At 67.7% G+C, this 112,659-nt stretch carries 100 protein-coding genes, 1 tRNA gene and 3 pseudogenes (1 of these 104 cut by a window edge); 62 read left to right on the forward strand and 42 right to left on the reverse strand.

The features are described 5' to 3' along the window. Positions 1-74: 74 nt before the first annotated feature. The 3 genes from RS901_RS00525 (at position 75) to RS901_RS00535 (ending at position 2,211) form a co-directional block, all read left to right on the forward strand. Positions 75-776, forward strand: a complete 702-nt coding sequence (locus RS901_RS00525; protein WP_316150869.1) for a TerC family protein — start codon at positions 75-77, stop codon at positions 774-776. A 143-nt stretch (positions 777-919) separates the two neighbouring features. Continuing rightward, the gene (locus tag RS901_RS00530) at positions 920-1,714 is read left to right on the forward strand and encodes a thymidylate synthase (RefSeq protein ID WP_316150870.1); all 795 of its coding nucleotides are present in this window, start codon (positions 920-922) and stop codon (positions 1,712-1,714) included. Beyond that, positions 1,711-2,211, forward strand: coding sequence for a dihydrofolate reductase (locus RS901_RS00535; RefSeq protein ID WP_035815758.1), 501 nt, complete (start codon positions 1,711-1,713; stop codon positions 2,209-2,211). The genes RS901_RS00530 and RS901_RS00535 overlap by 4 nt, the downstream gene beginning before the upstream one ends. Positions 2,212-2,277: 66 nt before the next feature. Here RS901_RS00535 and pmbA read toward each other — a convergent pair whose 3' ends face one another. Next, complete coding sequence (pmbA, locus tag RS901_RS00540; RefSeq protein ID WP_316150872.1) at positions 2,278-3,645, reverse strand: metalloprotease PmbA; 1,368 nt, start codon at positions 3,643-3,645, stop codon at positions 2,278-2,280. Between the two features lie 58 nt (positions 3,646-3,703). Here pmbA and yjgA point away from each other — a divergent pair, with 58 nt between their 5' ends. Both yjgA and mog read left to right on the forward strand, forming a co-directional pair. Continuing rightward, the gene (yjgA, locus tag RS901_RS00545; RefSeq protein ID WP_316150873.1) at positions 3,704-4,315 is read left to right on the forward strand and encodes a ribosome biogenesis factor YjgA; all 612 of its coding nucleotides are present in this window, start codon (positions 3,704-3,706) and stop codon (positions 4,313-4,315) included. Further along, positions 4,312-4,950 (forward strand): molybdopterin adenylyltransferase, encoded by a 639-nt coding sequence (mog, locus tag RS901_RS00550; RefSeq protein WP_211980014.1) that lies wholly within the window; start codon positions 4,312-4,314, stop codon positions 4,948-4,950. Before yjgA ends, mog begins: the two co-directional genes overlap by 4 nt. A gap of 60 nt (positions 4,951-5,010) precedes the next feature. On the opposite strand, the gene RS901_RS00555 is transcribed toward mog, so the two are convergent. Together RS901_RS00555 and orn are read right to left on the reverse strand one after the other, a co-directional pair. Beyond that, on the reverse strand, positions 5,011-5,892 hold the full coding sequence (locus RS901_RS00555) for an AEC family transporter (RefSeq protein ID WP_316150875.1): 882 nt from the start codon (positions 5,890-5,892) through the stop codon (positions 5,011-5,013). A 122-nt stretch (positions 5,893-6,014) separates the two neighbouring features. Next, entirely contained in the window at positions 6,015-6,656 is a 642-nt protein-coding gene (gene orn / locus RS901_RS00560; RefSeq protein WP_316150876.1) for an oligoribonuclease, read from the reverse strand. Between the two features lie 225 nt (positions 6,657-6,881). On the opposite strand from orn, the gene RS901_RS00565 reads away from it, so the two are divergent. Genes RS901_RS00565 through RS901_RS00575 form a run of 3 tightly spaced genes read left to right on the forward strand, consistent with a single transcriptional unit; the run spans position 6,882 to position 9,436 of the window. Further along, the gene (locus RS901_RS00565; protein ID WP_316150877.1) at positions 6,882-8,129 is read left to right on the forward strand and encodes a M48 family metallopeptidase; all 1,248 of its coding nucleotides are present in this window, start codon (positions 6,882-6,884) and stop codon (positions 8,127-8,129) included. Beyond that, the gene (gene rsgA, locus RS901_RS00570) at positions 8,126-9,097 is read left to right on the forward strand and encodes a ribosome small subunit-dependent GTPase A (RefSeq protein ID WP_316150878.1); all 972 of its coding nucleotides are present in this window, start codon (positions 8,126-8,128) and stop codon (positions 9,095-9,097) included. The genes RS901_RS00565 and rsgA overlap by 4 nt, the downstream gene beginning before the upstream one ends. A 33-nt stretch (positions 9,098-9,130) precedes the next feature. After that, positions 9,131-9,436, forward strand: coding sequence for a putative signal transducing protein (locus tag RS901_RS00575; RefSeq protein WP_316150879.1), 306 nt, complete (start codon positions 9,131-9,133; stop codon positions 9,434-9,436). A 27-nt stretch (positions 9,437-9,463) separates the two neighbouring features. Here RS901_RS00575 and RS901_RS00580 read toward each other — a convergent pair whose 3' ends face one another. After that, positions 9,464-10,459 (reverse strand): CobD/CbiB family protein, encoded by a 996-nt coding sequence (locus RS901_RS00580; RefSeq protein ID WP_316150880.1) that lies wholly within the window; start codon positions 10,457-10,459, stop codon positions 9,464-9,466. Between the two features lie 179 nt (positions 10,460-10,638). Further along, entirely contained in the window at positions 10,639-11,337 is a 699-nt protein-coding gene (locus tag RS901_RS00585; protein ID WP_316150881.1) for a pirin family protein, read from the reverse strand. A 153-nt stretch (positions 11,338-11,490) separates the two neighbouring features. Here RS901_RS00585 and RS901_RS00590 point away from each other — a divergent pair, with 153 nt between their 5' ends. Next, positions 11,491-12,411, forward strand: coding sequence for a LysR family transcriptional regulator (locus RS901_RS00590; protein ID WP_114131803.1), 921 nt, complete (start codon positions 11,491-11,493; stop codon positions 12,409-12,411). An 11-nt stretch (positions 12,412-12,422) separates the two neighbouring features. Beyond that, the gene (gene gluQRS, locus RS901_RS00595) at positions 12,423-13,346 is read left to right on the forward strand and encodes a tRNA glutamyl-Q(34) synthetase GluQRS (protein ID WP_316150882.1); all 924 of its coding nucleotides are present in this window, start codon (positions 12,423-12,425) and stop codon (positions 13,344-13,346) included. Between the two features lie 61 nt (positions 13,347-13,407). Here gluQRS and RS901_RS00600 read toward each other — a convergent pair whose 3' ends face one another. Beyond that, positions 13,408-14,910, reverse strand: a complete 1,503-nt coding sequence (locus RS901_RS00600) for a DEAD/DEAH box helicase (RefSeq protein WP_316150883.1) — start codon at positions 14,908-14,910, stop codon at positions 13,408-13,410. A 318-nt stretch (positions 14,911-15,228) separates the two neighbouring features. Between RS901_RS00600 and RS901_RS00605 the strand changes: the two genes are divergently transcribed. After that, complete coding sequence (locus RS901_RS00605) at positions 15,229-15,375, forward strand: hypothetical protein (protein ID WP_316150884.1); 147 nt, start codon at positions 15,229-15,231, stop codon at positions 15,373-15,375. A gap of 84 nt (positions 15,376-15,459) precedes the next feature. On the opposite strand, the gene RS901_RS00610 is transcribed toward RS901_RS00605, so the two are convergent. From RS901_RS00610 to RS901_RS00625, 4 genes are all read right to left on the reverse strand, one after another. Beyond that, positions 15,460-15,591: a hypothetical protein gene (locus RS901_RS00610; protein ID WP_316150885.1), complete on the reverse strand. Its 132-nt coding sequence runs from the start codon at positions 15,589-15,591 to the stop codon at positions 15,460-15,462. Positions 15,592-15,626: 35 nt separating this feature from the next. Then, positions 15,627-17,255 carry an acyl CoA:acetate/3-ketoacid CoA transferase gene (locus tag RS901_RS00615; RefSeq protein ID WP_316150887.1) on the reverse strand — a complete coding sequence of 543 codons (1,629 nt, stop codon included), beginning with the start codon at positions 17,253-17,255 and terminating at the stop codon, positions 15,627-15,629. A gap of 609 nt (positions 17,256-17,864) precedes the next feature. Continuing rightward, complete coding sequence (locus RS901_RS00620; RefSeq protein ID WP_316150888.1) at positions 17,865-18,218, reverse strand: DUF1428 domain-containing protein; 354 nt, start codon at positions 18,216-18,218, stop codon at positions 17,865-17,867. Between the two features lie 85 nt (positions 18,219-18,303). Beyond that, positions 18,304-19,221: a LysR family transcriptional regulator gene (locus tag RS901_RS00625; RefSeq protein WP_316150889.1), complete on the reverse strand. Its 918-nt coding sequence runs from the start codon at positions 19,219-19,221 to the stop codon at positions 18,304-18,306. Between the two features lie 179 nt (positions 19,222-19,400). Here RS901_RS00625 and RS901_RS00630 point away from each other — a divergent pair, with 179 nt between their 5' ends. From RS901_RS00630 to RS901_RS00645, 4 genes are all read left to right on the forward strand, one after another. After that, the gene (locus RS901_RS00630) at positions 19,401-20,759 is read left to right on the forward strand and encodes a nucleobase:cation symporter-2 family protein (RefSeq protein ID WP_316150890.1); all 1,359 of its coding nucleotides are present in this window, start codon (positions 19,401-19,403) and stop codon (positions 20,757-20,759) included. Positions 20,760-20,788: 29 nt separating this feature from the next. Continuing rightward, entirely contained in the window at positions 20,789-21,298 is a 510-nt protein-coding gene (locus tag RS901_RS00635) for a nucleoside deaminase (protein ID WP_316150891.1), read from the forward strand. Between the two features lie 143 nt (positions 21,299-21,441). Beyond that, a complete protein-coding gene (locus tag RS901_RS00640) occupies positions 21,442-21,633 on the forward strand; it encodes a hypothetical protein (protein ID WP_316150892.1) in 192 nt (63 codons plus the stop codon). Positions 21,634-21,665: 32 nt separating this feature from the next. Further along, positions 21,666-23,912, forward strand: a complete 2,247-nt coding sequence (locus RS901_RS00645) for a phosphocholine-specific phospholipase C (RefSeq protein WP_316150893.1) — start codon at positions 21,666-21,668, stop codon at positions 23,910-23,912. 60 nt (positions 23,913-23,972) lie between these two features. On the opposite strand, the gene RS901_RS00650 is transcribed toward RS901_RS00645, so the two are convergent. Together RS901_RS00650 and rpoD are read right to left on the reverse strand one after the other, a co-directional pair. Continuing rightward, a tRNA-Ile gene (locus RS901_RS00650) sits at positions 23,973-24,051 on the reverse strand. 10 nt (positions 24,052-24,061) lie between these two features. Then, a complete protein-coding gene (gene rpoD / locus RS901_RS00655; RefSeq protein WP_316150894.1) occupies positions 24,062-26,338 on the reverse strand; it encodes an RNA polymerase sigma factor RpoD in 2,277 nt (758 codons plus the stop codon). Positions 26,339-26,357: 19 nt separating this feature from the next. Here rpoD and RS901_RS00660 point away from each other — a divergent pair, with 19 nt between their 5' ends. After that, on the forward strand, positions 26,358-26,723 hold the full coding sequence (locus tag RS901_RS00660) for a hypothetical protein (protein WP_316150895.1): 366 nt from the start codon (positions 26,358-26,360) through the stop codon (positions 26,721-26,723). Between the two features lie 95 nt (positions 26,724-26,818). Here the strand turns inward: RS901_RS00660 and dnaG are convergent, their stop codons facing one another. The 4 genes from dnaG to RS901_RS00680 all read right to left on the reverse strand — a co-directional run bounded on the left by dnaG (position 26,819) and on the right by RS901_RS00680 (position 31,024). After that, a complete protein-coding gene (gene dnaG, locus RS901_RS00665; RefSeq protein WP_316150896.1) occupies positions 26,819-28,630 on the reverse strand; it encodes a DNA primase in 1,812 nt (603 codons plus the stop codon). A gap of 201 nt (positions 28,631-28,831) precedes the next feature. Beyond that, entirely contained in the window at positions 28,832-29,281 is a 450-nt protein-coding gene (locus tag RS901_RS00670) for a GatB/YqeY domain-containing protein (protein WP_013957526.1), read from the reverse strand. Positions 29,282-29,408: 127 nt separating this feature from the next. Beyond that, a complete protein-coding gene (gene rpsU / locus RS901_RS00675; RefSeq protein WP_316150897.1) occupies positions 29,409-29,621 on the reverse strand; it encodes a 30S ribosomal protein S21 in 213 nt (70 codons plus the stop codon). A gap of 137 nt (positions 29,622-29,758) precedes the next feature. Further along, positions 29,759-31,024 carry an NAD(P)/FAD-dependent oxidoreductase gene (locus tag RS901_RS00680; protein WP_316150898.1) on the reverse strand — a complete coding sequence of 422 codons (1,266 nt, stop codon included), beginning with the start codon at positions 31,022-31,024 and terminating at the stop codon, positions 29,759-29,761. Between the two features lie 157 nt (positions 31,025-31,181). Between RS901_RS00680 and tsaD the strand changes: the two genes are divergently transcribed. Then, positions 31,182-32,216 carry a tRNA (adenosine(37)-N6)-threonylcarbamoyltransferase complex transferase subunit TsaD gene (gene tsaD, locus RS901_RS00685; RefSeq protein ID WP_316150899.1) on the forward strand — a complete coding sequence of 345 codons (1,035 nt, stop codon included), beginning with the start codon at positions 31,182-31,184 and terminating at the stop codon, positions 32,214-32,216. 61 nt (positions 32,217-32,277) lie between these two features. Here the strand turns inward: tsaD and folE2 are convergent, their stop codons facing one another. The 4 genes from folE2 to RS901_RS00705 form a co-directional block, all read right to left on the reverse strand. Further along, positions 32,278-33,081 carry a GTP cyclohydrolase FolE2 gene (gene folE2, locus RS901_RS00690; protein WP_316150900.1) on the reverse strand — a complete coding sequence of 268 codons (804 nt, stop codon included), beginning with the start codon at positions 33,079-33,081 and terminating at the stop codon, positions 32,278-32,280. A gap of 217 nt (positions 33,082-33,298) precedes the next feature. Continuing rightward, positions 33,299-35,215 (reverse strand): 1-deoxy-D-xylulose-5-phosphate synthase, encoded by a 1,917-nt coding sequence (gene dxs / locus RS901_RS00695; protein ID WP_316150901.1) that lies wholly within the window; start codon positions 35,213-35,215, stop codon positions 33,299-33,301. Positions 35,216-35,240: 25 nt separating this feature from the next. Further along, the gene (locus RS901_RS00700; protein WP_316150902.1) at positions 35,241-36,125 is read right to left on the reverse strand and encodes a farnesyl diphosphate synthase; all 885 of its coding nucleotides are present in this window, start codon (positions 36,123-36,125) and stop codon (positions 35,241-35,243) included. Next, on the reverse strand, positions 36,122-36,436 hold the full coding sequence (locus RS901_RS00705) for an exodeoxyribonuclease VII small subunit (protein WP_316150903.1): 315 nt from the start codon (positions 36,434-36,436) through the stop codon (positions 36,122-36,124). The genes RS901_RS00700 and RS901_RS00705 overlap by 4 nt, the downstream gene beginning before the upstream one ends. A 392-nt stretch (positions 36,437-36,828) precedes the next feature. Here RS901_RS00705 and RS901_RS00710 point away from each other — a divergent pair, with 392 nt between their 5' ends. The 3 genes from RS901_RS00710 (at position 36,829) to RS901_RS00720 (ending at position 39,971) form a co-directional block, all read left to right on the forward strand. Then, entirely contained in the window at positions 36,829-37,932 is a 1,104-nt protein-coding gene (locus tag RS901_RS00710; RefSeq protein WP_316150905.1) for an aromatic ring-hydroxylating dioxygenase subunit alpha, read from the forward strand. A gap of 208 nt (positions 37,933-38,140) precedes the next feature. Next, on the forward strand, positions 38,141-39,064 hold the full coding sequence (locus RS901_RS00715; RefSeq protein WP_013957535.1) for a DMT family transporter: 924 nt from the start codon (positions 38,141-38,143) through the stop codon (positions 39,062-39,064). 49 nt (positions 39,065-39,113) lie between these two features. Beyond that, the gene (locus RS901_RS00720; protein WP_316150907.1) at positions 39,114-39,971 is read left to right on the forward strand and encodes a sulfurtransferase; all 858 of its coding nucleotides are present in this window, start codon (positions 39,114-39,116) and stop codon (positions 39,969-39,971) included. Positions 39,972-39,973: 2 nt separating this feature from the next. On the opposite strand, the gene RS901_RS00725 is transcribed toward RS901_RS00720, so the two are convergent. From RS901_RS00725 to polA, 4 genes are all read right to left on the reverse strand, one after another. Then, on the reverse strand, positions 39,974-40,864 hold the full coding sequence (locus RS901_RS00725; protein ID WP_011615804.1) for a ZIP family metal transporter: 891 nt from the start codon (positions 40,862-40,864) through the stop codon (positions 39,974-39,976). A 121-nt stretch (positions 40,865-40,985) separates the two neighbouring features. Next, on the reverse strand, positions 40,986-41,864 hold the full coding sequence (locus tag RS901_RS00730) for a dienelactone hydrolase family protein (protein ID WP_316150910.1): 879 nt from the start codon (positions 41,862-41,864) through the stop codon (positions 40,986-40,988). Positions 41,865-42,022: 158 nt separating this feature from the next. Continuing rightward, positions 42,023-43,348 (reverse strand): NAD(P)/FAD-dependent oxidoreductase, encoded by a 1,326-nt coding sequence (locus RS901_RS00735; protein ID WP_316150912.1) that lies wholly within the window; start codon positions 43,346-43,348, stop codon positions 42,023-42,025. A gap of 157 nt (positions 43,349-43,505) precedes the next feature. After that, complete coding sequence (polA, locus tag RS901_RS00740; RefSeq protein WP_316150913.1) at positions 43,506-46,322, reverse strand: DNA polymerase I; 2,817 nt, start codon at positions 46,320-46,322, stop codon at positions 43,506-43,508. 4 nt (positions 46,323-46,326) lie between these two features. Here polA and RS901_RS00745 point away from each other — a divergent pair, with 4 nt between their 5' ends. The 4 genes from RS901_RS00745 (at position 46,327) to RS901_RS00760 (ending at position 49,866) form a co-directional block, all read left to right on the forward strand. After that, positions 46,327-47,274: a TIGR00730 family Rossman fold protein gene (locus RS901_RS00745; RefSeq protein ID WP_226797602.1), complete on the forward strand. Its 948-nt coding sequence runs from the start codon at positions 46,327-46,329 to the stop codon at positions 47,272-47,274. 218 nt (positions 47,275-47,492) lie between these two features. Further along, positions 47,493-47,927, forward strand: coding sequence for a membrane protein (locus tag RS901_RS00750; RefSeq protein ID WP_013957541.1), 435 nt, complete (start codon positions 47,493-47,495; stop codon positions 47,925-47,927). A 131-nt stretch (positions 47,928-48,058) separates the two neighbouring features. Beyond that, positions 48,059-49,054 carry a homoserine kinase gene (locus RS901_RS00755; RefSeq protein ID WP_316150915.1) on the forward strand — a complete coding sequence of 332 codons (996 nt, stop codon included), beginning with the start codon at positions 48,059-48,061 and terminating at the stop codon, positions 49,052-49,054. Positions 49,055-49,059: 5 nt separating this feature from the next. After that, positions 49,060-49,866, forward strand: a complete 807-nt coding sequence (locus RS901_RS00760) for a BPSS1780 family membrane protein (protein ID WP_013957543.1) — start codon at positions 49,060-49,062, stop codon at positions 49,864-49,866. Positions 49,867-49,943: 77 nt separating this feature from the next. Here the strand turns inward: RS901_RS00760 and RS901_RS00765 are convergent, their stop codons facing one another. Further along, entirely contained in the window at positions 49,944-50,702 is a 759-nt protein-coding gene (locus tag RS901_RS00765; RefSeq protein ID WP_316150917.1) for an IclR family transcriptional regulator, read from the reverse strand. A 208-nt stretch (positions 50,703-50,910) separates the two neighbouring features. On the opposite strand from RS901_RS00765, the gene sauS reads away from it, so the two are divergent. The 3 genes from sauS (at position 50,911) to RS901_RS00780 (ending at position 55,426) form a co-directional block, all read left to right on the forward strand. Next, positions 50,911-52,392, forward strand: coding sequence for an acylating sulfoacetaldehyde dehydrogenase (gene sauS, locus RS901_RS00770; protein ID WP_316150918.1), 1,482 nt, complete (start codon positions 50,911-50,913; stop codon positions 52,390-52,392). Further along, positions 52,389-53,918, forward strand: a complete 1,530-nt coding sequence (locus RS901_RS00775) for an acyl--CoA ligase (RefSeq protein WP_316150919.1) — start codon at positions 52,389-52,391, stop codon at positions 53,916-53,918. Before sauS ends, RS901_RS00775 begins: the two co-directional genes overlap by 4 nt. A 215-nt stretch (positions 53,919-54,133) precedes the next feature. Further along, positions 54,134-55,426, forward strand: a complete 1,293-nt coding sequence (locus tag RS901_RS00780) for an MFS transporter (RefSeq protein WP_316150921.1) — start codon at positions 54,134-54,136, stop codon at positions 55,424-55,426. A 43-nt stretch (positions 55,427-55,469) separates the two neighbouring features. Here the strand turns inward: RS901_RS00780 and RS901_RS00785 are convergent, their stop codons facing one another. Further along, positions 55,470-57,818, reverse strand: coding sequence for a UvrD-helicase domain-containing protein (locus RS901_RS00785; RefSeq protein ID WP_316150923.1), 2,349 nt, complete (start codon positions 57,816-57,818; stop codon positions 55,470-55,472). A gap of 220 nt (positions 57,819-58,038) precedes the next feature. Here RS901_RS00785 and RS901_RS00790 point away from each other — a divergent pair, with 220 nt between their 5' ends. Beyond that, a complete protein-coding gene (locus tag RS901_RS00790; RefSeq protein ID WP_316150925.1) occupies positions 58,039-60,906 on the forward strand; it encodes a valine--tRNA ligase in 2,868 nt (955 codons plus the stop codon). A gap of 129 nt (positions 60,907-61,035) precedes the next feature. Then, positions 61,036-61,926 carry a UTP--glucose-1-phosphate uridylyltransferase GalU gene (galU, locus tag RS901_RS00795; RefSeq protein WP_316150927.1) on the forward strand — a complete coding sequence of 297 codons (891 nt, stop codon included), beginning with the start codon at positions 61,036-61,038 and terminating at the stop codon, positions 61,924-61,926. Positions 61,927-62,013: 87 nt separating this feature from the next. Here the strand turns inward: galU and RS901_RS00800 are convergent, their stop codons facing one another. From RS901_RS00800 to RS901_RS00825, 6 genes are all read right to left on the reverse strand, one after another. Further along, positions 62,014-62,241, reverse strand: a complete 228-nt coding sequence (locus RS901_RS00800; protein WP_010813669.1) for a sulfurtransferase TusA family protein — start codon at positions 62,239-62,241, stop codon at positions 62,014-62,016. 50 nt (positions 62,242-62,291) lie between these two features. After that, the gene (locus RS901_RS00805; protein ID WP_316150935.1) at positions 62,292-62,876 is read right to left on the reverse strand and encodes an NUDIX domain-containing protein; all 585 of its coding nucleotides are present in this window, start codon (positions 62,874-62,876) and stop codon (positions 62,292-62,294) included. 47 nt (positions 62,877-62,923) lie between these two features. Continuing rightward, positions 62,924-63,955 (reverse strand): low specificity L-threonine aldolase, encoded by a 1,032-nt coding sequence (locus RS901_RS00810; RefSeq protein ID WP_316150936.1) that lies wholly within the window; start codon positions 63,953-63,955, stop codon positions 62,924-62,926. A gap of 28 nt (positions 63,956-63,983) precedes the next feature. After that, on the reverse strand, positions 63,984-64,172 hold the full coding sequence (locus RS901_RS00815; protein WP_010813672.1) for a 4-oxalocrotonate tautomerase: 189 nt from the start codon (positions 64,170-64,172) through the stop codon (positions 63,984-63,986). 52 nt (positions 64,173-64,224) lie between these two features. Beyond that, positions 64,225-65,001 carry a class II aldolase/adducin family protein gene (locus RS901_RS00820; protein WP_316150938.1) on the reverse strand — a complete coding sequence of 259 codons (777 nt, stop codon included), beginning with the start codon at positions 64,999-65,001 and terminating at the stop codon, positions 64,225-64,227. A 143-nt stretch (positions 65,002-65,144) separates the two neighbouring features. Then, the gene (locus tag RS901_RS00825; RefSeq protein WP_316150939.1) at positions 65,145-66,398 is read right to left on the reverse strand and encodes a YbfB/YjiJ family MFS transporter; all 1,254 of its coding nucleotides are present in this window, start codon (positions 66,396-66,398) and stop codon (positions 65,145-65,147) included. 128 nt (positions 66,399-66,526) lie between these two features. Here RS901_RS00825 and RS901_RS00830 point away from each other — a divergent pair, with 128 nt between their 5' ends. The 4 genes from RS901_RS00830 to RS901_RS00845 all read left to right on the forward strand — a co-directional run bounded on the left by RS901_RS00830 (position 66,527) and on the right by RS901_RS00845 (position 70,132). Then, positions 66,527-67,420, forward strand: a complete 894-nt coding sequence (locus RS901_RS00830) for a LysR family transcriptional regulator (protein ID WP_316150940.1) — start codon at positions 66,527-66,529, stop codon at positions 67,418-67,420. 103 nt (positions 67,421-67,523) lie between these two features. Further along, positions 67,524-69,017 (forward strand): NfeD family protein, encoded by a 1,494-nt coding sequence (locus tag RS901_RS00835; RefSeq protein WP_410054140.1) that lies wholly within the window; start codon positions 67,524-67,526, stop codon positions 69,015-69,017. Positions 69,018-69,019: 2 nt separating this feature from the next. Then, positions 69,020-69,781: a slipin family protein gene (locus RS901_RS00840; RefSeq protein ID WP_316150942.1), complete on the forward strand. Its 762-nt coding sequence runs from the start codon at positions 69,020-69,022 to the stop codon at positions 69,779-69,781. A gap of 42 nt (positions 69,782-69,823) precedes the next feature. Next, positions 69,824-70,132, forward strand: a complete 309-nt coding sequence (locus RS901_RS00845) for a hypothetical protein (protein WP_316150943.1) — start codon at positions 69,824-69,826, stop codon at positions 70,130-70,132. Between the two features lie 78 nt (positions 70,133-70,210). On the opposite strand, the gene alaS is transcribed toward RS901_RS00845, so the two are convergent. After that, the gene (gene alaS, locus RS901_RS00850; RefSeq protein WP_316150944.1) at positions 70,211-72,835 is read right to left on the reverse strand and encodes an alanine--tRNA ligase; all 2,625 of its coding nucleotides are present in this window, start codon (positions 72,833-72,835) and stop codon (positions 70,211-70,213) included. A gap of 298 nt (positions 72,836-73,133) precedes the next feature. On the opposite strand from alaS, the gene RS901_RS00855 reads away from it, so the two are divergent. The 3 genes from RS901_RS00855 to RS901_RS00865 all read left to right on the forward strand — a co-directional run bounded on the left by RS901_RS00855 (position 73,134) and on the right by RS901_RS00865 (position 75,931). Continuing rightward, positions 73,134-74,354, forward strand: a complete 1,221-nt coding sequence (locus RS901_RS00855) for a CaiB/BaiF CoA-transferase family protein (RefSeq protein ID WP_316150946.1) — start codon at positions 73,134-73,136, stop codon at positions 74,352-74,354. A 97-nt stretch (positions 74,355-74,451) separates the two neighbouring features. Then, positions 74,452-74,907 (forward strand): DUF2214 family protein, encoded by a 456-nt coding sequence (locus RS901_RS00860; RefSeq protein ID WP_013957560.1) that lies wholly within the window; start codon positions 74,452-74,454, stop codon positions 74,905-74,907. A 28-nt stretch (positions 74,908-74,935) separates the two neighbouring features. Then, positions 74,936-75,931 carry a tripartite tricarboxylate transporter substrate binding protein gene (locus RS901_RS00865; protein WP_316150947.1) on the forward strand — a complete coding sequence of 332 codons (996 nt, stop codon included), beginning with the start codon at positions 74,936-74,938 and terminating at the stop codon, positions 75,929-75,931. Between the two features lie 33 nt (positions 75,932-75,964). Here the strand turns inward: RS901_RS00865 and RS901_RS00870 are convergent, their stop codons facing one another. After that, positions 75,965-77,761 (reverse strand): potassium/proton antiporter, encoded by a 1,797-nt coding sequence (locus RS901_RS00870; RefSeq protein ID WP_316150949.1) that lies wholly within the window; start codon positions 77,759-77,761, stop codon positions 75,965-75,967. Positions 77,762-78,111: 350 nt separating this feature from the next. Between RS901_RS00870 and RS901_RS00875 the strand changes: the two genes are divergently transcribed. The 3 genes from RS901_RS00875 to RS901_RS00885 all read left to right on the forward strand — a co-directional run bounded on the left by RS901_RS00875 (position 78,112) and on the right by RS901_RS00885 (position 80,742). Beyond that, the gene (locus tag RS901_RS00875) at positions 78,112-78,573 is read left to right on the forward strand and encodes a tripartite tricarboxylate transporter TctB family protein (RefSeq protein WP_013957563.1); all 462 of its coding nucleotides are present in this window, start codon (positions 78,112-78,114) and stop codon (positions 78,571-78,573) included. A 13-nt stretch (positions 78,574-78,586) separates the two neighbouring features. After that, entirely contained in the window at positions 78,587-80,089 is a 1,503-nt protein-coding gene (locus tag RS901_RS00880) for a tripartite tricarboxylate transporter permease (protein WP_316150950.1), read from the forward strand. A 179-nt stretch (positions 80,090-80,268) separates the two neighbouring features. After that, on the forward strand, positions 80,269-80,742 hold the full coding sequence (locus RS901_RS00885) for a YbaK/EbsC family protein (protein ID WP_316150951.1): 474 nt from the start codon (positions 80,269-80,271) through the stop codon (positions 80,740-80,742). 151 nt (positions 80,743-80,893) lie between these two features. On the opposite strand, the gene katG is transcribed toward RS901_RS00885, so the two are convergent. Continuing rightward, positions 80,894-83,137 (reverse strand): catalase/peroxidase HPI, encoded by a 2,244-nt coding sequence (gene katG / locus RS901_RS00890; RefSeq protein ID WP_316150952.1) that lies wholly within the window; start codon positions 83,135-83,137, stop codon positions 80,894-80,896. A 218-nt stretch (positions 83,138-83,355) separates the two neighbouring features. Then, a complete protein-coding gene (locus RS901_RS00895) occupies positions 83,356-84,240 on the reverse strand; it encodes a LysR substrate-binding domain-containing protein (RefSeq protein WP_316150953.1) in 885 nt (294 codons plus the stop codon). Between the two features lie 163 nt (positions 84,241-84,403). Between RS901_RS00895 and RS901_RS00900 the strand changes: the two genes are divergently transcribed. From RS901_RS00900 to RS901_RS00915, 4 genes are all read left to right on the forward strand, one after another. Beyond that, a complete protein-coding gene (locus tag RS901_RS00900; RefSeq protein ID WP_013957568.1) occupies positions 84,404-85,381 on the forward strand; it encodes a Bug family tripartite tricarboxylate transporter substrate binding protein in 978 nt (325 codons plus the stop codon). A gap of 52 nt (positions 85,382-85,433) precedes the next feature. Continuing rightward, positions 85,434-87,059 (forward strand): gamma-glutamyltransferase, encoded by a 1,626-nt coding sequence (gene ggt, locus RS901_RS00905; protein ID WP_316150954.1) that lies wholly within the window; start codon positions 85,434-85,436, stop codon positions 87,057-87,059. A 174-nt stretch (positions 87,060-87,233) separates the two neighbouring features. Continuing rightward, positions 87,234-88,094, forward strand: a complete 861-nt coding sequence (locus RS901_RS00910) for a PhzF family phenazine biosynthesis protein (RefSeq protein ID WP_316150955.1) — start codon at positions 87,234-87,236, stop codon at positions 88,092-88,094. Positions 88,095-88,152: 58 nt separating this feature from the next. Further along, positions 88,153-88,770 carry a pyridoxamine 5'-phosphate oxidase family protein gene (locus RS901_RS00915; RefSeq protein WP_316150956.1) on the forward strand — a complete coding sequence of 206 codons (618 nt, stop codon included), beginning with the start codon at positions 88,153-88,155 and terminating at the stop codon, positions 88,768-88,770. Here RS901_RS00915 and RS901_RS00920 read toward each other — a convergent pair. Then, positions 88,767-90,206 carry a CoA transferase gene (locus RS901_RS00920; protein ID WP_316150957.1) on the reverse strand — a complete coding sequence of 480 codons (1,440 nt, stop codon included), beginning with the start codon at positions 90,204-90,206 and terminating at the stop codon, positions 88,767-88,769. The two genes, RS901_RS00915 and RS901_RS00920, sit on opposite strands and share 4 nt — an antisense overlap. Positions 90,207-90,461: 255 nt before the next feature. On the opposite strand from RS901_RS00920, the gene RS901_RS00925 reads away from it, so the two are divergent. The 7 genes from RS901_RS00925 to RS901_RS00955 all read left to right on the forward strand — a co-directional run bounded on the left by RS901_RS00925 (position 90,462) and on the right by RS901_RS00955 (position 94,997). After that, positions 90,462-92,219 (forward strand): glutamine--tRNA ligase/YqeY domain fusion protein, encoded by a 1,758-nt coding sequence (locus tag RS901_RS00925; protein ID WP_316150958.1) that lies wholly within the window; start codon positions 90,462-90,464, stop codon positions 92,217-92,219. Then, positions 92,219-92,461, forward strand: a complete 243-nt coding sequence (locus RS901_RS00930; RefSeq protein WP_114131851.1) for an RNA-binding S4 domain-containing protein — start codon at positions 92,219-92,221, stop codon at positions 92,459-92,461. The genes RS901_RS00925 and RS901_RS00930 overlap by 1 nt, the downstream gene beginning before the upstream one ends. Positions 92,462-92,527: 66 nt before the next feature. After that, entirely contained in the window at positions 92,528-92,911 is a 384-nt protein-coding gene (locus RS901_RS00935; RefSeq protein ID WP_316150959.1) for an MAPEG family protein, read from the forward strand. Positions 92,912-92,925: 14 nt separating this feature from the next. Beyond that, positions 92,926-93,513, forward strand: coding sequence for a YceI family protein (locus RS901_RS00940; protein WP_316150960.1), 588 nt, complete (start codon positions 92,926-92,928; stop codon positions 93,511-93,513). A gap of 108 nt (positions 93,514-93,621) precedes the next feature. Further along, positions 93,622-93,930: a hypothetical protein gene (locus tag RS901_RS00945; RefSeq protein WP_011615834.1), complete on the forward strand. Its 309-nt coding sequence runs from the start codon at positions 93,622-93,624 to the stop codon at positions 93,928-93,930. Positions 93,931-94,041: 111 nt separating this feature from the next. After that, positions 94,042-94,590, forward strand: coding sequence for a YaeQ family protein (locus RS901_RS00950; protein WP_013957576.1), 549 nt, complete (start codon positions 94,042-94,044; stop codon positions 94,588-94,590). A gap of 59 nt (positions 94,591-94,649) precedes the next feature. Continuing rightward, on the forward strand, positions 94,650-94,997 hold the full coding sequence (locus RS901_RS00955) for an FKBP-type peptidyl-prolyl cis-trans isomerase (RefSeq protein WP_316150961.1): 348 nt from the start codon (positions 94,650-94,652) through the stop codon (positions 94,995-94,997). 72 nt (positions 94,998-95,069) lie between these two features. Here the strand turns inward: RS901_RS00955 and RS901_RS00960 are convergent, their stop codons facing one another. Beyond that, the gene (locus RS901_RS00960) at positions 95,070-95,390 is read right to left on the reverse strand and encodes a hypothetical protein (protein WP_013957577.1); all 321 of its coding nucleotides are present in this window, start codon (positions 95,388-95,390) and stop codon (positions 95,070-95,072) included. 206 nt (positions 95,391-95,596) lie between these two features. On the opposite strand from RS901_RS00960, the pseudogene RS901_RS00965 reads away from it, so the two are divergent. Both RS901_RS00965 and RS901_RS00970 read left to right on the forward strand, forming a co-directional pair. Continuing rightward, a pseudogene (locus tag RS901_RS00965) lies at positions 95,597-96,388 on the forward strand (gamma-glutamylcyclotransferase); the annotation flags it as partial. A 31-nt stretch (positions 96,389-96,419) separates the two neighbouring features. After that, positions 96,420-97,219, forward strand: a pseudogene (locus RS901_RS00970) (ankyrin repeat domain-containing protein). A 70-nt stretch (positions 97,220-97,289) separates the two neighbouring features. On the opposite strand, the gene RS901_RS00975 reads toward RS901_RS00970, so the two are convergent. Further along, positions 97,290-99,005 (reverse strand): long-chain fatty acid--CoA ligase, encoded by a 1,716-nt coding sequence (locus RS901_RS00975; RefSeq protein WP_316150962.1) that lies wholly within the window; start codon positions 99,003-99,005, stop codon positions 97,290-97,292. 238 nt (positions 99,006-99,243) lie between these two features. Here RS901_RS00975 and trxA point away from each other — a divergent pair, with 238 nt between their 5' ends. Next, positions 99,244-100,089 carry a thioredoxin gene (gene trxA / locus RS901_RS00980; RefSeq protein WP_316150964.1) on the forward strand — a complete coding sequence of 282 codons (846 nt, stop codon included), beginning with the start codon at positions 99,244-99,246 and terminating at the stop codon, positions 100,087-100,089. Positions 100,090-100,158: 69 nt separating this feature from the next. Beyond that, a complete protein-coding gene (locus RS901_RS00985) occupies positions 100,159-100,536 on the forward strand; it encodes a cupin domain-containing protein (RefSeq protein WP_013957582.1) in 378 nt (125 codons plus the stop codon). 6 nt (positions 100,537-100,542) lie between these two features. Here the strand turns inward: RS901_RS00985 and RS901_RS00990 are convergent, their stop codons facing one another. After that, positions 100,543-100,983 (reverse strand): bacteriohemerythrin, encoded by a 441-nt coding sequence (locus RS901_RS00990; RefSeq protein WP_114131860.1) that lies wholly within the window; start codon positions 100,981-100,983, stop codon positions 100,543-100,545. 123 nt (positions 100,984-101,106) lie between these two features. On the opposite strand from RS901_RS00990, the gene RS901_RS00995 reads away from it, so the two are divergent. Beyond that, entirely contained in the window at positions 101,107-101,685 is a 579-nt protein-coding gene (locus tag RS901_RS00995) for an ATP-binding protein (RefSeq protein ID WP_316150966.1), read from the forward strand. Positions 101,686-101,718: 33 nt separating this feature from the next. Here the strand turns inward: RS901_RS00995 and tcdA are convergent, their stop codons facing one another. Continuing rightward, complete coding sequence (gene tcdA, locus RS901_RS01000) at positions 101,719-102,588, reverse strand: tRNA cyclic N6-threonylcarbamoyladenosine(37) synthase TcdA (protein WP_316150967.1); 870 nt, start codon at positions 102,586-102,588, stop codon at positions 101,719-101,721. 213 nt (positions 102,589-102,801) lie between these two features. Here tcdA and RS901_RS01005 point away from each other — a divergent pair, with 213 nt between their 5' ends. After that, positions 102,802-105,156 carry an AsmA family protein gene (locus tag RS901_RS01005; protein WP_316150968.1) on the forward strand — a complete coding sequence of 785 codons (2,355 nt, stop codon included), beginning with the start codon at positions 102,802-102,804 and terminating at the stop codon, positions 105,154-105,156. Positions 105,157-105,195: 39 nt separating this feature from the next. Here the strand turns inward: RS901_RS01005 and RS901_RS01010 are convergent, their stop codons facing one another. Further along, positions 105,196-105,609 (reverse strand): hypothetical protein, encoded by a 414-nt coding sequence (locus tag RS901_RS01010; RefSeq protein ID WP_316150969.1) that lies wholly within the window; start codon positions 105,607-105,609, stop codon positions 105,196-105,198. A gap of 17 nt (positions 105,610-105,626) precedes the next feature. Between RS901_RS01010 and RS901_RS01015 the strand changes: the two genes are divergently transcribed. The 6 genes and pseudogenes from RS901_RS01015 to RS901_RS01040 form a co-directional block, all read left to right on the forward strand. Continuing rightward, positions 105,627-106,820 carry an MFS transporter gene (locus RS901_RS01015; protein ID WP_316150970.1) on the forward strand — a complete coding sequence of 398 codons (1,194 nt, stop codon included), beginning with the start codon at positions 105,627-105,629 and terminating at the stop codon, positions 106,818-106,820. Between the two features lie 145 nt (positions 106,821-106,965). Then, on the forward strand, positions 106,966-107,604 hold the full coding sequence (gene pdxH, locus RS901_RS01020) for a pyridoxamine 5'-phosphate oxidase (protein ID WP_013957588.1): 639 nt from the start codon (positions 106,966-106,968) through the stop codon (positions 107,602-107,604). A gap of 232 nt (positions 107,605-107,836) precedes the next feature. Beyond that, on the forward strand, positions 107,837-109,096 hold the full coding sequence (locus tag RS901_RS01025) for a cyclopropane-fatty-acyl-phospholipid synthase family protein (RefSeq protein WP_316150971.1): 1,260 nt from the start codon (positions 107,837-107,839) through the stop codon (positions 109,094-109,096). Next, positions 109,093-110,174 (forward strand): annotated as a pseudogene (locus RS901_RS01030) (DUF72 domain-containing protein). The gene RS901_RS01025 and the pseudogene RS901_RS01030 overlap by 4 nt, the downstream one beginning before the upstream one ends. Positions 110,175-110,344: 170 nt before the next feature. After that, positions 110,345-112,495: an acetate--CoA ligase family protein gene (locus RS901_RS01035; RefSeq protein ID WP_316150972.1), complete on the forward strand. Its 2,151-nt coding sequence runs from the start codon at positions 110,345-110,347 to the stop codon at positions 112,493-112,495. After that, positions 112,492-112,659 carry the beginning of a tripartite tricarboxylate transporter substrate binding protein gene (locus RS901_RS01040; RefSeq protein ID WP_316150974.1) on the forward strand. 846 nt of this gene lie beyond the right edge of the window, so the window shows 168 of its 1,014 coding nt (coding positions 1-168); it begins with the start codon at positions 112,492-112,494; its stop codon lies off the right edge, out of view. Before RS901_RS01035 ends, RS901_RS01040 begins: the two co-directional genes overlap by 4 nt.

A 112,659-nucleotide genomic window follows, 5' to 3' on the forward strand; every position in this document is an offset into this window, starting at 1 on the left:
AACCCTCCCGTGCTCCAGGAATCCAGGCGAACCCAATACGCGCCCCGCGCGGATTCGTACCCTGAGGAGAGTTCATGGAGTGGTTTACCGATCTGTTCACGATGCAGTTCCTGACAGCACTGCTGTCCATCGTCGTCATTGACCTGGTGCTGGCTGGCGACAATGCCATCGTGATCGCCCTGGCGGCGCGCAACCTGCCCCCCCATCTGCAGAAGAAAGCCATCATCTGGGGTACCGTCGGTGCCGTGGTGGTGCGCTCGGCCATGACGATCGGCGTGGTCTGGCTGCTGAAGATTCCGGGGCTGATGCTGGTTGGCGGCCTGGCGCTGGTGTGGATTGCCTACAAGCTGCTGTCCGACGAAGGCGACGGCGAGGGGCACGGTTCGGGCGCCTCGACCCTGTGGGGCGCAATGAAGACCATCATCATCGCCGACGCGGTGATGGGCGTGGACAACGTGCTGGCCGTGGCCGGTGCCGCGCACGGCAGCTTCCTGCTGGTGGTGCTGGGCCTGCTGATCAGCATCCCCATCGTGGTGTGGGGCTCGAGCCTGGTGCTCAAGCTGATGAGCCGCTTCCCGGTCATCATCTACCTGGGCGCGGGCGTGCTGGCGTTCACGGCGGTCAAGATGATCGTGCACGAGCCGATGATCAAGGCCTTCTTCGAAGCTAACCCGGTGGTCAACTGGGGCCTGTATGTGCTGATCGTCGGCGGCGTGCTGGGCGCCGGCTACCTGGTGCAGAAGCGCCGCGTGCAGCAACCGGCGAGCAGCCTCTAAGGCGACAAGCCGTGCCGGGCATGGCCGGGGCGCCCGCTCCTGCCATGCCGTTGAAGGGCCATCCTGAGGGATGGCCCTTTTGCTTTAAAATGCCTGCTTTGCGGGACCAGCGCCCGCGTCACTTCCGATCCCGCCCCGCGCCGATGAAACAGTACCTCGACTTCATGCGCCATGTGTACGAGCATGGCACCGACAAGGCCGACCGCACCGGCACCGGCACGCGCTCGGTGTTCGGCTACCAGATGCGCTTTGACCTGCGCGCAGGCTTCCCGGTGGTGACCACCAAGAAGCTGCACCTGAAGTCCATCATCCTGGAGCTGCTGTGGTTCCTGCAGGGCTCGACCAATGTGCGCTGGCTGCAGGAGCACGGCGTCACCATCTGGGACGAGTGGGCCGACGAGAACGGCGAACTGGGTCCGGTCTACGGCTCGCAGTGGCGCTCGTGGCCGGCGCCGGACGGCCGCCATATCGACCAGATCACCGACCTGGTGGCGCAGATCCGCGCCAACCCGGATTCGCGCCGCCTGATCGTATCGGCCTGGAACGTGGCCGACATCCCGCGCATGAAGCTGCCGCCCTGCCACGCGTTCTTCCAGTTCTACGTGGCCGATGGCCGGCTGTCGTGCCAGCTCTATCAGCGCAGCGCCGATATCTTCCTGGGAGTGCCGTTCAATATCGCCAGCTATGCGCTGCTGACCCACATGATGGCGCAGCAGACCGGGCTGGAAGTGGGCGACTTCGTCTGGACCGGCGGCGACTGCCATCTGTACAACAACCATTTCGAGCAGGTGCAGACGCAGCTGGCGCGCGAGCCGCTGGCGCTGCCGCAGCTGAAGATCCTGCGCAAGCCCGACAGCATCTTCGACTACCGCTACGAAGACTTTGAACTGGCCGGCTACCAGTCGCACGCCGCCATCAAGGCACCGGTGGCCGTATGACGCTGCTGACCCTGGTCGTCGCCCGCGCCCGCAACAACACCATCGGCCGCGACAACACGCTGCCTTGGCGCCTGCCGGAAGACCTGGCCCACTTCAAGCGCACCACCATGGGCGCGCCCGTGATCATGGGCCGCAAGACCTGGGACTCGATCGGCCGCCCGCTGCCGGGGCGCCGCAATATCGTGGTCAGCCGCAACCCGGACCTGCGCATCGAGGGCGCCGAGGTGGCGGCCTCGCTGGAAGACGCCCAGCGCCTGTGCGTGGGCGCGGAGCAGATCTTCCTGATCGGCGGCGCGCAGCTCTACGCCGAGGCCATGCCGTGCGCGGACCGGCTGGTGGTGACCGAGATCGACGCGGACGTGGAAGGCGATGCCTTCTTCCCGGCAATCGACCGCACCCAATGGATTGAAACCGCGCGCGAGACGCATCATTCGGAAGCGAATGGCTTCGACTATGCCTTTGTCACGTATGAGCGGCCGCCGTCGGACGAGTCGTAAGGCATTGCGCGGGCGATAAAAAAGCAGGCCGGCCGGCCTGCTTTTTCTTTGGGCGGCGCGCGCCGCTCAGGTGCCGGCAATCGTCATCTGCTCAAGCAGGATCGAGCCGGTTTCCTTGGTGCCGCGCACCAGCGAGTCCGCGCCGATGGCGACGATCTGCTGGAACATCTCGGCCATATTGCCGGCGATGGTGATTTCCTCCACCGGGTACTGGATCACGCCGTTCTCGACCCAGTAGCCCGAGGCGCCGCGCGAATAGTCGCCGGTCACGTAGTTGACGCCCTGCCCCATCAGCTCGGTCACCAGCAGGCCGGTGCCGAGCTTGCGCAGCATGGCCGGGAAGTCGTCACCGGGCTTGGTCAGCGAGCTGGTCAGCGTCAGGTTGTGCGAGCCGCCGGCGTTGCCGGTGGTCTGCATGCCGAGCTTGCGCGCGGAATAGGTCGACAGGAAATAGCCCTGCACCACGCCGTCGCGCACCACGTCGCGGGCGCGGGTGCGCACGCCTTCTTCGTCGAACGGGGCGCTGCCCATGGCGCCGGGGGTATGCGGCTGCTCATGGATCTGGATATGCGGCGCAAACACGGCCTGGCCCAGCGAATCGCACAGGAAAGTCGATTTGCGGTACAGCGCGCCGCCCGACACCGCCTGCACGAAGGCACCCAGCAGCCCCGCGGCCAGCGGCGCCTCGAACAGCACCGGGCAGCGGCGCGTGGACAGCTGGCGCGCCTGCAGCCGCGCCAGCGCGCGCTCGGCGGCGTAGCGGCCGATGTCCTCGGGCGCGGCCAGCGCCAGCGGCGAGCGCTTGGACGAGTACCAGTCATCGCGCTGCATGCCGCTGCCGCTGCCGGCGATCGGCGCGCACGAGATGAAATGGCGCGAATACGGGTAGCCGCCCGAAAAGCCGCGCGTGGTCGCCAGCACGAACTGCGAATGCTGCGCCGACACGCTGGCGCCGTCGCTGTTGCGGATGCGCGGCGACACCGCGAAGGCGGCGGCCTCGGCCCGGGTGGCGATGTCGATGGCGCGCTCGGCGTCCAGCGCCCAGGGGTGGAACAGTTCCAGGTCCTGTGGCGCGCGTTCCAGCAGTTCTTCCTCGGCCAGGCCGGCGCAATCGTCCTCGGCCGTGAAGCGGGCGATGTTGTAGGCGGCCTCGGCGGTGGCGCGCAGCGCGGCCGGCGAGAAGTCCGAGGTGCTGGCATTGCCGCGGCGCTTGCCGATCATGACCGTGACCCCGACCACCTTGTCGCGGTTCTGCTCGATGGTTTCCACCTGCCCCTTGCGTACCGATACCGACAGGCCGCTGCCTTCGGAGATCTCGGTGGCGGCGTCGGTCGCCCCAAGTTCGCGTGCAACGCGCAGCACATCGGCGGCCATCTCGCTGAGCTGGGCCTGGGTGTAGGTGAAGTGCGCGGTCTGTTCTGCGATCTGGTCCATGCTGGGCGGGTGTCATCAAAAGTCCAAGCGGCAATCATAGCAAGATAAAATGCCGGGCATGACGCGAAATTCCCGTAATCCGAATGGCTCGCGCTTTCCCGGAGGCTTTGCGCCCGAACCGGAAGACGACGAACCGAAAAGCAAGTCGCAGCGCAAGCGCGACATGACCGCCCTGCAGGACCTTGGCGCCGAGCTGGAAGCGCTGGCCAAGGACCGCCTGGCGCGCGTGCCCATGCCCGAAGCACTGGCCGACGCCATCCACCAGGCCCGCCGCATCAACAGCCACGAAGGCAAGCGCCGCCAGATGCAGTTCGTGGGCAAGATCATGCGCGGCCTCGAGGACGAAGAGGTCGAGGTGATCCGGCAAGCGCTGGAGGGCTTCAAGGGCACCAGCAAGGCCGAAACCGCCCGCATGCACCTGATCGAGCGCTGGCGCGAGCTGCTGCTGGCCGACGACGCGGCGCTGACGCGCTTCCTCGCCGAGCATCCCGGCATCGACGTGCAGGCGCTGCGCAACACCATCCGCAACGCGCGCAAGGAGAAAGAGCAAGGCAAGCCGCCGCGCTATTTCCGCGAGCTGTTCCAGGCGATCAAGACGGCGCTGGACGTGAAGGACGGCAAGGCCGGCGCCGCCGAGGACCAACCCCCTACCCCGGAGCCCGAGGCATGACCCAGACCACGCAGCCGGTAGTCCGCAACCATCCCGACGAACTCGTTGTCGGCTTCGTTTCGATCTCGGACCGCGCCTCGGCCGGCACCTACCAGGACGAAGGCATCCCGGCGCTGCGCGAGTGGTTCGGGCGCACGCTGACCACGCCCTGGCAGGCGGTGGAGCGGCTGATCCCGGACGAGCAGGCGCAGATCTCGCGCACCCTGATCGACCTGGTCGACGTGGCCGGCTGCGACCTGGTGCTGACCACCGGCGGCACTGGCCCGGCGCGCCGCGACGTGACGCCCGAGGCCACGCTGGCCGTGGGCACCAAGGAAATGCCCGGCTTCGGCGAGCAGATGCGGCAGGTCAGCCTGCATTTCGTGCCGACCGCGATCCTGTCGCGCCAGGTGGCGGTGATCCGCGAGACCGCCAGCCGCGCCGCGCTGATCGTCAACCTGCCCGGCCAGCCGCGCGCCATCCGCGAGACCCTGGAAGGCCTGCGCGATGCCGATGGCAAGGCCGTGGTGCAAGGGATCTTTGCTGCGGTGCCGTATTGCATCGACCTGATCGGCGGCCCCTACATGGAAACCGACGAAGCCGTGGTCAAGGCCTGGCGCCCCAAGAACGCCGTACGGGCCAAGCCCGCGGCGTAATCTCACCAATCGCACCAATCGCCCGCAGGCGCCCGCCTGCGGGCTCCCCCTCCCCGCGCCTCAGCGCAAGCCCAGGTACAACCCCACCGGCACGAACACCACCGCGGCGATATTGCCCAGCAGCACGATCGACGCCACCTGGTCCGGCTCCTGCCGGAAATGGTCCGCCACCAGGAAGTTCAGCACCGCCGGCGGCAGCGCGGCAAACACAAAGAGCAGGCCACGCTGCAATTCGGTCAGCGGCACCCACTGCGCCAGCAGCAGTGCCACCGCAATGCCCGTCAGCGGGCAGGCCGCGGCGCCGACCAGGCCCATGCCCCAGTTGCGCAGGCTCACGTCCTTCATGCGCACGCCCAGCGCAAACAGCATCAGCGGCACGGTGGCGTCACCCAGCAGCTTGACCGACTGGTAGACCGGATCCGGCAGCGTGAACCATGGCCGCGCCAGCGCCAGCGCCACTCCCGCCACGGTGGCCAGCACCATGGGATTGCGCGCGATCTGGGCCATCGAAGCATGGCGGTTGACGAGCTTCATGCCGATGGTGAAGTGCATCAGGTTCGATGCCGCGAACAGCGCCACCGCCGGCGCCAGCCCCGCCGGACCGAAGGCAAATACCGACAGCGGCAGGCCCATATTGCCGCAGTTGTTGAACATCATCGGCGGCACGAAGGTGCGCGGATCGGCCTTCAGCAGCCGCGCCAGCGCCCACGCCAGCACGCCCGAGCCCAGCACCACCGCCACCGCGCAGCCCAGCAGCACCAGCTGGTCGGCCAGCACGAAATCCTTGCTGACAAAGGCCGACACCACCAGCAGCGGCGCGATCACGTCCAGCGTGGCGCGGTTGATGCCGGCCATGTCCGGATGGGCCTTGCGCCCGTACAGCCACCCGACCAGGATGATCAGGATGACCGGCGTGATGATGGAGACGATGCGCTCAAGCATGGGCAGGCGGGCGGGATGCGCCCCGGGGCAGCGCGCGGCGCCCGGCGGCGGCAACGCGGCTGCCCGGTGCGGGCGGCCCGTCGCTGGTGGTGGGTTGTTGTTCTGGGAGCCGCTGGCCCCGGTTATTGCGCGGGCGTGTCGACGGCTGGTGCGTTGGCCGCCGGCGCATCGGCAGCCGGTGCAGCGCCCGGCGCGGTGTGACGGATAAAATGCGTGCGGTAGTAGCGCAGTTCTTCGACCGATTCCAGGATGTCGGCCAGCGCCGTATGCAGCTGGCGCTTGATAAAGCCCTTGTGGATGGCCGGCTCCCAGCGCTTGCACAGCTCCTTCAGCGTGGACACGTCCAGGTTGCGGTAGTGGAAGAACGCCTCCAGCTTGGGCATGTAGCGCGCCATGAAGCGGCGGTCCTGGCAGATCGAGTTGCCGCACATCGGCGACTTGTTGGCCGGCACCCAGCGCTTGAGGAAGGCCAGCAGCTCGGCCTCGGCCTGCTCTTCGGTCAGGGTCGATGCCTTGACCTTGTCGATCAGGCCCGAGCGGCCGTGGGTGCCCTTGTTCCAGTTGTCCATGCCATTGAGCACGGCATCGCTCTGGTGGATCACCAACACCGGGCCTTCTGCCAGGATATTGAGTTCGGAGTCGGTAATGACGATCGCTATTTCGATGATGCGGTCGGTATCCGGCTGCAGACCGGTCATTTCCATGTCCAGCCAGATCAGGTTGTTTTCGCTTTTGACGGATTTGGCGGTGGCTTGGCTTGTCATCGGGACTGCGGAAGATAGGGATTTCAGGGAAGCGGCCGCGGCGGGGCCGGGCGCGAACAATTTATAATTCTCGCATATCCGTCCGGAATGGCCGTTTGCGCACCAGCGCCGGGGCGTTTTCCGGATATCCCGGACCGCCGCCTGCCCCACCCCGGGCCCGGCGGTCCAACGGATGCCCGCCGCACACAATGCCGGGCGCCCGCACCCACAACAAGGCTCTTGCCGATGTTCACGATTGTCTTTCTCGCCGCCCTGGTGCTGATGGTGCTGACCAGGCTCTGGCTGGCAGCCCGCCAGGTCCGGCATGTGGCGCAGCACCGCAATGCGGTGCCGCCGCGCTTTGCCGACACCATCACCCTGGCCTCGCACCAGAAGGCCGCGGACTACACCATCGCCCGCACCCGGCTGTCGATGCTCGAGGTGCTGGCCGGGGCCGCGGTGCTGATCGGCTTCACCATGCTGGGCGGGCTGCAGTGGCTCAACCAGTCCTGGCTGGACACTTTCGGCCCGGGCTATGCCTACGGCGTGGCGCTGGTGGCCAGCGTGGCGCTGATCGGCGGGCTGGTCGACCTGCCGTTCTCGCTCTACGGCCAGTTCGGCATCGAGGAGCGCTTTGGCTTCAACAAGATGACGTTCGGCCTGTGGCTGGCCGACGTGGCCAAGATGCTGGTGGTGGCGTGCGCGCTGGGCCTGCCGCTGCTGCTGGCGGTGCTGTGGCTGATGGAGCGCGCCGGCTCGCTGTGGTGGGTCTGGACCTGGCTGGTGTGGATGGCCTTCAACCTGTTCCTGCTGGTGGTGTTCCCGACCTTTATCGCGCCGCTGTTCAACAAGTTCGAGCCGCTCACCGATGAATCGCTGCGCCAGCGCATCGAGGCCCTGATGAAGCGCTGCGGCTTTGCCAGCAAGGGCCTGTTCGTGATGGACGGCAGCAAGCGCAGCGCCCACGGCAATGCGTATTTCACCGGCTTCGGCGCGGCCAAGCGCATTGTCTTCTTCGATACGCTGCTGGAGCGCCTGTCGGGCGACGAGATCGAGGCGGTGCTGGCACATGAGCTGGGCCACTTCAAGCGCCGCCACGTGGCCAAGCGCATCGTCGTCACCTTTGCGCTGAGCCTGGTGTTCCTGGCGCTGCTGGGCTGGCTGGCCACGCGCAGCTGGTTCTACACCGGGCTGGGCGTGGTGCCCAACCTGGGCGTGTCCAACAACGCGCTGGCGCTGGTGCTGTTCTTCCTGGCGCTGCCGGTGTTCACCTTCCTGCTGGGGCCGTTGTCGAGCCTGTCGTCGCGCCGCCATGAGTTCGAGGCCGACGCCTTTGCCGCCGACCAGACCGATGCCGGCAACCTGGTGTCGGCGCTGGTGAAGCTGTACAAGGACAACGCCTCGACGCTGACGCCCGATCCGCTCTACAGCGCCTTCTACTACTCGCATCCGCCCGCCGCGCAGCGGATCGACCGCCTGCTGGCGCACGCATGAGCCGCGCCACGCGTCACCGCAACGCCGGCGGCGGCAGCCACGCCGGCAAGACTACCGAATCCGCGCTGATCATCGCCGCCCATGGCCGCCACTACGTGGTCGAGCTGGGCGACGGCACGCGCATGCATGCCTTCCCGCGCGGCAAGAAGAGCGACTGCGCGGTGGGCGACCATGTCAGCGTGGAACGCGCCGCCGCCGACCAGTGCGTGATCACCGCGGCCTCGCCGCGCAAGAACCTGCTGCACCGCTCCGACCAGTTCAAATCCAAGCTGCTGGCCGCCAATATCGACCAGGTCGTGATCGTGCTGGCAACCGAGCCGGGCTTCTCCGAAGACCTGCTCGGCCGCGCGCTGGTGTCGGCCGAGGCGATGGAGATCCGGCCGCTGATCGTGCTCAACAAGACCGACCTGCCCGACCGGCTGGAAGAAGCGCGTGGGCGCCTGGCGCTGTACCGCGAGCTGGGCTACGACACGCTGGAGCTGTCGGTGCGCGCCGACCCGGCGCAGGCGCTGGCCGCCCTCAAGCCGCGCCTGGCGGGGCTGGCCAGCATCCTGATCGGGCAATCGGGGATGGGCAAGTCGTCGCTGCTGAACCTGCTGATCCCGGGCGTGGATGCGCAGACCCGCGAGATCTCGGCCAAGCTCGACTCCGGCAAGCACACCACCACCTTCACGCGGCTCTATCACCTGCCGGCCGAATGGGGCACCGTGGACGGCCGTCAGGGTGCGCTGATCGATTCGCCGGGCTTCCAGGAATTCGGCCTGTACCACCTGAGCGAGGGCATGCTCGAACGCGCCTTCCCGGAGTTCCGGCCGCTGCTGACCGAGTGCCGCTTCTACAACTGCCACCATGTCAACGAGCCCGGCTGCGGCGTGCTGGCCGCGGTCGCATCGGGAGCGATCTCCGAGCGCCGCCACCAGCTCTACATGCAGTTGCTGCACGAATCCAACCAGCAGAAGCCGTGGTAAGGTAAGCGCACCTGGGTTACCCGGTGCGCTGCCATGAAACTGCTGCTGTCCGCCACTTCCCTCGTCCATGCGGCCCATTGCCGGAACGTCCTGCGGGCGGCCGGCATCCGGGCGGAATTGCGCAATACCTGGCTGGCCGGCGCCACCGGCGAGATCCCGTTCCGGGAGAGTGCGCCACAGGTGTGGCTGGTCGATGACGAGATGGAAGCGCAGGCGTGGGCCGCGCTCAATGCCGCCGCCAACCCGGCGCCGGGGCCCAGCTGGCAATGCCGCCACTGCCTGGAATGGCACGAGGCCCAGTTCGGCGCCTGCTGGCGCTGCGGCGCGGCCCGCGACTAGCGCGCCGCCCCCCCTTTTTAAGGTTCTTCAGCCGACCCAGAGCGCCAGCGACAGCATGGCGAGCAGCAGCATCCACAGCACCACCGCGCGCCATACCAGGCCCACGGCCGACTGCAGCGTGCGCACGCCGGGCTCGGTGCCGAATTCGGGCGGCACCGGTTCCGGGCCGCCGTTGTCCTCTTCCATGCCGGGCGCGTAGTCCACGGCCGGGCCGGCCACGCTGGCGCGCAGCACCACGGTAGAATCGTCCTCGGCCAGCGGCGTGCCCAGGCGCACGCCCAGCGCTCCACCCCCGCTGGCAAGCAGGATGCCGTTGACGGCATCGTTCCACTTGCGCGCATGGTTGCGCCAGGCGTAGACCGCATCCTCGAAGTTGCCGACGATGGCAAAGCCGATCGCGGTCAGCCGCGACGGCACCCAGTCCAGCAAATAGAAGGCGCGCGCCGCAAAGCGGCCCAGCGCGGGGCTGCGCTCGGCCGAGGGCTGGTTCCAGTGGCGGCTCAGGTATTCGGCGGTGCGATACAGCACCACCCCGCCGGGGCCGACCGGCACCAGGAACCAGAAGAACACGCCGAACACATGCCGGTGCACGGCGACGATTGCCGCTTCCAGCGTGTGTCGCACGATCTCGGAAACCGGCATCTCGACGGTGTCCAGGCCGGTCCACTCGTGCAGCAGCGTGCGAGCGGTATGGACGTCGTCGCGGTTCAGGGCCTCGTGGATGTCTGTGAAGAAGTGGCTGAACTGGCGAAAGCCCAGCGTCATGTACAGCACCAGCACATTCCAGGCGAGCGTCAGCGCCACGCTGATCGAGGCCAGCAGGTAGTGCACCACGATCACCGCCAGGGTCAGCGGCACGACCACGGTCAGCCAGGCCAGCGCGGCATCGCGCGGCCGGCCGGTGTCGAAGGCGTGTTCCGCGCGGTCGCCGAGTGCACGCACGATCTCGTGGATCGGGTTGTTGCGGCCCAGGGCGCGGAATTGTTCAGCGATCAGCGCCAGGAGAATGGAAACAAAGGTCATCTTGGTACGGGGTGTTCCAAGGGCACGCCTGACCCTTCCGGGCTTGCCGGCGATGTGCCGGCACAGGCGCAATGCATAGCGAGAAGATAGCACAGCGCTACCTGCCGGGGCCCGGCGCGCGGTGCAAAAAGCAAAAGCCCGCCGGAAGGCGGGCTTTTGCATGCGGCAATGAGCGATGCTCAGGGCAGGTCGAACACCAGTACTTCGGCGCCATCGCCGCCAGACAGCGCGACTTCGCCTACGGCTTCCAGCTTCGCTGCGTCGCCGGCTTCAAGCGCCTTGCCGTTGACCGTCACCCGGCCGCGCGCTACGTGGACATAGGCGCGGCGGCCCGGCGCCAGCGCCAGCGTGGCGGCCTCGTCGCCATCGAACAGGCCGGCGTACAGGCGCACGTCCTGGTGCACCACCACCGAGCCCTCGGCGCCGTCGGCGCTGGCCACCAGGCGCAGCCTGCCGCGCTTGTCGGCTGCGTCGAAATGCTTTTCCTCGTAGCCAGGCTCGATGCCGTTCTCGGCAGGCATGATCCAGATCTGCAGGAAGTGGGTGGTGTCGTGCGCGGCGTGGTTGTACTCCGAATGGCGCACGCCGGTGCCGGCGCTCATGCGCTGCACATCGCCCGGGCGGATCACGCTGCCGTTGCCCATGCTGTCCTTGTGGGCCAGTTCGCCCTCGAGCACGTAGCTGATGATTTCCATGTCGCGGTGGCCGTGGGTGCCAAAGCCCATGCCTGGCGCGACGCGGTCCTCGTTGATCACGCGCAGTGGCCCGAACTGCACATGCTGCGGGTCATAGTAGTCGGCGAACGAGAACGAATGAAAGGACTTCAGCCAGCCATGATCGGCGTAGCCACGCTCTGCAGACTTTCTGATTTCAATCATTTTGATGGCCCTCCTTGAGCCTGTTTGCCCGCGAGTACTGGCTTGATAACCGTGTCGCGGCATACGTTTTCGCTTTTGATGCTAGGAAGTTTAGGGCTTGAGGCGTATATTTACGGGGATCGCCTTAGAAGCAGTCATTCAGAATTTCTGAACATGGCCCTCTCGCTAGAATCCCTCGAAGTCCTGGACGCCATCGAACGCAAGGGCAGCTTCGCCGCCGCCGCCCACGAGATGGGCAAGGTCCCTTCCGCGCTGACCTACGTGGTGCGCAAGCTGGAAGAAGACCTGGACGTGCTGCTGTTCGACCGGCGCCGCCATCGCGCCGAGCTGACGCCGGCCGGCCGCGCCCTGCTCGATGAGGGCCGCCACCTGCTGCATGCCGCCGATGACCTGGCACGGCGCGTCAAGCGCCTGGCCACCGGCTGGGAGGCCACCCTCACCATCGTGGCCGACGACCTGATCAACTTCCGCGCGCTGCTGCCGGTGATCCACGACTTCTATGCCGAGAACACCGCCACCCGGCTGCGCTTTTCCAAGGAAGTGCTGGGCGGCGCCTGGGATGCGCTGGTCAGCAATCGTGCCGACCTGGTGATCGGCGGCGCCTACGATGCGCCCAGCACGCAAGGCTTCCAGATCCGGCCGCTGGGCTCGATGCCGTTCGTGTTCGCGGTGGCCGCGCACCATCCGTTGGCCACCGAGGAAGGCCCGCTCACCACCATCCAGATCGCCAGGCACCGCATCGTCGCGGTGGGCGACACCTCGCGCAACCTGCCGGCGCGCACCCATGGCGTGCTGGCCGGGCAAGACGTGCTGGTGGTGCCCACCATGCGCGACAAGCTGGAAGCGCAGATCCGCGGGCTGGGCTGCGGCTGGCTGCCGGCGCCGATGGCGCAACCCCATATCGAAAGCGGCGTGCTGCAGGCGCGCGAGACCGTCGAGGTGCGCGCGCCCGGCAACTTCAAGGTAGCCTGGCGCACCAGTAACCGCGGCAAGGCGCTGCAGTGGTGGGCCAGCAAGCTGGAAGACCCGCGCCTGGCGCAGGCGCTGCTGCAGCAACCCGACTTCGCCGGCTGAGGGCAGGCCTCATGGCAGTGACGGCAGTACCGACGGTTGCCGGCGCAGCCGGCTATCGCGGCCGCTTCGCCCCGTCGCCCACCGGGCCGCTGCATATGGGCTCGCTGGTCACCGCGCTGGCCAGCTGGCTGGACGCGCGCGCGCACGGCGGCCAGTGGCTGGTGCGCATCGAGGACATCGACATGCCGCGCTGCGTGCGCGGCGCGGACGACGACATCCTGCTCACGCTGGAACGCCTGGGCATGACTCCGGACGAGCCGCTGGTGTGGCAGAGCCGGCGTGAGCCGTTCTATGCCGATGCGCTGCGCCGCCTCGACGCCGCCGGGCAGCTCTACCCCTGCGGCTGTTCGCGCAAGGAGATCGCCGATTCGCTGGTGCACGTGCGCGAGCGGCACCAGACCCTGGGCTATCCCGGCACCTGCCGCCACGGCCTGAACGGCAAGCTGCCGCGCGCCTGGCGCGTGCGCGTGCCGGACGGCCCGGCCGCCACCCTCTGCTTCGACGACCGCTGGCAGGGCCGCCAGTGCCAGGACCTGGAAACCGAGCTGGGCGACTTCGTGCTGCGCCGCGCGGACGGGCTGTGGGCGTATCAACTGGCGGTAGTGGTGGATGACGGCCTGCAGGGCATCACGCATATCGTGCGCGGCGCCGACCTGCTCGACTCCACCCCGCGCCAGGTCCACCTGCAGCACCTGCTGGGCCTGCCCACGCCGGCCTACCTGCACGTGCCGGTGGTGGTCAACCAGACCGGCGAGAAGCTGAGCAAGCAAAGCGGTGCGCAGGCAATCGACACCACCGCACCGCTGGACGCGCTGCGCGAAGCCGGCACCCACCTGGGGCTGTCGAACCACGCGGAGAATGTGAAGGACTGGCTTGCGCGTGCCACCGACGGGTGGCGCCAGCTGCTGGCGAGGCTGCCGCAGCCCCCGCACTAACGCGCCCACAAAAACAAATGGCCCGCGCAGGCGGGCCATTTTCACCTACGGCAGGATCAGATCAGGACTTGCGCGGCACGCCGCCCAGCAAGGCGGCGACCGGCCGCTTGGGCGCCTGGCGGCCGCGGCTCAACGCAGCGGCCACTTCATCGGCCACCTTGGCCTGGGCGACGCTGGCGGCGCTGGGCTCGTACGGGCGCGAGAAGAACGGATCATCCGAGGCACGGAACACCTGGCGGTTGGCGCTGTGCTCGTGGCGGCGCGGACGCTCTTCGCCCTCGCCGTTGCCGCGCGCGCGGCGCACGTCGCTACGCTCGCGGCGGCGCTCGGTGTCGCCCTGGCGGGCGCGCTCGCCGGTCGGGTCGAAGCCTTCCAGCTTGCCGCGCGGGATGCTGCGCTTGATCAGCTTCTCGATATCGGACAGCAGGCGCTCGTCATTGCCCGGCACGTAGATCGACAGCGCATCGCCGCTGGCGCCGGCACGGCCGGTACGGCCGATGCGGTGCACGTAGTCTTCGGCGCTGTACGGCACGTCGAAATTGACCACGCACGGCATGTCGGGGATATCCAGCCCGCGCGCGGCCACGTCGGTGGCGACCAGCGCGTCGATGGTGCCGCTCTTGAAGCCTTCCAGCGTCTGCATGCGCTCGGTCTGGGTCTTGTCGCCGTGGATGGCGGCGGCGTTGATGCCCTCGCGCTCCAGGTGGCGCGCCAGGCGCGAGCAGCCGATCTTGCTGTTGACGAAGACGATGCACTGGCGCGACAGCCCCTGCTCGGCGCGCTGCTTGAGCAGGTGCACGACCGCCGCCTGCTTGTGGCCGTCTTCGACCAGGTACACCATCTGGCGCACGTTCTCGTTGGTCGAGTTGCTGCGCGCCACTTCAATGGTGACCGGGTGCTTCAGGTAGCTGGAGGCCAGCCGCTTGATTTCCGGCGAGAACGTGGCCGAGAACAGCAGCGTCTGGCGATGCGCCGGCAACAGGTTGATGATGCGCTGCAGGTCCGGCAGGAAGCCCATGTCGAGCATGCGGTCGGCCTCGTCCAGCACCAGCATCTGCACCTGCGACAGGTTGACCGACTTCTGCTGCACGTGGTCCAGCAGGCGGCCGGGCGTGGCCACCAGGATCTCCACGCCGCGGCGCAGCGCATCGGTCTGCGGGTTCATGTCCACGCCGCCGAACACCACGGTGCTGCGCAGGTCGGTGTGCTTGGCGTAGCGCGCGACGTTGTCGTAGACCTGGTCGGCCAGCTCGCGCGTGGGGGTCAGCATCAGCGCGCGCACCGGGTGGCGTGCCGGCGAGGCGCTGGCATTGGCCAGCGGCAGCAGGCGCTGGATGATCGGCAACGCGAAGCCCGCGGTCTTGCCGGTGCCGGTCTGCGCGGCGCCCATCATGTCCTTGCCTATCAGCACGACCGGGATGGCCTGTGCCTGGATCGGGGTGGGCGTGGTGTAGCCCTGCTCGGACAAGGCGCGCAGGATGCGCGCGTCCAGGCCGAAGCTGTCGAATGTCTGCACGGCGGTCTGCCCCGCGGTAGTGGGTTCTGGTGCGTTCGTAGTGGTCATGGGTATCGGTGTCTGGCGGGAGGCGAACCCGGCACAAACGGATACGCGTCTGGAACTCATCTCGCCCCGACTCTCGCCTGGCGCCGGGAGGGTTCCGGCACGGCCATGCTGGCCGCAGCATTTGGCCAAGAGAATCAAAGTCTTATATTTTAGCACCTCTGCCAGCACAGTGGGCATTCTGGCAGCGCCGTGCGCCTGGCGCGACAGGAGGCGGCACCGGCTGGCGGGATTTCAAGAAACTGTCATATCCGCCACGCAAGATGCCGGCGGCGCGGTGGCCACGGCCGGACCGCGCAACCCCATCTCACCGAGACCTACATGGACTTCGAGCTTTTCCGCCAGACCTGCCAGCAGTTCCTGCGCACCTCCAGCCAGTTCCTTGGCCTGGCCGCGGCCGTCTGCCAGCCGGCACTGCCATTGCCGGCGCTGCCGGCCAGCCAGCCCCAAGGGCAGCAGCCCGCCTGAGCTTCAGCCGGGGCATCGAAGCGGCATCCGAATCACTCAGTCGCCGCGGATGCCGTTGCCCTGGATCACCTTGCCCCACTTGCTCTAGTCGGCCTTCATGCGCGCGGCCAGCTGCTCGGGCGGCATATAAGCGGCCACCGTGCCGGCGCCCAGCATTTTCTGCTGCGCGGCCGGATCGGCCAGCGCCTTCTTCAGCTCGGCCGACAGCGTGGCCACCACCTCCCCGGGCGTGCCGGCCGCAAATGACAGGATTACAGGTGCAGGGGCCCGGCCCGGAACAGCCGCTCATCCATTTCGCGCAGGTCCGGCGCCACGGCCACAGGCGTTGCGCACTGGTCCAGCACATCGCGCTGCAGGTCCACGCCCGGGGCGATCTCGACCAGCGTGAGGCGGGCTTCGCCGTCTGCGCCGGCTCGCATCTCGAACACCGCGCGCTCGGTGATGTACAGCACCGGGATGCCGAGCGACGCCACATAGGGACCGTTGAAGCTCAGGTGCGACACCTCCGGCACGATCTTCTTCACGCGGCCTTCGCGCACGATCTGCAGGCGATCGTTGCCGGCGCGGACTTCCAGCCCGCCCGCCGTCAGCGTGCCCATGAACACCACCGCGCGCGCGCTCTGCGTGATGTTGATAAAGCCGCCGACGCCGGCAATCGATGCGCCCTCGCCTTCGCCGAACTTGCTGACGTTGACGTTGCCGTGGCCATCCAGCTCGGCCAGGCCGAGGATGGCCAGGTCGATGCCGCCGCCCTCGTAGAAATCGAACTGCGCGGGCTGGTCCACCACCGCCTCCGGATAGGCCGAGGCACCGAAGCTGAGGCCATCCGCGGGCGTGCCGCCGATGGGGCCGGCCTCGACGGTCAGCGTGAAGCCGTCCAGCCCGGCCTGGTGCGCCAGCCTGCCGACCGCTGCCGGCATGCCCACGCCCAGGTTGACCACGCGCGGCGCACGGCGCGCCAGCTCCATCACCGCACGGCGCTGCACGATGGTGCGCGCGTCGAGCGGGCCGGCAGCCACCGGCGCCGCTTCCGCTTCAGCCACCGCTGCCTCGCCCTGCCACGGCGTCACGTAGGCCGGGTTGTAGGACTCGGCAAACGTCATCTGGTGGTTGGCGGGGTTGTCGCAGACCACCACGTAATCGACCAGGATGCCGGGCACGTGGATGGCCTGCAGGATCTCATGGTGGTCGACCAGGTTTTCCACCTGCGCGATCACGATGCCGCCAGAGTTATGAGCCGCCTGCGCCATCGCCAGCAGCTCATGGTGGAAGGCTTCGCGATGCGTGCTGAGGTTGCCGCGGGTGTCGGCAGCGGTGCAGCGGATCAGCGCGCAGTGGATCGGGAAGCTCGGGTAGAACAGGTATTCTTCGCCGCGGAAGTCGACCGCATCGACCCAGCATGCCTTGCCCTCGGCAATGGCCTGGCGCGCGCGCTCGTTGACGGCGCCGCCGTGGTAGCGCGCATCCTGCGCGGTGCGCGGGTCGACGAAGGTGTGCAGGCCGATCTTGGTCATCACGCCGGGCTTGCCGCCGGCGATGGCGCGGTACAGGTGCGTCAGCACGCCCTGCGGCAGGTTGTAGCCCTCGCACTGCTCGGCCATGGCCAGGGTGGCCAGCCGCGTGGCCGAGCGCCAGTGGCCGCCGACGATGCTGGCGGTCATGCCGGCGTTACCGAAGTGGTTCACGCCGCGCGCGCCGCGGTCGCCCTGCCCGGCCGAGTACACCAGCGTCAGGTCGCGCGGCAGCCCGCTCTGCAGGAAGCGCTGCTCCAGCGCCTCGCTCACGGCCTCGGCATGGCCGGCGCCGACAAAGCCCGCGCTGGCCACGGTCCAGCCGTCCTGCACGAGTGCCGCCGCTTCGCGTGCGGTGATCACCTTCATCGCTGTCTCCGGTTTCGTTGTGCCGTCCCGCATCGGTGGCGGGACGTTTTCCCGTGCATTTCGTTTTTGCGAAGCCGCCGTCGGCCCCCATGTAGAAGAAAAGCCCCGCGTGCCGGGGAGGCAGCGGGGCTCAAATGGTAGCGGGGCAATCTGCTCGACCACCCACGCCTTGATCTTGGCGCATCGCGCCACGGCGGGCATCCCCCAAATGTGGGCCATTGCCATGCCGCGTTGCCGGCAGGCCGCAAACGCGCCCTGCAAAGCCTGTCAATCATGGCCCTGTCACATTCCTGAAGGAATCCGGGTTTTCGCCGAGCGGGTTTTCGCCAGCTTCCGGCCAGCGGGCGGATGCGGTCTACTGGACTCACATCGACGGCCTGGCACGGAAAAAACGCCGGATCGCCGCAGCCGATGGTGCCTCAGAACAAGTCCAATGACCGGGAGACAGACCATGGTGACGAAGAAAGAAGACGCTTTCGTACTGAAGAACCTTCTCGCCCTCGCAGCAGTGGAAACCCTGGGCGGCGCGATTGCCCTGGGCATGGTCTTCCACCTGATCTGATCTGGCTTGCCTGCGCGCCGGCGCTGCCACGCCGGCGCCCGGCCCGCTCACTCGTCGACAATCACCTCGAAGCCGCCAAAGATCATCCGCTGGCCGTCGAACGGCATCGGATCCATGCCTTCCTTCAGGCGCGGGTCTGCCATCGCCGCCTTCATGCCGGCGTCGCGCTTCTCGCGCGATGGCCACAGGATCCAAGCGAACACCACCGCTTCATCCTCCTTGCGCTGCACCGCCATGGTAAAGGACGTGACCTTGCCTTCCGGCACATCGTCACCCCAGCATTCCACCACCTTCAGCGCGCCGTGCTCCTTGAACACCGCGGCTGCCTTCTGCGCCACCTGGCGATAGGTCTCGCGAGTGGCCTGGGGAACGGCCAGTACGAATCCGTCGATATAGGACATGGGCTTCACTCCTGGTCAGATTGAGTCTGGCGAATCGGATCAAACGCTCGATTGCGTCTGACTACCATAGTCCATCGCCATGCTCTCAGCGGGTGGTCCGCTGACCACGCCGGTCGACCTCGAACACCATGTTTTCCCGGAAGCGCTGCCGCAGCCACTGCTCGGCCCGGCCCTGCGGCCGGCCCGACTTGGCCCAGATCAGGTCGACGCTGACCAGCCAGTCCGTGTACGGATAGGCAGCCAGGTCCAGCTCCACCAGTTCGCCGCGCTCCAGCGCCGCGCGCACCAGTTGCCGCGGCAGCGTGGCCCAGCCCAGCCCGCTTTTCACCATCTCGACCAGCGCCAGGTAGCTTTCGGCGCGCCACACCCGCGCCGCGCGCAGGTATTCGCTGGTGGGCAGCTTGTCGGCATGCGCGCTGAAGGCCAGGCGCCGATAGGCGTGCAGGTCGGCAAACGACACCTGCTCGCGCCCGGCCAGCGGGTGTCCCGGGTGCACCACGTGCACCATGATCAGCTTGCCCAACTGCACGAAGGCCAGTTCCGGCGCGTAGTGCGGCTGCGCGAAGGCGATGCCGAGCTCGGCCTCGCCCTGCAGCACCAGTTCGCTGACATCGCCGTAGACGGGATTGCGGATGGTCAGGTCGACATACGGGAACTCCCGCTCGAATTCGGCCAGCACCGGCATCACCGCGTGGTACGGGATCTCGATCGCCAGCGTCAGGCCGGGCGGGTTGGCATCGGCCAGGCTGGCAGCATGGGCCTGCAGCGACAGGCAGCGCTCCAGCACCGCTTCGGCCTCGGTCAGCAGCTTGCGGCCGGCCTCGGTCAGCGCCGGATTGCGGCTGCCGCGGTCAAACAGCGGCACGCCCAGGTCGATCTCCAGGTTAGCCACCGCCGCGCTGATCGTGGACTGGGTCTTGCCCAGGCGCCGCGCGGCGGCGGAAAAGGAGCCTGTCTCAACCACCAGGGCGAATACCTGCAACTGGTCCAGCGAAAAGCGCATGGTCACCCTCCCACTGCCCATCGATCGAATCGATAGGTATTGATTTGTTGTACCGATGAAATTGCGGAGATGATGCCGCAACGGCCGAGGGACCACAAATCCCAGCAAACTCGGCCGGCGCTGCCCGATCCGCCCTGCCAGAGGCGGAAGCGGCTTCCATCGAAAAAGGAGACAAACCCATGAAGACCCCGACGCCGGTGCACCCGGTCGATGAAATCCTGCCATTGCGCCAGCTGGCGAGCTTTGGTCTGCAGCACGTGCTGGTGATGTACGCCGGCGCGGTCGCGGTGCCGCTGATCCTGGGCAGCGCGCTCGGGCTGTCCGCGGCGCAGGTGGTGACGCTGATCAACGCCAACCTGCTGACCTCGGGCATCGCCACCATGATCCAGTGCCTGGGCTGCTGGAAGTTCGGCGCGCGGCTGCCGATGATCCAGGGCTGCTCGTTTATCGCGCTGGCGCCGATGATCATGATCGGCAAGCAATACGGACTGACCACGGTGTTCGGCGCGGTGATCGCCGCCGGCGCCGCCACCATTACGCTGGCGCCGGTGTTCAGCCGCCTGCTGCGCTTCTTCCCGCCGGTGGTGATCGGCAGCCTGATCACCATCATCGGCATCTCCCTGATGCCGGCCGCGGCCATCTGGCTCGGCGGCGGCAATCCGGGCGCGGCAGATTTCGGCAGCATGCCGAACCTGCTGCTGGGCGCGGCCACCATCGCCATCACGCTGATCATCTACGCGCGCTTTCGCGGCTTTGTCGGCAACCTCGCGGTGCTGCTGGGGCTGGTGGCCGGCACGGCCATTGCCATGGCGTTCGGGCTGACCGACTTTGCCCATGTCGGCAACGCGGCGTGGTTCGAAGTGAGCCCGCCCTTCGCCTTCGGCATGCCGCAGTTCGGCGTGGCGCCGACGCTGGTGATGATCCTGGCGATGCTGGTGATCATGGCCGAGACCACCGGCAACTGCCTGGCTATCGGCCAGATCGTCGGCAAGCCCTCCAGCCAGGAAACGCTGGGCAATGCCTTCCGCGCCGACGGCTTGTCGACCATGCTGGGCGGCATCTTCAACAGCTTTCCGTACAACGCCTTCACACAGAACACCGGCCTGATTGCGCTGTCCAGCGTCAAGAGCCGCTACGTGGTCGCTGCCGCCGGCGCGATCATGGTGCTGATGGGCCTGTTCCCCAAGCTCGGCGCGCTGATCGCCTCGGTGCCGCGGCCGGTGCTGGGCGGCTGCGCCACCGTGATGTTCGGCATGACCACGGTGGCCGGCATCCAGGAACTGTCGCGCGTGAAATTCGACGGCACCCGCAACGCCATCATCGTTGCGGTTTCCGTCAGCGTGGGCGTGCTGCCGATGTCCTTCCCCGCCCTGTTCGAGCATGCCGGCGGCACGCTCAAGCTGGTGCTGGAAAGCGGCATCTTCCTCGGCGGCATCACCGCCATCCTGCTCAACGTGCTGCTCAACGGCGGCGCCGCGCAGGGCGGCACGGAAACGCCGCTGCTGCCAGTGGAAGCCGAAGAGTCCACCCTTTCCTGATTCCTTTCCCCCAACCGGAGACCCCCAGCATGACCCGAATCACAGACCCGTCCGGCGCCGAACTGTCGCCGCTCGACCTGGAACTGCTGCGCCAGTCGATCGCGCTGTCCGACGCATCCAGGGCTCGCGGCCGCCATCCGTTCGCCGCGCTAGTGGCCGACCAGGCCGGCAATGTCATCGCCAGCGCCGGCAACAATTCGATGCCGCCGGAGGGCGACCCGACCCAGCACGCCGAACTGGTCGCCGCCGCGCAGGCCGCCCGTGCGCTGCCGCCGGAGCAGCTGGCCGACTGCACCCTCTACACGAGCGCGGAGCCGTGCTGCATGTGCGCCGGCGCGATCTACTGGACCGGCATCGGGCGCGTGGTCTATGCGCTGTCAGAGCACAAGCTGCTGGGCCTGACCGGCGACCATCCGGAGAACCCGACCTTCTCGCTGCCCTGCCGCGAAGTGTTCGCGCGCGGGCAGCGCCAGGTGGATGTGGTGGGGCCGGTGCTGGAGGACGAAGCCGCGACACCGCACGCGGGCTTCTGGAAGTAGCCATCCTGCCAGCCGTCCGCCAGCCCGGCGGACGGCACGGATCGGCGTTGGACATTCTGTCATCGGAACGTCACCCCGCCTTCCTACACTCGCCTGGCTCCGGCTCCCAGCAGCCGCCACACCAACCCAGCCAGGCGAACCCGATGCTCCCCTGCAAACTCCCAAGAACCCTCGCCGCGACCCTGGTCGCGGCGGCATTGCTCACCGCATGCGGTGGCGATGACGGCGGCGGCAACCTGTCGCCGACCGCGACGGCCACGCCGAACGCACAACCAGAACAGCCCGGCAAGAAGCCAGACAAGCGGCCCGACCCGGTGATCCGCTGCGCCCCCTGACAACACAAGTCCCGACGCAATCCGACAAGACCATGGTCTCTCGCCGCAACTTCCTGCAAGCCGCAGCCGGCACCGGCTTCGCCGCCGCCGCGCTGGCCGCGTTCCCGCCCAGCATCCGCAAGGCCCTGGCCATCCCGGCCAACAATGCCACCGGCACCATCAAGGACGTCGAGCATGTGGTGATCCTGATGCAGGAGAACCGTTCCTTCGACCACTACTTCGGCACGCTCAAGGGCGTGCGCGGGTTCGGCGACCGCTTCACCATCCCGCTGCCCAATGCGCGCAAGGTATGGCAGCAACAGCGCTCCAACGGCGCCGTGCTGACCCCGTATCACCTGGATGGCACCAACAACAACGCGCAGCGCGCGGCCGGCACGCCGCATGCCTGGGTGGACAGCCAACAGGCCTGGGACCACGGCCGCATGGCCAACTGGCCGACGTACAAGACCAATACGTCGATGGGCTACTTCAAGGAAAAAGAGGTCCCGTTCCAGTTCGCGCTGGCCAATGCCTTTACGCTGTGCGACGCATACCACTGCTCGATGCATACCGGCACAGACGCGAACCGTTCGTTCCACCTGACCGGCACCAACGGCCCCACCGCCGCCAACGTCGCCTTCGTCAACAATGAGTGGGACGCAATCGACGGCCTGCCCGCCTCGGCCAACACCGGCTACACCTGGACGACCTACGCTGAGCGGCTGGAAGCAGCCGGCATCAGCTGGATCTGCTACCAGAACATGCCGGACGAATGGGGCGACAACATGCTGGGCGCGTTCCAGCAGTTCCGCAAGGCCAACCTGGCGTCGGGCTTCCCGGTATCCAGCGGCGGCGCGCCGGGCGCGCCCTATGCCAACACCGGCCAGCCGCTGCCGTACCACGCCTACGATGCGGCCACCGACAATGCCGCCAACCCGCTGTACAAGGGCGTGGCCAACACTCTGCCCGGTACCAAACCCGAGGAATACCTCGACGCCTTCCGCCGCGACATCAAGGAAGGCAGGCTGCCGCAGGTTTCCTGGATCAACGCGCCATCGATCTACTGCGAGCATCCCGGCCCGTCCAGCCCGGTCCAGGGCGCGTGGTTCCTGCAGGAAGTCCTGGACGCGCTGACCGCCGTGCCCGAGGTCTGGAGCAAGACCGTGCTGCTGGTCAACTTCGACGAGAACGACGGCTACTTCGACCACGTCCCCTCCCCCTCCGCGCCTTCGGTGAACCCCGACAAGACGCTGGCCGGCAAGGCGACGCTGAGCGATGCCGAGATGCAGGCCGAATACTTCAACCATCCGGCGCCGCCGGGCAGCACGACCCAGCCCGCTGCTGACGGCCGCGTCTACGGTCCCGGGCCGCGCGTGCCGCTTTACGCGATCTCGCCGTGGAGCCGCGGCGGCTGGGTCAATTCCCAGGTGTTCGACCACACCTCCGTGCTGCGCTTCCTGGAAGCGCGGTTCGGCGTGGCCGAACCCAACATCAGCCCGTTCCGCCGCGCCGTCTGCGGCGACCTGACCAGCGCGTTCAACTTCAAGACGCCCAACTCGGAAGCCCTGCCCACGCTGGGCGGCCGCACCACGCGCAGCGACGCCGACCAGCTGCGCAAGGCCCAGCAGGCCCTGCCCGCGGTGCCGCTGCCGGTCGACATGCAATTGCCGCTGCAGGCCACCGGCACCCGCCCGTCACGCGCGCTGCCGTATGAACTGCACACCAGCGCGCGCTGCAGCGCCGTGGGGCAGGTCGAACTGGTGTTCGCCAACACCGGCACGCAAGCCGCGGTGTTCCACGTCTACGACCGCTACCAGCTGGGACGCATTCCGCGCCGTTATGTCGTGGAAGCCGGCAAGTCCCTGAGCGACACCTGGAACGTGTTTCAGGACAACACCGGGCAATACGACCTGTGGGTGCTGGGCCCCAACGGCTTCCACCGCCATTTCCGCGGCGATACCAACCGCATCGGCGACACCGGCATCGCACCGGAGATCCGCGTCTGCTACGACATTGCCAACGGCGATGTCTACGTCGACCTGATCAACGCCGGCCGCAGGGCCTGCCACTTCAACATCCAGGCGCTCGCGTATCGAACCGATGGCCCGTGGCCGGTCACCGTCGGCGCCACCGGCGACAAATCCGTGTATTGGTCGCTGGAGGAAAGCGGGCAGTGGTATGACTTTGCGGTGACGTGCGACAGCGACCCGGCCTTCTATCGACGCTTTGCCGGGCGAGTGGAGACCGGCAGGCATACGGTTAGCGATCCGGCTATGGGGTTGGTGACGGCGCAGGATTGAGCGGTAGTTCGAGGCAAGAAAAAAGGGCCTGCAGGTGAAACCTGCAGGCCCTTTTCACATTGGTGGGCCTCCCGTGAGTCGAACACGGCACCAACGGATTATGAGTCCGCTGCTCTAACCAGGCATGAGCTAGAGGCCCTTGGAAGCGTTTAGTTGCCTTCCAGGAAGCTCTTCAGCTTGTCCGAGCGGCTCGGGTGGCGCAGCTTGCGCAGTGCCTTGGCCTCGATCTGGCGGATCCGTTCACGCGTGACGTCGAACTGCTTGCCGACCTCTTCCAGCGTGTGGTCGGTGCTCATTTCGATGCCGAAGCGCATGCGCAGCACCTTGGCTTCGCGCGGCGTGAGCGAGTCCAGCACGTCCTTGACGACGTCGCGCATGGAGCCGTGCAGTGCCGCCTCGGCCGGGGCCAGCGTGTTGGTGTCCTCGATGAAGTCGCCCAGATGGGAGTCGTCGTCGTCACCGATCGGCGTTTCCATGGAGATCGGCTCTTTGGCGATCTTCATGATCTTGCGGATCTTGTCTTCCGGCATCTCCATCTTCTCGGCCAGCGTTGCCGGATCCGGCTCATTGCCGGTTTCCTGCAGGATCTGGCGCGAGATGCGGTTCATCTTGTTGATCGTCTCGATCATGTGCACCGGGATACGGATGGTGCGCGCCTGGTCGGCGATCGAGCGCGTGATGGCCTGGCGGATCCACCACGTGGCGTACGTCGAGAACTTGTAGCCGCGGCGGTATTCGAACTTGTCCACCGCCTTCATCAGGCCGATGTTGCCTTCCTGGATCAGGTCGAGGAACTGCAGGCCGCGGTTGGTGTACTTCTTGGCGATCGAGATCACCAGGCGCAGGTTGGCCTCGGTCATCTCGCGCTTGGCTTCGCGGGCACGACGCTCGCCCTCGGCCATCTTGCGGTTGACGCCCTTCAGTTCCTTCAGCGGCAGCACCACGCGCGACTGCAGGTCGATCAGCTTCTGCTGCAGCTCATGCACGGCCGGCACATTGCGCTCGACGATGGTGCTGTAGGGCTTGCCGTCGGCGACGATGGTGTGGACCCACTCGAGGTTGGTCTCGTTGCCCGGGAAGCGGGCGACGAACTCTGCGCGCGGCATGCCGCACTTGTCCACGATGGTGTTCAGGATGGCACGCTCGAGCTTGCGCACTTCGTCCACCTGGCCGCGCAGCGTGTCGCACAGGCGCTCGACATTGCGGGCGGTGAAGCGGATCCCCATCAGCTCGGCCTGGATGGCTTCCTGTGCCTTGACGTAGGGCTTGGAGTTGTAGCCTTCCTTCTCGAACGCGCGGCGCATCTTGTCGAACTGCTCGGCGATCACGCGGAATTTCTCCAGCGCGTTCTGCTTCAGTTCTTCCAGCTGGCGCGCGGAGGCGCCGGCACCGGCGCCGCCTTCATCGTCCTCGTCCTCGTCGGCGTCTTCCTCGTCGTCGGACTCGAGGTCCTCTTCAGCGGCAGGCGCAGCGGCGGCGGCCGAAGACTCGGCCACTTCCTCGGCGTTCGGGTCGATCAGGCCGTCGACGAATTCGTCGATCTTGATCTCGTCGTTGGCCACGCGCTCGGCATGGGCCAGGATCTCGGAGATGGTGACCGGGCAAGCCGAAATCGCCATCACCATGTCCTTCAGGCCGGCCTCGATGCGCTTGGCGATCTCGATTTCGCCTTCGCGCGTCAGCAGCTCGACCGTGCCCATTTCGCGCATGTACATGCGCACCGGGTCGGTGGTGCGGCCGAACTCGGAGTCCACCGTGGACAGGGCCGCTTCGGCCTCTTCCTCGGCTTCTTCCTCGCTGGTGGCAGACGGGGCGTTATCGTTGAGCAGCAGCGTCTCGGCATCCGGCGCTTGTTCGTAGACAGCGATGCCGATGTCGTTCAGCGTGGCGACCAGCGTGTCGATCGTTTCCGAATCGACCATGTCGTCCGGCAGGTGATCGTTGATTTCCGCGTAGGTCAGGTAGCCGCGCGACTTGCCCAGCTTGATCAGCGCCTTGAGTTTCTGGCGGCGCAGCTCAAGCTCTTCCTCGGTGCCCTGCTGGGTCGAGGCGAACTCCTTGAGCAGGGCCTTTTCCTTGGCCTTGCGGTCCTTGGCCTTCTGCTTTTCGGTCTTCGGCGCCGCGGCCGGGGTTGCCGCCGGGCGCGCATCGTTCTCGTAAAACTCTTCAGTCACGTCGTCTGTTGTGCTGTCGTCGTGCTGCATCTCGGCCTTGGGCTTGCGGCCACGCTTTTTCGGCTCCGGCTTGATTGCCGGCGCAGCGGGACGCTCGGATGCAACGGATGCAGGTGTCGCGGCACGCGCCTTGGTTGCCGTAGTGGTGGTGCCGGCCTTGGCTTCCCCACTCTTGGCGCCGGCGGCTGCCGCTCGCTTGCTCTCGACTTCGGTATTCTGCTGTTTCGCCACGGTGATACTCTTACCTTTCACTGGTGCAGATGCGGCGACCTTGCCGCTCGTACTGGCGCTCTTGCCGCTCTCGCGTGCCGAAGTCGAGGCCTTTGTCTTTTCGGATGTGCGAGTCCTGGTGGGAGTCGTCACGGCGGGCGCTTGCGCGCTACGCACGGACTTTGATGGCGCAGACCGGGCTGGTGTCTTGACTGACGCGGTCGATGTCTTCGCCGCCGTTGTTTTCACAGACGCCTTGCCGCTCCCTGATTGGGGAGCTTTAGAGGTAACCCTTTCGGTTGCTTTGGCCTTTGCCATTGGCACGCTCACTTTCACCAGAACTGGAGAGAAAGATTTCGCAATCCAAACCGGCTATTGTAGCACGCCACGCAGAGCCGGCTCCCTGTCAGGTGAGGTTTTCACCTGAAAAATCAAGGCTTAAGCTCGGCGGGGCCGGGCCCAGTCCCTTATCCAACGCTTACTGCTGTCTCCTGGTTGATGACCAGGGCACCCGCAGGCGCCTCAGCCAAGTTGGCGCCGCCGGTGGATTTCTCCCACCAGCCAGCGCATGCGCTGCTTGGCCGCTTCATCGGCCGTGCCGGCCACCACCTCCGCCTGCAGGCCGTCGAGTTCGCGCCGCAGCGGCTCGGCCAGCAGCTTGGTAATGGCCGCATCGAAATCCTGTATTGCAGGTGCCTCTTCGATCTCTTCTCGCAGCACCGCGGTACGTGCCACGGCATACACCTCGGCATAGGGCGACTGGGCCAGGTGTTCGCTGAAGGCCGCAAAATTGACCTCGCCCTGCACGCTGTCGCACGCCTCCACCAGGTGCGCCAGCACTTCACTGTCGCCGCTCTCGCCGCCCAGCAGCAGCGCGCGCGCATCCTCGTCAAGCCTTGCCGACAGCGCCGGATAGCACATCAGCAGCTGGATCACCCGCTGCTCCAGCCCGGTCGGGGCCTGGCGGCGGGTGCGCGGGCGCGGCTGGGCGAAGCGGCCGACGCGGGCCGGGTCGCTGCGCAGGCCGCAAATGGCTTCGATCTCCGCGGGTGTTGTCCCCGTGGCATCGGCAAGTTCGCGCACAATCTGTAGCCTCAGGCCGCCGGCGGGCATGGCCTGCAGCAGCGGCTTGGCCTCGTACTGGGCCCGGGCGCGGCCTTCGGGCTGGCGCAGGTCCAGGTCCTCGGTGACCGACTGCAGCAGGAAACGCGACAGCGGCATGGCGTTGCGCACCTGGGTGGCGAAGGCCTCGGTGCCCTCTTCGCGCACATAGCTGTCCGGATCGTGCTCGGCCGGCAGGAACAGGAAGCGGATGGCCTTGTTGTCCGCCACGTGCGGCAGGCAGGCTTCCAGCGCGCGCCGGGCCGCGCGGCGCCCGGCAGAGTCGCCGTCGAACGAGAACACCACGGCGTCGGTCTGGCGCAGCAGCTTCTGCACGTGCACAGGAGTGCACGCCGTGCCCAGGGTGGCAACGGCATTGGCAAAACCGAGCTGGGCCAGCGCCACGACGTCCATATACCCTTCGACCACCAGCACGTAGCCGGTTTCCCGGATCGCGTGACGGGCCTCGAACAGCCCGTACAACTCCGTGCCCTTGCTGAACAGCGGGGTTTCGGGCGAGTTCAGGTACTTGGGCTCGCCCTGCCCCATCACGCGGCCGCCGAAGCCGATCACGGCCCCCTTGGTGTTGCGGATAGGGAACATGATGCGGTCGCGGAAGCGGTCATAGCGGCGCGGCTTGCCGTCCGCATCGCGCTTCTCGCTTTCGATCAGAAGGCCACACTCGACCAGCGGCGCCGCCACGTTGTCATCACGATAGCTGCCGAACACGGTCTCCAGGCCCTGCCAGTCATCCGGCGCATAGCCCAGGCCGAAGTTCGCGGCGATCTCGCCGGTCAGGCCGCGGCCCTTCAGGTACTGGATCGCCTGCGGCGCGCCGCGCAGCTGGCGGCGGTAGAAATCGGTGGCGCGGGTCATGGCGTCGGACAGCGCAATCGATCGGGCCTGCTGCTCCGCGCGCTGCCCGGGCGGCAGCCGGTCGCGCTCTTCCGGCACGCTCATGCCGACCGACTGGGCCAGTTCGCGCACCGCTTCCGGGTAGGACTGGCCGGAAAACTCCATCAGGAAGCCGATGGCCGAGCCGTGGGCGCCACATCCGAAGCAGTGGTAGAACTGCTTGGTCGGCGACACCGTGAATGACGGTGATTTCTCGTTGTGGAAGGGGCACAGCCCCATGAAGTTGGCGCCGCCCTTCTTCAGCTGCACATACTTGCCCACCACATCGACTATGTCGACACGGTTGAGCAGGTCCTGAATAAAGGATTGCGGAATCACCCGACTGACCGTCCTGAGGCATGGCCGTCCCGCGGCGGGCGGCTTCTTTTAGGAATGCGTGACCGGTGCGGCGCCCGGCTGCTATCGGAATATTGTAGTGCAGCGTGATAGGGCCGCCCGGACTGCCTGACATCTCCGTGCAACTGCACCGAACCACGCAGATTCGGCGCTTATCTTGCTCGCAACCGATTAAATCAGTATTTACTTTGCTGCGAGTGCGGCCTTGACCAGGGCCGAAACGGCGGTCATGTCGGCACGGCCGGCCAGCTTGCCCTTGAGCACGCCCATGACCTTGCCCATGTCCTGCGGACCGGCGGCGCCAGTGGCGGCAACGGCCTGCTGGACTTCGGCGGCGACTTCCTCGTCCGACAGCGCGGCGGGCATGTAGGCCTTCAGCACCTCGACTTCCGCCGACTCCTTGTCTGCCAGGTCGTTGCGGCCCGCCTGCTGGAACTGCGAGATCGAATCCTTGCGCTGCTTGATCAGCTTTTCGACCACGGCCAGCACGGCGGTATCGTCCAGCTCCACGCGCTCATCGACTTCGCGCTGCTTGATAGCGGCCAGCAGCAGGCGGATGGTGCCGAGGCGCTCCGTTTCGCGGGCGCGCATGGCGGCCTTCATGTCTTCGCTGATACGGGCTTTGAGGGACATCGTGATCTTCCAGAAAGTGGGTGGACACTCACAGGTGGCGGCGGCGGCCGCCCGCTGCAAGGCCCAGAACGCAAAAACCCGCCGAAGCGTATGCCACAGCGGGTCGGATGCAAGCGGGAGCGCCGGGTCAGTACAGCTTCTTCGGCAGCATCTGGCCGCGGATGCGCTTGTAATGGCGCTTTTCGGCGGCTGCCTTCTTGCGCTTGCGCGCGGCGGTAGGCTTTTCGTAAAACTCGCGCGCCCGCAGTTCCGGGAGCAGACCGTTCTTCTCGATGATGCGCTTGAAACGGCGCATGGCAACTTCAAAAGGCTCGTTTTCCTTGAGATGGATCGTGGTCATTTGGCCAGAAAATAAGGAATTTTCGGGATAAGCGGCTCTACGAAGTTCTGGATTGTAGCATCAACAATCCAACGGGGAAGTGGCGTGCAGCGGACACTTCTCGAGTGCCGCCTACTGCTCCTCCGGCCATCGCCGGACTATCCCTGGGCTACCGATTGCCCTGCCGAAGCGGTGCGCGATGCCTCTGCCGCGGCCTGCCCCGCCGCCACCGCGGACGCCCATGCCCACTGGAAGTTGTAGCCGCCCAGCCAGCCGGTCACGTCCACCACCTCGCCGATGAAATACAGGCCCGGCACCTCGCGGGCCATCATGGAGGTTGACGACAGCGCCCGCGTGTCAACCCCGCCCAGCGTGACCTCGGCCTTGCGGTAGCCCTCGGTGCCCGACGGCACGATGCGCCAGCCGTTGAGCGTGGCGCCAAGCTTGCGCAGGGCCTTGTCGGTCACATCATGCAGCGGCATGGTTGCATCCACGCCCGAGGCCGCGCACCAGGCATCGGCCAGCCGCGCCGGAAGCCGTTGCGCCAGCAGGTTGCCCAGATGCTTGCGGCTGCCGGCCTTCTGCTCCAGCAGCCAGGCGGCGGCATCCTCGCCATCAAACAGGTCAATGGCGATCGGCGTGCCGGGGCGCCAGTAGCTGGAGATCTGCAGCACGGCCGGGCCAGACAGGCCGCGGTGCGTCCACAGCAGGTCTTCGCGGAAGGCTCCGGCCGCCTTGCCGTTGCCGGTGGCGACATCCACTTCCAGCGACACGCCGGCCAGCGGCGCGAACGGCGCCCAGTCCTTGCCATCGAAGGTCAGCGGCACCAGCGCCGGCCGGGTTTCGACGATGCCCAGCCCGAACTGCCGCGCGATGCGATAGCCAAAGTCGGTGGCGCCGATCTTGGGGATCGACAGCCCGCCGGTGGCCACCACCAGCGCCCCGGCCCGTACCGTGCCGGTGGCGGTGAGCAGCAGGAAGTCGTCGCCCTCGCGCCGGATCTCGGCCACGGTGCAGCCGGTCTGCCAGCGCACTTGGCCGGTGTCGCATTCGGCGCGCAGCATGGCGATCACGTCTTCGGCGCTGTCGTTGCAGAACAGCTGGCCGCGATGCTTCTCATGCCAGTCGATGCCGTAGCGGCGCATCAGGCCAAGGAAATCCTGCGGCGTGTAGCGCGCCAGCGCCGAGCGGCAGAAGTGCGGATTGGACGACAGGTAGTTGGCGGGCCCGGCCTGCAAGTTGGTGAAATTGCAGCGCCCGCCGCCGGAGATGCGGATCTTTTCGGCCAGCTTGGTGGCATGGTCGATCAGCACCACGCGCGCGCCGTTCTGGCCGGCCACGGCGGCGCACATCATGCCGGCCGCGCCCGCACCCAGCACGGCCACGTCATACCGGCCCGTCCGGGCCGATGTTGCCCCGCTCATTGCACGCCTCGCGCATCCATGTGTATTGCCACCGCCAGAGAAAGGGCAGATTGTAGCGAAAAGCACGCCGCGCGCCGCTGTGCTACCCTGCGCGCTTCCTGCAACCTGTTGTTTCGACAGCCGTTTTCCTGACCGGAGACGGCCCTATGCACTTCCCATGCTTGTCCTCGGCATCGAATCCTCCTGCGACGAAACCGGCCTCGCCCTCTATGACACCGGGGCCGGCCTGCTTGCGCATGCGCTGCACTCGCAGATCGCCATGCACCGCGACTACGGCGGCGTGGTGCCGGAACTGGCGTCGCGCGACCATATCCGCCGCGTGCTGCCGCTGCTGGAGCAGGTGCTGGCCGATGCCGGCCGCACCCGCCAGCACATCGACGCCATCGCCTTCACCCAGGGCCCCGGGCTGGCCGGCGCACTGCTGGTGGGCGCCTCGGTGGCCAATGCACTGGGCTTTGCGCTGAACGTGCCGATGGTGGGCGTGCACCACCTGGAAGGCCACCTGCTGTCGCCGCTGCTGACACCTGAGCCGCCGCCCTTCCCGTTCGTGGCGCTGCTGGTGTCGGGCGGTCATACGCAACTGATGGAAGTGCGCGGCATCGGCGACTACACGCTGCTGGGCGAAACCCTGGACGACGCCGCCGGCGAAGCCTTCGACAAGACCGCCAAGCTGCTGGGCCTGGGCTATCCGGGCGGCCCGGAAGTGTCGCGGCTGGCCGAATTCGGCATCCCCGGCGCCTTTGCGCTGCCGCGGCCAATGCTGCATTCGGGCAACCTGGATTTCTCGTTCGCCGGGCTGAAGACCGCGGTGCTGACGCAAACCCGCAAGCTCGCCAACACCTGCGAGCAGGACCGCGCCAACCTGGCGCGCGCCTTTGTCGATGCCATTGTCGACGTGCTGGCCGCCAAGTCGATGGCGGCGCTCAAGCAGACCGGGCACAAGCGGCTGGTGGTGGCGGGAGGCGTGGGTGCCAACCGGCAGTTGCGCGAGCGGCTGGACCAGATGGGCAAGCAGCGCAAGATCGACGTGTATTACCCGGACCTGGCGTTCTGCACCGACAACGGCGCGATGATCGCGTTTGCCGGCGCGATGCGGCTGCAGGCCGCGCCCGAACTGGCGCGGCACGAGTATGGCTACGGCGTGACGCCGCGCTGGGACCTGGCGGATATCCGCCTGCCTTCTGCGGCCTGAACCGGACCAAAAAAAATAGCCACCGCATGCGGTGGCTATTTCTATTGCAGCGACAACGCGGTCAGTCGACGCGCTTGTCCCGCTCGATCACCGCATACGCGCTGTGGTTGTGGATCGACTCAAAGTTCTCCGCCTCCAGCACATACGCCACGATCCGGTCATCCTCATTCAGGCGCATGGCGATATCGCGCACCAGGTCCTCGACAAACTTGGGGTTCTCATAGGCGCGCTCGGTGACGAACTTCTCGTCGGGGCGCTTGAGCAGGCCCCACAGCTCGCACGAGGCCTCTTCCTCGGCCATGCGCACCAGCGCTTCCACCGGCAGCTCGCCGGCCAGCTCCACGTCCATGGTGATATGCGAACGCTGATTGTGCGCGCCGTACTGCGAGATCTTCTTCGAGCACGGGCACAGGCTGGTCACCGGCACCAGCGCCTTCAGGAACACGCGCGTGGCGCCGTTGCGCACTTCGCCGGTCAGCGTCACCTCGTAGTCCAGCAGTGACTCCACGCCCGACACCGGCGCGGTCTTGCTGATGAAGTACGGGAAGGTGACCTCGATGCGGCCAGCCTCGGCTTCCAGCTTCTCCAGCATCTTGTCCAGCATCAGCCGGAAGCTGGCCAGCTCCAGCGGCGCGCGCTCTTCTTCCAGCAGCGCGACGAAGCGCGACATATGCGTGCCCTTCTGGTCCGCCGGCAGGTGCACGTCGAGATTGAAGGTGCCCACGGTCGGGACGATGCCGGTCGGGGTCTTCAGGGTCACGGGGTAACGCACGCCTTTGACACCGACACGCTGGATGGGGATCTGGCGGGTGTCGGGGCTCGACTGGACGTCGGGCATGACAAAGGCGGGATTGATGTCATTCATCTACGGTTTCCTCCAGGGTCGCGCCCAGGGGGAGCGGCACGAGCCCTTACGGTCGCGGCATTTTCGCAGTCCATCCATGCCGCGCAACGAGTGTGAAACCACGGGATCCGGCAAATGGCACGCCGGCCCGCAGCTGCGAACACAAAAAAGGGGAGTTTAAGGGAATTCGGACGCACTCGTGGTGCGAGGGCCGAATCCCCTTCGGGACAGCAGGTGATCAGGCCACGCGCGAGGCGACCGTGACCTTGGGCTGGTCCAGCCCGAAGCGCTCGCGCACCGAGCGCTCGATGCCGGCCGCATCCAGGCCGCATTGCTGCAGCAGGTAGGCCGGGTCGCCGTGGTCGACGAAGCGGTCGGGCAGGCCCAGCGTCAGCACCGGCTTGTCGATGCCGGCCTCGGCCAGTACCTCCAGCACGGCGCTGCCGGCGCCGCCCATCACGCTGCCCTCTTCCACCGTCACCAGGTAGTCGTTCTCCGCGGCCAGGCGTTTGACCAGCTCCGCGTCGAGCGGCTTGACGAAGCGCATGTCGGCGACCGCGGCGTCCAGCGCCTCGGCGGCGCCCAGGGCCGGGTGCACCATCGAGCCGAACGCCAGGAAGCCCACGCGATGTCCCGCGCGCGCACCGCCCTCGCGGCGCATCACGCCCTTGCCGACCGGCAAGGTGGTGAGCTCGGCGGCAATGGCCGCGCCCGGGCCGGAGCCGCGCGGATAGCGCACGGCGCTCGGGCAGGTCTGGTGGAATGCCGTGGTCAGCAGCTGACGGCACTCGTTCTCGTCGGACGGCGTCATCACCATCATGTTGGGGATGCAGCGCAGGTAGGCGATATCGTAGGCACCCGCGTGCGTGGCGCCGTCGGCGCCGACCAGGCCGGCGCGGTCCAGCGCAAACACCACTGGCAGGTTCTGCAGCGCCACGTCGTGGATCAGCTGGTCATAGCCGCGCTGCAGGAAGGTCGAGTAGATCGCCACCACCGGCTTCAGGCCTTCGCAGGCCATGCCGCCAGCGAAGGTCACGGCGTGCTGCTCGGCGATGCCCACGTCGTAGTAGCGGTCCGGGAAGCGCTTCTCGAACTCGACCATGCCCGAGCCCTCGCGCATCGCCGGGGTAATGCCGACCAGGCGCTTGTCAGCCGCGGCCATGTCGCACAGCCAGTCGCCGAACACCTGGGTGTAGGTCTTGCGCGCCGGCTTGGCCGCCGGGCGGATACCCTCGGCCGGGTTGAACTTGCCGGGGCCGTGGTACAGGATCGGGTCGGCCTCGGCCAGCTTGTAGCCCTGGCCCTTCTTGGTCACCACGTGCAGGAACTGCGGGCCGGCACCCTCGAGCGCGCGCTGGCGGATATTCAGCAGCGTCGGCACCAGCGAGTTCAGGTCATGGCCGTCGATCGGGCCGATGTAGTTGAAGCCGAATTCCTCGAACAGCGTGGCCGGCACCATCATGCCCTTGGCATGTTCCTCGAAGCGCTTGGCAAACTCCAGCACCGGCGGCGCCACCGACAGGACTTTCTCGATGCCCTTCTTGGTGGCCGCGTAGAACTGGCCACTCAAGAGCCGCGCCAGGTGGCGGTTGAGCGCGCCCACCGGCGGCGAGATCGACATGTCGTTGTCGTTGAGCACCACCACCAGCGGCAGGTCCTTGTAGACGCCGGCGTTGTTCAGGGCCTCGAAGGCCATGCCCGCGGTCATCGCGCCGTCGCCGATCACCGCCACCGAGACGCGCTTCTCGCCCAGCGTGCGCGCGCCCAGCGCCATGCCCAGCGCGGCCGAGATCGAGGTCGACGAATGCGCCGTGCCGAAGGTGTCGTATTCGCTCTCGCTGCGGCGCGGGAAACCCGAGATGCCGCCCCACTGGCGCAGCGTGCCCATGCGCTCGCGGCGCCCGGTCAGGATCTTGTGCGGGTAGCTCTGGTGGCCCACGTCCCACACCAGCCGGTCGTCCGGGGTGTTGAAGACGTAGTGCAGCGCGATGGTCAGCTCGACCGTGCCCAGGTTGGACGACAGGTGGCCGCCGGTCTGCGAGACCGACTCCAGCACATAGGCGCGCAGTTCGTCCGCCAGGGTCTGGAGCTCGCGCCGGTCGAGCTTGCGCAGGTCTGCGGGGGCGTCAATCTTGTTGAGAAGTGCGTAGGTCATGATGTCCGTTCGGCCGGCTCTCTGTTTAATGTGTGCGCAGCACGATCAGGTCCGCCAGGTCCCGCAGGCGGTCCGCGCGCTCGCCAAAGCCGGCCAGCGCCTCATGTGCCTCTGCGCGCAGTGTCCCGGCCAGTGCGCGTGCCGGGTCAAGTCCCATCAGCGATACATAGGTCGGCTTGTCATGGGCGGCGTCCTTGCCGGCGGTCTTGCCGAGCGTGGCGGTATCGGCAGTGACGTCCAGAATATCGTCAACCACCTGGAACGCCAATCCCACTGCCGCCGCATAGCGGTCCAGCGCAGCCAGGCCCTGGGCATCGATTTCACCACATAGTGCACCCATGCGCACACTGGCGCGCAACAGCGCGCCGGTTTTCATGCGGTGCATGGCCTCGAGCGCCTCGCGTGTCATGGCCCGGCCCACGTTCTGCAGGTCTATCGCCTGGCCGCCGGCCATGCCGGTCGAGCCCGACGCCAGCGCCAGTTCGGCCACCAGGTGCAGCCGCGCCGCGGGTGCGATCGCCCCGGCACCGGCCAGCACGATAAAGGCCTGGGTCTGCAGCGCGTCGCCGACCAGCAATGCGGTGGCCTCGTCATAGGCCTTGTGCACGGTGGGCCGGCCGCGGCGCAGGTCGTCGTCATCCATGCAGGGCATGTCGTCGTGCACCAGCGAATAGGCGTGGATCATCTCCACCGCGCAGGCCGCCGCGTCGCAGGCGGCCGGGGCCGCCCCGCTGACCTCGCCGGCGGCATGCACCAGCAGCGGCCGCACGCGCTTGCCGCCGCTCAGTGCAGCATATCGCATGGCTTCGTGCAGCGTATGCGGCACGGTGTTGGCATCGGGCAACGCTGCCTGCAGCGCGGCTTCGGTCCGGGCGCCCTGCGCCTGCATCCATTGGGCGAAGTCGGTCATTCGTCGTCCGCCCCCAACGCGCCGCCATTGCCACCGTTTGCACCACTGCCTTCGCCGGCCAGCGGCTTGAGCACGTCGCCCTCCAGCACCTTGACCTGCTGCTCCACGCGCTCCAGCTTTTGCTGGCAGTAGCGCACCAGCTCGGCGCCTCGGCGGTAGGCCGCCAGCGATGCCTCGAGCGGCAGTTCGCCGCTCTCCATGCTGGCCACCAGGGTCTCGAGCTCGGCCATTGCCGCTTCGTAGGAAGCGGGCGGCGCCGAGGCCGCGGAGGTGTCGTCAGTCTGGACCGGAGCGGTCATCGTTTTTGGCATGTCTGGCCCTGGAAATATGGAATCCGGTCGAATCATAAGGAAACCCGGATGGGGAAGCCCGGATTTTACGCCAAAGCCGGCCCTTGCCCTATCCTTGCGCATTCGCGGGGCAGCCTCCGACGAGTGCCTTTGGGGCATATGTGACTTGTGCGCTCGGGTCGTCTTTCCGAATGCGCCCGGTACGGCACCCAGATGACGACCCGGGTCGACTTTTTCGCTAAAAAGGCAAAAAAATCAGGCCCTTAACTTTTTGGCTCGGGTACAATCCCCCGTTCGCCGCCAGGGGTGCATGGGAGTCTCTCCCGACCTGGCGACTGTCTTTCCCAAATCGATTCAATTTTCGATGGTTGGGTTGTTCACTGCTTTCACCTGTTCATCTGGGAGTGGGGATAATGTCCAATCTCAGCACCGCGCTCAAGCTGGCGCCGGCTGATTCGCAACTGCCCGTCGGCGTCTATTTCGACGAAGCGCTGCATCAACAAGAACTCGAACTGCTGTTCAGGAATGGCCCGGGCTATATCGGCCACGAGCTGATGGTTCCGGAAGTCGGCGACTACCACACGCTCAGGGCCGAGGACGAAGGCCGCATGCTGGTACGCAACACCGCCGGCATCGAACTGATGTCCAACGTCTGCCGCCACCGCCAGGCCATTATGCTCAACGGCCGCGGCAATGCGCAGAACATCGTCTGCCCCCTGCACCGCTGGACCTACGACCTGAAGGGCGAGCTGCTCGGCGCGCCGCATTTCGACAAGCAACCCTGCCTGCACCTGAAGCGCTCGCCGCTGCAGAACTGGAACGGCCTGCTGTTCGACGGCAAGCGCGACGTGCGCGCCGACCTGGCCAGACTGGGCGTGGCGCAGGACCTGAACTTCGACGGCTACATGCTGGACCACGTCGAGGTGCACGAGTGCGACTACAACTGGAAGACCTTTATCGAGGTCTATCTGGAGGACTACCACGTCGTGCCGTTCCACCCGGGGCTGGGCAGCTTCGTCTCGTGCGACGACCTCAAGTGGGAGTTCGGCGAGTGGCACAGCGTGCAGACCGTAGGCCTGCATGCCGGCCTGAAGCGCCCCGGCAGCCCGACGTACCAGAAGTGGCACGACGCGGTGCTGCGCTTCAACGACGGCGTGCTGCCCAAGCATGGCGCGATCTGGCTGACCTACTACCCCAACATCATGGTGGAGTGGTACCCGAACGTGCTGGTGATCTCGACGCTGCACCCGGTCGGCCCGCGCAAGACGCGCAATGTGGTGGAGTTCTACTACCCCGAGGAAATCGCGCTGTTCGAGCGCGAGTTCGTCGACGCCGAGCGCGCCGCCTACATGGAAACCTGCATCGAGGACGACGAGATCGCCGAGCGCATGGACGCCGGCCGGCTGGCGCTGCTCAAGCGCGGCACCAGCGAGGTCGGCCCGTACCAGTCGCCGATGGAAGACGGCATGCAGCATTTCCACGAGTGGTATCGCCGCGCCATGGCTTACGCCGGCTAGTGCGATAACCGCACAACGCACGCACGAACGGACTGCCAGGGCGGTCCGTTTTTCTTTGGGACGCGAAGTGCGCTGCTAGAATCATTGTCCCGTGCCGGCAGTGCATGCCGCCGCGCCAGACCGCTTTCGCGACGCGAGGCCAGACACAAAGCCCCCGCTCGCGCGCCGGACGCCTCTCCTTCCCGCTTCGCTTCACCACGCCCTCGCCATGCAATCGCTCTGGATGCTGTTCGCCGCCTTCGCCTTCTCGTTGATGGGGGTTGGCGTCAAGCTGGCATCCGATCTCTACACCACCGGCGAGATCGTCTTCTATCGCGGCCTGATCAGCGTGGTCATCATGTGGGTGCTGCTGTCCTCGCGCGGGGTCCCGGTGCGCACCCCCTACATGCTGTCGCACATCAAGCGCAGCGTGTTCGGCGTGACCGCGCTGATGCTGTGGTTCACCTCGATCTCGCTGCTGCCGCTGGCCACCGCGATGACGCTGAACTACATGTCGCCGGTGTGGATCGCGCTGATCCTGGGCGCCGGCGCGGCGCTGGCCGGCACCGGCGGCAATGCCGACCGGCGCCTGGTGCTGGCGATCCTGCTGTCCTTTGCCGGCGTGATCTGCCTGCTGCAGCCTTCAGTTGGCAAGGACCAGCTGACCGGCGGCCTGGTCGGGCTGATCTCGGGCATGTTCACGGCGCTGGCCTATGTCGAGGTGCGCCAGCTCGGCCAGCTGGGCGAGCCAGAGGGCCGCATCGTGTTCTATTTCTCGCTGGTCGGCATGATCGCCGGGCTGGCGTGGATGCTGCTGGGCGGCACCAGCCCGCACACCTGGTACGGCGCCGGCCTGCTGCTGGCCATCGGCATCCTGGCCACGCTGGGCCAGACCGCGATGACGCGCGCCTACAAGCGCGGCAACACGCTGCTGACCGCCAACCTGCAATACGCCGGCATCGTCTTTTCCAGCGTGTGGGGCATGCTGATCTGGTCCGACCGGCTGAACTGGCTGTCGTGGCTGGGCATGGGGCTGATCATCGCCAGCGGCATCGCCACCACGCTGATGCGCGCGCGCCAGGGCACCGATGCCAAGCCCACGCCGGCCACGCCGGTCAAGTCGCCGGAGGCGGAAGTCCATCCCGAGGTGTAGCATCTTCTGGTGAACTAGACCCATTTCCATCGATCGCAACAGGATTCCCATGCAGAAACCGCTGATTTCCGTCACCGCGCTGCAATCGCTGCTGGCCACTCCCGGCGGCTGCGTCGTGATCGACTGCAGCTTTGACCTGGCCGACCCGGCCGCCGGCCGCGAGGCCTACCGCACCGGCCACCTGCCCGGCGCCTTCTACCTGCATCTGGACAACGAGCTGTCCGGCCCCAAGACCGGCAGCAACGGCCGCCACCCCCTGCCCGATGCCGACGGCCTGGCGGCGCGCCTGCAGGCGCTGGGCGTGGACGACGACACCCCGGTAGTGGCCTACGATGCGCAGGGCGGCATGTTCGCCGCACGGCTGTGGTGGCTGCTGCGCTGGCTCGGCCACGATGCCGTGGCCGTGCTCGACGGCTGCAAGGACGCCTGGGTCAAGGCCGGCCTGCCGCTGGAACACGATGCCGCGCAAGAGCCGGAGTTCCCCGGCAAGTTCCAACGCCGCAAGTCGCTGGTGCCGACCGTCGACGCCGCCGCGCTGGTGGACAACCTCGAGCGCGCCTCACTGCTGGTAGTGGATGCGCGCGCCCCCGACCGCTTCCGCGGCGAAAACGAGACGCTGGACCCGGTTGGCGGCCATATCCCCGGCGCGGCCAACCGCTTCTTCAAGGACAACCTGGGAACGGACGGCCGCTTCAAGCCGGCCGAGACCCTGCGCGCGGAATTCGGCGCAGTGCTGGGCGCACGCGCCCCGGCGCAGGCAGTGATGCAGTGCGGCTCCGGCGTCACGGCCTGCCACAACTTGCTGGCGCTGGAAGCGGCCGGCCTGGGCGGCGCGGCGCTGTATCCGGGATCATGGAGCGAATGGTGCGCCGACCCGGCGCGCCCGGTCGCTACCGGTGCCGCCTGAGGTCAGCGTGACGAGGCAATGGGCGCGGCGGGCGCTATATGGCCGTGCCCGCCGTGGCTGTGACTCTCGTGCACGCCGTTGGTGATGAAGACGATCGCCGAGATGCCCGCGGCCACCAGCACCACCTGGATCGCCGACTCGCGCCAGCGCGGCTTGCGCTGCATCTGGGGCATCAGGTCGCTGACCGCGATATAGAGGAAGCTGCTGGCGGCAATCACCAGCACATACGGGATCCAGCCGCTCAACTGGTCGAGCAGGAAATACCCGACCACGCCGCCCGCGATGGCCGCCAGGCTCGACAGCAGGTTGAAAGCGAAGGCACGCGCCTTGGAGAAGCCGGCGTTGAGCAGCACGATGAAGTCGCCCACTTCCTGCGGGATCTCGTGCGCCGCGATCGCCAGCGCGGTGACCACGCCGATATGCGGATCGGCCAGGAAGGCCGCCGCGATCACAATGCCGTCGGCAAAGTTGTGGAAGGTGTCGCCGACCAGGATGGTCAGGCCGCTGCGGCCCGCTTCCTCGCGGTCATGGCCGTGATGATGGTGGTGCCCGTCGCCCTCGTGGTGGTGCGAGTGGCGCAGCAGCGAGATCTTTTCCAGCAGGAAGAAACCCAGCAGCCCCGCCAGCAGCGTGCCGAACAGCGCGCGCGGGTCGGCGCCGGACTCGAATGCCTCGGGCAGGGAATGCAGCAGCGCGGTGGCCAGCAGCACGCCCACCGAAAAGCTCACCATGCGCTCGACCACGCGGGACGCCACCGTCAGCGACAGCAGCGCCGCCCCGAAGATGCTGCCCACCCCCGAGATCGTGGCGGCGAGCAGGATATACAAAAGCGTCGAATGGATGATGGGCTCCCGGGGTGGCGGTACCGGGCGGCCCCGCCGTTCCGCCCGCATCGCGCCGGGCGGCTAACGCAACAATGTTGCAATAACTCAAAGGCCGCATTGTACGTATCCGCCGGGACTTTGCAATCCTGCTGTCGGGCGAGAGGCGCCTCGCGGCGCCCGGACGGCCGGATCAGGCCACGCCGTGCTGCCTGAACCAGTCCAGGCATTTCTGCCAGCCATCCCTGGCGTCGGCTTCACGGTAGCTGGGCCGGTAGTCGGCATGGAAGGCATGGCCGGATTCGGGGTAGACGATAAAGCGCGAGGCCTTGGCGTCCGGGTCGGACGACGCGGCCAGCGCGGACTTCATCCTCTCCACTTGCTCCAGCGGGATGCCGGTGTCCTTGCCGCCATACAGGCCTAGTACGGGGGCACGGAGCTGGCCGACCAGGTCGATGGGGTTCTTCGGCTTGAGCGGGGTCGGCTCGGGCGCCAGCTGGCCGTACCAGGCCACGGCGGCCTTCAGGCGCTTGCTGTGCGCGGCATAGAGCCAGGTCATGCGCCCGCCCCAGCAGAAGCCGGTGATGGCCAGGCGCGACACGTCGCCGCCGTTGGCACCGGCCCAGGCCACCGCGGCGTCCAGGTCGCCCATCACCTGCGCGTCAGGCACCTTGGCGATCACCTCGCGCTGCAGCTCCTGGATGGTGCCGAAGCTCTGCGGATCGCCCTGGCGCGCGAACAGTTCCGGCCCGATCGCCAGGTAGCCGAGCTTGGCAAAGCGCCGGCAGACGTCGGCGATATGCTCGTGCACGCCGAAGATCTCGCTGACCACCAGCACCACCGGCAGGTTCTTCTTGCCTTCGGGCTGGGCGCGGTAGGCCGGCATGCTGAAGCCGCCCGAGGGGATGGTGACCTCGCCGGCGCTCAGGCCGGCAAAATCGGTCTTGATGGCCTGCTGGGCCATCACCGGCAGCGCGGCCGCCGCAAAGGCGGAACCCAGCGCCGTCTTGACAAACCCGCGGCGGTCGAACGTCTGGCCGGGGACGAGGCTATCCACTTCCGGTTTGAGCATGCGTGTCTCCAGGATCGTTGGTGGCTGGGCCGACATGCGGCGCCAGCGGCAGATTTTAAGCAGACATGGAGAAAACATGGGGCGGCTTTGCAGCCACCCCCGCACGCCAGCCGCCCGCGCGGCATGGTGCAGCGCGGGAAGCCCCGGCCCGGCGCGCGTCAGTGCAGCTTGACGCGCGGGCTGGTCTTGCGGCGCAGCCAGTGCGAGACGGTATCCAGCGCCATGCCCACGGCGCCGTGCAGCGCCATCACATGCATCCGGTAGAGCGACGTGTACATGACGCGCGCCATCAGCCCTTCGATGAACATCGAGCCGCCGATCAGCCCGCCCATCAGGCTGCCCACCGCGCTGAAATGCCCCAGCGACACCAGTGAGCCGAGGTCCTTGAAGGCGAACGACGGCAGCGGACGCCCGTCCAGCCGGGCGCGCAGCGCGTTGTAGAGGAAGGTGGCCTGCTGGTGCGCGGCCTGTGCGCGCGGCGGCACCGCGGTCTGCTTCTCGGGCCACGGGCAGCTGGCGCAGTCGCCGAAGGCGAAGATGTCCGGGTCGCCCTCGCTCTGCAGCGTCGGGCCGACCACGATCTGACCCTGGCGGCTGACCGGCAACCCCAGCGTGGCCAGCACCGGCGGCGCGGTGATGCCCGCCGCCCACACCGTCAGGTCGGCATCGATATGCTTGCCGCTGGCGGTCAGCACCGCCTGCGGCGTGACCTCGGTCACGCGTTCGCTGGTCAGGACATCGACGTCGAGCTTCTTCAGCAGCTTGGCGGTCTCGACCGAGACCCGCTCGGACAGCGCCGGCAGGATGCGCGGGCCGGCCTCGATCACGTGGATATGCACATCGCGGCGCGGGTCAAGCTGGTGCAGGCCGTAGGCGCTGAGCACGTGCGCGGTGTTGCGCAGCTCGGCCGACAGCTCCACGCCGGTGGCGCCCGCGCCGATGATGGCCACGTCCACGCGCGGCCGGCCGTCCTCGCCCACGTGCCCGCGCCCGTTCTGGGCCCGCACGCAGGCCGCGATCAGCCGCTTGCGGAAGCGCTCGGCCTGCGCCACGACGTCCAGTGCGATGGCATTCTCGGCCGCGCCCGGCACGCCGAAGAAATGCGTGACGCAGCCTATCGCCAGCACCAGCGTGTCATAGGGCAGCTCGCGCGCCGGCAGCAGTTCGGCGCCGTCCTCGTCGAAGCTGGCCGACACCGAGATGGTCTTGCGGGTGCGGTCGATGCCGGTCAGCTCGCCCAGCTGGAACTCGAAGTGATGCCAGCGCGCCTGCGCCGCGTATTCCAGCTGGTGCGTGTTGGGGTCCATGCTGCCGGCTGCCACTTCATGCAGCAGCGGCTTCCAGATGTGGGTGGGCAGGCGGTCCACCAGCACCACCTGCGCCTGCCCCTTGCGGCCGAGCTTGTCGCCCAGCTTCGTTACCAGTTCCAGCCCCCCTGCTCCCCCACCGACGACAACAATGCGAGGCGTCTTTGTTTCTGTCATGGTCTACCTGATGCGTTTTTGTGAATTCTTGCCTGAGGCGTTTGCCACAGTCTGCTGCATTGCAGCATACCTGGCAAGCCGGTAAGCCTGACTCAGCAGTCGCTTCATTCGATACCACGACGCATGGGCGGCGCAGGCTGGTTGACAGGCCGCCTCGTCAGTGCGCCTCTTCCCAGTTGGCGCCGCTGCCCACTTCTGCCACCAGCGGCACGCGCAGCTGCGCCACCGAGCACATCAGCTCCGGCAGCCGCACCTTGACCAGCTCCAGCTCGTGCTCCGGCACCTCCAGCACCAGTTCATCGTGCACCTGCATGATCTGTCGCGTCTGCAGCCCGTCGCGCTCCAGCCAGTCCTGCACCGCGATCATCGACAGCTTGATCAGGTCGGCAGCGGTGCCCTGCATCGGCGCGTTGATGGCGGCGCGCTCGGCGGCCTGGCGGCGCGGGCCGCTGCCGCCGTTGATGTCGGGCAGCCACAGCCGGCGGCCGAACACGGTCTCGACATAGCCTTGCTCGCGCGCGGTCTGCCGGGTCTCTTCCATGTAGTGGGCCACGCCCGGGTAGCGCATGAAATAGCGGTCGATATAGTGCTTGGCGGCCTCGCGCTCGATGCCCAGGTTGCCGGCCAGGCCGAACGCGCTCATGCCGTAGATCAGGCCGAAGTTGATCACCTTGGCGTAGCGGCGCTGCTCGCTGCTGACGGCCTCGCGCTCCACGCCGAAGATCTCGCCGGCGGTGGCGCGGTGGATGTCCTCGCCGTTGGCAAAGGCGCGCAGCAGGTTCTCGTCGCCCGAGATATGGGCCATGATGCGCAGCTCGATCTGCGAATAGTCGGCCGACACGATCACGCTGCCCGGCTCGGCGATAAAGGCTTCGCGGATGCGGCGGCCTTCCTCGGTGCGCACCGGGATGTTCTGCAGGTTGGGCTCGGTCGACGCCAGCCGGCCGGTCACCGCGGTGGCCTGGCCGTAGCTGGTGTGCACGCGGCCGGTCTGCGGGTTGACCATCTTCGGCAGCTTGTCGGTATAGGTGGACTTGAGCTTGGCCAGGCCGCGGTAGTCCAGCAGCAGCTTGGGCAGCGGGTAGTCCTCGGCCAGCTTCTGCAGCACCTCTTCGTCGGTCGAGGGCGCGCCGCTGGCGGTCTTCTTCACCACCGGCAGCTTCATTTGGCTGAACAGGATCTCGCCGATCTGCTTGGGCGAGCCCAGGTTGAAGGGCTGGCCGGCGGCCTCGTAGGCGGCCTGCTCCAGCGCCAGCATGCGCTGGCCCAGCTCGGCGCTCTGTGCGGCCAGGCGTTCGGCATCGATCAGCACGCCGTTGCGCTCGACCTTCTGCAGCACCACCGAGACCGGCATCTCGATCTCTTCATACACGCGGCGCAGGCCCGCCGCGGCTTCCACCTGCGGGAACATCTTGCGGTGCAGGCGCAGCGTCACGTCAGCGTCTTCGGCAGCGTATTCGGTAGCGCGCGCCAGGTCGATCTGGTCGAAGCCGATCTGGCTGGCACCCTTGCCGCACACCTCTTCATAGGTGATGGTCTTCAGGCTCAGCAGGCGCTCGGCCAGGCTGTCCATGCCATGGTTGCGGTGCGAGGCCAGCACGTAGCTCTGCAGCATGGTGTCGTGCGCCACGCCGCGCAGCTTCACACCGTGGTTGGCAAAGACATGGACGTCGTACTTGAGGTTCTGGCCCAGCTTCGGGCGGCCGGCATCTTCCAGCCACGCACGCATGCGCCCCAGCACGAACTCGCGCGACAGCTGGCCGTGGTCGGGCAGCCCGGCCACGTCCGGGCCGCGGTGCGCCACCGGGATATAGCAGGCCTCGCCCGGCACGACCGACAGCGAAATGCCGACCAGCTGCGCCTGCATCGGGTCCAGCGAGGTGGTCTCGGTGTCGATCGCCACCAGCGGCGCGGCCTCGATGCGCCGCATCCAGTCTTCCAGCTGGGCCTCGGTGCTGACCGTCTGGTAGCGGATCTCGGTCGGCGCAGCCTCGTCCACTGCCGGTGCCTCGGCTTCGCCGGCCGCGGACGGCGCATCGAACAGGCCGCCTTGCGCGGGGGCTGCGGCCGCGCGGGCGCGGGCCTGGGCGCGGGCATCGGGCAGGCTTTCGCCGGTCGCTTCGCGCAGCCAGGTCTTGAAGCCGTAGCGCGAGAAGAACGCCACCAGCTTGTCCTTGTCCTCGCCGATTTCGCGCAGTGCGTGGAAGTCCGCCACCGCGGCGCAGAGGTCGCAGTCGGTCTTGACCGTGACCAGCTGGCGCGCCATCGGCAGCCAGTCCAGCGTATTGCGCAGGTTCTCGCCCACCACGCCCTTGATGCCGGGGGCGGCCGCCATCACGCCGTCGAGCGAGCCATGCTCGGCCAGCCATTTGACCGCGGTCTTGGGACCCACCTTGGGCACGCCCGGCACGTTGTCCACCGCATCACCGATCAGCGACAGGTAGTCGATGATGCGCTCAGGCGGCACGCCGAACTTGGCCACCACGCCAGCGGGATCGAGCACCTCGCCGCTCATGGTGTTGACCAGCGTGACCTGGTCGTTGACCAGCTGCGCCAGGTCCTTGTCGCCGGTGGACACCACCGTGCGCACGCCCTGCTCCGTGGCCTGGCGCGACAGCGTGCCGATCACGTCGTCGGCCTCCACGCCGTCCACCACCACGATCGGCCAGCCCATGGCGCGCACGGCCTCATGGATCGGCTCGATCTGGCGCGCCAGGTCTTCCGGCATCGACGGGCGATGTTCCTTGTAGGCCGGATACATGTCATCGCGGAAGGTCTTGCCCTTTGCGTCGAACACGCAGGCGCTATACTCTGCCGGGTAGTCGTTGCGCAACTTGCGCAGCATGTTGATCATGCCGTAGATTGCCCCTGTGGGCAGACCCTCCCCATTCCTCAGGTCCGGCAGAGCGTGATAAGCGCGATACAGATAGCTCGATCCGTCGACGAGCAAGAGTGTTTTTGGACTATCCGACATTCCCATGGACTCAAAATTGACTGGTGCCGCTGCAGGCGGTGCCTCGACCGCCCCCCTTGCTGACCCGGATGTTTCCGACATTTCCGGCGATACCGTGCAACCCCCGCCGGAGGCTGCTTCCGAGCACGCCGCGGCCATCGCCGCGGCGGCCGATGCTGCTGCCGCGGGCCATCCTCCCGAAGTTGCTGCTGAAAAGGCCGCCGCTGCGGCCGCGCGCGCCAATCCGCGCAAGATGATCCCCAGCCTGCGTGCGCTGGCCGACGAAGACCGCGCTACCGCAAAGAAGGCGCGCGCCTCGTGGCAAATGTTCACGATTATGGCAGAGTTCATCGAGGCCACCGAGTACCTCTCCGAGATCCGCCCGGCCGTGTCGATCTACGGCAGCGCGCGCCTGCGCGAGGATTCGCCGTACTACCAGCGCACCATCGAGATCGCCCGGCTGTTTTCGGACGCCGGCTTTGCCGTGATCTCGGGCGGCGGCCCCGGCATCATGGAAGCGGCCAACAAGGGCGCGCACGCCGGCAAGTCCGCCAGCGTCGGCCTGAACATCGAACTACCGCACGAGCAGCAGGGCAATCCGTACCAGGACATTGCCATGCGCTTTCGCCACTTCTTCACGCGCAAGGTCACCTTTGTCAAGAATTCGGACGCCTTCATCGTGATGCCGGGCGGCTTCGGCACGCTCGACGAGCTGGCCGAGGTGCTGACGCTGGTGCAGACCGGCAAGTCGCGCTCGGTGCCGGTGATCATGTTCGGCAGCCGCTTCTGGAAGGGCCTGCTGGACTGGTTCCGCTTCACGCTGCTGCCGATGGGCCTGATCGCCGAGCATGACCTGGACCTGATGAAGATCGTGGACGAGCCGCACGAAGTGCTGGAAGCGGTCTACGACTACTACGAACAGCGCGGCGGCGACAAGCCGATCCCGCCCAAGGAAGAGATGTTCTACCTGTAAGGCATGGACGCCAGGCGCGCGGCGCCAAGCCGCGTACCCGGCACCCGGTACCGTTGCGCAGGTGCCCCCCGGGGCACGGGGGCGGCCTGCGCACGGCAGGAATTGCTAGAATGGAACCTGTCCGTCTGCCAAGCCCGGCGCCGCCGGGTTGCAGCCCAACCGCCGCATGCCGCGGCGCTGCGTGCAAGTTGCGCCGCAGCCCCGCACAGGAGCACCTGATGACCTCCCCCTCCACCGCCCGCTCGGTCCGGCCCACGCGGTCTTCCGCCGTGGCCGGCGAGCCTGAATCGCCTGCCAGGCGGTCCGTGTCCAGCCTCGCCGCCGTGGCGGCCGCCGCGCTGGCGCTGGCTTCCGGCTGGGCCGTCGCGCAGGAAAGCAATGCGCTGACGCAGCAGGAGCTGAACCAGATCAACAACCAGCCGATCGCCCCGGCCGCCAAGTCGCAACTGAACCAGCCGCGCCAGCCGAGCTTCCAGCTCAATGAACGCGATGGCACCCAGGTGCGCGAGTACCGCGACAAGGGACGGGCCACCGATATCCAGGTCAAATCGGGTTTCGGCACCAAGTACGAGATGAGCAAGCCGGAAGACAGCTCGCCCAAGATCCGCGAGCACGATGTCAACCGCGTGCCTTCGGTCAACCTGAAGTTCTGACCTCGCTTGCCCACGGCCTGGCGTAAGCTCCAGGCCGCGCCGGCCCTCCGGCAGTGTCATGCCGCGGCGGCGGCCCGGACTTTGTCCGAAACTGGCGCCCGCCGCTTTCCGATTCGCTTCACACAACGAGTATGGCCGTATTCACCACGGTCTCGCAGGACGAGATCGCCCGCTGGCTGCTGGATTTCAACCTTGGCGAAGTGCGCGAGCTGCGCGGCATCGCCTCGGGCATCGAGAACAGCAATTTCTTCCTCACCATGGAGCACGATGGCCAGACGCGCCAGTACGTGCTGACCATTTTCGAGCGGCTCACGTTCGCGCAGCTGCCCTACTACCTGCACCTGATGGCGCACCTGGCCGAGCGCGGCATCCGCGTGCCCGCGCCAATCCCGGCGCGCGACGGCGAGATCCTGCGCCCGCTCAAGGGCAAGCCTGCCACCATCGTCACGCGCCTGCCCGGGGCGTCGCAACTGGCGCCCGACGCGCAGCACTGCGCTGAAGTGGGCGACATGCTGGCACGCATGCACCTGGCCGGCCAGGACTATCCGCGCCAGCAGCCCAACCTGCGCAGCCTGCCCTGGTGGCAGCAGACCGAGCCTGAGATCCTGCCCTTCCTGGGTGCCGGCCAGCGCGCGCTGCTGCAGCAGGAGATCGCCCACCAGGCCGCCTTCTTCGCCAGCGCGGACTACGCCGGCCTGGGCGCAGGCCCGTGCCACTGCGACCTGTTCCGCGACAACGCGCTGTTCGAGGAAGACGGCAGCGGACGCCACCGCCTGGGCGGCTTTTTCGACTTCTACTTCGCCGGCAACGACAAGTGGCTGTTCGATGTGGCGGTCACCGTGAACGACTGGTGCATCGACCTGGCCAGCGGCGAACTCGACCCCGCACGCACGCAGGCCCTGCTGCGGGCTTATCATGCCGTGAGGCCGCTGACCGCCACCGAGGCCGCGCACTGGCAGGACATGCTGCGCGCGGGTGCGCTGCGCTTCTGGGTGTCGCGACTGTGGGACTTCTACCTGCCGCGCGAGGCCGACATGCTGCAACCGCACGACCCGACCCATTTCGAACGCATCCTGCGCCGGCGCATCGGCGCGGACCCTGCAAGCGCCCCGCTCCCCTGGATCTGATCCGTATGCAACTACTGGAAGTCCCTGCCAAGGAAGGCTACACCTGGTTCCGCCAGGGCATCTGGCTGTTCCGCAAGAACCCGCTGACCTTCCTGATGCTGCTGTTCGTCTACCTGATCGCCGCGCAGCTGGCCATCGTGGTGCCGCTGATCGGCATCATCGCGCTGCTGGTGGTCACCCCCGGCCTGTCGGTCGGCGTGATGACCGCATGCCGCGACGTGATCCAGAACAAGCGGGTGATGCCCACCGTGCTGCTGGCGGGTTTCCGCGCCAACGGCAAGGAAGCCACGCGCAACCTGCTGGTACTGGGCGGCATCTACGCCGGGCTGGTGTTCGTGCTGGGGCTGATCGCCGGCTCGGTGGTCGACATGAGCGCGCTGGTGCCGATCGTGCTGAAGGAAGAAGCGCCGACGGCCGAAGCGGTGCGCCAGCTGTACTACGCCATGCTGATCGGCGCACTGCTGTACACACCGATCGCGATGATGTTCTGGTTCGCGCCGCTGCTGGCGGCCTGGCACGGCGTGTCGCCGGTCAAGGCGCTGTTCTTCAGCTGGACCGCATGCTGGCGCAACCGCGGCGCGTTCTTCACCTACGCGGTGCTGTTCGCGATGCTGCTGGTGGCGATCCCGTTCTTCCTGGAGGCGGTGTTCAGCGCCTTCGGCGCGGAGACGGTGCTGTCGTTCCTGGTCACGCCGTATTCGCTGCTGATGCTGGCGATCCTGTACTGCTCGTTCTATGCGACGTACCGGGGCTGCTTCAACGTGACGCCGCCGGGGGTGGACCCCGCCGCGCCGGCTGCGCCGGGCGCCTGAACAGGAAAAAAACCGGCAGCGTGCCGGTTTTTTTTCCTCAATCGATCAAGGCCCGCGCTTGCCTCTCGCGTCACGGGCTATTCGCAGAACGTCTTCACCATCTCGTCCGCTGCCAGGCGCAGGTCCGGCACGAATCCCATCAGCTGCTCCATCGTCATGCGCGCCATCGGCACCTGCACGGCAATCGCCGCGCAGGCGCGGCTGCGGTTGCGCATCACCGGCACCGCGACCGCGATCATGCCTTCCAGGTTTTCCTGATTGTTGACCCCCAGGCGCCGCTGCCGCGTCTCGGCCAGTTCCGCGTGCAAGGCCTCGGCATTGGTGATGGTGTGCGCCGAATGTGCGCGCAGTGGCAGGCTGGCAACCAGGCGCTGGCGCTGCGCGCTCGGCAGGAACGCCAGCAGCAGCTTGCCGCTGGCGGTGCAGTGCAGCGGCACCCGCGAGCCCGGCTGCAGGTGCATGCGCAGCGGCCATTGCGTTTCCACGCGGTCCAGGTAGACCACGTCGTCGCCGGACAGCATGGTCAGGTTGCAGGTCTCCCCGATCTTGTCGACCAGTTGCTGCAGGATCGCATGGCGCGCCGCCGCCGGACCTGCCTGCATCAGCACATTGACGGCCAGCTGCCGCACGCGCGATGAGCACTCGTAGTGGCGGTTGCCAGCCGTGCGCGACACCAGCCACGTGCTTTCCAGCTGCTTGAGGATGCGGTGAACGGTCTGCTTCGGCAACTCGATCGCCTGCACGATGGCCGCCAGCGACAGAGGCCCGTCGGCCGCGGACAGGATCTCGAGAATGCGGAAGGCGCGCACCGCGGCGGCATTCGAGTGATTGCTCATGGATCAAATTTAAAGGATTCCGGGACGCATGGCCGTCCCGAAAACTGAATTCTGGATCGCACCCCGGCTGCGCGCTCGCGAAAGCGCACAAATTGGGACGGCCTGTCTGCCCCGCTTCACTAGATTCGATCCAGGGCCGGCGCCCGGTGCCACGGAGTGCACGACAAAGCGCGGCGGCCCTAACCGTCCAAACCGCGGAGTCGAATCCATGAGTGTGCAAATACTGCATCGCCGGCAGTCCAACAATTCCGATTTGCCCCTACCGACAGCATCCCTGCCCGCGCAGCCAGCGCAAGCCGCGGCCGAAGCCGTCGCTGCGGTCGTGGCCCGGGCCAGGCAGGCGCAGCGCGAGTTCGCGCGTGCCGGCCAGGCCACCGTCGACACGGCAGTCGCCGCTGCGGCGTGGGCCATCATGGAGCCCGCGCGCAACCGCCAGCTGGCCCAGCGTGCCGTCGCCGACACCGGGCTGGGCAATGTCGACGACAAGATCCGCAAGAACCACCGCAAGACGCTGGGCCTGCTGCGCGACCTGCATGGCCGCAAGACGGTGGGCGTGATCGCCCAGGATGCGGCAGCCGGCATCACCGAAATCGCGCGGCCCGTGGGCGTGGTGGGGGCCATTACGCCGTCGACCAATCCCGCGGCCACGCCGGCCAACAAGATCATCAACGCGCTCAAGTGCGGCAACAGCGTGATCGTGGCGCCGTCACCGAAGGGGCAGGACACCTGCGCGCTGCTGCTGTCGTTCATCCACGCCGAGTTTGCCCGCGCCGGCTTGCCCGCCGACCTGGTCCAGATGCTGCCAGCGCCGGTCTCGAAGGCCGCGACGGCAGAGCTCATGCGGCAGGCCGACCTGGTGGTCGCGACCGGCTCGCAGGCCAACGTGCGCATGGCCTACACCTGCGGCACGCCGGCCTTCGGCGTGGGCGCCGGCAATGTGGCATCGATCATCGACGCCAGCGCCACGCTGGATGACGCGGCGGCCAAGGTGGTGCGCTCCAAGACCTTCGACAATGCCACCAGTTGCTCGTCGGAGAACAGCCTGGTCGTGCTCGACGCCGTCTACACGCCCATGCTCGACGCCCTGGCGGCGGTCGGCGGCGTGCTGCTCACGGCTGCGGAAAAGGCGCGGCTGCAGGCGCTGATGTGGCGCGACGGCAAGCTCGCCGGCACCTTCACGGGACAGAACGCGACCCGCATTGCCGAGCTTGCGGGGCTGGAACGCGTGCGTGCGCTGCAGCCCGCGATGCTGCTGGTGGAGGAAACCGGTGTCGGCAGCGACTACCCCTTCTCCGGCGAAAAGCTCTCTCCCGTGCTGACGCTCTACCGCGCCGCCGACTTCGCGGCGGCAGTCGAGCGCGTGGCGGGCCTGTACGCCTATATGGGCGCCGGGCATTCGGTCAGCCTGCATTCGACCAATCCACGTCATGCGCTGCAGCTTGGACAGGAACTGCCGGTGGCGCGCGTGATCGTGAACCAGGCGCATTGCTTCGCCACCGGCGGGAATTTCGACAACGGCCTGCCGTTCTCGCTGTCGATGGGCTGCGGCACCTGGGGCGGCAACAACTTCTCGGACAACCTCGGCTGGCGCCAATACCTGAACATCACCCGCATTGCCGTGCCCATCGCCGAACAGGTGCCCGATGAAGCGGACCTGCTGGGCGATTACTTCGCGAGGGTCGGCAAATGAACGCGCGCACGGAACCCGAAGTGTTCGACACCCTCGCCGCGCTGGTGGCCGTGCGTGCCGCGCAGTGGCCCGACAAGCCCTACCTGTTGTCCCCGGACAGCGGCCACGCGCTCACGTTCGGCGCGCTGGCGGCCGATGCCGGTACGCTCGGTCGCAGCTATGCGGCTGCCGGCCTGGGCAGCGGGCAGACCGTGTCGGTATACCTGCCCAACGGCGAGCTGACCGCGCGGCTCCTGCTCGGCACCATGGCCTGCGGGCTGGTCGTCAACCCGATCAACCTGCTGTGCCAGCCGGCGCAGTTGCGCTACATCCTTGCGCATTCGGATACGCGGCTGGTCTTCACCTGGCCCGACGGAGAAGCCGCCATCCGCGAGGCCCTGCGCGAGGCCGGGCTGGACGTGCCGGTGATCGTCACCGCGCCCGACGCCAACAGCCTGCCGGCACTGCCCGCCACGCATGACGCTGCGTCGCCACTGTCCCCACCGCAGCCGGACGCGCCCGCGCTGCTCATGTACACATCCGGCACCACCGGCACGCCCAAAGGCGTGCTGCTGACGCAGCGCAACCTGATGGCCAACGGCGCCAACGTCAGCCGCGAGCACTGCCTCGGGCCGGCCGACCGGGTGCTGGCAACGCTGCCGCTGTACCACATCAACGGCCTGGTCGTGACCGCGATCGCGCCGCTGGTGCACGGCGGCTCGGTGGTGATGCCGATGCGATTTTCCGCCGGCGCGTTCTGGCAGGACAGCGCGCGCCACGGCTGCACCTGGCTGAACGTGGTGCCGACCATCATCGCCTACCTGCTGAACGATCCGCACGGCCAGGCCCCGGCCGGCGTGCGCTTCTGCCGCTCGGCCTCGGCCGCGCTGCCGCCCGAGCATCACCGTGCCTTCGAGGCGCGCTTCGGCATCGGCGTGATCGAAACCATGGGCATGACCGAGACTGCCGCACCGGCGTTCAGCAATCCGCTCGAGCCGGGCCGGCGGCGCATCGGCAGCATCGGCAGGCCATCTGGCACGCGCGCACGCGTGCTCGGTCGCGACGGCAAGCCGGTGCCTGACGGACAGGTCGGCGAGATCGTGCTGCAGGGCGAGAGCGTGATGGCGGGCTACTACAAGGCGCCGGACATCACGCGCGAGGCCTTTACGCATGACGGCTGGCTGCGCACGGGCGACCTCGGCTACCGCGATGCCGACGGCTATTTCTACATCACCGGGCGCGCCAAGGAACTGATCATCAAGGGCGGCGAGAACATCGCCCCGCGCGAGATCGACGAGGCGCTGCTGCGCCATCCGGCCGTGCTCGACGCCGCGGCGGTCGGCGTGCCGGACCCGGCCTACGGGCAGGAGATCGTCGCCTATGTGGTCATGCGCGAGGCCGCGCGCTGCGATGACGCCGCGCTGCGCGCGCATTGCCTGCGCGAACTGGGCCGCTACAAGACGCCGAAGGAGTTCCGCTTTATCGCCGAGCTGCCGCGCGGCCCGTCCGGCAAGGTGCAGCGGCTGAAGCTGCTCGACCACGCCTGAACCTTCCCTCCCTTTCCACAACCCTCGCCAAGGAGCCTGCCCGACCGGAATCCACCAGACCAGGAGACACGATTCAAGACTGCAGACAGATTGCTCAAGGACGGGGCAGCGCGGCCGGCGCCGCGCCCCCGGCGCGCCGCAAGCGCATGGCTACGGACCGTGCGCCGGCCGCCGCCCCGTCAACACCACGCGCGCGCCGCGCATAGGAGGTGGTTATGAAGCAACGCATCAAGACCCGGCACATGATCCTGGGCGTCATGTGCCTGATGTATTTCATCGCCTATATCGACCGCGTCAACATCTCGGTCGCCGCCCCCCTGATCCGCGAGGAAATGGGGCTGACCACATCGCAGTTGGGGCTGGTGTTCTCGGCCTTTGCCTACCCCTATGCCGCCATGCAGATCCTCGGCGGCTGGATGGCCGACAAGTTCGGGCCCAAGAAGGTGCTGATCGTGCTGTCGCTGATCTGGGGCGTGGCCACCGTGCTGACCGGCTTCGCGGGCAGCGTGCTGATGCTGGTGGTGCTGCGCTTCGTGCTGGGCATCGGCGAAGGCGGCGCGTTCCCGACCGCGACGCGCGCCTTCACCTACTGGATGCCGGTGGCGGAGCGCGGCTTCGCGCAGGGCATCACCCACAGCTTCGCGCGGCTGGGCGGTGCGATCACGCCGCCGATCGTGCTGGTCATCGTGGCCGCCGCCGGCTGGCGCGAAGCCTTCATCGTGCTGGGCGCGGTCAGCCTCGGCTGGACCTTGCTGTATGCCTTCTTCTTCAAGGATTCGCCCGACAAGCACCGCCGCGTCACGGCGCAGGAGCTGCAGGAGATCGGCTACCGGCGCGGCGATAGCCAGCAGGCCGCCAGGGCGGCCACGCCGTGGCGGCGCCTGTTCCGGCGCATGTGGCTGGTGACCTTCGTCGACTTCTGCTACGGCTGGTCGCTGTGGGTCTACCTGACGTGGTTGCCCTCGTACCTGAAGGAAGCGCGCGGCTTCGACCTGAAGCAGCTGGCCTTGTTCACGGCATTGCCACTGATGGCGGGCGTGGTCGGCGACACGCTCGGCGGCGTGCTCTCGGACCGCATCTACCGGCGCACCGGCAACCTGCGCCTGGCGCGCGGCGCGGTCCTGTTCGTGGGGCTGGCCGGCTCGCTGATGTTCATCGTGCCGATGACCTCTACCGGCGATGCCGTCAACGCCGTGATCCTGCTGTCGCTGTCGTTCTTCTTCCTGGAGCTGACCAACGCGGTGCTGTGGAGCCTGCCGCTGGACATCGCCGGCAAGTACGCCGGCACCGCGGGCGGCATGATGAACACCGGCTTCGGCGTGGCCGGCATGGTGTCGCCGGTGGTGTTCGGCTACCTGATCGAGCGGACCGGCAGCTATGACCTGCCGTTCATGATCTCGGCGGCGCTGCTCGGGGTTGGCGCGCTGGCCTCGCTGTTCATCAATCCGCTGCTGACGGTGGACAGCCCCGACGAAAAGGCTGGAGAGGTCCGCCACGCCCTGCCCTGAGCCGCCCGGGGCGCGGCATGGCGCGCAGCGAAGCTGGACCCGCTCAGTCGATCGCGTCCAGCTTCGCCACCGACAGCGCCAGCCACTTGGCGCCGTTGCGCTTGAAGTTGATATTGGCGCGTGCGTCCGTGCCCTCGCCTTCCAGCGCGGTGATTACCCCTTCGCCAAACTTGTTGTGGAACACCGACTGCCCCACCCGGAAGCCGGTGCCGGCCTCGCGCTTGGCATCGGCATAGCCGTTGCCGTTGTCCATGCCGCCGGTGGGGCGCGTGCCGGTATAGGGCACGTCCTCGGGCTTGCGGAACCAGTCGCGGCCCCAGGCGCTGTCGCGCTCCTGGCGGCGCACGCCGCCGTAGCCCTGCGCCGGCGGCGTCAGCCACTTGAGCGAGGCCTCGGGCAGTTCCTCGAAGAAGCGTGAGCGCACGTGGTAGCGGGTCTGGCCGTGCAGCATGCGGCTTTGCGCAAACGACATGTAGAGCCGCTTGCGCGCACGCGTGATCGCCACGTACATCAGGCGGCGCTCTTCCTCCACGCCGTCCGGGTCCATCATGCTGTTCTCGTGCGGGAACAGGCCCTCTTCCATCCCGGTGATGAAGACCACGTCGAACTCCAGCCCCTTGGCCGCGTGCACGGTCATCATCTGCACCGCGTCCTGGCCGGCCTGGGCCTGGTTGTCGCCGGCCTCCAGCGAGGCATGGGTCAGGAACGCGACCAGCGGCGTCATCACCACCGGCAGCGCTTCCGGATCCAGCACCTGCTGGGCCTGGTCGCCGTCGGCCAGTGCCGGGGCGGCGGGGCTGCGGTCAACCGGGATCACCGCGGCCAGCGCTTCCAGGCCGTAGCCTTCCTCGACCACGAAGGCCTGCGCGGCGGTCACCAGTTCCTGCAAGTTCTCGATGCGGTCCTGGCCTTCCTTCTCGCCCTGGTAGTGGGTAATCAGGCCGCTGTGGTTGATCACGTACTCGACGGTCTCGGCCAGCGTCATGCGGCGCGTGTCCTCGCGCATCTTCTCGACCAGGCGCGTAAAGGCCGCCAGCTTGCTGCCGGCCGCGCCGGGCACGTAGGCCACCGCCTCGGCCAGCGCGCAGTCGTACTGGCGCGCCATGTCCTGCAGCACTTCCAGCGAGCGCGCGCCGATGCCGCGCGCCGGGAAGTTGACCACGCGGCCAAAGGCGGCATCGTTGCGCGGATTCTCCAGCAGCTGCATGTAGGCCAGCGCGTGCTTGATTTCGGCGCGCTCGAAGAAGCGCAGGCCGCCATAGACGCGGTACGCGATGCCGGCCGAGAACAGCGCATGCTCGATCACGCGCGACTGCGCGTTGCTGCGGTACAGGATGGCGATCTCGGCGCGGCTGGCGCCCTGCGCGATCTGGTCGCGGATCTCCTCGATGATCCAGGCGGCTTCCTGGCCGTCGGAGCCGCCCTGGAACACCCGCACCAGTTCGCCGTGGCCGGCGTCGGTGCGCAGGTTCTTGCCCAGGCGGCGCGCGTTGTGCGAGATCAGGTGGTTGGCCGAATCCAGGATATGCCCGTGCGAGCGGTAGTTCTGTTCCAGCTTGATCAGCCGGCGCACGCGGAACTCGTGCTCGAAGTCGCGCATATTGCCGACGTTGGCGCCGCGGAACGCATAGATGCTCTGGTCGTCGTCGCCGACGGCAAAGACCGCGGCCGGGTTCTGCGTGCCATAGCCGGCCAGCAGCTTGAGCCACTGGTACTGCAGCACGTTGGTGTCCTGGAACTCGTCGACCAGCACGTGGCGGAAGCGGTGCTGGTAGTGCTGGCGGATGGCGTCGTTGTAGCGCAGCAGCTCATAGCAGCGCAGCAGCAGCTCGGCAAAGTCGACCACGCCTTCGCGCTGGCACTGCAGATCATAGGCGGCGTAGAGGTCGACAAAGCGCTTGTTGAAGTCGTCGTTGGCCTCGACGTCGGCCGGGCGCAGGCCCTGCTCCTTGGCGTTGTTGATGAAGTACTGCAGGTTCTTGGCCGGGTACTTCTCATCATCGACATTGAGCGACTTGAGCAGCCGCTTGAGCGCCGAGAGCTGGTCCTGGCTGTCCAGGATGGCAAAGGTCTGGGGCAGCCCCGCGTCGCGGAAATGCGCGCGCAGCATGCGGTTGCACAGGCCGTGGAAGGTGCCGATCCACATGCCGCGGGTGTTGATCGGCAGCATCGACGACAGCCGCGTCTGCATTTCCTTGGCGGCCTTGTTGGTAAAGGTCACCGCCAGGATGCGCGCCGGCGAAACCCGGCCGTTCTGGATCAGCCAGGCGATGCGCGTGGTCAGCACGCGGGTCTTGCCGCTGCCCGCGCCCGCCAAGATCAGCGCCGGTTCGTCAGGCAGGGTGACGGCGGCTAGTTGTTCGGCGTTCAGGTTGGCAAGCAGGTCGGACATCGGATGAGCCTTGTGGATTGACGGCAATTATACCGGCGGGCCCTGTCGCGCAAGTCACATCCGGCAGGGCCGGATGGCCGGGAAATAGGCACCAGCCTGCCACCCCCCGTATAATTTAACGTTTTACTGGCGCAATGCCGGCTGCCGACGGCCGCCGCCGCGCCAGGCGCAGGCCGAAGCACCCTGCGACGACCCCCGACGCCAATATCCACATCCCAGCATGACCGCCCAAGACCAGTCCCTCGCCAAAAGCTTCGAACCCGCCGCCATCGAGGCGAAATGGGGCCCCGAGTGGGAGAAGCGCGGCATCGCCCAGCCGACCTTCGACCCTGCCCGCCCGGACTTTGCGATCCAGTTGCCGCCGCCCAATGTGACCGGCACGCTGCATATGGGCCACGCTTTCAACCAGACCATCATGGACGGCCTGGCGCGCCATGCGCGCATGACCGGCGCCAATACGCTGTGGGTGCCGGGCACCGACCACGCCGGCATCGCCACCCAGATCGTGGTGGAGCGCCAGCTCGAGTCGCAGGGCGTGTCGCGCCATGAGCTGGGCCGCGAGAAATTCACCGAGAAGGTGTGGGCCTGGAAGGAAGAGTCGGGCTCGACCATCACCCGCCAGGTGCGGCGCATGGGCGCTTCGATCGACTGGAGCCGCGAGTACTTCACGATGTCGCCCGAGATGTCGAAGGCGGTCACCGAGGCCTTCGTGCGCCTGCACGAACAGGGCCTGATCTACCGCGGCAAGCGCCTGGTCAACTGGGACCCGGTGCTGGGCACCGCGGTGTCGGACCTGGAAGTCGACAGCGTCGAGGAAGAAGGCTCGCTGTGGCATATCCACTATCCGCTGGTCGAGGCTGACACCAAGGGCGGCCTGACCCACCTGACCGTGGCCACCACCCGCCCCGAAACCATGCTGGGCGACGTGGCCGTGATGGTTCACCCGGAAGACGAGCGCTATGCGCACCTGATCGGCAAGTTCGTGCAGCTGCCGCTGACCGAGCGCCAGATCCCGGTGATTGCCGACGAATACGTCGACCGTGAGTTCGGCACCGGCGTGGTCAAGGTGACCCCGGGCCATGACTTCAACGACTATGCGGTGGGCCAGCGCCACAACCTGCCGCAGCTGTCGATCCTGACGCTGGACGCGAAGATCGTTGCCGACGCCCCCGCCGCCTACGCCGGCCTGGACCGCTTCGACGCGCGCAAGGCCATCGTCGAGGACCTGGACAAGCGCGGCCTGCTGGCCGAGGTCAAGAAGCACAAGCTGATGACCCCGCGCAGCGAGCGCACCGGCAGCGCGATCGAGCCGATGCTGACCGACCAGTGGTTCGTCGCCATGAGCAAGCCGGCGCCGGAAGGCACCTTCTACCCGGGCCGCTCGATCGCCGAGGTGGCGCTGGAAGCCGTGCAGAGCGGCGAGATCAAGCTGGTGCCGGAAAACTGGATCAGCACCTACAACCAGTGGCTGGGCAATATCCAGGACTGGTGCATCTCGCGCCAGCTGTGGTGGGGCCACCAGATCCCGGCGTGGTACGACGATGCCGGCAACTGCTTTGTCGGCCGCACCGAAGACGAAGCGCTGGCCAAGGCAAAGGCCGCCGGCAGCACCGGCAGCCTGCGCCGCGAGGAAGACGTGCTCGACACCTGGTTCTCGTCGGCGCTGGTGCCCTTCTCCTCGCTGGGCTGGCCGGGAGAAACGCCCGAGATGCATCACTTCCTGCCGTCGTCGGTGCTGGTGACCGGCTACGACATCATCTTCTTCTGGGTGGCGCGCATGGTCATGATGACCAAGCACTTCATCGGCAAGGTGCCCTTCCATACCGTCTACGTGCACGGCCTGGTGCGCGATTCTGAAGGCAAGAAGATGAGCAAGTCCGAGGGCAACACGCTCGACCCGGTGGACCTGATCGACGGCATCGACCTCGACACGCTGCTGCAGAAGCGCACCACCGGCCTGCGCCGCCCCAAGGACGCGCCCAAGATCGAGAAGAAGACGAAGAAGGAATTCCCCGAGGGCATTCCCGCCTTCGGCGCCGACGCGCTGCGCTTCACCTTCGCGTCGCTGGCCACGCTGGGCCGCAACGTCAACTTCGATACCGGCCGCTGCGAGGGCTACCGCAACTTCTGCAACAAGCTGTGGAACGCGACCCGCTTCGTGCTGATGAACACCGAGGGCCATGACTGCGGCATGGGTCCGTGCAACAACGACTGCGGCCCGGACGGCTACCTGGATTTCTCGCAGGCCGACCGCTGGATCGTGTCGCTGCTGCAGCGCGTGGAAGCCGAGGTCGAGAAGGGCTTTGCCGAATACCGCTTCGACAATATCGCCAACGCGATCTACAAGTTCGTCTGGGACGAATACTGCGACTGGTACCTGGAGCTGGCCAAGGTGCAGATCCAGAACGGCACCGAGGCCCAGCAGCGCGCCACGCGGCGCACGCTGCTGCGCGTGCTCGAGACCGTGCTGCGCCTGGCGCATCCGGTCATCCCCTTCATCACCGAAGAGCTGTGGCAGAAGGTGGCCCCGCTGGCAGGGCGCGCCAAGGGCGACGGCTCCGAGACCATTGCGCTGCAGCCCTACCCGCTGCCGGCGGTCGCCAAGCTCGACGAGCAAGCCGAGCAATGGGTTGCGCGCCTGAAGGAAGTGATCGATGCCTGCCGCAACCTGCGTGGCGAGATGAACATCTCGCCGGCCCAGCGCATCCCGCTCTATGCTGAGGGGGACAGCACCTTCCTGAAGGCGGCGAGCGCACATATCCAGGCACTGGCGAAACTTTCCGAGGTGCGCGTCTTCGAAGATGAAGCTGCCCTGCAGGCTGAAGGCGCCGGCGCGCCGGTCGCCATTGCCGGGGGCAACCACCTGCTGCTGAAGATCGAGATCGATGCCGCCGCCGAGCGCGTGCGCCTGTCGAAGGAAGTCGAGCGCATCGGTGGCGAAATCGGCAAGTGCCGCGCCAAGCTGTCCAACGAGAGCTTTGTCGCCAAGGCACCGCCTGCCGTGGTGGCGCAAGAGACGCAGCGCCTGGCCGATTTCGAGCAGACGCTGGCCAAGCTGCAGGGCCAGCTGCAGCGGCTGCCGGCCTGACGGCACGGCGGCTGCATTCACGCCCCTGCCTGCCGGGGGTTCTGTCCGGCTTCGTCGGACATAACCGGACAGACGGCGCCCGCAATGGCTGGCAGGGTTATGGACTGGAATCTGAGAGGTACACCTGATATGGAAAATCGCGTCACCAAGGCTGTGTTCCCGGTTGCGGGCCTGGGCACTCGCTTCCTGCCGGCCACCAAGGCCAGCCCCAAGGAAATGCTTCCGGTGGTGGACAAGCCGCTGATCCAGTACGCCGTGGAAGAAGCCATGGCCGCCGGCATTACCGAGATGATCTTTGTCACCGGCCGCTCCAAGCGCGCCATCGAGGACCATTTCGACAAGGCCTACGAACTGGAAGTGGAGCTTGAGGCCAAGAACAAGCAGGCGCTGCTGGACGTGGTGCGCTCGATCAAGCCCGCCAACGTGGAGTGCTTCTACGTGCGCCAGCCCGAAGCGCTGGGCCTGGGCCATGCGGTGCTGTGCGCGGCCAAGCTGGTCGGCGACACCCCGTTCGCGGTGATGCTGGCCGATGACCTGATCGACGGCAACCCGCCGGTGATGAAGCAGATGGTGGATACCTTCAACCACTACAACTGCTCGGTGCTGGGCGTCGAGGAGATCACGCCGGAGCAAAGCCGCTCCTACGGCGTGATCGACGGCCGCGAATGGGATGCGGACGTGATCAAGGTCTCGGGCATCATCGAGAAGCCGGCACCGGAAGACGCGCCGTCCAACCTGGGCGTGGTCGGCCGCTACATTCTGACCCCGCGCATCTTCGAACACCTGCGCGAACTGAAGCCGGGCGCCGGCGGCGAGCTGCAGCTGACCGACGCGATCCAGTCGCTGCTGGGCCAGGAGCAGGTGCTGGCCTACCGCTACCAGGGCCGCCGCTATGACTGCGGCAGCAAGCTGGGCTACCTGAAGGCAACCGTTGAATTTGCCTTGAAGCACCCGGAAGTCGGGGCCGACTTCAGCGCCTACCTGGAATCGCGCGAGCACCTGACCGGCATCGGCAGCTGATCGCGCTGGCCTGCAAACAAGGAAAAAGCCGCTTTCGAGCGGCTTTTTCCTTGTGCAGTCCCGCCAGGTGCGGGAGCCGTATGCCGGTCAGCGGCGGCGCATGTAGAACACAAAGACCTTGTCCACTTCCGAGTGCGACAGCAACTCATTGCCGGTCTGCTTGGCAAAGGCCTGGAAATCGCGCGTGGCGCCGGGATCGGTGGCCAGCACCTTGAGCACATCGCCGCTGGCCATGTCGGCCAGGGCCTTCTTGGTGCGCAGGATCGGCAGCGGGCAGTTCAGGCCGCGCGCATCCACTTCTTTCTGGAACTCCATTCGTCTCTTCCTTCGATTCTGGGGGCTGGGCGGCTGGCCGGAGGCCAGCCTCACCACCGGTATTGTAGCGAACCCCCGACCTGGCTGAAGTCGTGCGGGCGGCGCGGGTCGGGAATGTCGGCGCCGGTCTGGCGGTCGAAGAAGCGCACCGGATAGCCGCGCGCGGCCAGCCAGTCGGCCACCGCGAAGCCGGTGCCGGCCGACCAGACGCGCACATCCTCCGGCGCCACCAGCTTGTAGTCGGCCAGCTCCTCGGACAGCGCCACGGTGCCGGTCGCCTTGACGTGGTAGGCGATGATCAGCTCGTTCTTGCGCATGAACTCGTAGACGCCGATCAGCGACACCGACTCGGTATCGAGGTTTGTCTCTTCCTTCAGTTCGCGCGCCACGCCCAGCTCGGGCGGCTCGTCGCGCTCCAGGAAGCCCGTCACCAGCGCGAACATGGTCTCCGGCCAGGCGGCATTGCGCGCCAGCAGCAGCTTGTCCTGATACTCCACCACCGCCGCCAGCACCGGCAGCGGGTTGTTCCAGTGCACGAAGCCACAGTCATGCTGCACGCAGGCGTGGCGTTCGCGCCCGGACAGCGGCAGCACCTCCAGCGGCGCGCCGCACTGTGGGCAGAATCGGTATTGCATTTGGGGGCTCCTGAAGGGGTCTCGTCGTTATAGGTATGGGATGCAGGTCAGGCGCCGCAGGCCGCGCGCATGTCGGCGGCCAGCGCCTCAACCGTCTGCGGCTGCAGGTCCCATGAACACATGAAACGGCAGCCGCCGGCGCCGATAAAGGTATAGAAGCGCCAGCCCTTGGCGCGCAGCGCCTCGATCGCGGGCAGCGGCAGCTCGGCGAACACGGCGTTGGACTGCGTCGGGAACATGATGCGAACGCCCGGAATATCGCTGATGCGCTGCTGCAGCAGCTGCGCCATCGCATTGGCATGGCGCGCGTTGGCAAGCCATACGTCGTTCTCGAGCAAACCCAGCCACGGCGCGGAGATAAAGCGCATCTTCGACGCCAGCTGCCCGGCCTGCTTGACGCGGTAGGCAAAGTCCTCGGCCAGGCGGCGGTCGAAGAACACCACCGCCTCGCCCACCGGCAGGCCGTTCTTGGTGCCGCCGAAGCACAGCACGTCGACGCCGGCGCGCCAGGTGATCTCGGACGGATGCACGCCCAGCGACGCCACCGCATTGGCAAAGCGCGCGCCATCCATATGCACGCGCAGCTGGCGGCGCTTGGCGATGGCGGCGATCGCGCGCACCTCTTCCACGCTGTAGACGGTGCCGACTTCGGTCGACTGCGTCAGCGACACCACCTTGGGCTTGGGGTAATGGATATCGGAGCGGCGCGTGACCAGCGCCTCGACCGCATCTGGCGTGAGCTTGCCGTCGGCGCCGGGCGCGGTCAGCAGCTTGGAGCCGTTGGAGAAGAACTCCGGGCCGCCGCATTCGTCGGTCTCGATATGCGCCAGCTCGTGGCAGATCACCGAGTGGTACGACTGGCACAGCGCCGACAGCGCCAGCGAGTTGGCCGCCGTGCCGTTGAACACGAAGAACACTTCGCAGTCGGTCTGGAACAGGTCGCGGATGCGGTCGCAGACCTTCTGCGTCCAGGTATCGTCGCCGTAGGCCTGTTCATGGCCGCTGGCGTTGGCTTCCAGGAAATACTTGAGCGATTCCGGGCAGAAGCCGGCGTAGTTGTCAGAGGCGAAGTGCTGCATGGTGTTCAGTGTGGGGCTGCGTGGAGCCTTACTTCTTGTCGGCCCACAGCTCGCCGCCGGTGGCCCAGTTCTCGCGCTTGATGTCGGTGATGATGATGTCGACGGCCGAGGCCGAGCAGCCCAGGGTTTCGCAGCTGACGCGGGTCACTTCCTCGACAAACTTGCGCTTCTGCTCGATGGTACGGCCTTCAAACATTTCGACGTGGAAAGTCGGCATGCAATGCTCCTTTGATGAATGTGGTTGAGTCGTGGCAGGAAACCAGTCCCGCTCAGTCCCGGTATGAAGGATCGATTCTATCCAGTTTGCGCAGCAGCGCGGGCCACTCCATCACGCCTTCGACGGCGCCGTTGTCGTAGAGCTGCTCTGAGGTCTTGTCCGCCACGGCCGCGCCGGGCTGCACCAGCGCACCGCCCGCCTGCGCGGCAATCTGAACCTCGCAGGCCTTGATCAGCGTCGCCATCAGCACATAGGCCTCGGCCACGGTGCGGCCCACCGTCAGCGTGCCGTGGTTGCGCAGCAGCATGGCCGGATGCGCACCCAGCGATGCGGTCAGCCGCGCGCCCTCGGCCGGGGTGAAGGCCAGGCCTTCGTAGTCGTGGTAGGCCATGCGGCCGTGGAAGCGCATCGCATGCTGCGACAGCGGCAACAGCCCCGCGGCCTGCGCCGATACGGCAATGCCGGCGGTGTTATGCAGGTGCATCACGCACATCGCGTCGGCGCGCGCCGCATGCACCGCGGCGTGCAGCGCAAAGCCGGTCACATTGACCGGATGCACGGTTTCGCCGACGACCTCGCCGCGGCCGTTGATCTTGACCAGGTCGCTGGCGCGGATCTCGTCGAAGGCAAAGCCGAAGGGATTGATCAGGAAGTGGTCGGGCTCGCCCGGCACCGTGGCGGAGATATGGGTGTAGATCAGGTCATCCCAGCCCTCGCGCGCGGCCAGGCGGTAGGCGGCGGCCAGGTCGACGCGCACGCGCTGTTCTTCGGCGGAAACGGGCTGGATAGGGGCACCCGCGGCACGCGCGGGCTGCAAGGCAAAAGACATGGGGTCGCTCCTGCGCCGCCCGGTCTCGCGTGCCGGGTACGGCCCCGGCCTTCTGTGCCGCGCCACGGGCTGCACGCTGGGCGCGGCAGCCGCTCGCGTGGCGCGCCAGGCGGCAAAGGCAATACTTTAGCGCACCTTGCCGATCAGCTCCGGGCGGTCCCCGGCGGCCAGGCCCGGCGCATCCAGGCGAACACCAGCGCGCCGAGCAGCAGCGCCGCCGCCGCGCACGCCAGTGAACTGGCAAAGCCCCCGGTGCGTGCCACCAGCGCGGTCGCCAGCGGCGGCCCGGCGATCTGGCCCAGGCCGTAGGACGCCGTCATCAGGCCCATCAGCCGCGCCGCGTGCGGCCCCCACAGGCGCCGCGCCTCGCGCATCGCAAACGCCACCAGCGCCGTGAACGGCAGCCCGGCCAGCAGGCTGCTGAGGGCAAAGCCGGCCACGGTCGGGAACACCACCGCGATCGCCACGCCCAGCGCCTGCATGCCGTACAGCAGCGTCAGCAGCTTGCGGTTGTCGTGCGCCATGCCGACCCGCGTGACCAGGAACGCGCCCACCGCCACGCCCGCGCCGAAGATCGGCCAGAACAGGTCGGCCCAGACCGTGCCGGGCAGCGCCTCGCGCGCAATCACCGGCAGGAAGGTCGCGGTGATGATGTAGCCGAAGCCGGCCAGGCCGTAGGCAAAGGTCAGCGCCCAGGTCTGGGCATCAAGCCGCGCGGCGGCTGTGTCTGCCGCCGCATGGGACGGTGCATTCGCCGCCGCCACGGCAGGCTCCGCGACGAAGATCCGCCAGACCGCGGCCACCAGCACCACCGCCAGCGCCGTGAAGGCGAGCCAGCCGTTGTCCGCGTTCCAGCCCGCGCCCACCATGCCTGATGCACCGAGCCCAGTGACGACAATGCCCAGCCCCGGCCCGCAGAAAATCAGCCCGGCGAGTTCCGGCTTGCCCAGTTCGGCCAGCCGCTGCAGGCACCAGCCCGCGGTGTAGACCATCACCACCGCGCTGGCCACGCCCGCGGCGGCGCGCCACAGCGACCAGGCCGGCATGCCGCCCGGCAGGGCCATGCCCAGCGTCAGCAGCACCGTTGCGACCAGGCCCCAGCGCACCATGCGCACCGCGTCGGGCCGGATAAACATGCACACGGCGGCGCCGGCGAAGTAGCCGATGTAGTTGAGCGTGGCCAGCCAGCCGCCCTGATGCAGCGTGACGGTGCCGTCATGCAGCATCATCGGCAGCAGCGGCGTGAAGGCAAAGCGGCCGATGCCCATCACCACCGCCAGCGACACCAGGCCGGCCATGGCTACCGCCACCGCGCCGGCTTCGCGCCGTGCCGACGCCCGGGTGGCCAGGCGCGCAGCGGCGGGGTGTTCAGGGTCGAGGCTTTGGGGGTTCGGCATGGCTGGGGCTGGTGGGACAGCGGTTGCATTGCGATGTCTGTATGCTACGCTGGCTTTATCATCCAAAAAAATGAATTATCAAGATGCCATGCATCTTGATAAGAGATAGATAGCCTCAGGAGTCCCACATGGACCTTGCCGCCCTCGAGATCTTCCGCGCCGTCGTCGAAGCCGGCGGCATCACCCGTGCGGCCGAGCGGCTGCACCGGGTGCAGTCCAATGTCACCACGCGCATCCGCCAGCTGGAGCAGTCGCTCGGGGTGGACCTGTTTGTGCGCGACGGCCGGCGCATGGTGCTGACGCCATCCGGGCAGACGCTGTTCGACTATGCCTGCCGCATCCTCAGCATGACCGAAGAGGCACGCCAGGCGGTGCTGCCGGCGCGCCCGCACGGCCGGCTGCGCATTGCCTCGATGGAGAGCACCGCCGCCAGCCGCCTGCCCAATGTACTGGCCGCGTACCACCAGGCCTGGCCCGACGTGCAGCTGGAACTGGTCACGCTGGCCACGCGCCAGGCGCTGGATGCGCTGGCGCGCTTCGAGGTGGAATGCGCCTTTGTCGCCGAGCCGCTGACCGACCCGGGGCTGAGCGCGGTCCCGGTGTTCGAGGAAGAGCTGGTGGTGATCACGCGCGATCGCCATCGCCCGGTGCACACCGCGGCCGACCTGGAGGTGCCGACGCTGCTGGCGTTCGAGCCCGGCTGCAACTACCGCGCCCGGCTGGAGAACTGGTATGTGATCGGCGATGCGCCGACGCCGCGCGTGCTGCAACTGAGCTCGTACCATGCCATCGTCGCCTGCGTGGCGGCCGGCATCGGCGCGGCGATCGTGCCGCGCTCGGTGCTTGGGCTGTACCGCGACCTGCCCGCCATCCGCCAGCACAGCCTGGGCGAGGCCGGCCGCGTGCGCACGCTGCTGGCCTGGCATCCGTCCATGGCCAGCGCGGCCCTGCATGCGCTGATCGACACGCTCACCGCCCATTCACCCGGCCCCTCGGCCAGGCCCGACCTGGTGGCGGCCTGAGCGCACTGGCGCGGGGACCCGAGGCAGCCCGCGTGCAAGATGTGCCCGGTGGCCTACACTTGAAGTGGCGCCATCACGGCACCTCGCGTGCCCCGCCCCTCTCATGAAACCTGCCACCGCGCTGCTGCGGATCCTTCGGCCGATGTCCGGCCGGCTGCTGGCCGGCCTGGCCATGGCGTGCGCCGCTCTCGCCGCCCTCGCCGGTCCAGGCGCCGGTGCGGGACCGCCCTCCGGCGCCTCGGCGCCCGCCGCCACGGTCACGATCACGGCAACCGCGCCGGTCTACGTGATTCCGCTCAAGGGTGCGGTCAGCCCCGCCAGCGCCAGCTTTATCCTGCGCAGCATTGAACGCGCGCGCGCGGGCGGCGCCCAGCTGGTGGTGCTGGAAATGGACACCCCGGGCGGGCTGGACGCGTCGATGCGCGAGATCATCCAGGCGATCCTGGCCTCGCCGGTACCGGTGGCCAGCTATGTCTATCCCGGTGGCGCGCGCGCGGCCAGCGCCGGCACCTACATCCTCTACGCCAGCCATATCGCGGCGATGGCGCCGGGCACCAACCTGGGCGCGGCCACTCCGGTGCAGGTCGGCATTGGCGGGCCGCAGAAGCCCGAGGCCCTGCCCGGCGCCAAGCCCGCCTCGGCCCCCGCCAGCGAGCCCGCCGGGGGCGACGCCATGGCGCGCAAGCAGATGCACGACGCCTCGGCCTATATCCGCGGCCTGGCGCAACTGCGCGGACGCAACGCCGAATGGGCCGAGCGCGCCGTGCGCGAGTCGGTCAGCCTGTCCGCCGACGAGGCCCTGGCCCAGCGCGTGGTCGACCTGGTCGCCCCCGACCTGCCCGCGCTGTTGCGCCAGGTTGAAGGCCGCACGATCACCGCTGCCGGCGGCAAGGCCAGCGTGCTGCGCACCGCCAATGCGCCGGTGGTGACGCTGGAACCCGACTGGCGCAACCGCTTCCTGGCCGTGATCACCGAGCCCAGCGTGGCGCTGCTGCTGATGATGATCGGTATCTACGGCCTGATCTTCGAGTTCTCCACGCCGGGCATGGTGGTGCCCGGCGTTGCCGGTGCGATCTGCCTGCTGGTGGCGCTGTTCGCGCTGCACATGCTGCCCGTGAACTACGCCGGGCTGGCGCTGGTGGCGCTGGGCATCGGCTGCATGGTGGCGGAGCTGTTCCTGCCGACCTTCGGAGCGCTGGGCGTGGGCGGCATCATCGCCTTCGCCTTTGGCGCGGTGATGCTGATCGACACCGACGTGCCGGGCTTCGGCGTGCCGGTGCCGATGGTGGCGGCCATGTCGGCGCTGTCCGCGATCTTCGTGTTTGGCATGTCGGCGATGCTGGTGCGCGCGCGCAAGCGCCCGGTGGTCAGCGGCGCCGAGGCGCTGGTCGGCATGCGCGGCGAAGTGCTGGACGACCTGCGCGACGAAGGCTGGGCCTCGGTGCGCGGCGAGACCTGGCGCGTGCGCAGTGCCAGCCCTTTGCCGCGCGGCACGCCGGTGGTTGTCACCGCGCGCAACGGCCTGGTGCTTGAAGTCATCGCGGCCGGCAACGCCCCGCCCCCCCCATCCCAACCGACGCCAGACAAGGGAGCCTGACCATGGCCTACGGATTCAGCTTCGGCGGTGTGATCTTCCTGCTGGCACTGCTGGTGATCACCTCGTTCCGCGTGCTGCGCGAATACGAACGCGGCGTGGTGTTCATGCTCGGACGCTTCTGGCGGGTCAAGGGCCCGGGCCTGGTGCTGCTGATCCCGGCCGTGCAGCAGATGGTCAGGGTGGACCTGCGCACGGTGGTGATGGACGTGCCGCCGCAGGATGTGATTTCGCGCGACAACGTCTCGGTGAAGGTCAATGCAGTGGTGTACTTCCGCGTGGTCGATCCGGAGCGCGCCATCATCCAGGTGGCGAACTTCCTGGAAGCCACCAGCCAGCTGGCGCAGACCACGCTGCGCTCGGTGCTGGGCAAGCACGAACTGGACGAGATGCTGGCCGAGCGCGAGAAGCTGAATCTGGACATCCAGCAGGCGCTGGACGCCCAGACCGACGGCTGGGGCATCAAGGTCTCGAACGTCGAGATCAAGCATGTCGACCTGAATGAAACCATGATCCGCGCGATTGCGCGCCAGGCCGAGGCCGAACGCGAGCGGCGCGCCAAGGTGATCCATGCGGAGGGCGAACTGCAGGCTTCGGAGAAACTTCTGGAAGCCGCCCAGATGCTGGCGCGGCAGCCGCAGGCAATGCAGCTGCGCTATATGCAGACGCTGACGCAGATCGCGGGAGACAAGAGCTCCACCATTGTATTCCCGCTGCCGATAGACCTGCTCGCGACCTTGCGCGCGGCTTCGTCCCAGGGTGAATAGTGCAAGACCCACGTACGTGCCAGGCACGCCAAGGAGAACGTCATGATGATCGCCAGATGGCAAATCGATGCCCGCTTCGGCCACAAGCAGGAAGTCATCGAGCGGCTGCAACGCTGGGCGCGCGAGATCGCGCCCCAGATCGGCATGACCACGGGCCGGATGCTGACCGGCTCGATCGGCGCGCGCGAGGCGACCGTAGTCCATGACTGGGAAATCGCCGATCTCGGCGAACTGGAACGGGCCTGGGCCAAGCTGGCCACAATTCCCGAGCACGCGGCGTGGGGCAAGGAGCTTGAGCCCCACGTGGTTTCCGGGACAGCGCGATGGGAGGTTTATCGGATAGTGGAATAGCGACACGCCGCAGCCGCCCGGAGAAAATGAAAAAGGGCGCCGAAGCGCCCTTTTTCGACTACCTGATCGCGCTAGCGATCAGATCTTTGCCGCTACCCACTCCGCCACCCCGGACAGCGCCTGCGGCAGCTTGGCCGGCTCGGTGCCGCCGGCCTGTGCCATGTCGGGGCGGCCACCACCCTTGCCGCCCACCTGCTGGGCCACAAAGTTCACCAGCTCGCCGGCCTTGACCTTGCCCGTGGCATCGGCGGTAACGCCGGCGATCAGGCTGACCCTGCCGTCGGCCACCGCGCCCAGCACGATGGCCGCGCTCTGCAGCTTGTCCTTGAGCTTGTCCATGGTCTCGCGCAGGGCCTTGACGTCGGCGCCGTCCAGCTGCGCGGCCAGCACCTTCAGGCCCTTGATGTCGACCGCCTGCGCGGCCAGCTCGTCGCCCTGCGAGGCGGCCAGCTTGCTCTTCAGGCGTTCCAGCTCCTTCTCCAGCGCGCGCACCTGGTCCTGCACCTGGCCGATGCGCGGCACCAGCTCGGACGGCTGGGCCTTCAGCACGGCGGCGGCTTCGTTCAGCCTGGCATCCAGGCCCTGCAGGTAGTGCAGCGCGTTGTCGCCGGTAATGGCTTCGACGCGGCGGATGCCGGCGGCAACGCCGCCTTCCACCACGATCTTGAACAGGCCGATATCGCCGGTGCGGTGCACGTGGGTGCCGGCGCACAGTTCCTTCGAGGTGCCGATCGACAGCACGCGCACGTCGTCAGCGTACTTCTCGCCGAACAGTGCCATCGCGCCGCTCTTGACCGCGTCGTCGAACGGCATGACCTCGGCGTGCGTGTCGTCGTTGCGCAGAATCTCGGCGTTGACAATCTCTTCCACGCGGCGGATCTGCTCGTCGGTCAGCGCCGCGTTGTGCGAGAAGTCGAAGCGGGTCTTGTCCGCATCCACCAGCGAGCCCTTCTGCTGCACGTGGCTGCCCAGCACTTCACGCAGGGCCTTGTGCATCAGGTGGGTGGCCGAGTGGTTGCGCACGGTGCGCGCACGGCGCTGCGCGTCGACCTGGGCCGATACGGCGTCGCCCACCTTGAGCGTGCCGCCTTCCAGCGTGCCCTGGTGGCCGAACACGTCGGCCTGGATCTTGGTCGTGTCAGCCACGGCGAAGACAGCATTGCCTGCCTTGAGCACGCCCTGGTCACCGGCCTGGCCGCCGGATTCGGCGTAGAACGGGGTGTTGTCCAGCACAACCACGCCGGTCTGGCCCGGCTGCATGGCGTTCACGGCGGCGCCGTCCACATACAGCGCAGTGACCTTGGCTTGCGGCAGTTCCAGCTTCTCGTAGCCGTGGAATACGGTCTTGTCGCCGGTGTACTCCAGGCCGGCGGCCATCTTGAACTTGCCGGCGGCGCGCGCCTGCTCGCGCTGGCGGTTCATGGCCGCGTCGAAGGCAGCCTCGTCCACGCCGATTTCCTGCTCGCGGCACACGTCCTGCGTCAGGTCCAGCGGGAAGCCGAAGGTGTCGTGCAGCTTGAATGCGAGTTCGCCGTCCAGCGTCTTGCCGCCCTTGAGCTTCAGGTCGGCCAGCGCGGCGTCCAGGATCGACATGCCGTTTTCGATGGTCTCGAAGAAGCGCTCTTCCTCGGCCTTCAGCACTTCGGTCACGCGCGACTGCGCTTCAGCCAGTTCCGGGTAGGCCTGGCCCATCTGGGCGACCAGGTCCGGCACCAGCTTGTGGAAGAACGGGGTCTTCTGGCCCAGCTTGTAGCCATGGCGGATGGCGCGGCGGATGATCCGGCGCAGCACGTAGCCGCGGCCTTCGTTGCCGGGGATCACGCCGTCGACGATCAGAAACGCGCACGCGCGGATATGGTCGGCAATGACCTTCAGCGAGTTCTGGTTCAGGTTGTCGATATGCGTTTCACGCGCGGCGGCCTTGATCAGTGCCTGGAACAGGTCGATCTCATAATTGCTGTGCACGTGCTGCAGCACCGCGGCAATGCGCTCCAGGCCCATGCCGGTGTCCACGCACGGCTTGGGCAGCGGCGTCATGTTGCCCTGGTCGTCGCGGTTGAACTGCATGAACACCAGGTTCCAGACCTCGATGTAGCGGTCGCCGTCTTCCTCGGGCGATCCCGGGGGGCCGCCCCACACGTCCGGGCCGTGGTCGTAGAAGATTTCCGAGCACGGGCCGCACGGGCCGGTGTCGGCCATCTGCCAGAAGTTGTCCGACGCGTAGCGCGCACCCTTGTTGTCGCCGATGCGCACGATGCGCTCGGCCGGCACGCCCACTTCCTTGGCCCAGATGTCGTAGGCCTCGTCGTCTTCCGCGTAGACCGTCACCCACAGCTTTTCAGCCGGCAGCTGGTAGGTCTTGGTCAGCAGTTCCCATGCGTAGTGGATGGCTTCGCGCTTGAAGTAGTCGCCAAACGAGAAGTTGCCCAGCATCTCGAAGAACGTATGGTGGCGCGCGGTGTAGCCGACGTTCTCCAGGTCATTGTGCTTGCCGCCGGCGCGCACCGAGCGCTGCGCCGAGGTGGCGCGGGTGTACGGGCGCTTGTCGGTGCCCAGGAACACGTCCTTGAACTGCACCATGCCGGAGTTGGTGAACAGCAGCGTCGGGTCGTTCGCCGGCACCAGGCTGGACGAGCGGACCACGGTATGGCCCTTCGATTCGAAGAACTGCAGGAACTTGCTGCGAATGTCTGAGACTTTCATGGGATGGCGGACGCTTGCCCTGGCGTGGCCGGGCGCGACGAATCAGTATGGGATTTGCAAACCGTTGATTATACGGGCAAGGCAGCCCGCCAGGCACGTCAGGCATGGCGCCAGGGAGCCGGCCGGCTATCGCCCAAATCCCATCGACGAAAGCGCCCCATAAAGCACCCAAAGCCGCACCGGCGATTTGCCGGTGGTACAGTGCAGGCACCCCGCGCCGGCCTCTGTTTCCGGGAGTGCGCCGACTTCGCGCTGTTCCGACCGATCCCCCGCCTTACCCACTGCACTGACTACCGCCATGGGAGCTTTAAGCCATCTCCGCGTCCTCGACCTGACCCGCGTCCTTGCCGGGCCGTGGTGCGCCCAGAACCTTGCCGATTTCGGCGCCGACGTGATCAAGATCGAGCGCCCCGGCGCCGGCGACGACACCCGCACCTGGGGCCCGCCCTGGCTCAAGGACGAGGACGGTCGCGACACCGCAGAAGCCGCCTACTACCTGGCCGCCAACCGCAACAAGCGCTCGGTGACCTGCGACATCAGCACGCCGGAAGGCCAGCAGATCGTGCGCGAGCTGGCGGCGCAGAGCGACGTGGTGCTGGAGAACTACAAGGTCGGCCAGCTCAAAAAGTACGGCCTGGATTACGAGTCGCTCAGGCAGGTCAGACCCGACCTGATCTACTGCTCGGTCACCGGCTTCGGCCAGACCGGCCCGTACGCCGCGCGCCCGGGCTACGACTTCATCATCCAGGGCATGGGCGGCTTCATGAGTCTCACCGGCGAGCGCGACGGCCTGCCCGGCGGCGGCCCGCAGAAGGCCGGCGTGGCCATTTCCGACCTGATGACCGGCCAGTACGCCACCATCGCCGTGCTGGCGGCGCTGGCGCACCGCGACCGCACCGGCGAGGGCCAGTACATCGACATGGCCCTGCTGGACGTGCAGGTGGCGATGCTGGCCAACATGAACACCAACTACCTGGCCAGCGGCGAGGCGCCGCGCCGCTGGGGCAATGCGCACCCCAATATCGTGCCCTACCAGACCTTCCAGGCCGCCGATGGCTGGCTGATCGTGGCCGTGGGCAACGACGGGCAGTTCCGCAAGTTCGTCACCGACGGCGGCAAGCCCGAGCTGGCCGACGACCCGCGCTTTGCCACCAACCCGCAGCGCGTGGCCAACCGCGACGTGCTGGTGCCGATCCTGGCCGAGATGGTGCGCCCGCGCACCCGCGACCAGTGGATCCGCGACCTGGAGGCCGCCGGCGTGCCGTGCGGCCCGATCAACACCCTCGACGACGTGTTCGAGGACGACCAGGTCAAGGCGCGCGGCCTGCGCGTGGACCTGCCCCACCCCAGCGCCGGCGAGGTCAAGCTGGTGGGCAGCCCGATCAAGATGAGCGCCACGCCGCCACAGGCGCTGCGCCACCCGCCGCTGCTGGGCGAGCACACCGACACGGTGCTGGCCGACACGCTGGGCTACAGCCCTGGGCAGATCGAAGCACTGCGTGCAAAGGGTGTGCTGTAAGATTCTCCTCCTGCTGGCGGCCGGGCCCTGGTGCCCTGCCGCCGGTGCCTTCCCGAAGCAGTTCAGTCCCCACTGAAGCAAAGGCAAAGGAGAACCCATGCTGACCGACGCCATACTGGCTTTCCTGCATTTCCTTGCAATCTTCGTCCTGATCACCCTGATGGCCGCCGAGGCGGTGGTGCTGCGCCCGGAAATCACGCCGGCCGCGGTGCGGCGCCTGTCGCTGTACGACCTGTTCTATTTCCTGTCCGCAATGGTGGTGCTGGGCACCGGCCTGCTGCGCCTGTTCTACGGCGCCAAGGGCGTCGATTTCTACCTGCACAACCCGTGGTTCCATGCCAAGGTGGGCGTGTTCGTGCTGATCGCGCTGTGCTCGCTGCCGCCGACCTTCGCCATCGCGCGCTGGCGCAAGCAGGCGCGCCGGCTGCCGGATTACGTGCCGCCACCGTCCGAGCTGAAGGCCGCCCGCCGCTGGGTGATGATCGAAGCCCACCTGCTGATCCTGCTGCCGCTGTGCGCGGTCATGATGGCGCGGGGCATCGGCGCCAGATAAATATTCCAATCCCCCTGAAGTCCGAGACATGCTGAAGAAACTGCTTGCCGCCGCGCTGACCGCGGCCCTGCTGCCCGCCGCCGCCGTGGCGGCCACCAATGCCTACCCGACCAAGCCGGTCCGCTTCGTGGTGCCTTACCCTGCCGGCGGCCCGCTCGACACTGTCGCGCGCGCCATCGGCGAGAAGCTGCGCGACAGCCTGGGCCAGCCGGTGGTGGTCGAGAACAAGCCGGGCGCCGGCGGCAACCTGGGCGCGGACTACGTCGCCAAGCAGCCGGCCGACGGCTACACCATCGTCATGGGCGCGGTGGCCACGCACGCCATCAACCCGACGCTGTTCAGCAAGATGCCGTACGACCCGGTCAAGGACTTCGCGCCGATCACGCTGGTGGCCGACGTGCCCAACGCGCTGGTGATGCACCCGGGCAAGGCCGCCGAGCTGCACATCAACAACTTGCGCGACCTGGTCGCATACGCGCGCAAGAACCCGGGCAAGCTCGACTACGCCTCGGGCGGCAACGGCAGCGCCGGCCATCTGTCGGGCGAGCTCTTCAAGAGCATGGCGAAGATCAGCATGGTCCATATCCCGTACAACGGCGCGTCGCCGGCACAGCTGTCGGTGCTGTCGGGCCAGACCGACCTGATCTTCGACAACCTGGCTTCTGCCTCGGCCAATATCAAGGCGGGCAAGCTGAAGGCATTTGCGGTCACCACCGTCAGCCGCGCCGCGGCCTTCCCGGAACTGCCGACCATCGCGGAAGCGGGCAAGGGGCTGGGCCTGGAAGGCTTCGACATCTCCACGTGGTTCGGCGTGTTCGCGCCGGCCAACACCCCGCGCGAGATCGTCGAGCGGCTTAACCATGAGATCGTGGCAATCCTGAAGACCGACGAGATGAAGGCACGCCTGGCCCGCATCGGCGCACAACCGGCACCGACCACGCCCGAGCAGTTCGCGGCGCTGATCCAGCGCGAACTGAAGAAATACGCGCAGATCGTGAAGGTGTCCGGGGCGAAGGTGGACTAAAGAAAAAGGCGGCCATGGCCGCCTTTCTTGTTCCTACTCCGCTTCGGCGCCCTCGCCACTGCGGGCGCCGCCATCCTTTTTCCGCCGCGGCCATAGCCGCCCGCCCGAATCCCCCTCCAGCCGCGGCAGCAACAGCCCCACCTGCAGGATTTGCGCGCCCTCCATGCGCGTCACCGTCAGCGGCAGGCCGGCGATCTCGACGCTGTCACCCTCCACCGGCGGCGAGGTGAAGGCCCGTAGCATGGCAGCCTCCAGCGTCAGCGGCGCTTCTTGCGGCGTCAGCGTGCGTGTGCCATACAGCGCCGCCACATCGCGCAGCAGCGCATCGCCCGACAGCAGGAAATCATGCGAGGCCTGCTCCCAGGTGGGCGCGCGGCCCGGTGCCTGGAACAGCGCCGACAGCATCGGCAGGGTCGTCACCGGCGCCAGCACCGAAACGCTGTCGCCGGCGCGCAGCATGGTCTGGTCCAGCGCCGCCAGCGCATCGTCGCGCGCCACCGTCAGCAGCCGGCAGCGCGGCGGCAGTTCCAGCTGGTCGGCGCGCACGTTCTCCACGGGCGCATTGGGTCCCACCTCGAACTGCATCACCTCCAGGATCGGCGCGCGCGTGCCGCGCAGGCGCGAACGCGCCAGCGGCTCGGGGTAGCCGGGGCGCCGCACGCGCGCCAGGCGCGCGGCCACCGACACCGTGGTGCCCTGGAACAGCAGGCTGGCCAGCACCACGGCAAAGGCGATGCGGAACAGCAGCCCCGCTTGCGGCACCTCGCGCAGCAGCGGAAACAGCGCCAGTACGATCGGCACCGCGCCGCGCAGGCCCATCCAGGCGATAAAGCCGGTCTCGCGCGCATGGAAGCGGAACGGCAGCAGCGCCAGCCACACCGCCACCGGCCGCGCCACCAGCATCAGGAAGGCCGCCACGGCCGCCGCCGGGCCGGCCACCTCCCAGATCCGGTGCGGCGCCACCAGCAGGCCCAGCAGCAGGAACATGGCCGACTGCGCCAGCCAGGCCATGCCGTCCATGGCGCGCATGGTGTCCGAGGTCACCGCGCGCTCGCGGTTGCCGATCAGCATGCCGGTCAGGTACACCGCCAGGAAGCCGCTGCCGCCGGCGCTCTGCACGAGCGCGAACACCATCGCGCCGCCCGAGCACAGCAGGATCGCCTGCAGCCCTTCGGCCACGCGGATGCGCTCCAGCACGCGGGCCAGGCAATAGCCGAGCGCCAGGCCGAGCACGCCGCCCACGCCGAACTGCACCAGCAGCCGCGTGACCAGACCCAGCGGCGTCAGGCCGTCAGGCGCGGTCAGCCATTCGATCAGCGTCAGGGTCAGGAAGATCGCCATCGGGTCGTTGATGCCCGACTCGATCTCGAGCACGCTCGCCACCCGGTCCTTGAGCCGGATGCCGCTGCTATTGAGCATCGAGAACACCGCGGCCGCGTCGGTCGAGCCGACGATGGCGCCAAGCAGCAGCCCGAGCCGCCAGTCGATGCCCAGCAGCCACGCCGCGAACACGCCGACCAGCGCTGCCGTCACCAGCACCCCCACGGTCGCCAGCGACAGCGAAGGCTTCAGCGCCACCCGGAAGGTGGCAAAGCGCGTGCGCAGCCCGCCATCGAGCAGGATCACCGCCAGCGCCAGGTTGCCGACCAGGAAGCTGAGCCAGGTGTCGGAGAAGCGGATGCCGCCCGGGCCGTCCACGCCGGCCAGCATGCCCACGGCCAGGAAGACCAGCAGGAACGGCACGCCCAGGCGAGCCGAGAAAGCGCCCAGCACGATGCCCAGCGACATCACGACGGCGCCGATCAGGATGACGTGGTCGATGCTCTCCAAACCGCTCCTTGCGTTGCATTGCGGTTCCCTTGCGGAACCTTTCAGACCTTTCAGCAAGTCTTCGGCCGTGCGGCGGAAGAACGCCCCGGATGATAGCGCAGCGGCCCCGCCACAGCCGGGCGCTTTGCCCGCCAGGCCGCCTCCAGCCTGGCTCGACGGCGCTTTTAAGCGCTAATTCACTAGGGGATACCCTCGGCATGACCCTGTTTGCAGACATCTGAAAGGTAGCTGAAAGGTCGCCCCCTTAACTTCCACCCTGCCCGCGGGAGGGCCCCGCCCGCGGCCTGCGTTAATGCAGTGCAGCAAGGGACCAGCCACAGATTTCAAGCGTCTTATCGAGGAGATTCACTTTGCGCATACGTAGCCAAAAGGACTTCGCCTCCGGCCTGCTGTTTATCCTGGTCGGATTCGGCTTTTCCTGGGTCGCACGCGGCTATTCCATGGGAACCGCCGCAAAAATGGGACCGGGATACTTCCCGTTCTGGCTTGGCATTGTGCTCGCCCTGCTGGGCGCGCTGGTGCTGTGGGGTTCGCTGTCTTCCAAGATGGAAGAAGACAACCTCGCCCGCTGGGACATCAAGACGCTGCTGTGGATCCTCGGTTCGGTGGTGCTGTTCGGCCTGCTGCTGAAGCCGCTGGGCATGGTGCTGTCGGTGCTGGTGCTGGTGCTGGTGTCGTCGATGGCCAGCCACGAGTTCAGCTGGAAGGGCGCCATCCTCAACTCGATCATCCTGGTGCTGATCAGCCTGGGCGCGTTCGTGTACGGCATCAACCTGCAGATGCCGGTGTGGCCGGCTTTCCTGGCAAGCTAAGGAGGCCGCCAACATGGAACTACTCGCCAACCTGGGCCTGGGCTTTTCCACCGCCCTGACCTTCCAGAACCTCGCGTACGCCTTCCTGGGCTGCGTGCTGGGTACCCTGATCGGCGTGCTGCCGGGCCTGGGGCCGCTGGCCACCATCGCCATGCTGCTGCCGGTGACCTACACGCTGCCGCCGGTGGCTGCGCTGATCATGCTGGCCGGCATCTACTACGGCGCCCAGTACGGTGGCTCGACCACCGCCATCCTGGTGAACCTGCCTGGTGAATCGTCCTCGGTGGTGACAACCATCGATGGCTACCAGATGGCAAGACGAGGGCGAGCGGGGGTGGCGCTGGCGACAGCGGGCCTGGGCTCGTTCTTCGCCGGCTGCGTGGCCACCCTGATCCTGGCCGCCTTTGCCGCGCCGCTGTCGGAACTGGCCTTCAAGTTCGGCCCCGCCGAGTACTTCTCGCTGATGGTGCTGGGCCTGATCGGCGCCGTGGTGCTGGCTTCGGGTTCGCTGGTCAAGGCCATCGCCATGATCGTGCTGGGCCTGCTGCTGGGCCTGGTCGGTACCGACGTGAACTCGGGCGCGGCGCGCTTCTCGTTCGACGTGCCTGAACTGACCGACGGCCTGAACTTCGTCTCGGTGGCAATGGGTGTGTTCGGCTTCGCGGAAATCATCGCGAACCTGGAGCAGAAGGAACATCGCGAAACCTTCACCGACCACATCACCAACCTGTTCCCGAACAAGGAAGACTTCAAGCGCATGATCCCCGCGGTGCTGCGTGGCACCGTGCTGGGTTCGGCGCTGGGTATCCTGCCGGGCGGTGGTGCGGCGCTGGCTTCGTTTGCGGCCTACTCGCTGGAAAAGAAGACCTCGAAGTACTCGCATGAGTTCGGCAAGGGTGCGATCGAAGGCGTGGCCGGCCCCGAATCGGCCAACAATGCCGCGGCGCAGACCTCGTTCATTCCGCTGCTGACGCTGGGCATTCCGCCCAACGCCGTGATGGCGCTGATGGTGGGCGCGATGACCATCCACAACATCCAGCCCGGCCCGCAGGTGATGACCAGCAACCCGGCGCTGTTCTGGGGCCTGATCGCCTCGATGTGGATCGGCAACTTCATGCTGATCGTGCTGAACCTGCCGCTGATCGGCATCTGGGTGAAGCTGCTGAAGGTGCCTTACCGCTACCTGTACCCGGCCATCCTGACGTTCTGCTGCATCGGCGTGTACTCGGTCCAGAACACCACTTTCGACGTGTTCCAGACCGCGGCCTTCGGCGTGATCGGCTACCTGTTCATCAAGCTCAAGTGCGAGCCGGCGCCGCTGCTGCTGGGTTTCGTGCTGGGGCCGATGATGGAAGAAAACTTCCGCCGCTCGCTGCTGCTGTCGCGCGGTGACTTCAGCGTGTTCGTGACGCGCCCGCTGTCGCTGGGCCTGCTGATCGCCGCTGCCGTGCTGGTGCTGGTCGTGGCGATGCCATCGATCAAGTCCAAGCGCGAGGAAGCGTTCCAGGAAGAATAAGCAGGGAATATCGCCGGCCCTGCGGCCGGCGGCACAACACCCTAAGGGCACCGCAAGGTGCCCTTTTTTTGTGCTTGCTGGCTACGTTTAGGCTCCGCCCCACCGCCACCCGCCGCCCGACGACCTATATTGGTAGGATTCGGACAACGGTCGCGCTGCGCGCGTCGGAGGTTGAAATCATGACCATGTCTACCACGCTGGCGAGATGCCTGAGCAAGAAGCAGAGCCAGTTCGACACAGTTCGGCACCCCTACAGCCTCAGCAGCATGGCCACTGCGCAGGCCGCTAACATTCCCGGAGACCGCCTGGCCAAGACCGTCCTGCTGGAAGATGGCAGTGGATACGTCACTGCCGTGATTCCTTCCACTCACCACCTGAAACTGTCGGAAATCCGCGAGCAGACCGGCCGCAGCCTGTCGCTGGCGCACGAGGATGGCGTGCGCGAGGTGTTCAGGGACTGCGACTACGGCGCGATCCCGCCAGTCGGCATGGCGTACGGCACGCAGACCTGGCTCGACGACAGCCTGCTGACGCACCCCGACGTCTACTTCGAGGCGGGCGACCACCAGGAACTGGTGCACATGAGCACCGATCAGTTTCTCGAACTGATGGCCGACGCGCGGCGCGGGCATTTCGCGCACCGGATCATGTGAGGCAGGGGCATGCCCTGGCAGGACAAGCGGCCGGCGCATGCCGGCCGCTTGTCATGGTGTCATGGCACCGGCGCCCGCCCACCGCGCCGCGCGTGTGACAGGAGCAGGCCCCGCCAGGCAATGCTGCCCTGACAGGGCACCGCGCGACCGCTCAAGCGAGGTCGAACCGGTCGAGGTTCATCACCTTGACCCAGGCGGCAACAAAGTCGCGGACGAACTTTTCCTGCGCGTCGTCGCTGGCATAGACTTCGCAAAGCGCCCGGAGCTGTGCATTCGAACCAAATACCAGATCGACGCGGGTGCCGGTCCACTTGCGCTGGCCGGTCTTGCGGTCACACCCTTCGAACACGTCCCGGGCCTCCGACAGCGGCTTCCATTCCGTGCGCATGTCTAGCAGGTTGCGGAAGAAGTCGTTGGTCAGCGTTTCCGGCCGGTCCGTGAAGACGCCGTGCGCGTCCTGCCCGGCCTGCACGTTCAGCACGCGCAGCCCGCCGATCAGCGCCGTCATCTCGGGCGCGGTCAGGGTCAGCAATTGCGCCTTGTCGACCAGCAGCGCCTCCGCCGGAACGCTGTACTTCGCCTTGAGGAAATTGCGGAAACCATCTGCCTTCGGCTCAAGCACCCCGACCGACACCACATCGGTCTGTTCCTGCGAGGCGTCCATGCGGCCTGGCGCAAACGGCACGGTCACGCGATGGCCGGCCTTCTGCGCCGCCTGCTCGATCCCGGCGCCACCGGCCAGCACGATCAGATCGGCGAGCGAGATCTTCTTGCCGCCGGACTGCGCGCCGTTGAACTCGGCCTGGATCCCTTCGAGAACCTTCAGCACCTTCCCCAGCTGCTCGGGCTGGTTGGCCGCCCAGTCTTTTTGCGGCGCCAGGCGGATGCGCGCGCCGTTGGCGCCACCGCGCTTGTCCGAACCGCGGAAGGTGGATGCCGAAGCCCAGGCAGTCTGCACCAGTTGCGAGACGGACAGCCCGGAGGCCAGGATCTTCTGCTTGAGCGCGGCGACGTCCTGCTCGCTGACCAGCGGATGGTCCACCGCCGGGATGGGATCCTGCCAGATCAGTTCCTCGGCCGGCACTTCCGGTCCAAGGTAGCGGGCGCGCGGACCCATGTCGCGGTGGATCAGCTTGAACCAGGCGCGGGCAAAGGCATCGGCAAGCTGCTCAGGATGCTCCAGGAAGCGCCGCGAGATCTTCTCGTAGGCCGGGTCGAAACGCAGCGACAGGTCCGTGGTCAGCATCGTCGGCCGCAGCTTCTTTGACGGATCGTAGGCGTGCGGGATGGTTTCCCCGGCATCCTTGGCCACCCACTGGTTGGCGCCGGCGGGGCTCTTGGTCAGCTCCCATTCGTGGCCGAACAGACTCTCCAGGTAGCTATTGCCCCACTTGGTCGGCGTACTGCTCCAGGTCACCTCCAGGCCGCTGCCGATCGTGTCGGCGCCCTTGCCGGTGCCAAAGGTGCTCGACCATCCCAGGCCCTGTTGCTCGAGGCCGGCGGCCTCTGGTACGGGCCCGACATTGTCCGCGGGGGCGGCACCGTGCGTCTTGCCGAACGCATGCCCGCCGGCAATCAGTGCGACGGTCTCTTCGTCGCCCATGGCCATGCGCGCGAAGGATTCGCGGATATCGTGCGCCGCGGCGAGCGGGTCCGGGTTGCCTTCGGGGCCTTCCGGGTTCACATAGATCAGGCCCATCTGCATGGCGGCCAGCGGGTACTCCAGGTCGCGTCCGGGCACGGCCTGGCTCGCCTCGGCGGCGGCGCTCACACCTTCGCCAGCGGCTGTGCCGGCGGCACCCTTGCCGTAGCGCACATCCCCGGCCAGCCAGGTATTTTCATTGCCCCAGTACACATCCGCGTCCGGCTCCCAGGTATCTTCGCGGCCCCCGCCGAAGCCGAAGGTCTTGAAGCCCATGGTTTCGAGAGCGACGTTGCCGCTCAGGATCATCAGGTCGGCCCACGAGATCTTCTGGCCATATTTTTGCTTGATTGGCCAGAGCAGGCGGCGCGCCTTGTCCAGGCCGACGTTGTCCGGCCAGCTGTTGAGCGGCGCGAAACGCTGCTGGCCGCGCCCGGCGCCGCCGCGGCCATCGCCGATGCGGTACGTGCCGGCACTGTGCCAGGCCATGCGGATGAACAGCGGACCATAGTGGCCGAAGTCTGCCGGCCACCAGTCCTGCGAGTCGGTCATCAGCGCCGCCAGGTCCTTCTTCAGCGCCGCCAGGTCGAGGCTCTTGAATGCCTGCGCATAGTTGAAGTCCGCGCCCATGGGGTTGGACTTGCCGGAATGCTGGCTGAGCAGGTCCAGGCGCAGCTGGGTTGGCCACCAGTCGCGATTCGTTGTACCGCCACCAGCGGCATGCGTGAAGGGACACTTTGCTTCGTTAGACATACGCTTCTCCATGTGGGGACGTACTGAACACGCCTGCAGCGATGGCATCAAAGGTCGGGCAATCAGCGGACGCGCGAGGGCGTGCGCCGTCGTGGCGCCCATGGCGAGTCGGGCCGCGTCAGCGGCCGTCCGCAACCGAAATATATGCAATAGGAATCTTCAGGAGAATGCGTTTCTGACTATCCGCCCGATAGGACTTGGTTATGGCAAGGCGGCAGTCAGGCGCCGAACAGCTCGCTGCACGCCGCCCGTACCGCCGCGGTCACCTGCCCGCGCCCGTGGTCGCGCCGTTCCAGCATGCCGATGTGACGCATCACGGGCTCGCCGTTGACCAGCAGCGGCAGGATGCGCAGCGCCTCGTCGTCGCGCCAGCGCGCGCGGCGCAGCAGCGGCACCACGGTCACGCCGACTTCCTGCCGCACCAGCTCCACCAGCGCCTCGATCGCGTTCAGCTCCAGGAACTCGTTGACCTTCAGGTGCGCGCGGCGCAGCGCGCGCTCGACCAGCGCGCCGGTGCGCTGGCTGCGGTCAAAGCGCAGGTAGGGATTGGTGGCAAGCGCCTCGCGCGCGTCGCGGCCCGGGCTGCCGCGTGCCGCGATCGCCACCAGCGGCTCATGGTACAGCGGCGTCCAGCGCAGCGTGCCGGGCACGCGCGCGGCGCCCTCGACCAGGATGGCGGCATCCAGCTCGCCAGCCTCGACCTGCGCCGCCAGCTCGATCGACTTGGCGCCGACCAGGCGCACGTCGAGCGCAGGATAAGTGCGCTTCATATGCGCCACCGCATGTGACAGCCCGCCCATCACCGACACCACCGCACCCACCGCGACCGCGCCCGCCATGGCCTGGTCCGAGGCCAGCGGCAGCCGCATCTCGTCATACAGCGCCAGCATGCGCCGCGCCTGCGGCAGCAGCGCGCGGCCGTCGGCATTGAGCACGGCCACCCGGCCGTTGCGGTCGAACAGCTCGCGGCGCAGCTCGGTCTCCAGCGCGCGCATCTGCAGGCTGACGGCGGCCTGGGTCAGCGCCACCTGGCCGGCGGCGGCGGCAAAGGAGCCGTGCTCGGCCACGGCAACAAAGGTACGGAGGAAGCGGACAGTGCTCATCGGCGCACACAAGGGAAGAGTCAGGCATATGCCGGCAAGGGGCGATCATTAAGATTTCCTTGTGACATTGGAAAGAAATATTAGCTTTCTTTGTGACCGGCAGCACGGAATAATGAAGGCCGGCTCTTGAATCGGGGCCAATCGCCTGACACCGGAGACAAGTATGAAATCCTGGCTGCGCCGCTTCGGCATCGGCCTTGGCTGCGGGCTTTGCCTGGCCGCCACGCCCGCACTGGCCGACACCTATCCCAGCAAGCCGATCCGCCTGATCGTGCCCTTCCCGGCCAGCGGCGCGACCGACCTGCTGGCACGCGCCATCGCGCAGAAGGTGGGCACCAGCATGGGCCAGCAGATCGTGGTCGACAACCGCCCCGGCGCCGGCGGCGCGATCGGCTCGGACATGGCCGCCAAGGCTGCACCCGATGGCTATACGCTGCTGATCGCCACCACCAGCACGCATTCGATCGGGCCGTATATCAACACCCGCCTGCCGTACAACACCGAGACCGACTTCACCCCGGTCAGCCAGGTGGCGATCGCCACCAACCTGCTGGTGGTGCCGAACAGCCTGCCGGCGAAGAACGTGCGCGAGCTGATCGACTACGCCAAGAAGCATCCCGGCGAACTGAACTACGCTTCCAGCGGCAACGGCACCGTGGTGCACCTGACCGCCGAGGCCTTCAAGGCGCAGGCGGGCGTGTTCATCACCCACATCCCCTACCGCGGCACCGCGCTGGCCGTGCCGGACCTGATCTCGGGCAAGGTGCAGGTGCTGTTCGACAGCATCGTGTCGGGCTTGCCGCATGTGAAGGACGGCAAGCTCAAGGCACTGGCGGTGACCAGCGCCAAGCGCTCGCCGCTGGCGCCGGAAATCCCCACGGCGAGTGAGTCGGGCCTGCCCGGCTTCGAGTCCGATACCTGGTTCGGCATCTATGGCCCCAAGGGCCTGCCGGCGGATATCGTCAACCGCCTGAATGCCGAATTCAACAAGGCCATCCAGTCGCCCGAGGTCAAGGAACGCCTGGGCAAGCTGGGCGCCGAGCCGGTCGGCGGCACACCGGCGCAGTTCGCCGCGATGGTGAAGAAGGACAGCGCGCGCTGGGGCAAGCTGATCAAGGATCGCAAGATCACGGCAGAATAAGGGCCGCAGAATTTGCGCCACAGACGCACCGAGCACAAGGACACAGACAAGCATGCAGAACTTCAACTGGACCAACCCCTACCCCTCCGTGCGCATCCCGCTGTTTGCGCGCAACGTGGTCTCCACCTCGCACCCGCTGGCTGCGCAGGCCGGCCTGCGCATGCTGCTCAAGGGCGGCAATGCGGTCGATGCCGCCATCGCCGCGGCCGCCGCGATCACCATCGTCGAGCCGGTGTCGTGCGGCCTGGGCAGCGATGCCTTTGCCATCCTGTGGGACGGCAAGGAACTGCACGGCCTGAACTCGTCGGGCGTGGCCCCGGCGGCGTGGAGCCCGGAATACTTCAAGAACAAATACGGCACCGATGCCAACGGCCTGGCCAACCGCCCGATCCGCGGCTGGGACTCGGTCACCGTGCCCGGCGTGGTCGCCGGCTGGGCCGCGCTGCATGAGCGCTTCGGCAAGCTGCCGTTCGCCGACCTGATGGAGCCGGCGATCGAGATCGCCGAGCGCGGCTATGCCGTGCCGCCGGTGGTGGCGCACAAGTGGGCCGCCGCGGTGCCTGAGCTGAAGGACCAGCACGGCTATGCCGAGACCTTCATGCCCAATGGCCGCGCCCCCGCCGTGGGCGAGAAGTTCACCATGAAGGCTGCCGCCGAAACCCTGCGCAAGATCGGCGCGACCCGTGGCCGCTCCTACTACGAAGGCGAGATCGCCGAGCAGATTGCCGCCTTCAGCCAGCAGTGCGGCGGCGCCATGACGCTCGATGATCTGCGCAACTACCGCCCCGACTGGGTCAAGCCGATCAGCAAGTCCTACCGCGGCTACGAGCTGCACGAGATCCCGCCCAACGGCCAGGGCATCGCCGCGCTGATCGCGCTGGGCATCCTGGACCAGTTCGACATGGCTTCGATCCCGGTGGACTCGGTCGACTCGCAGCACCTGCAGATCGAGGCAATGAAGCTGGCCTTTGCCGACCTCTACCGCTACGTGGCCGACCCGCGCAGCATGGAAGTCACGCCGGAGGAAATGCTCGATGACGCGTACCTGAAGTCGCGCGCGAAGCTGATCGACATGCAGCGCGCCACGCATTTCAACTTCGGCATACCCAAGGTGGGCGGCACCATCTACCTGACCGCCGCCGACGAGAACGGCATGATGATCTCGTTCATCCAGTCCAACTACATGGGCTTCGGCTCGGGCGTGGTGGTGCCGGGCACCGGCATCAGCCTGCAGAACCGCGGCGTGGGCTTCTCGATGGACCCGAAGTCGGCCAACGTGGTCGCGGGCGGCAAGCGTCCGTTCCACACCATCATCCCGGCCTTCCTGACCAAGGACGGCCAGCCGGTGATGAGCTTCGGCGTGATGGGCGGCGACATGCAGCCGCAGGGCCACCTGCAGACCGTGGTGCGCATGCTCGATTACAACCAGCAGCCGCAGGCCGCCTGCTGCGCGCCGCGCTGGAAGGTCAACCGCGACTTCACGCTGGATGTGGAAAGCACCATGGACCCGGCCACGGTCGAGGGCCTGAAGGCGCGCGGCCACCAGCTCAAGTCGGTGGACGATCCGTACATGGACTTCGGCTCGGGCCAGTTCATCTGGCGCCTGTCGGAGGACGCCGAGCACGGCTACGTCGCGGCCAGCGACAGCCGGCGCGATGGCCAGGCAGTGGGGTTCTGAACCTGCTGACTCAGCTGCCTTCGCCAGCGAAACGCCCGGGTCCGCCCGGGCGTTTTTCATGGCGCGGCAGAACTGTCCGCAACTGGCCCGCCCGCGATCGGCCCAACTGTGCATGGCGTGTCCGCGCCCGCTCCGTACACTGGTGATCCACCAGCCTCCGGAACTCCCCGCGCCATGACCACCTACGCTTTCCGCCTGCTCAACGTCTTTGCCGAATCCACCTTCGGCGGCAATCCGCTGTGCGTGTTCGAGGATGCGCGCGGCATGGACGATGCCACCATGCAGGCGCTGGCGCTGCAGTTCAACCTGTCGGAAACGACCTTTATCCTGCCGTCGGAACGTGCCAGCGCGCGGGTGCGCATCTTCACGCCGGGCTATGAGATGCGCTTCGCCGGCCATCCGACGCTGGGCACCGCGCACGCGGTGCGCGAACTGGCCGGCACCGGCGATGCGCTGACGCTGGAATTCCCGGCGGGCGTGGTGCCGGTGACCGCGCAGGGCGATGTCTGGACCTTCACCGCCCCTCACAACGGCAAGCCGAAGACCGCGCCGGCCGGCCTGCCCGATGCCGACATGGCCAGCCTGCTCGGCCTGCAGGAACGCGATCTGCTGGTGTCGCCGATGTGGGTCGACACCGGCGCCGACCAGCTGCTGGTGGCAGTGCGCAGCACCGATGCCGTGCGCCGCGCCAACCCCGACAGCGCGCGCCTGCAGATCTGGCCGCAGAGCAGCCTGGGCCGCAAGACCGCCTACGTCTTTGCCTTCGACCCGGAGCAGCCCGGCCGCGTGCTGTCGCGCTACTTCTTCACCAGGCAGGGCGGCGGCGTGGCCGAGGATCCGGGCACGGGCTCGGCCTGCGCCAACCTGGGCGGCTGGCTGCTGGCCACCGGCCGCGCGCTGCCGGCCGAATATGCGATCGATCAGGGCGAGGCTATTGGTCGCCCCTGCCGGCTGCACCTGGCCGTCAGCGCCGACGGTGCGATTCACGTGGGCGGCCGCGTGCTGGAGATCGGCCGGGGTACCGTGACCGTGTAACGGCATCTGCGCTACATTGACGGTTTCGCCCCCCGCCGACCCACGCCCCCCGCCTGCCATGACCTCGCACGCCATCACCACGCTGGCCGAACTGGAAGCGCTCTACGCGCAACCGGCGGCCCCGTCGCTTTCCAAGGAAGTCGACTACCTGCACCCGCACTACCGCGCCTTTATCGAAGCGGCGCCCTTCTGCCTGCTGTCGACGGTGGGCGAGGACTGGGCCGAATGCTCGCCGCGCGGCGATGCGCCGGGCTTTGTGCAGGTGCTGGACGAACGCACGCTGCTGCTGCCCGACCGGCGCGGCAACAACCGCGTCGACAGCCTGCGCAATATCGTTGCCGATCCGCGCGTGGGGCTGCTGTTCGTGATCCCCGGCATCAACGAGACCATCCGCGTCAACGGCACCGCGCAGATCAGCGTCGACCCCGCGCTGATCGCGCGCAGCGTGGTCGACGGCAAGGCCCCGACCACGGTGCTGGTGGTCACGGTGCAGTCAGTGTTCTTCCAGTGCGCCCGCGCGCTGATCCGCTCGCGGTTGTGGGCAGCGGATGCGCAGGTGGCGCGCCAGTCGCTGCCCAGCAATGGCGAGATCCTGTCCACGCTGACCGACAACGCCATCGACGGCGCCGCCTACGACCGTGACCTGCCCGAGCGGCAGCGCACCACCCTCTACTAACCGCGCGGCAGCCACTCCGGCGCGTGCGTGCCGAGCGGCTCGGACGGCAAGGTCCAGTGCGCCGGCGTTTCCGACAGATGCGCCGCATGGCGCACCACCGTCAGCATGCCGAAGCCGGACGGCACCGCCTCAAGCAGGTCTGCAACGTCGTCGATCTTCTGCTCGGGCGCCTTGAGCCCGTCCGGCACGCGCCCCAGGCCGCGCAGCCACTGCCCCACCTGCGCCAGCGACACCCGCACATGCCAGCTGCCGCCCTCCACCGCGCGCCGGTGCAGCGCGGCCATCGCGCCGAAGGCCAGCAGGTAGCCCGCGGCGTGGTCCAGCACCTGCGCCGGCAACGGACGCGGCGTGTCGCTGCCGGCCGCGTGCGCTTCGGCATCATTGAAGCCGGTGGCGGTCTGCACCAGCGAATCGAAACCGCGCTTGTGCGACCACGGCCCCACGTCGCCATAGGCGCTCAGCGACACATAGACGATGCCCGGACGCGCGCGCGCCGCGGCCTCCGGCCCCACGCCCAGCTCGGCCAGGCCGCCGGGGCGATAGCCCTGCACCATCACGTCGGCACCGTGCAGCAGCTTGTGCAGCGTGCGCTTGTCGTCCGGATCGCGCAGGTCCAGCTGGCAGGTGCGCTTGCCGCGGCCAGTGTCGATCACCAGCGGCGGGATCGACGGCAGGTGCGATGCGGTGACCAGCAGCACGTCGGCGCCATGCGCGGCCAGCGTGCGGCCCGCCACCGGGCCGGCGATGATGCGGGTGAAATCGAGCACGCGCACGCCCGACAGCGGCTGCGCGTCCCGGGACGCGGGCGCGGGCAACGGTTGCGGCGGGGCGTCGCCGATGCGCTCCAGCGTCACCGGCGGCAGGCCGCGCAAGGCGGCCGCCTGCGGATGGCGGTCCCATTCCTCAAAGCTGCGCAGCGCGGCGACTACTAGGCCCGCATCGGACGCCGCGGTCTCGAAGGCTTCGGCATCCCGCTTTTCCAGCGCGGCCTGCACAGCTGCCTTGTCATTGGCGCAGCCCAGCAAGCGCACCACGCCGTCGCGGTGGTGCGGGAAATTGGTATGCAGGCGCACCCAGGGGCCATCGCCGCAGCGGTAGATGCCGGCCAGCTTGTCCCACAGTTCGGGCGCGGGGCCGCCGTCGACGCGCAGGTAGCGTTCGCTGCGGAATTCGGTGATGGCGTGGCGCATGTCGACGCTGACGTCCTGCCAGCGGCCGGTGCGGCTGTGCCACAGTGCGGCGGCTGCCAGCGCCGCGGCGCCAAGGCTGGCCTGGGCGGCGGTGCCCACGGCAAAGCTCGACGGCAGCACCGGCTCGGCCCCGTCCAGCTTCAGGTGCGCCAGCGCCTCGGCAGGCAGGCCGGCATCGCGCCACAGCGCGGCAACGACTTCAGAGGGCTCAAGCGGCACTGGCGCCGCATCGGGTTGGGCGTTCATGGGCATTCCTGCAGCGATGGACCAAAGCCGGCCACCACGGGCCGGCACGCTCCCATGCTACTCCGACACATCACTTTCGTCGCAGCCAAGCGCGTCCGCGCGGGTGCAAATCCGGGAGATGCGCGGAAATCCGCGGCGGCTCGCGGCGTGCGGCGGCTCCGGCACGGTAAAATCCCGCTATTGGCATTCCGCCACGCAATCTGACGACCCGGCCCGACGCACCCAGACGCATCAGGCCGGCCAACCGGCGCCATCATGAGCCACGACAACAAGCCTACCGACAGCACCCCCGCCGCCTCCAACTTCCTGCGGAGCATCATCGACCAGGACCTCGCCGCCAGCACCTATGCCGGCCGCCAGGACAAGGCCGGCGAACCGCTGCCGACCGTGATCACCCGCTTCCCGCCGGAGCCCAACGGCTACCTGCATATCGGCCACGCCAAGAGCATCTGCCTGAACTTCGGGCTGGCGCGCGACTACGGCGGCCGCTGCCACCTGCGCTTTGACGACACCAACCCGGTCAAGGAAGACACCGAATACGTCGATTCGATCATCGACGCGGTGCACTGGCTGGGCTTTTCCTGGGACAGCGAGGGCAAGGACGGCGCCAAACAGCCGCACCTGTACTACGCCAGCGACTACTTCGACCAGCTCTACGCCTTTGCCGAGACCCTGATCGAGCGCGGCGCCGCCTATATAGACAGCCAGACCGCCGAACAGATCGCCGCCAGCCGCGGCAATTTCTCCGAGCCGGGCAAGCCCTCGCCCTACCGCGACCGCAGCGTCGAAGAGAACCTGCAGTTGTTCCGCGACATGCGCGCCGGCAAGTACAGCGACGGCGAGCACGTGCTGCGCGCGAAGATCGACATGACCGCGCCCAATATCGTGATGCGCGACCCGGTGCTCTACCGCATCCGCCATGCGCATCACCACCGCACGGGCGACAAGTGGTGCATCTACCCGATGTACGACTTCACCCACTGCATCTCGGACGCGCTGGAGAACATCACGCATTCGCTGTGCACGCTGGAGTTCGAGAACAACCGCCCGCTGTACGACTGGGTGCTGGAGCACCTGCGCGACAGCGGCGTGTTCCGCGACCCGCTGCCGCACCAGTATGAGTTCGCACGCCTGAACCTGACCTACGCCATCACCAGCAAGCGCAGGCTCAAGCAGCTGGTCGATGAACAGCGTGTGGACGGCTGGGACGATCCGCGCATGCCCACGCTGGTGGGCGTGCGCCGCCGCGGCTACACCCCGGAATCGATCCAGCTGTTCTGCGACCGCGTGGGCGTGGCCAAGGCCGACAGCTGGATCGACATGAGCACCCTCGAAGGCGCGGTGCGCGACGACCTGGACGGCCGTGCCGCGCGCGGCGTGGCCGTGCTGGACCCGCTGCGCCTGGTGATCGACAACTACCCCGAAGGCCAGAGCGAGGAATGCTCGGCGCCGGTGCACCCGAAGAAGCCCGAACTGGGCCGCCGCGTGTTCCCGCTGTCGCGCGAGCTGTGGATTGAGCGCGAGGACTTCAACGAGACCCCGCCCAAGGGTTACTTCCGCCTGTTCCCGGGCAACAAGGTGCGGCTGAAGTACGGCTATGTCATCGAGTGCACCGGCGTGGACAAGGATGCCGACGGCAACGTGATCGCCGTGCACGCCAGCTACCTGCCCGAAACCAAGAGCGGCACGCCGGGCGCCGACAGCGTCAAGGTGAAGGGCGTGATCCACTGGGTCAGCGCCGCGCACGCGTACGAGGCCGAAGTGCGCCTGTACGACCGCCTGTTCAACGACCCCAACCCGGACGCCGGCGGCAAGAACTTCCTGGATGCGCTCAACCCGGATTCCAAGCAGGTGATCACCGCCTACCTGGAGCCGGGCCTGCGCGAAGCGCAGCCCGAAGACCGCTTCCAGTTCGAGCGCCATGGCTACTTCGTCGCCGACCGCACCGATTCGCAGCCGGGCAAGCCGGTCTTCAACCGCATCGTCGGTCTGAAAGACAGCTGGGGCAAGTGATGGCCAAACCTGGCAAGGCAGCCGTGCAAACCATCACCTTCCCGCTCGAGGGCGAGTTCATCGCGCTCAATGACCTGCTCAAGCTGGCGGGCGTGTGCGACAGCGGCGGCGCCGGCAAGGCGCTGGTCGCCGCCGGCGAAGTCTCGGTGGACGGCACGCCCGAATCGCGCAAGACTGCCAAGATCCGCGCCGGGCAGGTGGTGGGCCTGGCGGGCATCGAGATCCGCGTGGTCGCCGCCTGACCGCGCGGGCCGGGCCGGTGGCGCCAGTGATGGCGGCGCCGGCATTGCAACCGAAAGGACTGGACTATGCCGATCGCTTTCTGGTGCGTGCTGCTGGCCGGCATCCTGCCGCTGGCGACGGTGGCCATCGCCAAGGCCAGCGGGCCTGGCTATGACAACCATGACCCGCGCGGCTGGCTGGAGCAGCAGTCCGGCCGGGCGCGCCGCGCCGACATGGCGCACCGCAACCACTTCGAGGCCTTCCCCTTCTTTGCTGCCGCCGTGCTGGCCGCCAGCCACCTGCAGGCGCCGCAGGCCCGCATCGACGAGCTGGCCGTGGTCTACATCGTGGCCCGCCTGCTCTACACCGTGTGCTACGTGACCGACCGCGCCACGCTGCGCACCCTGTGCTGGACCATCGGCTACCTGTCAGTGGTGGGGATGTTCCTGCTGCCCGTGTTTGTCCACTGAGCGGCGACTGAGCCATGGCCGCACGCGCGCTGGCACTTGCTGCCGCCCTGGGCATCACCGCTGCGCAGGCGGCGCCGCTTGAATACACCATCGATCCGGCGCACACCACCGTCTATTTCTCCGCCAGTCATTTCGAGCGCAGTTCGGTGCGCGGCCGCTTCGGCAAGATCGACGGGCGCCTCGTCTATGACGCGGACAACGGCGCCGGCGCACTCGATGTGACCGTGGACCTGGCCTCGGTCGATACCGGCAACCGCACCCTGGACGGCGTGCTGCGCTCGGCACAATTCTTCGATACTGCCCAGCACCCGGTGGCGCGGCTACGCGCGAACCGCTTCCTGATGGAAGGCGGCCGGCTGGTTGCGGTGGAAGGTGAGCTGACGCTGCACGGCGTCACGCAGCCGCTGCGCCTGCAGGCCGAGCGTTTCCGCTGCGGCGAGGCGAGCCTGTTCGGCGTGAGCCGGCAGGTCTGCGGCGGCGACTTCCGCGCCGAGGTGCCGCGCAGTGCCTTTGGCATGACCCGCTTCCTGCCCGAGGTAGGCGACATCGTGACGCTGCAAGTGGCGGTCGAGGCATCGCCCGCGGGCAGCATCCCGCAGTAACCCTATTCGTCACCTCCGGCGCAAATTTCTCTTGTAGAATCAGCGCTTTGCCCAATTCCTGCCACGCTCGCCTGCGTGTGCCTGATGGGGGCGCGCGAGACCGAGACCATGTTCGACATCCATTCCGGCGACATCGTGGCCGCCGCACTGGCAGCTGCCGGTGCCTGCCTGGCCTGCAGCATTCCGGGCGACTTCCTGCGCCGCTTCCCGCTGTGGGCAGTGCAGACTTACGGCCGCGGCGCGCTGCTGATGCCGTTCCTGGCGATGATGGTCGGCACCTGGCTGTTCCGCCTCGGGGTGGCCGGCCAGATCGACTCCACCGCCGGGCAGGCCCTGATCGTTGCCGCCGGCTTCCTGAGCACGCTGCTGCTGTCGGCGCTGCTGCGCTTCTACCTCAAGGAATACCGCAAGCGCTGAGCCGCCGCGCCAGTATGCCGGGCTGGCAAGCCGTGTCCGGCAAATGGCGTATGATGCGGCCTTTTGCGTCTCCCGCACCCCAGCCGGGGCGCCTGCCGCACACTTCACCTCATGGCGCTCAAATCCACCATCTTCAAAGCTGACCTGTCGGTCTCCGACATGGACCGGCCCTACTACGGCAGCCACAGCCTTACCATCGCCAAGCACCCGTCCGAGAATGACGCGCGCATGATGGTGCGCCTGCTGGCCTTTGCCTGCGAAGCCACCGAGACGCTGGCCTTCACGCGCGGCCTGGACGAACCCGACGAACCCGACCTCTGGGACAAGCGCCTGACCGGCGACATCGCCCACTGGGTCGAACTGGGCCAGCCCGACGAAGCGCGCCTGAAGCGCGCCGCCGCCCGGGCCGAGCGCGTGACCGTCTACACCTACAACGCCGCCAGTGCGCGCGAATGGTGGAAGGGCATGGCGGGCAAGGCCGGCAAGCTGCGCAACGTCACCGTCTACAATGTCCCGGCGGAAGCGGTCGAAGCCCTGGCCGCGCTGGCGCAGCGCGCCATGCGCCTGTCGGTGACGATCCAGGACGGCGACATCTGGGTGGCCGACGACGACCGCAATGTGCAACTGACGCTGGATGTGCTCCAGCGCGCCCAAGCCTGAACGCAGCCGCGCTGCGTTCTCCACTCACCACGTCTGTTCCCATCGGAAGGAAATACGCCATGCAAACCACGCCCTCTGGCCTCCAATACGAAGACACCACCGTCGGCGCCGGCGCCGAAGCCACCGCCGGCAAGCACGTCACCGTGCACTACACCGGCTGGCTGTACGAGAACGGCCAGGCTGGCCGCAAGTTTGATTCGAGCAAGGACCGCAACGACCCGTTCGTGTTCCCGCTGGGTGCCGGCCATGTGATCCGCGGCTGGGACGAAGGCGTGCAGGGCATGAAGGTGGGCGGCGTGCGCCGCCTGGTGATCCCGGCCGACCTCGGCTACGGCGCCCGCGGCGCCGGCGGCGTGATCCCGCCGAACTCTACCCTGCTGTTTGAAGTGGAACTGCTGGCGGTCTAAGCCGGCGAGAAGGTTGTCGCTCCTGCACAGGCAGGGGCGACAAACTACCCGTTTTGCTGGCGCGCCCGCGCCTCAGAACCCGATGGCGGCGTTGCCGACATCGACGCGGACCTTGTCCCGGTCCAGCAGCCGCGCCGCATGGCGGGCATAGTCCTGCGCCCAGGCAGGATCGCCGGAAAAGCGCGCTTCTCCGGAAAACTTGGCGACATTCAGGATCTTGTCGATCACCAGCACCTTGCCGACCGGGCTCGACGCCTGGCAGTCCAGCTCGGTGTATTCCCGGTCGAACCAGCGCCACGCGGCGTCCTCGGTGACCGCGGCCAGCTCGTCCGTGCCGATCGTGAAGTCATATTCCTTGCCGCTGCCGAACACCACCGTAAGCGTACGTGCCATCGCAGGTTCCCCCTGGTCGGATTGAGGCCACCATTGTAAGGACATGGCAGCCGCGCGGGCCAGCAATTCACGGCCGCCTGATCGCGGACAAAGGTGCGACAGCGCTCGTCCGCGGCGAGTGACAGGGACGGCACGCCGCCACAACCGTTGCGAACCGCCCACACCTGCCCAGTTCGCTCAGGCAATTCCGAGGAAAACTGGCACTTATGTCATTTCCCCCACCTTCCCGTGGCGCGGCTTTGATTTATGCTTGCACCATGGCCATCACGCGACAGGACCTCGAATCCGACCGTCTGCGCACCTCGCTGTGCAGTACTCCGGTCGCGTCCTCGCTGCTGCCGGAAGCCGTGCTGGAGCAGTCCCTGTCCGATGCGCTGGCGCGCCGCCCGGAAGATCCCGCGCTTGGCGGCGATGTCTGGCTGTTCGGCTATGGCTCGCTGATCTGGAACCCGATGGTGGTGCACACCGAGCGCCAGCGCGCCACGGTGCACGGCTACCACCGCGGCTTCTACCTCTATTCCCGCATCAACCGGGGCACCTGGGACAACCCGGGCCTGGTGCTGGGCCTGGACCGGGGCGGCTGCTGCCACGGCATGGTGTTCCGCATCCCCAGCCATGTGGTCGAGCAGGAATTCCGCGTGCTGTGGCGCCGCGAGATGCTGACCGGGGCCTACCATCCGCGCTGGCTGCGCATCCGCACCGGCGATGCCCGCGCGCCTGAGCAGCGCGCCCTCGCCTTCGTCATGAACCGCTCGCACGAGGCCTACGCTGGCCGGCTGCCGGATATCAGCGTGGTCGAGCGCCTGCGCCACGCAGCCGGACTGTACGGCCCCGCGCGCGAATACCTGCAGCAGACCCTGCTGGGCCTGGCCACCAACGGCGTCGACGATCCCTACCTGGGCCGGCTCTGGCGCCAGCTGCAGGCCGACGACGCCGCCGACGCCGAGCGCGCTGCGCACGCCGCCCTCGACGACGCAGCGCCCCTGCCGGCCAGCCCCACGAAACCGTCTGAGCCAAGGAGCTGCCGCCATGACGCGCCCCGCCGCCCGCACCCGCAGACAGGCACTCAACGAGCTGCTGGGCCTGATGGGATTGCTGATGGGGGCGGCCTGCTGGCGGCCCAGGGCGGGCAGACCCTGGCGGCACGGCCCGCCGGCGGCGCGGCCAGCCAGCCCGCCGCCCGCCCGCCGCGCAGCGCGGCCATGCAGCCGCCGCTGCACCGCGACGCCATCGGCACGCTCGACCGCAACCTGATCACCGCAGCCAGCGCCGGCGACCAGGAACTGGTGGCGCGCCTGCTGGCCGCCGGCGCCTCGGCGCGCGCCGCGGATGAACGCGGGCGCAGCGCGCTGCTGGCGGCCGTGCAGAACCGGCGCGCCGAGGTCGCGCGCACACTGCTGCTGGCCGGTGCCGACGTGAACCTGAAGGACGCCGAATCCAACAGCCCCTTCCTGCTGGCCGCCGCCACCGGCCAGGCGGATGTGGTGCGCCTGGCCCTGGCCAATGGCGCCGACCTGGCCAGCACCGACCGCTATGACGGCACCGCGCTGATCATCGCCAGCCAGCATGGCCATGTCGAGGTGGTGAAGCTGCTGCTGAAGGCCGGCGTTGCCGTGGACCATGTCAACGACCTCGGCTGGACCGCGCTGCTGGAAGCGGTGATCCTGGGCGATGGCAGCACCCGCTACGAGGAAACGGTGCAGCTGCTGCTGGATGCCGGCGCTGACGCCAACCTCGCCGACCGCGAAGGCGTGACCCCCACGCGCCATGCGCGCGAGCGGGGCTACAAGACGATGGTGAAGATGCTGATGCGGGTGCGGGGGCATTGAGGGCCGGCACCGTGTAAATGAAAAAGGCTGGTCGGTCGACCAGCCTTTTTCATTGGCTACCCCTGCTGCCTCAGGCCGCGGGCTTCTCCGCTGCGCCGGTGTTGCGCGCATTCTCGCTTTCCTGCAGATGGCGCCACATCACCTTGCCGGTGCCCGACTTCGGCAGCGCCTCAACGAACTCCACCACGCGCGGGTACTTGTAGGCGGCCATGTTCTCCTTGGCCCATTCGATGATCTGCTCCGGCGTGGTCTTGCCTTTGGCGTGGGCGCGCAGCACCACCACCGCCTTGACGGTCTCGCCGCGGTACGGGTCGCGCGTGCCGATGATGCAGGCCTCCTGCACGTCCGGATGCTTGTACAGCAGGTTCTCCACCTCGGCCGGCCACACCTTGAAGCCCGATGCATTGATCATGCGCTTGAGGCGGTCGGTGATGAAGTAGTAGCCGTCCTCGTCCATGCGGCCCAGGTCGCCGGTGCGGAAGAAGGTCTTGCCTTCGAACTCGATAAAGGCGTCGCGGGTGGCGTCTTGCTTGCCCCAGTAGCCCTTGAACACCTGCGGGCCGCTGACGATGATCTCGCCGATCTCGTTGGGCGGCAGTTCCTTGAGCGTGACCGGGTCGACCACGCGCGCGTCGGTGTTGAAGGTCGGCACGCCCAGGCACTGCAGCTTGGGCCGGTCCGACGGGTTGCTGTGCGTCGGCGCCATGGTTTCGGACAGGCCGTAGCCTTCCAGGTAGTTCAGCCCGAACTGCTCGCGCAGGCGCTCGGCCACGGCCTGCGGCATGGCCGCGCCGCCGCCGCCGATGTAGCGCAGGCTGGACAGGTCGAACTGGGCCAGGTTGGGGCTGGCCAGGAAGTCGATCACCATGGTCGGGATATTGGTCCAGTGCGTGACCTGGTAGCGCGAGATCAGGCGGCCGGCCACCTCGCGGTCCCAGCGCGGCAGCATCACCACGGTGGCGCCGCTGTAGATCGGGCCGTTCATGCCGTACTGCATGCCGGTGACGTGGAACAGCGGCAGCACCGACAGGATCACCGATTCGGCGCCCGAGCCCGACCAGGTCGCGCCGCCGACGATGTTGTGCATCACCGAGCGGTGCGTGTGGATACAGCCCTTGGGGAAGCCGGTAGTGCCCGAGGTGTAGGGCATCACCGCCATGTCGTCCGGGCCGGCGGTGTGTGGGCCGGGCTGCAGGCCGGCGCCCAGCGCCTCGGGCCATGCGGTGGCGCCCGCGGGCAGCGGATGCGGCGTGGTCAGCCAGGCCGGCGCCGCGTCTTCCGGGTGTTCGTGCGTGGGCGGCAGCGCGTCGGCATACTGGGTCACCAGCATATGCTGCAGGCGCTCGGCCGGCGCCAGCTCCGCCTGCGCCTGCTCGACCCCGGCGGCCAGGTCGGCGGTGAAGATCGCCACGCGCGCCTGCGCGTCGGTGACGTAGTGCTTGAATTCCTCGGCGCGGTTCATCGGGTTGACCGGCACCACCACCGCGTCGGCGCGCAGGATAGCGTAGTAGCTGACGATGAACTGCGGGCAGTTCTGCATGTACAGCAGCACCCGGTCCCCCTTCTTCACGCCCGCCTTCTGCTGCAGCCAGCCGGCCAGCGCGGTGGCCTGCGCCTCCAGTTCACGGAAGGTGACGGCATTGCCGAAGTAGCGGATCGCGGCCTTGTCGGCATAGCGGAGCGCCGAGACTTCCAGGTTGGCCCAGAGCGAGGTCTCCGGCAGCACGATGGCGGTCGGCAGGCGCTTCGGCCAGAACTGGAAATGCGGGCGAGCTGGGGTCTGCATGCAACGTCTCCTGTGCGGTCTCGCGGACCGGGTCTTTCGGTATGGTCAAGGACTATAACCGAACGATCGTTCTATTTTCAACCACAGACTTTCCCGAACCCTGCGGGCGCGGTATTGGCACAGGCGTTGCATTCGGCGCCTTCGCCCTCACAATAGGGGTATAGATTGCCCTGACTTGCCCCCGCGGGCGGCCCGCCCCGGCTGGCCGCTCCCGCCACTCCCCGATCCAGGATTCCCCATGAGCGACGTCACCCTGCAGAATTTCGAAACCGAAGTGATCGAGGCCTCGCGCCAGGCGCCCGTGCTGGTCGACTTCTGGGCGCCGTGGTGCGGCCCCTGCCGCACGCTGGGCCCGATGCTGGAACGGCTGGAGGCCGAGGCCAGCGGCCAGTGGAAGCTGGTCAAGGTCAATGTCGACGAGAACCAGGACCTGGCCGCGCACTTCGGCGTGCGCAGCATCCCGCACGTGGTGGCGATTGCCGACGGCGAGGCGGTGGACCAGTTCATCGGCGTGCTGCCTGAGTCCGGCCTGCGCGAATTCCTGGGGCGGCTGATGCCCAAGCCCGCGCAGGTGGCCCTGCATGACGCGCTGCAACTGGCCGCCGAGGGCGACCGGGCCGGCGCCGAGGCGAAGTTCGACGAAGCCATTGCGCTCGACCCCGAGACCGACGCCGCCCGGCTGGCCTATATCGGCTTCCTGCTGGACGGCAATGCGATCGCCGAGGCCAGGTCGCAGCTCGAGGCCCTGTCGCCGCAGGCCGCGCAGCAGGACGCCCATGCCGCGCTGCGCACGCGCATGGACGCGATGGAGGGCCTGTCCGGCCTGCCGGACGAGTCCACCCTGAGCGCGCGCATCGCCGCCGACCCGCGCGACCTGGCGGCGCGGCTGGACCTGTCCAGGCTGCTGATCGCGCGCCAGCAGTACGAGCCGGCGCTGGAGCAGTTGCTGGAAATCGTGCGCACCGACCGCACCTTCGAGGACGATATCGGCCGCAAGACCATGCTGTCGGTGTTCGAGATGCTGGCCGACCGGCCCGACGTGGTGTCGCGCTGGCGCCGCCAGCTGAGCACGGCGCTGAACTGAGCGGCCGGGCTGCGGCCCCGGCGCGGTAAACTGGCGGACTCAGTTCCGCCATTTTTCTTGCCATCCGCCATGCCAGCGCCCCGCCTGATCGACTTCAAGACCGAGCCCGCCCCCAGCCACGACCGCCCGCGCCCGGACCGGCTGGTGTCAGGCAACCCCGACCGCACCACCTGGACGCACTACAGCGCGCAGCACGGCGATTTCGACTGCGGCATCTGGGCGTGCGAGCCCGGGGCGTGGCGCATCGCCTTCCCGGCCGGCAAGGAAGAGTTCTTCCATGTCATCAGCGGCCGGATCCGCATCAGCGACGATGCCGGCCAGGCCAGCGACTTCGGCCCCGGCGATGCCTGCGTGATCCCGGCCGGCTTTACCGGGCTGTTCGAGGTGCTGGCGCCGGTGCGCAAGTATTTCGTGGTGATCGACCGCGACGCCGCGCACCCGGCCTGACAGTGCTCAGGCCGCGGTGACGGGGCCTTCGACCAGCGTGAAGCCGTGCTCGCGCATATGCTCCACCATCATCGCGTCCATCGACTTGACATGATGGTCGAACCAGCCCGAGAGCTCGGCCACCAGGCGGCGGCCCAGCTGGAACTCGGCATCGGTGTGCACCTTGTCGCGCACCGCGACGGCCACGGCCAGCACCTGCTGGTGCTCGCCCGCATGGCAATGGCGCGGGCCGAAGCCCATCGCCTCCATCCACTGCTCTTCCTGGGCGAAGTGATGGCGAGTATGGTCGATCCATGCATCCATCGCCGCCAGGAAGCCGGCGTCGTCGGCGCCGGCCACCGCGGCCAGCAGCTGCACGAACTCGGCATGGGTGGCGTCGGTGACCGGTTCGCCCAGATGGAGGTGGTCCGGCAGGCCGGCGGAGGAGAGCTGGTCTTTGGCGTCCATGGGATCGACGGCAATCGTTGGGGAAAACGGCAAGGATACCGAATCAGCGCGGCCCGGGCCTGATCTGGCGCAAGCCAGGGGTATGCTGTGGGCGATGCGCCCTGTCCGCTACACCTATCCCTCATGCCACGACTGATCTTCTTCTGCGGCCATGCCGGCACCGGCAAGACCACCCTCGCCCACCGCCTGATCGGCCCGCTGATGCAGGCCACCGGCGAGCCCTTCTGCCTGCTCGACAAGGACACCCTGTACGGCCGCTACAGCGCCGCGGCCATGGCCGCGATCACCGGCGACCCCAATGACCGCGACAGCCCGGCCTACCTGGACAACCTGCGCGACCCGGAATACCAGGGCCTGCTCGACACCGCGCGCGAGAACCTGGCGCTGGGGATCAGCGTGATCGTGATCGGCCCGCTTTCGCGCGAGGTCAAGGCCCACCTGCTGCATGACCCCGGCTGGCTGCACGTGCCCGCCGGCACCACGGTGCGCACGGTCTGGGTCCACCTGCCGGAAGACGAGGCCCATGCGCGCATCATCCGGCGCGGCAATCCCAACGACGCCTACAAGCTGAGCCACTGGGAGGCCTACCGCACCCGGCGCTTCATGCCGGCGCCCGCGGACTACCCGGAACTGATCTTCTTCGACAACCAGGCACCCGGCGACGCCGAGATCGGCGGGCTGCTGCGCGCGCTGAGCGCCTGAGCGGCCCGGGCGGCCCGGGCGGCCCGCGCGGCTTCAGCCGCGCGCGATCTCGCCGATCACCGCCGACGCCGCGACAAAGCCGAATACCGCCGTCACCGCCACCGACGAGCCAAAGCCCGCGCACGCCAGGCCCTGCGGGCCGCGCATGGCTGGCTGGCCCGGCTGCCCGTCCAGCGGCGGCGCCTCGTCGATCTCGCAGGCCTGCTGCTCGGGCTCGGGGTATTGCAGCGGCTCGTCCGAATAGACCGCGGCAATGCCGAACTTCTTCTTCGGGTCGCGCGTAAAGCCCCATTGCTTGCGCAGGCCGGCACGCACCTTGGACAGCAGCGGGTCCTGGATCGTGCGCGCCAGGTCGTCGATGCGCACGCGCGTGGGGTCGAGCTGGCCGCCGGCGCCGCCGCAGGTGATCACCGGCACGCCCTGGCGCCGGGCCCAGCCGAGCATTCCGGTCTTGACGCGCACCGCGTCGATGGCGTCGATCACATAGTCATAGCCGGCGCCGAGCAGCTCGGGCACGTTGTCCGGCGTGACGAAATCATCGACCTGCGTCACCTGGCAGCGCGGGTTGATGGCCACGATGCGCTCGGCCATCGCCTCGACCTTGGCGCGCCCGTAGGCATCGCCCAGCGCATGGATCTGGCGGTTGGTGTTGGACAGCGCGATATGGTCCAGGTCGATCAGCGTGATGCGCCCGACCGCATTGCGCGCCAGTGCCTCGGCCGCCCAGCTGCCGACGCCGCCAATGCCGACCACGCACACGCTGGCCGCCTCCAGGCGGGCCAGGCCGGCGGCGCCGTAGAGCCGTGCCACGCCGCCGAAGCGGCGGTGGTAGTCATCTTCGGCCGGGCTTTCGTGGGTCAGCGGCTTGGGCAGGCCGGCCAGGTCGTGTGCGGCATCGTTCATGCTGGAGGAATCGGGTCGATGGAGATCGGCAGGGTCGGCGCCCGGCTGCAGCGGGGCAAGAATCCGGCATTTTCCGGCGGCGATGTCAGCCAATCCCCGACAAAGGCGGGAAGCGCGCAACTATACAATAGACGTGCAGTGGTCCGTTCGCCGCCCCGCGCTGGCGTGGGCGGCCCCGGACCTGCCCCCCCGCCAGACAGGAGAGCCCGCCTCATGCCCGTGCGCCGCAAGGTTGTTCTGTGGAGTGTGCTGACACCGGTTGCGCTGATCGCGCTGCTGGTGGTCGTGATCCTGACCTTCGACTGGAACCGCCTCAAGCCCTGGCTCAACGACCGCGTCTCGGAGGCCATCGGCCGGCCCTTCGCCATCAACGGCGACCTGACCGTGACCTGGCGCCACGGCGAGGGCGAGAAAGGCTGGCGCACCCTTGTGCCTTGGCCGCGGTTGTCGGCACGCGACATCACCATCGGCAATACCGACTGGGCCAGACAGCCCAACCTCGCAACCGTGCGCGAACTGATCTTCGTGCTGCGTCCGATACCGCTGCTGGCGCACCAGATCGCGGTGCCGACCATTGTCGTCGACAGCCCGGCGGTGTGGCTGGAGCGCCTGCCGGACGCCCGCAACAACTGGACCCTTGAGTTCGGCCCCAAGAAGGGCCCGTCCGAATGGGAGCTGGATATCGGCGAGGTCGTGCTGGCGCGCGGCAACCTGGCGCTGGCTGACCAGTTCAAGAAGATCGAGCTGCAGGCGGAGCTCGACACCATCGGCGACAACCCGCTCTATGACAAGGCCCGCGACGGCGCGCTGGTGGCACCCGAGGCGTCCCAGGTGCCGCCCGGGCCGCCCGCCAGTGCCGGCGCGGCAGCCTCCGCGCCGGCGGCTTCGGCATCCGGCGCGGCCGGCGCACCTGGCGCATCGGGCCCGCCGGCCTCGGCCATCGCCGCCAACGGCCGCTACGGCGTGCGCTGGAAAGCCACCGGCCGCTACAACGAGGCCACCATCAACGCCAGCGGCAAGGCCGGCACGGTGCTGAGCCTGCGCAATACCGACGTGCCCTTCCCGATCCTGGCCGATGTGCGGGTTGGCACCACCCGCGCCGTGATCGAAGGCACCGTGACCAACCCCGCGCATCTGGCCGCGCTGGACGTGCATCTGACGCTGACCGGCGACAGCATGGCCAGGCTCTATGCGCTGACCGGCGTGGTGCTGCCGTCCACGCCGCCGTATCAGACCCGCGGCCGGCTGATGGCAACGCTGCGCAAGCAAGGCTCGATCTACGAGTACCAGAAGTTCACCGGCCGCGTCGGCGGCAGCGACCTGTCCGGCACGCTGACCTTCACCAAGCGTGACCCGCGTCCGCTGCTGGCGGGCAACCTGGTGTCGAACCAGCTGCGCTTTGTCGACCTGGCCCCGCTGATCGGCGCCGATGCCAAACCCGGCCGCCCCGCCAAGGACAGCCCGGTAGTCCAGCCCGCCGACAAGGCGCTGCCGGTGGCCCCGTTCCGCACCGAGCGCTGGGACGAGATCGATGCCGACGTGCACTTCACCGGCAAGCGCATCATCCGCGATGCCGAACTGCCGATCAGCGACCTGGTCACCCACCTGAAGCTGCAGGACGGCGTGCTGCTGCTCGACCCGCTCAACTTCGGCGTCGCCGGCGGCAACCTGGTGTCGACCATGCGCCTCGATGGCAAGCGCGAGCCGATGGGGGCCACGGTCGACATGACCGCGCGGCACATGAAGCTCAAGCAGCTGTTCCCCACCTTTGACCTGATGCGCGCCAGCATCGGCGAGCTCAACGGCAGCGCCAAGCTGTCGGCTACCGGCAATTCAGTGGCGGCGCTGATGGCCTCTTCCAACGGCGAAGCCAAGCTGCTGGTCGAGAACGGCACGGTCAGCAAGTTCCTGCTTGAAGCGATGGGGCTGAACGTGGGCAGCGTGGTGATCCGCAAGCTGTTCGGCGACAGGCCGGTGCGGATCAACTGCGGCGTCAGCGACTTTGCCTTCACCGACGGCATCGCGCGCGCGCGCACCTTCGTGCTGGATACGGACGACGCGGTAATCGAGACCACTGGCGGCATCGACCTGCGCAATGAAAAGCTGGCGCTGACCATCCACCCGGACTCCAAGGGCCTGCGCGTGTTCTCGCTGCGTTCGCCGCTGTACGTGGGCGGCACCATGAAGAAGCCGTCCGTCAGTCCCGATATCGGGGTGCTGGCGCTGCGCGCCGGCGGCGCGCTGTCGCTGGCCCTGCTGGCACCGGTGGCGACGGCGGTGCTGCCGCTGGTGGACCTGTCACCGGGCGGCGAAGACAACCAGTGCGCAACGCTGCTAGCCGACCTGCGCAAACGCCCGGTCGCGCCGCCGCCGGGCAAGACCTACAAGGATCCCAGGACCGGCAAGACCGCCGGCATGACCGCCGGCAAGCCGATCCCGAAGGAAACGCCGGGCACCGCCGCGCAGGCTGACGCCCAGACCCGCGAACCGGCACGCCCCGGCGAGCGCGACGAGCGCAAGCCGGCGCCGGCGCGCCCGGCCAACGATGCCCTGTACAAGGGCGGCTGAGGCGCGTGCGAACTAGTGCCCTGTTCCGCAAATACCTTGTTATGAAATCGGCCAGTTGGCCGCCATGCCTCGTTGCTCGTCGTTGCCATAGCTACTACGGCTATGGCGCCTCCTCGCGCCTAGCCTGACGGCCAACTGGCCGATTTCATTTTGGCAAGCTACTTGCGGAACAGAACGCGGCGCGTCGCCTGGCGGCCATATGTCCGCCCTTGTCTGAAGCAAAATCGCAACACTTTGCCCCGCTGCGACATCCTGCCGCACGCAGCCGTTGTGCCGCGCCCACGCCCGGCGCATAATTAAACGGCCATTTACAACAAGTTTAAGCATGGCAAGCATCGGATGCGGTGCGGGTTCGCCCGTCTGCATCCTTCTGAAGGCGCGGCTGCGGCCGCCCTTTGTTTCCTCCTTGTTTCCCGCCTCGGCACGGCCGCCGGCCGCCATGAGCGCGGTCACCGCGAGCCCCCGTTCCCATGTCGCTGCCGCACGCCGCCGTCCCGCCGATCACCTGGCTGATCGCGCTGACGGTGTGCAACCACGTGGCCTTCAATGCCAGCCGCGTGGTGGTGTCGCTGTTCGCGATTTCCCTCAAGGCCTCCACCGTCACGCTCGGCGTGCTGATGTCGCTGTATGCGGTGCTGCCGATGCTGCTGGCAATCCGCGCCGGCAAGCGCATCGACGAGATCGGGCCGCGCAAGCCGATGACCGCAGGCTCGCTGATGGTGGTGGCGGGCACGCTGCTGCCGGCGCTCTGGCACGACCTCGGCGCGCTGTACCTGTCATGCGCGCTGATCGGCGTGGGCTTCATGCTGGTGCAGGTGGCGATGCAGCTGCTGATCGGCCAGGTCTCCACCAATGAGACCCGGCTGCGCAACTACACCTGGCATGCGCTGGGGCTGTCGGTGTCCGGCACGCTCGGGCCGGTGACGATGGGCTACGTGATCGAGCATGCGGGCTTCCGCCCCGCCTTCATGGTGCTGGTGGCGGTGGCGCTGGTCGGCCAGGCCGGCCTGCAATGGGTGCGTCCGCGCCTGCCGGCGCAAGGCGGCAATGCCGGGCGCATCGCCATCGAGGACGGCAGCCGCCGCTCCACACTGGACCTGCTGCAACATCCCGAGCTGCGCGCGGTCTTCATCGCCAGCGCGGTGCTGTCCGCCGCATGGGACCTGCACGCCTTCCTGATCCCGATCCAGGGCTCGCGCATCGGCCTGTCGCCGTCATCGATCGGCTGGGTGCTCGGCGCTTTCGCCATCGCCACCTTTGCCATCCGCGTGGCGATGCCGGCGGTGTCGCGCCGGCTCTCGGAGTGGAAAATCATCCGCAGCGCGCTGCTGGTGGGCGCGCTGGCCTACCTGGCCTACCCCTTCGTCACGCACTTCTGGCTGATGTGCGGGCTGGCCTTCGTGCTGGGCCTGGCGCTGGGCAGCGCCCAGCCCAATGTCATGAACATCCTGCACGCGGCGTCGCCGCACGGCCGCGCCGGCGAGGCGCTGGGCCTGCGCTCGGCGGTGCTCAATACCAGCCAGGTGGTGTGGCCGCTCACGTTTGGCGTGGTCGGCACGGCGCTGGGCATGCTGCCGATCTTCCTGTCGATGGCGGGCGCGATGGGCGCGGCCGGTTACTACTCGCGGCGCCAGGGGCGCAAGGTGCTGCCACCGCCAGTTTAGCCCCCGCGGCAGGTGGCGCTGGCGATACGCTTGTCGCCACGCAAATGCGATCCCCGATGCATTCGCTATACTCGAATCAGCCGGACCTGCGGCCCCCGCCCCCGGGCGCACCGCGCATCCCGACCGATATCCTGATGATTGCGACATGACTCAACTTGCCGACCTTCGCCGTACCTATGTGCTGGGCTCTCTGTCCGAAACCGACGTAGCGCCCGACCCGATGAGCCAGTTCAAACGCTGGTTCGACGAGGCGGTCACGGCCAAGCTGCCCGAACCCAATGCCATGACCCTGGCCACGGTCGACGCCGACGGCCAGCCCTCCGCGCGCATCGTGCTGCTCAAGGGCATCGACGACCGCGGCTTCACCTTCTTCACCAACTATGAAAGCCGCAAGGGCCTGGACCTGGCGGCAAACCCGCGCGCGGCGCTGCTGTTCCACTGGGTGCAACTGGAGCGCCAGGTACGCGTCGAAGGCCGCGTCGAGAAAGTCTCGGACGACGAGAGCGACGCCTATTTCGCCACGCGCCCGCTGGGCTCGCGCGTGGGCGCCTGGGCCTCTGCGCAAAGCCGCGAGGTACCCGGCCGCGACGTGCTGGAGCAGCGCGAGCAGGAATACCGCAGCAAGTTCGGCGAAAACCCGCCGCGCCCGCCGCACTGGGGCGGCTACCGCCTGGTGCCGACCGCGCTGGAGTTCTGGCAGGGCCGCCCGTCGCGGCTGCATGACCGCATCGCCTTCCGCCTGCAACCCGGCGGCGACTGGCAAATCGTGCGGCTGTCGCCCTGAAGCGGTTGGCGCGCACCTGAACATGCGCCAACAGCGCCGAACGGGTCGGTAGTGTGGTCTTCTGGACGGTGCGCTGCACAAGCTGCGGAATTGGACTAAAGTGAGACAGGCGTCGCTTGGCTACTCTTTTCTTGCAGCGTTCGCGATGGATTGGGCAAGGTTCCAGCTCAGTACCAACCTTGCCTGATGCCTCGGCCGAAGCGTGTGCCGCAACCGTCAGGAGGTAAAGCGCATGTTTTTCAAGCAAGCCCTGGAAAAGCAACTCGACAACTGGATCGCCGACCTGCGAGAGAATGCCAATCTGCCGGTCAGCTTGCGGCTGTGGAATGGCACCGAATATCCGCTCGGGCACTTCGACAAGCCGGCTGTCACGCTGACCGTACGCGAGGCCGCGGCCCTGCCGCTGCTGCTGACGCCGAGCCTGGACAACCTGGGCGAAGCGTATGTGCAGGAGAAAATCGACTTCGAGGGCAGGCTGACGGACATCATCAAGGTCGCCTACGGCTTCTCGGCTGCGGCAACGCATCGCGCCGGCGGCGCGCTGTTCAAGGTGGCGCAGCACTTCACGCATACCAAGCAGGAAGACAAGAACTCGATCCAGTACCACTACGATGTCTCCAACGACTTCTACCAGCTCTGGCTCGATCCCAACATGGTCTACTCCTGCGCCTACTTCGAGCACGGCGACGAAGACCTGGCCACGGCGCAACTCAAGAAGATCGACCACATCCTGACCAAGATCCGGCTGCAGCCGGACCAGTCGCTGCTGGACATCGGCTGCGGCTGGGGCGCGCTGGTGCTGCGCGCCGCGCAGAAGTTCGGCGCGCGCTGCGTGGGCATCACGCTGTCGCAGAACCAGTTCGACCTGGCCACCGAGCGCGTCAGGGCCGCGGACCTGTCCGACCGCATCGAGATCCGGCTGCAGGACTACCGCGACACCGCCGGCACCTTCGACCGCATCACCAGCGTCGGCATGTTCGAGCATGTGGGCAAGGACAACCTGCCCGGCTACTTCAGCCGCATCCGCGAACTGCTGGCCGACGACGGCTATGCGATGAACCACGGCATCACCTCGCCCGACCCGGACAACGGCGCGACGCCGATGGACGGCGCCGAGTTCATGGACCGCTATGTGTTCCCGCAGGGCGAGCTGCCGCATATCGGGCTGGTGCTGCGCACGCTGCAGCAAGGCGGCCTGGAAGCCTTCGACGTCGAACTGCTGCGCCGCCACTACGCGCAGACGCTGCACCACTGGGCCGACAACTTCGAGGCCCGCGGCGACACCATCCGCGGCCTGGTCGGCGAGAAGAAATACCGCATCTGGCGGGTCTACCTGGCCGGCTGCGCACATGCCTTCGAGACCGAGAAGATGTCGATCTACCAGGTGCTCTGCCACAAGGCCGGGCTGCCGGCCGATACGCTGCCGTGGTCGCGCCGCTATATCTACGACCAACCCATTGGCGCAACGACTGAAGGCAACGCTGGCGATTGACTGAAGACCTCTTTGGCGGGCTGCCCCTGCCCACCCCACCTGCCCCTCCGGAACGGCCCGCCTCCCACCCGGGCGCGGCCGTCCCGCCCGCCCCCCCTCCGGCAAACCCGCGCGCGGCAAGAGCGTGCAACCCGCACAGGCGGACGAAGCCCTGCGCGCGCTCGCCGCGCAGCTGCCATCGAACCTGTACTTCGGCACGTCCTCCTGGGCCTACCCCGGCTGGAACGGGCTGGTCTATGACGGCGAGTACGGCGACAGCCTGCTGTCGCGCAAGGGCCTGGCCGCGTATTCGCGCCATCCGCTGCTGCGCGCCGCAGGCATCGACCGCGGCTTCTACGGGCCGATCCCGCTGGCGGACTACCTGTCCTACGCCGCGCAGGTCCCCGACGGCTTCCGCTTCCTGGTCAAGGCGCCCGCCAGCGTCTGCGATGCCTGGCTGCGCGGCACCGACGGCGCCGGCCGGCTGGCCAACGCCGCCTTCCTGGATGCGGAGATCGCGGTGCGCGACTTCATCGTGCCCGCCACCAGCGGGCTGGGCAGCAAATGCGGGCCGCTGCTGTTCCAGTTGTCGCCGATGGGTCCGCTGGCCGACAGCGCCGTGTTCCTGGAACGGCTCGACGCCTTCCTGGGCGCGCTGCCGGCGCTCGATCCGTCGATCACCCCGCATGCGTGCTACACCGTTGAGCTGCGCGACCCGGCACTGCTGACGCCACGCTACATCCGGCTGCTGCGCCGCCACGGGGCGCGCTTCTGCCTGTCAGCACGCGACCGCCTGCCGCCGGTGCCGCGCCAGGCCGCGGCGCAGGCGCTGATGGACGAGGAAGCGCCAGGTCCGCTGGTGCTGCGCTGGATGCTGCATGGCGGCCGGCCCTACGCCTACGCGGAAAAGCTGTACGCACCGTTCGACCGCATCGTCGACGACGACCCGGACACCCGCCATGCCATTGCCGATGTGGTGGCGCGCACGCTGCGCGCGGGGCAGCCTGCCATCGTCATTGTCAGCAACAACGCCGAGGGCTGCGCGCCGCTGAGTTGCGTGCGGCTGGCCGAGGCGATCATTGCGAGGCTGGAGGGGTGAATGGCTGACGGCCGGCGCACGGTGACCGATAGGCCGCTCCCGCAGGCAAGGGCCGCCACTACCTGAAGACTTGTGCATAATGTGCACAGCTGGAGGCCATGTGCTTGTCGCCACCCACGCGATCGGCTTGAATCGGGGCACCTTCCGACCGAGGAAGGATGGAGACGACGATGCCCCTTTCCACTTCGGCGCGCACACCGGGCCGCGCCGCCCTGCCGCAGCTGCTTGATCCTGCCTCGATAGCCATTGTCGGCGCCTCGCGCGATACCAGCCGCATCGGTGGCGTGGCGTTGGACCACCTGCAGCGCCTTGGATACCAGGGCCAGGTGTATCCGGTCAATCCGCGCTATGGGGAGATCGCCGGCCTGGCGTGCTATCCCGATATCGAATCCGTGCCGCAGGTGCCTGACGTGGCGGTGCTGGCGCTCGGCGCGGACGAGGTGCTGCCGCAGTTGCGGCGCTGCCATGCCCGCGGCATCCGTGCCGCCATCGTCTACGCTTCGGGCTATGCCGAGGCCGGTGAAGCGGGTGCCGGGCGCCAGGCCGCACTTGCGGCCTTCGCCCGCGAGAGCGGCATGGCGATCGCCGGACCCAACTGCATGGGGCTGGCCAACCTGACCACGCGCGCCATCACCGCATTTGCCACCACGTTCCGCGCGTTCCCGCCGCAGGACGGCCAGGGTGCCGTGAGCCTGCTGACCCAGAGCGGCAACGTCTGCGCCATCGTCTACGCCACAGGAAGGCAGATGGACGTGGGCTTCCACCAGTTCATCAATACCGGCAACGAAGCCTGCCTGGACTATGCGGATTATCTCGACTACCTCGCGGACGATCCGCAAACCGCGGCCGTGGTCGGTTACGTCGAGGGCCTGCGCAATGGCAGTGGCTTCATCGAAGCCGCTGCGCGCCTGCGCGCGGCAAACAAGCCACTGATCCTGCTGAAGGCCGGCGAGAGCGAGGCCGGTTCGGCGGCTACGCAATCCCATACCGCCGTGCTGGCCGGCAACCAGGCCATCTACCGCGCCGCCTTCGCCCAGATCGGCGCGATGCAGGCGGGTGATCCGACCCACCTGACCGACCTGGCATACCTGGCCGGCTTCCGCCATCGCAGCGCGGGACGCCGGGTGGTGGTGGCTTCCGTGTCGGGCGCAATGGGTGCCCTGTCGGCTGACCTGCTCAGCGCGGCAGGACTCGACGTGCCGCGCCTGCCCGAGGCGGTCCAGCAGCGCCTGCTGGCGGGCGTGCCGGAGCTCGGCGCAGTGGCGAATCCCGTCGACCTGACCGGCCAGCTGTTCAACCGCAGCGGCCTGGCCTACGCCGCGCTCGACAACCTTGCCGCCACTGACGGCATCGACGTCATCTTCCTCTACGCCACCGCCTACCTGCTGGATCGCGTGGCCGACGAGCTGATCGAGGTGGCGGGCAAGACCGATCGCCTGATCGTCGTCGCCACCACGGGCGAGCCGGCCAGCCGCGCACGGCTGGCCGGTGCCGGTGTGGCGCTGTTCCCGGATTGCGCACGCGCGGCCCGGGCCCTGGGCACGTACGTGGGCTGGCTCGGCACGGCGGCGCCGACCGCGCACTGGATGACGCTGCGCGCGCAGGCCGGCGGCGACGCGGCCGCCCGCGCGCCTTCCGGCGCCATGGACGAGCACCAGGCCAAGCAGTGGCTGGCGGGCTTCGGCGTGCCGGTCGGCGCGGAGGCGGCCGCGGCCACGCCCGAGGACGCCGCGCGCGCCGCCGAAGCCATCGGCTTCCCGGTCGCAGTGAAAGTGCTGAGCCCGAACATCGTGCACAAGACCGAGGTCGGCGGCGTCCGGCTGGGACTGGCCAACGCGCAGCAGGTGCGCGAGGCGGCGGCCGAGGTGGCTGCCGCCGCCTCGCAGGCGCTGCCGCAGGCACGACAGCACGGCGTGCTGGTGCAGCAAATGGCGAGCGGCGTGTGCGAGCTGATCGTCGGCGTGACGCGCGATCCGGTCTTCGGCCTGGCCATGACGGCAGGCATGGGCGGGATCTTCACCGAGATCTTCCACGACGTGGCGCACCGCCTGCTGCCGGTGGACCGCGCCATGGCGCGCGACATGCTGGCCAGCCTGCGCGGCTACCGGCTGATGACAGGCTTCCGCGGCAAGCCCGCGGCCGACATCGACGCGGCGGCCGACGCGATTGCGGCGCTCTCCGACGCCGCCATGTCACTGGGCGACAGCCTCGCCGAAATGGAAGTGAATCCCCTGCTGGTGCGCGCTGCCGGGCGCGGTGCCGTCGCCCTCGACGCGCTGGTCCTGATGCAGTCTCCGAACGCTGAGGGAGGTGCGCAATGACGCCTGATATGACCAAACCCGGGCTCGTGGACGGCCGGCGCCGCGAAACGCTCACGCTGCTGGCAATGGGCGCCCTGGCCCCGCTGGGCGCCCTGGCATCGCGCAAGGCACTGGCGCACAGCTTTCCCACGCAGCCGGTCACGCTGATCGTCCCCTTCGCGGCG

Origin of the sequence: Cupriavidus sp. BIC8F (assembly GCF_032465815.1) — a bacterium.
Taxonomy (GTDB): domain Bacteria; phylum Pseudomonadota; class Gammaproteobacteria; order Burkholderiales; family Burkholderiaceae; genus Cupriavidus; species Cupriavidus necator.

What these genes read in the sequence shown, in the direction of transcription:
- RS901_RS00950 (WP_013957576.1), top strand. Translation starts at nt 94,042, where the DNA reads ATGGCGCTCAAATCCACCATCTTCAAAGCTGACCTGTCGGTCTCCGAC.
- mog (WP_211980014.1), top strand. Translation starts at nt 4,312, where the DNA reads ATGACCCAGACCACGCAGCCGGTAGTCCGCAACCATCCCGACGAACTC.
- RS901_RS00720 (WP_316150907.1), top strand. Translation starts at nt 39,114, where the DNA reads ATGCAGAAACCGCTGATTTCCGTCACCGCGCTGCAATCGCTGCTGGCC.
- RS901_RS00960 (WP_013957577.1), bottom strand. Translation starts at nt 95,390, where the DNA reads ATGGCACGTACGCTTACGGTGGTGTTCGGCAGCGGCAAGGAATATGAC.
- rsgA (WP_316150878.1), top strand. Translation starts at nt 8,126, where the DNA reads ATGAGCCGCGCCACGCGTCACCGCAACGCCGGCGGCGGCAGCCACGCC.
- RS901_RS00995 (WP_316150966.1), top strand. Translation starts at nt 101,107, where the DNA reads ATGCCACGACTGATCTTCTTCTGCGGCCATGCCGGCACCGGCAAGACC.
- RS901_RS00775 (WP_316150919.1), top strand. Translation starts at nt 52,389, where the DNA reads ATGAACGCGCGCACGGAACCCGAAGTGTTCGACACCCTCGCCGCGCTG.
- RS901_RS00625 (WP_316150889.1), bottom strand. Translation starts at nt 19,221, where the DNA reads ATGCGCTTTTCGCTGGACCAGTTGCAGGTATTCGCCCTGGTGGTTGAG.
- tcdA (WP_316150967.1), bottom strand. Translation starts at nt 102,588, where the DNA reads ATGAACGATGCCGCACACGACCTGGCCGGCCTGCCCAAGCCGCTGACC.
- RS901_RS00880 (WP_316150950.1), top strand. Translation starts at nt 78,587, where the DNA reads ATGGAACTACTCGCCAACCTGGGCCTGGGCTTTTCCACCGCCCTGACC.
- RS901_RS00760 (WP_013957543.1), top strand. Translation starts at nt 49,060, where the DNA reads ATGCAACTACTGGAAGTCCCTGCCAAGGAAGGCTACACCTGGTTCCGC.
- RS901_RS00815 (WP_010813672.1), bottom strand. Translation starts at nt 64,172, where the DNA reads ATGCCGACTTTCCACGTCGAAATGTTTGAAGGCCGTACCATCGAGCAG.
- RS901_RS00935 (WP_316150959.1), top strand. Translation starts at nt 92,528, where the DNA reads ATGCCGATCGCTTTCTGGTGCGTGCTGCTGGCCGGCATCCTGCCGCTG.
- RS901_RS00620 (WP_316150888.1), bottom strand. Translation starts at nt 18,218, where the DNA reads ATGTCCTATATCGACGGATTCGTACTGGCCGTTCCCCAGGCCACTCGC.
- RS901_RS00825 (WP_316150939.1), bottom strand. Translation starts at nt 66,398, where the DNA reads ATGCCGAACCCCCAAAGCCTCGACCCTGAACACCCCGCCGCTGCGCGC.
- RS901_RS00670 (WP_013957526.1), bottom strand. Translation starts at nt 29,281, where the DNA reads ATGTCCCTCAAAGCCCGTATCAGCGAAGACATGAAGGCCGCCATGCGC.
- RS901_RS00845 (WP_316150943.1), top strand. Translation starts at nt 69,824, where the DNA reads ATGATGATCGCCAGATGGCAAATCGATGCCCGCTTCGGCCACAAGCAG.
- RS901_RS01015 (WP_316150970.1), top strand. Translation starts at nt 105,627, where the DNA reads ATGTCGCTGCCGCACGCCGCCGTCCCGCCGATCACCTGGCTGATCGCG.
- RS901_RS00810 (WP_316150936.1), bottom strand. Translation starts at nt 63,955, where the DNA reads ATGCAGCACTTCGCCTCTGACAACTACGCCGGCTTCTGCCCGGAATCG.
- RS901_RS00985 (WP_013957582.1), top strand. Translation starts at nt 100,159, where the DNA reads ATGCCAGCGCCCCGCCTGATCGACTTCAAGACCGAGCCCGCCCCCAGC.
- RS901_RS00710 (WP_316150905.1), top strand. Translation starts at nt 36,829, where the DNA reads ATGTCCAATCTCAGCACCGCGCTCAAGCTGGCGCCGGCTGATTCGCAA.
- RS901_RS00590 (WP_114131803.1), top strand. Translation starts at nt 11,491, where the DNA reads ATGGCCCTCTCGCTAGAATCCCTCGAAGTCCTGGACGCCATCGAACGC.
- RS901_RS00855 (WP_316150946.1), top strand. Translation starts at nt 73,134, where the DNA reads ATGGGAGCTTTAAGCCATCTCCGCGTCCTCGACCTGACCCGCGTCCTT.
- polA (WP_316150913.1), bottom strand. Translation starts at nt 46,322, where the DNA reads ATGTCGGATAGTCCAAAAACACTCTTGCTCGTCGACGGATCGAGCTAT.
- galU (WP_316150927.1), top strand. Translation starts at nt 61,036, where the DNA reads ATGGAAAATCGCGTCACCAAGGCTGTGTTCCCGGTTGCGGGCCTGGGC.
- RS901_RS00535 (WP_035815758.1), top strand. Translation starts at nt 1,711, where the DNA reads ATGACGCTGCTGACCCTGGTCGTCGCCCGCGCCCGCAACAACACCATC.
- RS901_RS00765 (WP_316150917.1), bottom strand. Translation starts at nt 50,702, where the DNA reads ATGAGCAATCACTCGAATGCCGCCGCGGTGCGCGCCTTCCGCATTCTC.
- RS901_RS00820 (WP_316150938.1), bottom strand. Translation starts at nt 65,001, where the DNA reads ATGTCTTTTGCCTTGCAGCCCGCGCGTGCCGCGGGTGCCCCTATCCAG.
- RS901_RS00580 (WP_316150880.1), bottom strand. Translation starts at nt 10,459, where the DNA reads ATGACCTTTGTTTCCATTCTCCTGGCGCTGATCGCTGAACAATTCCGC.
- RS901_RS00780 (WP_316150921.1), top strand. Translation starts at nt 54,134, where the DNA reads ATGAAGCAACGCATCAAGACCCGGCACATGATCCTGGGCGTCATGTGC.
- RS901_RS00705 (WP_316150903.1), bottom strand. Translation starts at nt 36,436, where the DNA reads ATGCCAAAAACGATGACCGCTCCGGTCCAGACTGACGACACCTCCGCG.
- RS901_RS00940 (WP_316150960.1), top strand. Translation starts at nt 92,926, where the DNA reads ATGGCCGCACGCGCGCTGGCACTTGCTGCCGCCCTGGGCATCACCGCT.
- RS901_RS00900 (WP_013957568.1), top strand. Translation starts at nt 84,404, where the DNA reads ATGAAATCCTGGCTGCGCCGCTTCGGCATCGGCCTTGGCTGCGGGCTT.
- RS901_RS00750 (WP_013957541.1), top strand. Translation starts at nt 47,493, where the DNA reads ATGACCTCCCCCTCCACCGCCCGCTCGGTCCGGCCCACGCGGTCTTCC.
- katG (WP_316150952.1), bottom strand. Translation starts at nt 83,137, where the DNA reads ATGTCTAACGAAGCAAAGTGTCCCTTCACGCATGCCGCTGGTGGCGGT.
- dxs (WP_316150901.1), bottom strand. Translation starts at nt 35,215, where the DNA reads ATGACCTACGCACTTCTCAACAAGATTGACGCCCCCGCAGACCTGCGC.
- RS901_RS00805 (WP_316150935.1), bottom strand. Translation starts at nt 62,876, where the DNA reads ATGCAATACCGATTCTGCCCACAGTGCGGCGCGCCGCTGGAGGTGCTG.
- RS901_RS00910 (WP_316150955.1), top strand. Translation starts at nt 87,234, where the DNA reads ATGACCACCTACGCTTTCCGCCTGCTCAACGTCTTTGCCGAATCCACC.
- alaS (WP_316150944.1), bottom strand. Translation starts at nt 72,835, where the DNA reads ATGAAAGTCTCAGACATTCGCAGCAAGTTCCTGCAGTTCTTCGAATCG.
- RS901_RS00530 (WP_316150870.1), top strand. Translation starts at nt 920, where the DNA reads ATGAAACAGTACCTCGACTTCATGCGCCATGTGTACGAGCATGGCACC.
- RS901_RS00990 (WP_114131860.1), bottom strand. Translation starts at nt 100,983, where the DNA reads ATGGACGCCAAAGACCAGCTCTCCTCCGCCGGCCTGCCGGACCACCTC.
- RS901_RS00925 (WP_316150958.1), top strand. Translation starts at nt 90,462, where the DNA reads ATGAGCCACGACAACAAGCCTACCGACAGCACCCCCGCCGCCTCCAAC.
- RS901_RS01005 (WP_316150968.1), top strand. Translation starts at nt 102,802, where the DNA reads ATGCCCGTGCGCCGCAAGGTTGTTCTGTGGAGTGTGCTGACACCGGTT.
- RS901_RS00835 (WP_410054140.1), top strand. Translation starts at nt 67,524, where the DNA reads ATGAAACCTGCCACCGCGCTGCTGCGGATCCTTCGGCCGATGTCCGGC.
- RS901_RS00700 (WP_316150902.1), bottom strand. Translation starts at nt 36,125, where the DNA reads ATGACCGACTTCGCCCAATGGATGCAGGCGCAGGGCGCCCGGACCGAA.
- RS901_RS01035 (WP_316150972.1), top strand. Translation starts at nt 110,345, where the DNA reads ATGCCCCTTTCCACTTCGGCGCGCACACCGGGCCGCGCCGCCCTGCCG.
- RS901_RS00575 (WP_316150879.1), top strand. Translation starts at nt 9,131, where the DNA reads ATGAAACTGCTGCTGTCCGCCACTTCCCTCGTCCATGCGGCCCATTGC.
- RS901_RS00600 (WP_316150883.1), bottom strand. Translation starts at nt 14,910, where the DNA reads ATGACCACTACGAACGCACCAGAACCCACTACCGCGGGGCAGACCGCC.
- orn (WP_316150876.1), bottom strand. Translation starts at nt 6,656, where the DNA reads ATGACAAGCCAAGCCACCGCCAAATCCGTCAAAAGCGAAAACAACCTG.
- RS901_RS00615 (WP_316150887.1), bottom strand. Translation starts at nt 17,255, where the DNA reads ATGAAGGTGATCACCGCACGCGAAGCGGCGGCACTCGTGCAGGACGGC.
- RS901_RS00745 (WP_226797602.1), top strand. Translation starts at nt 46,327, where the DNA reads ATGGACTCAAAATTGACTGGTGCCGCTGCAGGCGGTGCCTCGACCGCC.
- RS901_RS00885 (WP_316150951.1), top strand. Translation starts at nt 80,269, where the DNA reads ATGACCATGTCTACCACGCTGGCGAGATGCCTGAGCAAGAAGCAGAGC.
- RS901_RS00640 (WP_316150892.1), top strand. Translation starts at nt 21,442, where the DNA reads ATGCTCCCCTGCAAACTCCCAAGAACCCTCGCCGCGACCCTGGTCGCG.
- yjgA (WP_316150873.1), top strand. Translation starts at nt 3,704, where the DNA reads ATGACGCGAAATTCCCGTAATCCGAATGGCTCGCGCTTTCCCGGAGGC.
- RS901_RS00920 (WP_316150957.1), bottom strand. Translation starts at nt 90,206, where the DNA reads ATGAACGCCCAACCCGATGCGGCGCCAGTGCCGCTTGAGCCCTCTGAA.
- tsaD (WP_316150899.1), top strand. Translation starts at nt 31,182, where the DNA reads ATGCTTGTCCTCGGCATCGAATCCTCCTGCGACGAAACCGGCCTCGCC.
- RS901_RS00945 (WP_011615834.1), top strand. Translation starts at nt 93,622, where the DNA reads ATGTTCGACATCCATTCCGGCGACATCGTGGCCGCCGCACTGGCAGCT.
- RS901_RS00630 (WP_316150890.1), top strand. Translation starts at nt 19,401, where the DNA reads ATGAAGACCCCGACGCCGGTGCACCCGGTCGATGAAATCCTGCCATTG.
- gluQRS (WP_316150882.1), top strand. Translation starts at nt 12,423, where the DNA reads ATGGCAGTGACGGCAGTACCGACGGTTGCCGGCGCAGCCGGCTATCGC.
- RS901_RS00645 (WP_316150893.1), top strand. Translation starts at nt 21,666, where the DNA reads ATGGTCTCTCGCCGCAACTTCCTGCAAGCCGCAGCCGGCACCGGCTTC.
- RS901_RS00790 (WP_316150925.1), top strand. Translation starts at nt 58,039, where the DNA reads ATGACCGCCCAAGACCAGTCCCTCGCCAAAAGCTTCGAACCCGCCGCC.
- RS901_RS00830 (WP_316150940.1), top strand. Translation starts at nt 66,527, where the DNA reads ATGGACCTTGCCGCCCTCGAGATCTTCCGCGCCGTCGTCGAAGCCGGC.
- RS901_RS00895 (WP_316150953.1), bottom strand. Translation starts at nt 84,240, where the DNA reads ATGAGCACTGTCCGCTTCCTCCGTACCTTTGTTGCCGTGGCCGAGCAC.
- RS901_RS00605 (WP_316150884.1), top strand. Translation starts at nt 15,229, where the DNA reads ATGGACTTCGAGCTTTTCCGCCAGACCTGCCAGCAGTTCCTGCGCACC.
- ggt (WP_316150954.1), top strand. Translation starts at nt 85,434, where the DNA reads ATGCAGAACTTCAACTGGACCAACCCCTACCCCTCCGTGCGCATCCCG.
- RS901_RS00930 (WP_114131851.1), top strand. Translation starts at nt 92,219, where the DNA reads ATGGCCAAACCTGGCAAGGCAGCCGTGCAAACCATCACCTTCCCGCTC.
- RS901_RS00680 (WP_316150898.1), bottom strand. Translation starts at nt 31,024, where the DNA reads ATGAGCGGGGCAACATCGGCCCGGACGGGCCGGTATGACGTGGCCGTG.
- sauS (WP_316150918.1), top strand. Translation starts at nt 50,911, where the DNA reads ATGAGTGTGCAAATACTGCATCGCCGGCAGTCCAACAATTCCGATTTG.
- folE2 (WP_316150900.1), bottom strand. Translation starts at nt 33,081, where the DNA reads ATGAATGACATCAATCCCGCCTTTGTCATGCCCGACGTCCAGTCGAGC.
- RS901_RS00915 (WP_316150956.1), top strand. Translation starts at nt 88,153, where the DNA reads ATGACCTCGCACGCCATCACCACGCTGGCCGAACTGGAAGCGCTCTAC.
- pdxH (WP_013957588.1), top strand. Translation starts at nt 106,966, where the DNA reads ATGACTCAACTTGCCGACCTTCGCCGTACCTATGTGCTGGGCTCTCTG.
- pmbA (WP_316150872.1), bottom strand. Translation starts at nt 3,645, where the DNA reads ATGGACCAGATCGCAGAACAGACCGCGCACTTCACCTACACCCAGGCC.
- RS901_RS00755 (WP_316150915.1), top strand. Translation starts at nt 48,059, where the DNA reads ATGGCCGTATTCACCACGGTCTCGCAGGACGAGATCGCCCGCTGGCTG.
- rpsU (WP_316150897.1), bottom strand. Translation starts at nt 29,621, where the DNA reads ATGACCACGATCCATCTCAAGGAAAACGAGCCTTTTGAAGTTGCCATG.
- RS901_RS01025 (WP_316150971.1), top strand. Translation starts at nt 107,837, where the DNA reads ATGTTTTTCAAGCAAGCCCTGGAAAAGCAACTCGACAACTGGATCGCC.
- RS901_RS00840 (WP_316150942.1), top strand. Translation starts at nt 69,020, where the DNA reads ATGGCCTACGGATTCAGCTTCGGCGGTGTGATCTTCCTGCTGGCACTG.
- RS901_RS00785 (WP_316150923.1), bottom strand. Translation starts at nt 57,818, where the DNA reads ATGTCCGACCTGCTTGCCAACCTGAACGCCGAACAACTAGCCGCCGTC.
- RS901_RS00565 (WP_316150877.1), top strand. Translation starts at nt 6,882, where the DNA reads ATGTTCACGATTGTCTTTCTCGCCGCCCTGGTGCTGATGGTGCTGACC.
- RS901_RS00860 (WP_013957560.1), top strand. Translation starts at nt 74,452, where the DNA reads ATGCTGACCGACGCCATACTGGCTTTCCTGCATTTCCTTGCAATCTTC.
- trxA (WP_316150964.1), top strand. Translation starts at nt 99,244, where the DNA reads ATGAGCGACGTCACCCTGCAGAATTTCGAAACCGAAGTGATCGAGGCC.
- RS901_RS00555 (WP_316150875.1), bottom strand. Translation starts at nt 5,892, where the DNA reads ATGCTTGAGCGCATCGTCTCCATCATCACGCCGGTCATCCTGATCATC.
- RS901_RS00715 (WP_013957535.1), top strand. Translation starts at nt 38,141, where the DNA reads ATGCAATCGCTCTGGATGCTGTTCGCCGCCTTCGCCTTCTCGTTGATG.
- RS901_RS00865 (WP_316150947.1), top strand. Translation starts at nt 74,936, where the DNA reads ATGCTGAAGAAACTGCTTGCCGCCGCGCTGACCGCGGCCCTGCTGCCC.
- RS901_RS00730 (WP_316150910.1), bottom strand. Translation starts at nt 41,864, where the DNA reads ATGCTCAAACCGGAAGTGGATAGCCTCGTCCCCGGCCAGACGTTCGAC.
- RS901_RS00955 (WP_316150961.1), top strand. Translation starts at nt 94,650, where the DNA reads ATGCAAACCACGCCCTCTGGCCTCCAATACGAAGACACCACCGTCGGC.
- RS901_RS00635 (WP_316150891.1), top strand. Translation starts at nt 20,789, where the DNA reads ATGACCCGAATCACAGACCCGTCCGGCGCCGAACTGTCGCCGCTCGAC.
- RS901_RS00800 (WP_010813669.1), bottom strand. Translation starts at nt 62,241, where the DNA reads ATGGAGTTCCAGAAAGAAGTGGATGCGCGCGGCCTGAACTGCCCGCTG.
- RS901_RS00735 (WP_316150912.1), bottom strand. Translation starts at nt 43,348, where the DNA reads ATGACAGAAACAAAGACGCCTCGCATTGTTGTCGTCGGTGGGGGAGCA.
- RS901_RS00975 (WP_316150962.1), bottom strand. Translation starts at nt 99,005, where the DNA reads ATGCAGACCCCAGCTCGCCCGCATTTCCAGTTCTGGCCGAAGCGCCTG.
- RS901_RS00525 (WP_316150869.1), top strand. Translation starts at nt 75, where the DNA reads ATGGAGTGGTTTACCGATCTGTTCACGATGCAGTTCCTGACAGCACTG.
- RS901_RS00725 (WP_011615804.1), bottom strand. Translation starts at nt 40,864, where the DNA reads ATGCGGGCGGAACGGCGGGGCCGCCCGGTACCGCCACCCCGGGAGCCC.
- RS901_RS00585 (WP_316150881.1), bottom strand. Translation starts at nt 11,337, where the DNA reads ATGATTGAAATCAGAAAGTCTGCAGAGCGTGGCTACGCCGATCATGGC.